This window comes from Blastococcus aurantiacus (genome assembly GCF_900102425.1).
Classification (GTDB): domain Bacteria; phylum Actinomycetota; class Actinomycetes; order Mycobacteriales; family Geodermatophilaceae; genus Blastococcus; species Blastococcus aurantiacus.
This window is the reverse complement of the sequence record NZ_FNBT01000011.1, coordinates 1-112,179: the sequence shown is the minus strand read 5'-3', so window position 1 is coordinate 112,179 and position 112,179 is coordinate 1. Positions and strand designations below refer to the sequence as shown.

General features: G+C 72.3%; 116 protein-coding genes, 1 tRNA gene and 1 riboswitch. Of the genes, 46 read left to right on the top strand and 71 right to left on the bottom strand.

All coding sequences use genetic code 11. The annotated features are described in order from the left end of the window. Positions 1-95: 95 nt before the first annotated feature. Positions 96-902, top strand: a complete 807-nt coding sequence (locus BLS70_RS19640) for a GNAT family N-acetyltransferase (protein ID WP_091771391.1) — start codon at positions 96-98, stop codon at positions 900-902. Between the two features lies 1 nt (position 903). Here the strand turns inward: BLS70_RS19640 and BLS70_RS19635 are convergent, their stop codons facing one another. After that, positions 904-1,449: a YbhB/YbcL family Raf kinase inhibitor-like protein gene (locus BLS70_RS19635; RefSeq protein WP_091771389.1), complete on the bottom strand. Its 546-nt coding sequence runs from the start codon at positions 1,447-1,449 to the stop codon at positions 904-906. Positions 1,450-1,604: 155 nt separating this feature from the next. On the opposite strand from BLS70_RS19635, the gene BLS70_RS19630 reads away from it, so the two are divergent. After that, entirely contained in the window at positions 1,605-2,348 is a 744-nt protein-coding gene (locus BLS70_RS19630) for an HAD family hydrolase (RefSeq protein ID WP_255362604.1), read from the top strand. Next, the gene (locus BLS70_RS19625; RefSeq protein WP_091771387.1) at positions 2,345-4,735 is read left to right on the top strand and encodes a glycoside hydrolase family 65 protein; all 2,391 of its coding nucleotides are present in this window, start codon (positions 2,345-2,347) and stop codon (positions 4,733-4,735) included. The genes BLS70_RS19630 and BLS70_RS19625 overlap by 4 nt, the downstream gene beginning before the upstream one ends. Here BLS70_RS19625 and BLS70_RS19620 read toward each other — a convergent pair. The 5 genes from BLS70_RS19620 to BLS70_RS19600 form a co-directional block, all read right to left on the bottom strand. Further along, positions 4,732-5,448, bottom strand: coding sequence for a M50 family metallopeptidase (locus BLS70_RS19620; RefSeq protein WP_091771385.1), 717 nt, complete (start codon positions 5,446-5,448; stop codon positions 4,732-4,734). The two genes, BLS70_RS19625 and BLS70_RS19620, sit on opposite strands and share 4 nt — an antisense overlap. A gap of 47 nt (positions 5,449-5,495) precedes the next feature. Then, the gene (locus tag BLS70_RS19615) at positions 5,496-5,684 is read right to left on the bottom strand and encodes a hypothetical protein (protein WP_091771383.1); all 189 of its coding nucleotides are present in this window, start codon (positions 5,682-5,684) and stop codon (positions 5,496-5,498) included. A 50-nt stretch (positions 5,685-5,734) separates the two neighbouring features. After that, positions 5,735-6,097, bottom strand: a complete 363-nt coding sequence (locus BLS70_RS19610; RefSeq protein WP_091771381.1) for a VOC family protein — start codon at positions 6,095-6,097, stop codon at positions 5,735-5,737. A gap of 65 nt (positions 6,098-6,162) precedes the next feature. Continuing rightward, positions 6,163-6,840, bottom strand: coding sequence for a response regulator (locus tag BLS70_RS19605; protein ID WP_091771379.1), 678 nt, complete (start codon positions 6,838-6,840; stop codon positions 6,163-6,165). Further along, entirely contained in the window at positions 6,837-8,126 is a 1,290-nt protein-coding gene (locus BLS70_RS19600; protein WP_218122515.1) for a sensor histidine kinase, read from the bottom strand. The genes BLS70_RS19605 and BLS70_RS19600 overlap by 4 nt, the downstream gene beginning before the upstream one ends. A gap of 137 nt (positions 8,127-8,263) precedes the next feature. On the opposite strand from BLS70_RS19600, the gene BLS70_RS19595 reads away from it, so the two are divergent. Next, positions 8,264-9,190 carry an ABC transporter ATP-binding protein gene (locus BLS70_RS19595; RefSeq protein WP_091771377.1) on the top strand — a complete coding sequence of 309 codons (927 nt, stop codon included), beginning with the start codon at positions 8,264-8,266 and terminating at the stop codon, positions 9,188-9,190. After that, positions 9,187-9,978: a hypothetical protein gene (locus tag BLS70_RS19590; protein WP_091771375.1), complete on the top strand. Its 792-nt coding sequence runs from the start codon at positions 9,187-9,189 to the stop codon at positions 9,976-9,978. The genes BLS70_RS19595 and BLS70_RS19590 overlap by 4 nt, the downstream gene beginning before the upstream one ends. A 60-nt stretch (positions 9,979-10,038) precedes the next feature. Here the strand turns inward: BLS70_RS19590 and BLS70_RS19585 are convergent, their stop codons facing one another. Next, the gene (locus BLS70_RS19585) at positions 10,039-10,647 is read right to left on the bottom strand and encodes a hypothetical protein (RefSeq protein WP_091771373.1); all 609 of its coding nucleotides are present in this window, start codon (positions 10,645-10,647) and stop codon (positions 10,039-10,041) included. Between the two features lie 531 nt (positions 10,648-11,178). Between BLS70_RS19585 and BLS70_RS19580 the strand changes: the two genes are divergently transcribed. After that, on the top strand, positions 11,179-11,424 hold the full coding sequence (locus BLS70_RS19580) for a hypothetical protein (protein WP_091771371.1): 246 nt from the start codon (positions 11,179-11,181) through the stop codon (positions 11,422-11,424). 64 nt (positions 11,425-11,488) lie between these two features. On the opposite strand, the gene BLS70_RS19575 is transcribed toward BLS70_RS19580, so the two are convergent. Beyond that, positions 11,489-11,890, bottom strand: a complete 402-nt coding sequence (locus tag BLS70_RS19575) for a hypothetical protein (protein WP_255362603.1) — start codon at positions 11,888-11,890, stop codon at positions 11,489-11,491. Between the two features lie 165 nt (positions 11,891-12,055). Here BLS70_RS19575 and BLS70_RS19570 point away from each other — a divergent pair, with 165 nt between their 5' ends. The 3 genes from BLS70_RS19570 (at position 12,056) to BLS70_RS19560 (ending at position 14,141) form a co-directional block, all read left to right on the top strand. Then, positions 12,056-12,832, top strand: a complete 777-nt coding sequence (locus tag BLS70_RS19570; protein ID WP_176946505.1) for a glycerophosphodiester phosphodiesterase family protein — start codon at positions 12,056-12,058, stop codon at positions 12,830-12,832. Positions 12,833-12,869: 37 nt separating this feature from the next. Next, positions 12,870-13,607, top strand: coding sequence for a thymidine kinase (locus tag BLS70_RS19565; RefSeq protein WP_091771369.1), 738 nt, complete (start codon positions 12,870-12,872; stop codon positions 13,605-13,607). A 189-nt stretch (positions 13,608-13,796) separates the two neighbouring features. Next, positions 13,797-14,141, top strand: a complete 345-nt coding sequence (locus tag BLS70_RS19560; RefSeq protein WP_040339339.1) for an RNA polymerase-binding protein RbpA — start codon at positions 13,797-13,799, stop codon at positions 14,139-14,141. Positions 14,142-14,205: 64 nt separating this feature from the next. Here the strand turns inward: BLS70_RS19560 and BLS70_RS19555 are convergent, their stop codons facing one another. The 3 genes from BLS70_RS19555 to BLS70_RS19545 form a co-directional block, all read right to left on the bottom strand. Continuing rightward, positions 14,206-14,706 carry an FxsA family protein gene (locus BLS70_RS19555; protein ID WP_091771367.1) on the bottom strand — a complete coding sequence of 167 codons (501 nt, stop codon included), beginning with the start codon at positions 14,704-14,706 and terminating at the stop codon, positions 14,206-14,208. Positions 14,707-14,729: 23 nt separating this feature from the next. Beyond that, complete coding sequence (gene lnt / locus BLS70_RS19550; RefSeq protein WP_255362602.1) at positions 14,730-16,349, bottom strand: apolipoprotein N-acyltransferase; 1,620 nt, start codon at positions 16,347-16,349, stop codon at positions 14,730-14,732. A gap of 540 nt (positions 16,350-16,889) precedes the next feature. Next, positions 16,890-18,842 (bottom strand): glycosyltransferase family 2 protein, encoded by a 1,953-nt coding sequence (locus BLS70_RS19545; protein WP_091771363.1) that lies wholly within the window; start codon positions 18,840-18,842, stop codon positions 16,890-16,892. Between the two features lie 248 nt (positions 18,843-19,090). Here BLS70_RS19545 and BLS70_RS19540 point away from each other — a divergent pair, with 248 nt between their 5' ends. Further along, positions 19,091-20,089 (top strand): glycoside hydrolase family 26 protein, encoded by a 999-nt coding sequence (locus tag BLS70_RS19540; protein ID WP_176946504.1) that lies wholly within the window; start codon positions 19,091-19,093, stop codon positions 20,087-20,089. 15 nt (positions 20,090-20,104) lie between these two features. On the opposite strand, the gene BLS70_RS19535 is transcribed toward BLS70_RS19540, so the two are convergent. Further along, positions 20,105-20,965, bottom strand: a complete 861-nt coding sequence (locus BLS70_RS19535) for a lysophospholipid acyltransferase family protein (RefSeq protein WP_091771360.1) — start codon at positions 20,963-20,965, stop codon at positions 20,105-20,107. Positions 20,966-21,155: 190 nt separating this feature from the next. On the opposite strand from BLS70_RS19535, the gene BLS70_RS19530 reads away from it, so the two are divergent. After that, a complete protein-coding gene (locus tag BLS70_RS19530; protein WP_091771358.1) occupies positions 21,156-22,010 on the top strand; it encodes a hypothetical protein in 855 nt (284 codons plus the stop codon). Positions 22,011-22,056: 46 nt separating this feature from the next. Here the strand turns inward: BLS70_RS19530 and BLS70_RS19525 are convergent, their stop codons facing one another. From BLS70_RS19525 to BLS70_RS19515, 3 genes are read right to left on the bottom strand one after another with little or no spacing between them, the layout of a single operon-like run. Then, positions 22,057-24,234 (bottom strand): intein-containing Rv2578c family radical SAM protein, encoded by a 2,178-nt coding sequence (locus BLS70_RS19525; RefSeq protein WP_091771538.1) that lies wholly within the window; start codon positions 24,232-24,234, stop codon positions 22,057-22,059. Positions 24,235-24,275: 41 nt separating this feature from the next. Continuing rightward, complete coding sequence (locus BLS70_RS19520; RefSeq protein ID WP_091771356.1) at positions 24,276-24,749, bottom strand: Lrp/AsnC family transcriptional regulator; 474 nt, start codon at positions 24,747-24,749, stop codon at positions 24,276-24,278. Continuing rightward, positions 24,724-25,878 carry a M24 family metallopeptidase gene (locus BLS70_RS19515; RefSeq protein ID WP_255362601.1) on the bottom strand — a complete coding sequence of 385 codons (1,155 nt, stop codon included), beginning with the start codon at positions 25,876-25,878 and terminating at the stop codon, positions 24,724-24,726. The genes BLS70_RS19520 and BLS70_RS19515 overlap by 26 nt, the downstream gene beginning before the upstream one ends. A 76-nt stretch (positions 25,879-25,954) precedes the next feature. On the opposite strand from BLS70_RS19515, the gene BLS70_RS19510 reads away from it, so the two are divergent. Beyond that, complete coding sequence (locus tag BLS70_RS19510; RefSeq protein WP_091771354.1) at positions 25,955-26,872, top strand: 5'-3' exonuclease; 918 nt, start codon at positions 25,955-25,957, stop codon at positions 26,870-26,872. Positions 26,873-26,882: 10 nt separating this feature from the next. Here the strand turns inward: BLS70_RS19510 and BLS70_RS19505 are convergent, their stop codons facing one another. The 8 genes from BLS70_RS19505 to BLS70_RS19470 form a co-directional block, all read right to left on the bottom strand. Beyond that, positions 26,883-27,233, bottom strand: a complete 351-nt coding sequence (locus BLS70_RS19505) for a DUF4333 domain-containing protein (RefSeq protein WP_176946503.1) — start codon at positions 27,231-27,233, stop codon at positions 26,883-26,885. 44 nt (positions 27,234-27,277) lie between these two features. Next, complete coding sequence (locus BLS70_RS19500; protein ID WP_091771349.1) at positions 27,278-30,115, bottom strand: DEAD/DEAH box helicase; 2,838 nt, start codon at positions 30,113-30,115, stop codon at positions 27,278-27,280. Positions 30,116-30,124: 9 nt separating this feature from the next. Further along, positions 30,125-31,030, bottom strand: coding sequence for a diacylglycerol/lipid kinase family protein (locus tag BLS70_RS19495; protein ID WP_091771347.1), 906 nt, complete (start codon positions 31,028-31,030; stop codon positions 30,125-30,127). Positions 31,031-31,044: 14 nt separating this feature from the next. Next, complete coding sequence (gene tatC, locus BLS70_RS19490) at positions 31,045-31,995, bottom strand: twin-arginine translocase subunit TatC (protein ID WP_255362600.1); 951 nt, start codon at positions 31,993-31,995, stop codon at positions 31,045-31,047. Positions 31,996-32,020: 25 nt separating this feature from the next. Next, a complete protein-coding gene (tatA, locus tag BLS70_RS19485) occupies positions 32,021-32,374 on the bottom strand; it encodes a Sec-independent protein translocase subunit TatA (protein WP_091771345.1) in 354 nt (117 codons plus the stop codon). Positions 32,375-32,450: 76 nt separating this feature from the next. Further along, a complete protein-coding gene (locus tag BLS70_RS19480) occupies positions 32,451-32,642 on the bottom strand; it encodes a hypothetical protein (RefSeq protein ID WP_091771343.1) in 192 nt (63 codons plus the stop codon). Between the two features lie 9 nt (positions 32,643-32,651). After that, positions 32,652-33,638, bottom strand: coding sequence for a helix-turn-helix transcriptional regulator (locus BLS70_RS19475; RefSeq protein ID WP_091771341.1), 987 nt, complete (start codon positions 33,636-33,638; stop codon positions 32,652-32,654). Then, positions 33,635-34,615, bottom strand: coding sequence for a helix-turn-helix transcriptional regulator (locus tag BLS70_RS19470; protein WP_091771339.1), 981 nt, complete (start codon positions 34,613-34,615; stop codon positions 33,635-33,637). Before BLS70_RS19470 ends, BLS70_RS19475 begins: the two co-directional genes overlap by 4 nt. Positions 34,616-34,678: 63 nt before the next feature. Here BLS70_RS19470 and BLS70_RS19465 point away from each other — a divergent pair, with 63 nt between their 5' ends. Beyond that, positions 34,679-35,800, top strand: coding sequence for a DUF3866 family protein (locus tag BLS70_RS19465; protein ID WP_091771336.1), 1,122 nt, complete (start codon positions 34,679-34,681; stop codon positions 35,798-35,800). Between the two features lie 49 nt (positions 35,801-35,849). Here BLS70_RS19465 and pafA read toward each other — a convergent pair whose 3' ends face one another. The 11 genes from pafA to BLS70_RS19410 form a co-directional block, all read right to left on the bottom strand. Further along, positions 35,850-37,208: a Pup--protein ligase gene (gene pafA / locus BLS70_RS19460; protein ID WP_091771334.1), complete on the bottom strand. Its 1,359-nt coding sequence runs from the start codon at positions 37,206-37,208 to the stop codon at positions 35,850-35,852. A gap of 58 nt (positions 37,209-37,266) precedes the next feature. Next, positions 37,267-38,142: a proteasome subunit alpha gene (gene prcA, locus BLS70_RS19455; RefSeq protein WP_091771332.1), complete on the bottom strand. Its 876-nt coding sequence runs from the start codon at positions 38,140-38,142 to the stop codon at positions 37,267-37,269. Positions 38,143-38,145: 3 nt separating this feature from the next. Then, a complete protein-coding gene (gene prcB / locus BLS70_RS19450; protein ID WP_176946502.1) occupies positions 38,146-39,003 on the bottom strand; it encodes a proteasome subunit beta in 858 nt (285 codons plus the stop codon). Next, the gene (locus BLS70_RS20590; protein WP_255362615.1) at positions 39,000-39,722 is read right to left on the bottom strand and encodes an endonuclease VII domain-containing protein; all 723 of its coding nucleotides are present in this window, start codon (positions 39,720-39,722) and stop codon (positions 39,000-39,002) included. Before BLS70_RS20590 ends, prcB begins: the two co-directional genes overlap by 4 nt. 29 nt (positions 39,723-39,751) lie before the next feature. After that, the gene (locus BLS70_RS19440) at positions 39,752-39,961 is read right to left on the bottom strand and encodes a ubiquitin-like protein Pup (RefSeq protein ID WP_091771531.1); all 210 of its coding nucleotides are present in this window, start codon (positions 39,959-39,961) and stop codon (positions 39,752-39,754) included. 89 nt (positions 39,962-40,050) lie between these two features. Further along, a complete protein-coding gene (gene dop, locus BLS70_RS19435; protein WP_091771328.1) occupies positions 40,051-41,556 on the bottom strand; it encodes a depupylase/deamidase Dop in 1,506 nt (501 codons plus the stop codon). Positions 41,557-41,614: 58 nt separating this feature from the next. Further along, positions 41,615-42,583 (bottom strand): NAD(P)-dependent alcohol dehydrogenase, encoded by a 969-nt coding sequence (locus tag BLS70_RS19430; protein WP_091771326.1) that lies wholly within the window; start codon positions 42,581-42,583, stop codon positions 41,615-41,617. Next, complete coding sequence (locus tag BLS70_RS19425) at positions 42,580-42,810, bottom strand: helix-turn-helix transcriptional regulator (protein WP_255362599.1); 231 nt, start codon at positions 42,808-42,810, stop codon at positions 42,580-42,582. Before BLS70_RS19425 ends, BLS70_RS19430 begins: the two co-directional genes overlap by 4 nt. After that, the gene (locus tag BLS70_RS19420) at positions 42,807-43,235 is read right to left on the bottom strand and encodes a hypothetical protein (RefSeq protein ID WP_091771322.1); all 429 of its coding nucleotides are present in this window, start codon (positions 43,233-43,235) and stop codon (positions 42,807-42,809) included. Before BLS70_RS19420 ends, BLS70_RS19425 begins: the two co-directional genes overlap by 4 nt. Before the next feature lie 148 nt (positions 43,236-43,383). Further along, a complete protein-coding gene (gene arc, locus BLS70_RS19415; protein WP_091771320.1) occupies positions 43,384-45,165 on the bottom strand; it encodes a proteasome ATPase in 1,782 nt (593 codons plus the stop codon). 115 nt (positions 45,166-45,280) lie between these two features. Next, positions 45,281-46,216 carry a tRNA (adenine-N1)-methyltransferase gene (locus tag BLS70_RS19410; protein ID WP_091771318.1) on the bottom strand — a complete coding sequence of 312 codons (936 nt, stop codon included), beginning with the start codon at positions 46,214-46,216 and terminating at the stop codon, positions 45,281-45,283. A gap of 95 nt (positions 46,217-46,311) precedes the next feature. Here BLS70_RS19410 and BLS70_RS19405 point away from each other — a divergent pair, with 95 nt between their 5' ends. After that, positions 46,312-47,256 (top strand): RecB family exonuclease, encoded by a 945-nt coding sequence (locus BLS70_RS19405; RefSeq protein ID WP_091771316.1) that lies wholly within the window; start codon positions 46,312-46,314, stop codon positions 47,254-47,256. Positions 47,257-47,276: 20 nt separating this feature from the next. Here BLS70_RS19405 and BLS70_RS19400 read toward each other — a convergent pair whose 3' ends face one another. The 5 genes from BLS70_RS19400 to BLS70_RS19380 form a co-directional block, all read right to left on the bottom strand. Continuing rightward, on the bottom strand, positions 47,277-47,753 hold the full coding sequence (locus BLS70_RS19400) for a mycothiol transferase (RefSeq protein WP_091771314.1): 477 nt from the start codon (positions 47,751-47,753) through the stop codon (positions 47,277-47,279). A gap of 38 nt (positions 47,754-47,791) precedes the next feature. Next, positions 47,792-48,007, bottom strand: a complete 216-nt coding sequence (locus BLS70_RS19395; RefSeq protein ID WP_091771312.1) for a DUF4287 domain-containing protein — start codon at positions 48,005-48,007, stop codon at positions 47,792-47,794. Between the two features lie 75 nt (positions 48,008-48,082). Continuing rightward, positions 48,083-48,823, bottom strand: coding sequence for an HAD family hydrolase (locus tag BLS70_RS19390; protein WP_255362598.1), 741 nt, complete (start codon positions 48,821-48,823; stop codon positions 48,083-48,085). 49 nt (positions 48,824-48,872) lie between these two features. Beyond that, positions 48,873-49,592 (bottom strand): class F sortase, encoded by a 720-nt coding sequence (locus BLS70_RS19385; RefSeq protein WP_218122514.1) that lies wholly within the window; start codon positions 49,590-49,592, stop codon positions 48,873-48,875. 92 nt (positions 49,593-49,684) lie between these two features. After that, positions 49,685-50,455, bottom strand: a complete 771-nt coding sequence (locus BLS70_RS19380; protein WP_091771310.1) for a GVDTG sorting domain-containing protein — start codon at positions 50,453-50,455, stop codon at positions 49,685-49,687. A gap of 303 nt (positions 50,456-50,758) precedes the next feature. Here BLS70_RS19380 and BLS70_RS19375 point away from each other — a divergent pair, with 303 nt between their 5' ends. The 3 genes from BLS70_RS19375 to BLS70_RS19365 all read left to right on the top strand — a co-directional run bounded on the left by BLS70_RS19375 (position 50,759) and on the right by BLS70_RS19365 (position 53,819). Next, positions 50,759-51,331: a copper resistance CopC family protein gene (locus tag BLS70_RS19375; protein ID WP_176946501.1), complete on the top strand. Its 573-nt coding sequence runs from the start codon at positions 50,759-50,761 to the stop codon at positions 51,329-51,331. Between the two features lie 14 nt (positions 51,332-51,345). Next, positions 51,346-52,725 carry a CopD family protein gene (locus BLS70_RS19370; RefSeq protein WP_143030464.1) on the top strand — a complete coding sequence of 460 codons (1,380 nt, stop codon included), beginning with the start codon at positions 51,346-51,348 and terminating at the stop codon, positions 52,723-52,725. Positions 52,726-52,838: 113 nt separating this feature from the next. Then, positions 52,839-53,819: a GGDEF domain-containing protein gene (locus BLS70_RS19365; protein ID WP_091771304.1), complete on the top strand. Its 981-nt coding sequence runs from the start codon at positions 52,839-52,841 to the stop codon at positions 53,817-53,819. A 3-nt stretch (positions 53,820-53,822) separates the two neighbouring features. On the opposite strand, the gene metH is transcribed toward BLS70_RS19365, so the two are convergent. Continuing rightward, on the bottom strand, positions 53,823-57,623 hold the full coding sequence (gene metH / locus BLS70_RS19360; RefSeq protein ID WP_091771302.1) for a methionine synthase: 3,801 nt from the start codon (positions 57,621-57,623) through the stop codon (positions 53,823-53,825). 213 nt (positions 57,624-57,836) lie between these two features. Between metH and BLS70_RS19355 the strand changes: the two genes are divergently transcribed. Both BLS70_RS19355 and BLS70_RS19350 read left to right on the top strand, forming a co-directional pair. Then, on the top strand, positions 57,837-58,706 hold the full coding sequence (locus tag BLS70_RS19355) for a PAC2 family protein (RefSeq protein WP_091771300.1): 870 nt from the start codon (positions 57,837-57,839) through the stop codon (positions 58,704-58,706). Between the two features lie 74 nt (positions 58,707-58,780). Beyond that, entirely contained in the window at positions 58,781-59,095 is a 315-nt protein-coding gene (locus BLS70_RS19350; RefSeq protein WP_091771298.1) for a hypothetical protein, read from the top strand. Between the two features lie 9 nt (positions 59,096-59,104). Here BLS70_RS19350 and BLS70_RS19345 read toward each other — a convergent pair whose 3' ends face one another. Next, positions 59,105-60,136: an HD domain-containing protein gene (locus BLS70_RS19345; protein WP_091771296.1), complete on the bottom strand. Its 1,032-nt coding sequence runs from the start codon at positions 60,134-60,136 to the stop codon at positions 59,105-59,107. Continuing rightward, positions 60,136-61,386, bottom strand: coding sequence for a cysteine--1-D-myo-inosityl 2-amino-2-deoxy-alpha-D-glucopyranoside ligase (mshC, locus tag BLS70_RS19340; RefSeq protein ID WP_091771294.1), 1,251 nt, complete (start codon positions 61,384-61,386; stop codon positions 60,136-60,138). The genes BLS70_RS19345 and mshC overlap by 1 nt, the downstream gene beginning before the upstream one ends. Positions 61,387-61,462: 76 nt before the next feature. Here mshC and BLS70_RS19335 point away from each other — a divergent pair, with 76 nt between their 5' ends. Beyond that, positions 61,463-62,179 (top strand): maleylpyruvate isomerase family mycothiol-dependent enzyme, encoded by a 717-nt coding sequence (locus BLS70_RS19335; RefSeq protein WP_091771292.1) that lies wholly within the window; start codon positions 61,463-61,465, stop codon positions 62,177-62,179. A 9-nt stretch (positions 62,180-62,188) separates the two neighbouring features. Here the strand turns inward: BLS70_RS19335 and BLS70_RS19330 are convergent, their stop codons facing one another. The 6 genes from BLS70_RS19330 to BLS70_RS19305 form a co-directional block, all read right to left on the bottom strand. Next, positions 62,189-62,581: a VOC family protein gene (locus BLS70_RS19330; RefSeq protein WP_091771290.1), complete on the bottom strand. Its 393-nt coding sequence runs from the start codon at positions 62,579-62,581 to the stop codon at positions 62,189-62,191. 15 nt (positions 62,582-62,596) lie between these two features. Then, entirely contained in the window at positions 62,597-63,430 is an 834-nt protein-coding gene (locus tag BLS70_RS19325) for an acyl-CoA thioesterase (RefSeq protein WP_091771288.1), read from the bottom strand. A gap of 52 nt (positions 63,431-63,482) precedes the next feature. Continuing rightward, on the bottom strand, positions 63,483-64,232 hold the full coding sequence (locus tag BLS70_RS19320) for an SCO1664 family protein (RefSeq protein ID WP_091771286.1): 750 nt from the start codon (positions 64,230-64,232) through the stop codon (positions 63,483-63,485). Between the two features lie 13 nt (positions 64,233-64,245). Then, positions 64,246-64,797 carry a DUF3090 family protein gene (locus tag BLS70_RS19315; protein WP_091771284.1) on the bottom strand — a complete coding sequence of 184 codons (552 nt, stop codon included), beginning with the start codon at positions 64,795-64,797 and terminating at the stop codon, positions 64,246-64,248. 52 nt (positions 64,798-64,849) lie between these two features. After that, positions 64,850-65,551 (bottom strand): histidine phosphatase family protein, encoded by a 702-nt coding sequence (locus BLS70_RS19310; protein WP_091771282.1) that lies wholly within the window; start codon positions 65,549-65,551, stop codon positions 64,850-64,852. Between the two features lie 73 nt (positions 65,552-65,624). Further along, on the bottom strand, positions 65,625-66,479 hold the full coding sequence (locus BLS70_RS19305) for an undecaprenyl-diphosphate phosphatase (RefSeq protein ID WP_091771280.1): 855 nt from the start codon (positions 66,477-66,479) through the stop codon (positions 65,625-65,627). Between the two features lie 163 nt (positions 66,480-66,642). Between BLS70_RS19305 and BLS70_RS19300 the strand changes: the two genes are divergently transcribed. Together BLS70_RS19300 and BLS70_RS19295 are read left to right on the top strand one after the other, a co-directional pair. Beyond that, entirely contained in the window at positions 66,643-67,623 is a 981-nt protein-coding gene (locus BLS70_RS19300; protein WP_091771278.1) for an aldo/keto reductase, read from the top strand. After that, a complete protein-coding gene (locus BLS70_RS19295) occupies positions 67,620-69,602 on the top strand; it encodes an AAA family ATPase (RefSeq protein WP_091771276.1) in 1,983 nt (660 codons plus the stop codon). The genes BLS70_RS19300 and BLS70_RS19295 overlap by 4 nt, the downstream gene beginning before the upstream one ends. Before the next feature lie 188 nt (positions 69,603-69,790). Here the strand turns inward: BLS70_RS19295 and BLS70_RS19290 are convergent, their stop codons facing one another. Further along, complete coding sequence (locus BLS70_RS19290; protein ID WP_091771274.1) at positions 69,791-70,054, bottom strand: Rv3202a family protein; 264 nt, start codon at positions 70,052-70,054, stop codon at positions 69,791-69,793. 131 nt (positions 70,055-70,185) lie between these two features. Here BLS70_RS19290 and BLS70_RS19285 point away from each other — a divergent pair, with 131 nt between their 5' ends. Beyond that, positions 70,186-70,389, top strand: a complete 204-nt coding sequence (locus BLS70_RS19285; RefSeq protein WP_091771525.1) for a DUF5703 family protein — start codon at positions 70,186-70,188, stop codon at positions 70,387-70,389. A 7-nt stretch (positions 70,390-70,396) separates the two neighbouring features. On the opposite strand, the gene BLS70_RS19280 is transcribed toward BLS70_RS19285, so the two are convergent. Together BLS70_RS19280 and BLS70_RS19275 are read right to left on the bottom strand one after the other, a co-directional pair. Next, the gene (locus BLS70_RS19280; protein WP_091771272.1) at positions 70,397-71,233 is read right to left on the bottom strand and encodes a pentapeptide repeat-containing protein; all 837 of its coding nucleotides are present in this window, start codon (positions 71,231-71,233) and stop codon (positions 70,397-70,399) included. A gap of 31 nt (positions 71,234-71,264) precedes the next feature. After that, positions 71,265-72,176 (bottom strand): NADPH:quinone oxidoreductase family protein, encoded by a 912-nt coding sequence (locus tag BLS70_RS19275; RefSeq protein WP_255362597.1) that lies wholly within the window; start codon positions 72,174-72,176, stop codon positions 71,265-71,267. 164 nt (positions 72,177-72,340) lie between these two features. Between BLS70_RS19275 and BLS70_RS19270 the strand changes: the two genes are divergently transcribed. Next, a complete protein-coding gene (locus BLS70_RS19270) occupies positions 72,341-72,925 on the top strand; it encodes a class I SAM-dependent methyltransferase (protein ID WP_091771268.1) in 585 nt (194 codons plus the stop codon). Here BLS70_RS19270 and BLS70_RS19265 read toward each other — a convergent pair whose 3' ends face one another. Both BLS70_RS19265 and BLS70_RS19260 read right to left on the bottom strand, forming a co-directional pair. Continuing rightward, the gene (locus tag BLS70_RS19265) at positions 72,926-73,735 is read right to left on the bottom strand and encodes an SDR family oxidoreductase (RefSeq protein WP_091771266.1); all 810 of its coding nucleotides are present in this window, start codon (positions 73,733-73,735) and stop codon (positions 72,926-72,928) included. Positions 73,736-73,742: 7 nt separating this feature from the next. Continuing rightward, entirely contained in the window at positions 73,743-75,071 is a 1,329-nt protein-coding gene (locus BLS70_RS19260; RefSeq protein WP_091771264.1) for a M20/M25/M40 family metallo-hydrolase, read from the bottom strand. An 83-nt stretch (positions 75,072-75,154) separates the two neighbouring features. Here BLS70_RS19260 and BLS70_RS19255 point away from each other — a divergent pair, with 83 nt between their 5' ends. Together BLS70_RS19255 and BLS70_RS19250 are read left to right on the top strand one after the other, a co-directional pair. Then, the gene (locus BLS70_RS19255) at positions 75,155-76,192 is read left to right on the top strand and encodes a GGDEF domain-containing protein (RefSeq protein ID WP_091771262.1); all 1,038 of its coding nucleotides are present in this window, start codon (positions 75,155-75,157) and stop codon (positions 76,190-76,192) included. 55 nt (positions 76,193-76,247) lie between these two features. Then, positions 76,248-76,332, top strand: a tRNA-Leu gene (locus tag BLS70_RS19250). A gap of 101 nt (positions 76,333-76,433) precedes the next feature. Here the strand turns inward: BLS70_RS19250 and BLS70_RS19245 are convergent. After that, positions 76,434-77,636: a tyrosine-type recombinase/integrase gene (locus BLS70_RS19245; RefSeq protein WP_176946500.1), complete on the bottom strand. Its 1,203-nt coding sequence runs from the start codon at positions 77,634-77,636 to the stop codon at positions 76,434-76,436. Positions 77,637-78,474: 838 nt separating this feature from the next. Between BLS70_RS19245 and resB the strand changes: the two genes are divergently transcribed. The 6 genes from resB (at position 78,475) to BLS70_RS19215 (ending at position 84,603) form a co-directional block, all read left to right on the top strand. Then, a complete protein-coding gene (gene resB / locus BLS70_RS19240) occupies positions 78,475-80,112 on the top strand; it encodes a cytochrome c biogenesis protein ResB (protein WP_255362596.1) in 1,638 nt (545 codons plus the stop codon). A 227-nt stretch (positions 80,113-80,339) separates the two neighbouring features. Further along, a complete protein-coding gene (locus BLS70_RS19235; RefSeq protein ID WP_091771521.1) occupies positions 80,340-80,831 on the top strand; it encodes a TlpA family protein disulfide reductase in 492 nt (163 codons plus the stop codon). Positions 80,832-80,920: 89 nt separating this feature from the next. Next, entirely contained in the window at positions 80,921-82,393 is a 1,473-nt protein-coding gene (lnt, locus tag BLS70_RS19230) for an apolipoprotein N-acyltransferase (protein ID WP_255362595.1), read from the top strand. A gap of 121 nt (positions 82,394-82,514) precedes the next feature. Then, complete coding sequence (locus BLS70_RS19225) at positions 82,515-82,928, top strand: hypothetical protein (RefSeq protein WP_143030463.1); 414 nt, start codon at positions 82,515-82,517, stop codon at positions 82,926-82,928. 91 nt (positions 82,929-83,019) lie between these two features. Continuing rightward, a complete protein-coding gene (locus BLS70_RS19220) occupies positions 83,020-83,643 on the top strand; it encodes a DUF305 domain-containing protein (RefSeq protein WP_091771255.1) in 624 nt (207 codons plus the stop codon). A gap of 81 nt (positions 83,644-83,724) precedes the next feature. Next, positions 83,725-84,603 carry a F510_1955 family glycosylhydrolase gene (locus tag BLS70_RS19215; RefSeq protein ID WP_255362594.1) on the top strand — a complete coding sequence of 293 codons (879 nt, stop codon included), beginning with the start codon at positions 83,725-83,727 and terminating at the stop codon, positions 84,601-84,603. A gap of 52 nt (positions 84,604-84,655) precedes the next feature. Here BLS70_RS19215 and BLS70_RS19210 read toward each other — a convergent pair whose 3' ends face one another. The 4 genes from BLS70_RS19210 to BLS70_RS19195 all read right to left on the bottom strand — a co-directional run bounded on the left by BLS70_RS19210 (position 84,656) and on the right by BLS70_RS19195 (position 87,681). Next, positions 84,656-85,063, bottom strand: a complete 408-nt coding sequence (locus BLS70_RS19210; RefSeq protein WP_091771253.1) for a four-helix bundle copper-binding protein — start codon at positions 85,061-85,063, stop codon at positions 84,656-84,658. 299 nt (positions 85,064-85,362) lie between these two features. Then, the gene (locus BLS70_RS19205; RefSeq protein ID WP_091771251.1) at positions 85,363-85,671 is read right to left on the bottom strand and encodes a thioredoxin family protein; all 309 of its coding nucleotides are present in this window, start codon (positions 85,669-85,671) and stop codon (positions 85,363-85,365) included. 128 nt (positions 85,672-85,799) lie between these two features. Then, on the bottom strand, positions 85,800-86,555 hold the full coding sequence (locus BLS70_RS20935) for an STAS domain-containing protein (protein ID WP_176946499.1): 756 nt from the start codon (positions 86,553-86,555) through the stop codon (positions 85,800-85,802). Positions 86,556-86,640: 85 nt separating this feature from the next. Then, complete coding sequence (locus tag BLS70_RS19195) at positions 86,641-87,681, bottom strand: M23 family metallopeptidase (RefSeq protein ID WP_255362593.1); 1,041 nt, start codon at positions 87,679-87,681, stop codon at positions 86,641-86,643. Between the two features lie 236 nt (positions 87,682-87,917). Next, a riboswitch (cyclic di-AMP (ydaO/yuaA leader) is annotated at positions 87,918-88,076 on the bottom strand. 365 nt (positions 88,077-88,441) lie between these two features. Between BLS70_RS19195 and BLS70_RS19190 the strand changes: the two genes are divergently transcribed. Next, positions 88,442-88,996 (top strand): C40 family peptidase, encoded by a 555-nt coding sequence (locus tag BLS70_RS19190; RefSeq protein WP_255362592.1) that lies wholly within the window; start codon positions 88,442-88,444, stop codon positions 88,994-88,996. A 132-nt stretch (positions 88,997-89,128) separates the two neighbouring features. Here the strand turns inward: BLS70_RS19190 and ccsB are convergent, their stop codons facing one another. Together ccsB and BLS70_RS19180 are read right to left on the bottom strand one after the other, a co-directional pair. Further along, positions 89,129-90,100, bottom strand: coding sequence for a c-type cytochrome biogenesis protein CcsB (gene ccsB, locus BLS70_RS19185; protein WP_091771245.1), 972 nt, complete (start codon positions 90,098-90,100; stop codon positions 89,129-89,131). Positions 90,101-90,260: 160 nt separating this feature from the next. Next, on the bottom strand, positions 90,261-91,178 hold the full coding sequence (locus BLS70_RS19180; RefSeq protein ID WP_091771516.1) for a cytochrome c oxidase assembly protein: 918 nt from the start codon (positions 91,176-91,178) through the stop codon (positions 90,261-90,263). Between the two features lie 340 nt (positions 91,179-91,518). On the opposite strand from BLS70_RS19180, the gene BLS70_RS19175 reads away from it, so the two are divergent. From BLS70_RS19175 to BLS70_RS19130, 10 genes are all read left to right on the top strand, one after another. Then, a complete protein-coding gene (locus BLS70_RS19175; RefSeq protein WP_091771244.1) occupies positions 91,519-92,160 on the top strand; it encodes a DsbA family protein in 642 nt (213 codons plus the stop codon). Then, entirely contained in the window at positions 92,141-92,815 is a 675-nt protein-coding gene (locus BLS70_RS19170; protein ID WP_091771242.1) for a vitamin K epoxide reductase family protein, read from the top strand. The genes BLS70_RS19175 and BLS70_RS19170 overlap by 20 nt, the downstream gene beginning before the upstream one ends. Next, positions 92,808-93,419 carry a TlpA family protein disulfide reductase gene (locus BLS70_RS19165; RefSeq protein WP_255362591.1) on the top strand — a complete coding sequence of 204 codons (612 nt, stop codon included), beginning with the start codon at positions 92,808-92,810 and terminating at the stop codon, positions 93,417-93,419. Before BLS70_RS19170 ends, BLS70_RS19165 begins: the two co-directional genes overlap by 8 nt. After that, on the top strand, positions 93,416-94,249 hold the full coding sequence (locus BLS70_RS19160) for a cytochrome c biogenesis CcdA family protein (RefSeq protein ID WP_091771240.1): 834 nt from the start codon (positions 93,416-93,418) through the stop codon (positions 94,247-94,249). The genes BLS70_RS19165 and BLS70_RS19160 overlap by 4 nt, the downstream gene beginning before the upstream one ends. A gap of 152 nt (positions 94,250-94,401) precedes the next feature. Continuing rightward, positions 94,402-94,929, top strand: a complete 528-nt coding sequence (locus BLS70_RS19155; protein ID WP_255362590.1) for a M23 family metallopeptidase — start codon at positions 94,402-94,404, stop codon at positions 94,927-94,929. A 54-nt stretch (positions 94,930-94,983) separates the two neighbouring features. Next, positions 94,984-95,634: an SCO family protein gene (locus tag BLS70_RS19150; RefSeq protein ID WP_091771236.1), complete on the top strand. Its 651-nt coding sequence runs from the start codon at positions 94,984-94,986 to the stop codon at positions 95,632-95,634. Between the two features lie 49 nt (positions 95,635-95,683). Then, positions 95,684-96,010, top strand: a complete 327-nt coding sequence (locus BLS70_RS19145) for an ArsR/SmtB family transcription factor (RefSeq protein WP_091771510.1) — start codon at positions 95,684-95,686, stop codon at positions 96,008-96,010. After that, positions 96,010-96,753 (top strand): cation efflux transmembrane domain-containing protein, encoded by a 744-nt coding sequence (locus tag BLS70_RS19140; RefSeq protein WP_091771512.1) that lies wholly within the window; start codon positions 96,010-96,012, stop codon positions 96,751-96,753. Before BLS70_RS19145 ends, BLS70_RS19140 begins: the two co-directional genes overlap by 1 nt. Beyond that, positions 96,750-97,379, top strand: a complete 630-nt coding sequence (locus tag BLS70_RS19135; protein ID WP_091771234.1) for a methyltransferase family protein — start codon at positions 96,750-96,752, stop codon at positions 97,377-97,379. Before BLS70_RS19140 ends, BLS70_RS19135 begins: the two co-directional genes overlap by 4 nt. Further along, positions 97,376-98,314 carry a cation diffusion facilitator family transporter gene (locus tag BLS70_RS19130; RefSeq protein WP_091771232.1) on the top strand — a complete coding sequence of 313 codons (939 nt, stop codon included), beginning with the start codon at positions 97,376-97,378 and terminating at the stop codon, positions 98,312-98,314. The genes BLS70_RS19135 and BLS70_RS19130 overlap by 4 nt, the downstream gene beginning before the upstream one ends. Positions 98,315-98,323: 9 nt before the next feature. Here BLS70_RS19130 and BLS70_RS19125 read toward each other — a convergent pair whose 3' ends face one another. Genes BLS70_RS19125 through BLS70_RS19115 form a run of 3 tightly spaced genes read right to left on the bottom strand, consistent with a single transcriptional unit; the run spans position 98,324 to position 100,142 of the window. Next, positions 98,324-98,782 carry a plastocyanin/azurin family copper-binding protein gene (locus BLS70_RS19125; RefSeq protein ID WP_091771230.1) on the bottom strand — a complete coding sequence of 153 codons (459 nt, stop codon included), beginning with the start codon at positions 98,780-98,782 and terminating at the stop codon, positions 98,324-98,326. Further along, positions 98,782-99,720 (bottom strand): M56 family metallopeptidase, encoded by a 939-nt coding sequence (locus BLS70_RS19120; protein ID WP_091771228.1) that lies wholly within the window; start codon positions 99,718-99,720, stop codon positions 98,782-98,784. Before BLS70_RS19120 ends, BLS70_RS19125 begins: the two co-directional genes overlap by 1 nt. Next, positions 99,717-100,142 (bottom strand): BlaI/MecI/CopY family transcriptional regulator, encoded by a 426-nt coding sequence (locus BLS70_RS19115; RefSeq protein WP_255362589.1) that lies wholly within the window; start codon positions 100,140-100,142, stop codon positions 99,717-99,719. Before BLS70_RS19115 ends, BLS70_RS19120 begins: the two co-directional genes overlap by 4 nt. Before the next feature lie 141 nt (positions 100,143-100,283). Here BLS70_RS19115 and ctaD point away from each other — a divergent pair, with 141 nt between their 5' ends. Together ctaD and BLS70_RS19105 are read left to right on the top strand one after the other, a co-directional pair. After that, on the top strand, positions 100,284-102,041 hold the full coding sequence (gene ctaD, locus BLS70_RS19110) for an aa3-type cytochrome oxidase subunit I (protein WP_091771223.1): 1,758 nt from the start codon (positions 100,284-100,286) through the stop codon (positions 102,039-102,041). A gap of 74 nt (positions 102,042-102,115) precedes the next feature. Beyond that, positions 102,116-102,505 carry a response regulator gene (locus BLS70_RS19105; RefSeq protein ID WP_091771221.1) on the top strand — a complete coding sequence of 130 codons (390 nt, stop codon included), beginning with the start codon at positions 102,116-102,118 and terminating at the stop codon, positions 102,503-102,505. Positions 102,506-102,525: 20 nt separating this feature from the next. Here the strand turns inward: BLS70_RS19105 and BLS70_RS19100 are convergent, their stop codons facing one another. After that, the gene (locus BLS70_RS19100; protein ID WP_091771219.1) at positions 102,526-103,182 is read right to left on the bottom strand and encodes a DUF305 domain-containing protein; all 657 of its coding nucleotides are present in this window, start codon (positions 103,180-103,182) and stop codon (positions 102,526-102,528) included. Positions 103,183-103,475: 293 nt separating this feature from the next. Between BLS70_RS19100 and BLS70_RS19095 the strand changes: the two genes are divergently transcribed. Beyond that, positions 103,476-104,216, top strand: a complete 741-nt coding sequence (locus tag BLS70_RS19095) for a YcnI family copper-binding membrane protein (RefSeq protein WP_218122513.1) — start codon at positions 103,476-103,478, stop codon at positions 104,214-104,216. Positions 104,217-104,648: 432 nt separating this feature from the next. Here the strand turns inward: BLS70_RS19095 and BLS70_RS19090 are convergent, their stop codons facing one another. The 7 genes from BLS70_RS19090 to BLS70_RS19060 form a co-directional block, all read right to left on the bottom strand. Further along, positions 104,649-106,118, bottom strand: a complete 1,470-nt coding sequence (locus tag BLS70_RS19090) for an NADH-quinone oxidoreductase subunit N (RefSeq protein ID WP_091771505.1) — start codon at positions 106,116-106,118, stop codon at positions 104,649-104,651. Between the two features lie 5 nt (positions 106,119-106,123). After that, positions 106,124-107,722 carry a complex I subunit 4 family protein gene (locus BLS70_RS19085; protein ID WP_176946498.1) on the bottom strand — a complete coding sequence of 533 codons (1,599 nt, stop codon included), beginning with the start codon at positions 107,720-107,722 and terminating at the stop codon, positions 106,124-106,126. Between the two features lie 2 nt (positions 107,723-107,724). Then, positions 107,725-109,602 carry a proton-conducting transporter transmembrane domain-containing protein gene (locus BLS70_RS19080; RefSeq protein ID WP_091771217.1) on the bottom strand — a complete coding sequence of 626 codons (1,878 nt, stop codon included), beginning with the start codon at positions 109,600-109,602 and terminating at the stop codon, positions 107,725-107,727. Further along, positions 109,599-109,916 (bottom strand): NADH-quinone oxidoreductase subunit NuoK, encoded by a 318-nt coding sequence (locus BLS70_RS19075; protein ID WP_218122512.1) that lies wholly within the window; start codon positions 109,914-109,916, stop codon positions 109,599-109,601. The genes BLS70_RS19080 and BLS70_RS19075 overlap by 4 nt, the downstream gene beginning before the upstream one ends. Next, positions 109,913-110,494, bottom strand: a complete 582-nt coding sequence (locus tag BLS70_RS19070) for an NADH-quinone oxidoreductase subunit J (protein ID WP_091771215.1) — start codon at positions 110,492-110,494, stop codon at positions 109,913-109,915. The genes BLS70_RS19075 and BLS70_RS19070 overlap by 4 nt, the downstream gene beginning before the upstream one ends. A 14-nt stretch (positions 110,495-110,508) precedes the next feature. Further along, positions 110,509-111,453 carry an NADH-quinone oxidoreductase subunit H gene (locus BLS70_RS19065; RefSeq protein WP_091771213.1) on the bottom strand — a complete coding sequence of 315 codons (945 nt, stop codon included), beginning with the start codon at positions 111,451-111,453 and terminating at the stop codon, positions 110,509-110,511. Next, positions 111,446-112,179 (bottom strand): hypothetical protein (locus tag BLS70_RS19060; protein WP_091771211.1); only part of this gene is annotated, 734 nt, incomplete at its 5' end. The genes BLS70_RS19060 and BLS70_RS19065, both read right to left, overlap by 8 nt.

Below are 112,179 nucleotides of genomic sequence, written 5' to 3'. Positions count from 1 at the left end.
CCCCCTGCGCGCGGGTCACCCGTGCGGGTGGGGAAGCGCCCTCGGCAGCCTCCGCCGACGGTGCCCCGCGACGGGGCCGGTCTAGGGTTCGCCCTGTGCCAGCCCGCCCGGGACTGCTCGAGTGCATCGAGCGCTACCACGCCGCCGCGCCCCTCGCGGACGCGCGGATCGAGCGCGCCGGCGCCCTCGACGTCCCGCTCGGCGATCCCGCCTGGCCGTACCCGGCGCGTCCCACCCGCGGCACGGAGTCGAAGGTGACCGTGGCCGACGTGCGCGCGGCGGTGGACCTCCAGCAGAAGGCCGACCTCCCCGTCGCGCTGGAGTGGATCCCCGAGTGCACGCCCGAGGTGGCCGCCGCCGCCCGCGCGGCGGGGCTGGCGGTGGACGAGCTCCCGCTCCTGGTGGCCGACGAACCGGTCGAGCTGTTGTTCCCGGCGGGGGTGCGGCTCTACGTCGTGGGCGCCGAGGACCCGGAGCTGCCGCACTACCAGGAGGTCTCCGCGGTCGCCTTCGCCCACCCGGGAGGCCCGGCGGACGTGCAGGCCACCCGCCCGGACCCGCGGCAGCGGGACGCCGCGGGGACCGCCGCACTGCGCGAGCGGATCGCGACCGGCCGCACCGTGATGATGGTCGCCATCGAGCGCGGCGCACCGGTGGCCGTGGGGCTGCACCAGCCGGTGGACATCGACGGCACGGTGGTCAGCGAGATCGTGGGTCTGGCGACCGCCCCGCGGCTGCGCGGCCGCGGGCTGGGCGCAGGCATCGCCTCGGCCCTGGTGGCCCACGCCCGCGAGACGGCCGACCTGGTGTTCCTCGCGGCCGGCGACGACGACGTGGCCCGCGTCTACGAGCGCATCGGCTTCGCCTGGCTCGCGCGCATCGGCGTCGCCGGCCCGCGCTGACTCAGCCCTGCTCGTAGGTGACGACCATCGTCGCCCGCGCCAGCGTGTGGAAGAACAGGTTGAAGCCCAGCACGGCCGGGGTGGTGTCGCCGTCCACGTCCAGCGTCTCGCTGCCCACGGCGTGCACGACGACGAAGTAGCGGTGCGGGCCGTGGCCGGCCGGGGGAGCGGCGCCGACGTAGCCCGCGAAGCCACCGTCGTTGCGCAGCTGCACCGCACCCGCCGGCAGCTGCGGGGCGTCCCTGCTGCCCGCGTCGGCCGGCAGCTCGGTGACCGATGCGGGGATGTTCGCCACCGCCCAGTGCCAGAACCCGCTGGCGGTCGGGGCGTCGGGGTCGTACACGGTGACGGCGAAGCTCTGGGTGCCTTCGGGGAACCCGGACCAGGACAGCTGCGGCGACCGGTCCTCGCCACCGGCGCCCATCACCCCGCTGACGTGCGGCATGGGCAGCGTGGCCCCGTCCGTGACATCGGTGCTGGTCACGGTGAAGGACGGCACCCGCGGCAGGAAGTCGTACGGGTTAGGGGGGAGCGGCCGGTCGGCCATGTCGGTCCTCTCGACGCGGAGCGGGATCGGACGTCGCCACCACGGGCGCGTCCTCGTCGCGACCCTAGGCAGGCGCGGCGTGTCGCGCGCGTCGGCACAGGACCGTCGCTGCGTCGGAACGGTGCGGCAACCTCCGCGCCGGTAGCGTCCCTGCCGTGCCTGTATCCGGCCTGGGGCTGCCCGAGTCCGTCCGCGCGTGCCTCTTCGACCTCGACGGTGTGCTCACCCGCACCGCCACCGTGCACATGGCCGCGTGGAAACGCACCTTCGACGAGTTCCTCGCCCGCTTCGACCCCGGGCAGCCGGAGTTCAGCCAGTCCGACTACAACAGCTTCGTGGACGGCAAGCACCGGGCCGACGGCGTGCGCGGCTTCCTCGCCAGCCGCGGCATCACCCTTCCCGAGGGCGGCCCGGCCGACCCGCCCGACGCGTCGACCGTCCAGGCGATCGCCACCCGCAAGAACGAGCTGGTGCTCCGCGAGCTCGAGGAGCACGGCGTGGAGGTCTACCCCGGCTCCGTGCGGTACCTCCGCGCGGTCAGGGAGGCCGGCCTGCCCACCGCGGTGGTGACCGCCTCGGCCAACGGGGAGCAGGTCATCGCCGCCGGCGGGTTCGCCGACCTCATCGACGCGCGCGTGGACGGCGTCGTCGCCGCCCGCGACGGCCTGCGGGGCAAGCCCGAGCCGGACACCTTCCTGGCCGGGGCCCGGCTGCTCGGTGTCGAGCCGTCCGCCGCGGTGGTCTTCGAGGACGCGCTGTCCGGCGTGGCCGCCGGCCGGGCCGGTGGATTCGGGTACGTCGTGGGAGTGGACCGGGTGAGGCAGTCCGATGCGCTGGCCGAAGCGGGGGCCGACATCGTCGTGGACGACCTCGAGCTGCTGCTGGGGGAGCAGGCATGACCGAGGGGCGCCCGACCTTCCCGATCGAGCCGTGGTCGCTGACCGAGATCGGCCTGGACCACTCGACGCTGGGCGTGCACGAGTCGGTGTTCGCGCTGGCCAACGGGCACATCGGCATGCGCGGTTCGTTCGACGAGGGCGAGCCGGTGGTCGTGCCCGGCACCTATCTCAACGGCTTCTACGAGGAGCGGCCGCTGCCCTACGCCGAGCGCGGCTACGGCTATCCGGAGCAGGGCCAGACGGTCGTCAACGTCACCGACGGCAAGCTGATCCGGCTGCTGGTCAAGGACTCTCCGCTCGACCTCAACTACGGCGAGATCCTCGACCACCGCCGCACTCTCGACCTGCGCGCCGGGGTGCTGCGGCGGAGCACCGAGTGGCGCTCGCCGGGCGGCCGGTGCGTGCGCGTGACCAGCACGCGGCTGGTCTCGCTGGCCCGCCGGTCCATCGCCGCCATCGAGTACCAGGTGGAGGTCCTCGACGACCTCGGCGACCTGTACGTGGCGCTGCAGTCCGACCTGCTGGCCAACGAGACGAGCCACGGCGACAGCGACGACCCGCGCGCGGCCGCGGCCCTGGACAACCCGCTGCAGAGCGAGTTCTCCGTCGGCCGGGGACGGCGTGCCGTCCTGGTGCACCGCACGGCCCGGAGCCGGCTGCGGATGGCCGCCGGCATGGACCACGACGTCGACGTGCCCGACACCAGCACCGAGGACATCCTCGCCAACGGCGACCTCGCCCGGTACACCCTCGCCGCCCGGATCCCCCCGGGAGGCTCGCTGAAGCTGGTCAAGTACCTGGCCTACGGCTGGTCCTCCCGTCGCTCGGGCGCGGCGCTGCGCGACCAGGTCGAGGCGGCCCTGGCGACGGCGAAGCTGGCCGGCTTCGAGAGGCTGCTGCGGGAGCAGCGTGAACTGCTCGACCAGCACTGGGACGAGGCCGACGTCGAGATCGAGGGCGACGACGAGTTGCAGCAGGCCGTGCGGGTCGGCATGTTCCACGTCCTCCAGGCCGGGCTGCGCGCCGAGCGCCAACCCATCCCGGCCAAGGGGCTCACCGGCCCGGGCTACGACGGGCACACGTTCTGGGACACCGAGACCTACGTCCTGCCGGTGCTCACCTACACGGCACCGGAGGCCGCGCGGGACGCCCTCCGCTGGCGGCACTCGATCCTCGAGCTTGCCCGCGAGCGGGCCCGGGTGCTCGGCCTGCGCGGCGCGGTCTTCCCCTGGCGGACGATCCGCGGTGAGGAGACCTCGGGCTACTGGCCCGCGGGGACGGCGGCCTTCCACATCAACGCCGACATCGCCGACGCCGTGGTGCGCTACTACAACGCCACGATGGACGAGGACTTCGACCGCGACTTCGGCGCTGAGCTGCTCATCGAGACCGCCCGGCTCTGGGCGTCACTGGGGCACTTCGACGACGAGCACGGCTTCCGGATCGACGGGGTGACCGGGCCGGACGAGTACACCGCGGTGGTCGACAACAACGTCTTCACCAACCTCATGGCACAGCGCAACCTGCGCGAGGGCGCGCGGGCGGTGGCCCGGCAGCCCGACGTGGCGCGCCGGCTGGGCCTGGCGGACGAGGAGGTCGAGGTCTGGCTGCGGGCGGCGGCGCTCATGGCGGTGCCCTACGACACCCAGCACGGCGTGCACATGCAGTCCGACGGGTTCACCCACCACGAGGAGTGGGACTTCGCGCGTACGCCGGCCGACCACTACCCGCTGCTGCTGCACTACCCCTACTTCGAGCTCTACCGGAAGCAGGTGGTCAAGCAGGCCGACCTGGTCATGGCGCTGCACCTGCGCGGGGACGCCTTCACCCTCGAGGAGAAGATCGCCAACTTCGCCTACTACGAGGCGCGGACCACGCGGGACTCCTCGCTGTCGGCGAGCGAGCAGGGCGTCGTCGCGGCCGAGACCGGGCACCTCGACCTGGCGTACGACTACTGGGCCGAGGCCGCGCTGACCGACCTGCAGAACCTGCACCACAACTCCGGGCACGGGCTGCACATCGCGTCGCTGGCCGGCGGCTGGACCGTCGCCGTCGCGGGTTTCGGCGGGCTGCGCGACCACGAGGGCGAGCTGACCTTCGCACCGCGGCTGCCCAGCCGGCTCACGAAGCTGCGGTTCCGGGTGGTCTTCCGGGGCCGGAAGCTGGTCGTGTCGGTGACGCCGACGCAGGCCACCTACCGGCTGGACACCGGTGAGCCGCTGGAGATCCGCCACCACGGCCGCCTCGTGCTCGTGGACCATGCGGATCTCGTGCTCGACATCCCGCCGGCCCTGCAGGTCGATCCGGTCAGCCAGCCCAAGGGCTGCGAACCGCGCCGGCGCACCCGCCCCGGCACTCCGCCGCTCGAGCACCGCACGCTGGACTAGCCGGAGGTCCCGGCCAGCAGCCAGCTGCCGCCGAGCAGCAGCGCGCCGACGTCCACGAGGAGGAAGATCCCGACCCAGACCAGGCCGGGGACGCGAGTGAGCCGGGCCAGCTGGTCGGCGTCGGACTCCGGGGCCTGCCGGTGGCGGCGGGCGCGCTGCAGCTCGACGACGGCGCGGGGTGCGGCCAGCAGCAGGAACCAGGTGGTGACGGCGGCGAAGGCGGCCTGGGCCTCCTGGGGCAGGAACCAGGTGGCGGCGAGCACCAGGCCGCCGCTCACCAGCACCGACCAGAGGCCGTACCAGTTGCGGATCTGCACCAGCAGCAGCCCGAGGAGGCCGACCAGCGCCCACAGGGCACCCACCGCGTGCCCGGCCGCGAGGAGGGCGGCGGCGCCGAGGCCGAACAGCCCGGGACCGGTGTAGCCCGCGGCGCAGGTGAGCACCATGCCGATGCCGGTCGGCCGCCCGGAGGAGACGGTGACCCCGGAGGTGTCCGAGTGCAGCCGGATGCCCGCCAGCCGCCTGCCGACCGCCAGGGCGACGAGGCCGTGCGCGCCCTCGTGCGCGATCGTCACCGCGTGGCGGGTGAGCCGCCACAGCGGGCCGTACAGGACGAGCAGCGCCGCGACGGCCGCGGTGGCGAGCAGGACGGTGGGGGAGAGGTCGGGAGCTGGAGCGCTGACCCGGTCCCAGAACCGGCCGAGTGCGTCCACGCCCGGCAGTCAACCGCAGCGACCTGGGAACGCCCGTCAGGTCGAGGTCAGTTGCCGGGCTTGACCGCTTTGCCGCGCTCCCGTTCCTCGTCGTCGGCCTCGTACGCACCAGGGACGGCGGTGGGTCCGTCGTCGGTGCCCGGCGTCACCGGCTTGCGGATCAGGTCGTCCTGGCCGTGCGTGGGGGAGCCGCCGGGCTCGGCGCGCTCGTCGGTGTCGGGCCGTGGATCAGGCACGGGTCCTCCTGCACTCGTCGTCGGAGTGCGGCTACCCGTCGTCGCCGAGGTCAAAGCTGCTGGGTGAGGTTGATCGCGTTGCCGTCGGGATCGGTGACGTGCGCGACGCGCTGGCCCCACGGCATGTCGTTCGCCCCGGACGGTGCCTGCCCGCCGAGGGCCGGCACCTGCGCCAGGGCGGCGTCGACGTCGGGCACCTCGATGCCGAGCAGGACGCGGCCCGGCACGCCGGGGGACACATCGCTGCTCGCCGACAGCCCCAGCGGGGAGTCGCCGATGCGCAGACCCAGGTAGAAGAGCGGGCCCTCCTCCGGGTACCGCTCGGCGACCTCCGCCGCGAAGAGCCGGGTGTAGAAGCGTTCCATCGCGTCGATGTCGGCGGTCACGACGATCGGGCGCACGGTGTCGGGCATCAGGCCTCCAGGCATCTCGGGTGTCGAGGTCGGTGACCTGCCCGGCGGCGCGGACTCATCGGTGCTCAGGCCAGCCCGGCGTCGTGCACCACGAGGGCCACCTGCACGCGGTTGGCCGCCTCGAGCTTGGTGAGCAGGCGGGAGACGTGCGCCTTGACCGTCGCCACGCTCATGTAGGCCTCGGCGGCAATCTGCGCGTTGGACAGCCCGCGGCCCACCGCCAGGGCCACCTCGCGCTCACGCTCGCTGAGCCGGTCGAGCAGCGCCAGCGCCGTGGCTCGCCGGACGTCGGGGCCGCCCACCGACTGCTCGACCTCGGCGACGTGGGCCATCAGCTGGCGGGTGACGGTGGGGGAGAGCATCGGTTCCCCCGCGGCGACCCGGCGCACGGCGTCCACGATCGCCGCCGGCGGGGTGTCCTTGAGCAGGAACCCGCTGGCTCCGGCGCGCAGCGCCCGCAGCACGGAGGCGTCGGCGTCGAACGTGGTGAGCACGATGACCTCCGGCCCGCCGGGCCGGGCCCGCAGCCGCTCGGTGGCGGTCAGCCCGTCGACCTGCGGCATGCGGATGTCCATGAGGACGACGTCGGGCGCGTGCGCCGCGACGGCCGCCGGCACCTCCTCGCCGTCGGCGGCCTCGCCCACGAGCACGCAGTCACCGGACCCGCCGAGCACCATGGCCAGGGCCGCCCGGACCAGCGGGTCGTCGTCCACGACCAGGACGCGTACGGCGCTCTCGCTCACCCCTGCACCGCCGGGGCCGGCCAGGGCAGCCGGGCGCGCAGCCGGAACTCGCCGTCGGCGGTCCACCCGTGCTCGAGCGAGCCACCCGCCAGCCCGACGCGCTCCACCAGGCCGATCAGACCCGTGCCCGATCCGGGCAGCGGCGCGGCGGGATCGGTGCCGACCGGTGCCGGGTTGGTCACCATCACCTCGATGCCGCTGGCCGGGTCGGCCGTCACCCGGACGCAGGCGACGGTGCCCCCGGCGTGCTTGCGGACGTTCGTCAGCGCCTCCTGGACGACCCGGTAGACCGTGCGTCCGGTGACCGCCGGCACGGCCGCCACGTCGGGCACCCGGTACTCCATGCGCACGCGCAGCCCGGCGCCGCGCGACTGCTCCACCAGGGCGGCGAGGTCGGCCAGGGTGGGCTGGGGCCGGTCGGACAGCGTGCCGTCGCCGGTGTCCCGCAGCACCCCGATGACGTCCCGCAGGTCCTCCAGCGCGCCGCGGGCGCTCGCGCGGATCACCCCGGCCGCCCGGGCCACCTCGGCGGGCGAGGCGTCCGGCCGGTACTCCAGGGCTCCGGCGTGCATGCTCAGCAGCGAGAGCCGGTGCGCGAGCACGTCATGCATCTCGCGGGCGATCCGGGTCCGCTCGAGCTGCCGCGCCTGGTCCACGCGCAGCCGCTGCTCCGACTCGGCGCGGCAGGCCCGGTCCCGCAGCGAGACGACCAACTGGCGACGGGCGCGCACGAACATGCCCCAGGCGACGACGGCGGCGGTCAGCGCCGCCCCGAGCGCCAGCGTCAGCGGCCAGGGCAGCTCGGGATCGGGGCGGAAGTGGTCGTAGACGGTGAACGCGACGAAGTTGACCGCCGCCACGAGCAGCACGGTGCGCCACGTGCGGTGCACCGCCACGGTGAACAGGGCGATGAGGCAGGCCATCCCGGCTGTGGCCGAGAAGGCGCTGACCAGGGCCAGGACGACGGCGACGCCGACCGGCCACCGTCGACGTCCCCACAGGAACAGGCAGCTGACCAGCCCGACGACGAGGTCGGCGAACACCGTGCCGTCCGACGGCGGGTCCACGCGGTTGGTCGACTCGACCAGGAGGAGGAGTCCGACACCGACGGCCGTGAGGAACAAGGAGACGTCCACGACCCAGTCGCGGACCGACCGGCGCACCGGCCGCCGCTCGTCGCCGTCGACACCGGGGGAGAGGGAGTCGGCCAGCAGCAGCGCGGGGACCAACGAGGGGTGGTCCACGCCCGGATGCGGCCCCGGCGGCGGCTGGAGGACGGTGCTCACCCCAGCAGGCTACGGACGGCGAGGTCCCGGTGACACCGACGAAGGTCTAGGACGGTGCGCGCGCCGTCGACCTTCGTCGCAGTGGTCTCGCCGTGCGGCTGACGCGGACGGCGAGGGAGTCGCGGGAGGGTGTCCCCGTGATCACCGTCGAACACCTGACCAAGCGGTACGGCGCCCAGCTCGCCGTCTCCGACGTGTCCTTCTCCTGCGCGCCCGGCACCGTGACCGGCTTCCTCGGGCCCAACGGGGCCGGCAAGTCCACCACGCTGCGCGCGGTGTGCGGCCTGACCCTGCCCACCAGCGGCACCGCCACCGTGGGCGGACGCCCCTACCGCGAGCTGCCCAACGCCGGCCGGCACGTGGGTGTCCTCCTCGACGCCGGCGCCCAGCACTCGGGCCGCACGGGCCGGGAGGCCCTCACCCTCGCGGCGCTGGTCCAAGGGGTTCCCCGGACCCGCGTGGACGAGGTGCTCGAGCACGTGGGCCTCGCCGGCAAGCCGGCCGGCAAGCGCGTGGGCAAGTACTCCCTGGGCATGCGCCAGCGGCTCGGCCTGGCCATGGCGCTGCTGGGCGACCCGCAGGTGCTGATCCTCGACGAGCCGGCCAACGGCCTGGACCCCGACGGCATCTTCTGGATGCGCGGGCTGCTGCGCGGCTTCGCCGACCGGGGCGGCACGGTGCTGCTCTCCTCGCACCTTCTCCGCGAGGTCGAGGCGGTCGCCGACCAGCTCGTGGTCATCGCCGGCGGCCGCATCGTGGCCCAGGGGAGCAGCGCGGAGCTGCTCGCGAGCACCGGCAGCCTCGTGCGGGCCCGCGACTCCGCCGCCCTCACCGCCGCGCTGACCGCCGCAGGCATCGGCGCCGTTCCCGGGCTGGCCGACGGGCTCGTGGCCGACGCCCCGGCGGAGGCGGTGGGCCTCGCCGCCGCCACCGCCGGGGTGGCGCTGCTGGAGCTCCGCCCGGCGGGGGGAGACCGGCTGGAGGAGCTGTTCCGCTCGCTGACCGGCCCGTCGGCCGGCACGTCACCCACCACCGCCACCCAGATCCAGGAGACCCGGGCATGAGCACCGCCACCATCGAGCAGCCCACGACGCCCCGGGTGGGGGAGCCGGCCGCCGCGCCCTCCCTGCTGAGGCTCACGCGCGTCGAGCTGCGGAAGAGCTACGACACCCGCGCCGGCTTCTGGCTGCTGCTGGTCGTCGCGCTGGCCTCGCTGGCCGTCGTGCTCCTGCAGCTGTTCTTCGCCGACGAGCCGGACAAGACCTTCGACATGTTCTTCGCGACGACGCAGCTGCCCGTGGGCCTGCTGCTGCCGGTCGTGGGGATCCTGCTGGTGACCAGCGAGTGGTCGCAGCGCACGGCGATGACCACCTTCGCCCTCGTGCCGGCCCGGTCCCGGGTCCTGACCGCCAAGGTGCTCGCCGGCGTCGTCCTGGGCCTGCTCGGGGTCGCGGCCGCCGCGGTCGCGTCGGCCCTGGGTGCCCTGCTCACGCCCGTGCTGACGGAGGACTCGTCGGCCTGGGGGGTCAGCGGCGCCCAGGTGGGCCAGGCCGTGCTCGTCCAGGTGATCACGATCCTCATCGGGATCGCCTTCGGCATGCTGCTGCTCAGCTCGCCGCTGGCCATCGTCCTGTACTTCGTCCTGCCGACGGTCGTGACCATCGTGTCGAACACCGTCGGCTCCCTGACCTGGATGCGCGACTGGCTCGACCTCACCACGACGACCGGGCCGATGTACGACGGGTCGCTGGACGGCCAGGGCTGGGCACAGGTGGCGACGTCGGTGGCGCTGTGGGGGCTGGCGCCCATGGTGGCCGGCTGGATCCGGATCGTGCGCAGCGAGATCGGCTGACGGCGCCCGGTCGCTCCCGGTCCGGGAGCGACCGGGCCCCGCTCCGGGACGGGGGATACGTCACCGTGACGGAATGTCGCCCGACGCCGGGACGAACAGCCACCGGGCGAAGACGGCGTCCCCGCCGAGCTCGGTTCTCCACTGCACCCAGATCCGGTAGCCGTGGGCGGTGGCCCGCAGCAGGGGAGCGCCCGCACCGGCTCGGCGTTCGTCGTAGTCACCCGAGGCGGGGATCGGACCGGGCGACTCGGGGCGGAGCGGGGCGGCCTCCACACCGGCGCCGTCCAATGCGGCGCTCACGAAGGCGAAGCGTCCGCTGGGCACCGTGATGTGGTCGCCCGGCTCCGCGGCGTCGTCCGGCTGCGCGAGGGCGGCCGCCACGGCGGTGGGGTAGTCGCCACCCGAGACCTGCAGCACGGCGACGGCGTCGTCGTCGGCCCGGAAGACCTCCAGCCAGCCCTCGTCGGCGACCTCGGCGTCGGTGAGGACGACGGCGGCCCGGCCGGCGCCCACCGGGATGCTGCTGAGCTCGTAGTCGAGGTTCGGCACGAGCTGTTCGTAGTGACCGCCCGTCTCGCCGGACCAGTCGGGCAGCAGGTCGCCGTCGAGGGCGAGGAACGGCTCGCCGTTGCTCCAGCAGCGGCCGACGTGGGTCCAGGTGCGCGCCATGCGGCCATCGTTCCCCAGCGGTCCGGGAGGGGGCGGACGGCGCTCAGGGCGGGGTCGCGCTCCGCTAGTTGACATAATGTGCATTATCGGCGCAATGGCAGGGAGCGTCGAGAGGGGTGCTCAGCGCTCCAGGCGCTCACACCGACGTCGCCGCCCGGCTCTACGTTGGCTCCATGCAGGTCGACGACGCCGCGGCGTTCCGCCGTCCGACGCGCATGTCCGTCCCCAGGTGTCGTGCACGCACGTCGGATGCCGCCCGTCCCGGGTCGGCGTCCGACCCGTCGTCCGGACGCCGGTCGCCGGCGGCATGACCCGCTCCACAGGCCGTCGACTCCCCCATGAGTTGATCTTGTTCCTACGAGCCGGACCCGACCCCGGGGCGCCGCGTGGCCGCCTGTGACGACCTGTCATCCCCGGGTGACCAGGCTCCCCCGTCCAGCCACACCCACCGCATTGCGTAACAGTGACGAAATGACGGGTACTCGGCTGCTTCGACGGGCGGTCCGCACCAGGTCTTCGTAGGCTCGAGCCATGCAACTTCGACGACCGCTCGCCGCGCTCCTGACCGCTCTGGCGCTCTTCGGCGGCGGCGCCACGATGACCGCGTGCTCGGGCTCGGACCCAACGACGCCGAACGAGGGCACGACGGACGACGACAGCGAGAACACCAGTGGTAACGACCCGGGCGGCGACGAGCAGGACAACGTGCCGAACAACAGCGACCCGGACCCGGGCAACGAGGAAGACCAGAACGACGACTCGACCGACCCGGACTGACCGCCGGGTGAGCGTTGGGCCCGCGTGACCCCGGCGGCCGGTACCGGGCGACCGGTGCCGGCCGTCAGCCGCGTTCGGTGACCCAGAGCCGGTCCAGCCGACCCGTCGAGTGGACGAGGTCGGACAGCGAGCGCTCGAGCTCGGCCTTGGTCGGCTTCTCGGTCAGGAGCGTCTGCACGTCCTCCAGGGCGCAGCGCAGCTGGTACAGCCGGTCCTGCAGCCCGTCGAGCTCGGCGCGCGAGACCAGGACGACGTCGGCCGGCAGTCCTGCCTTGGCGGTGGCGGAGCGCTGCTCGTAGGCGCGCTGCCGGCACGCCTGGCCGCAGTACAGGCGCGGGCGGCCGACCGAGCCCTGCTCGGGCAGGACGCGGCGGCACCACCCGCACCGGCGGGCCTCGCCGCTCCCCCGGTTGGGCGCGGGGGAGATGGGGCCGTGCGTCACTGTGCCGGTCGCGTGCTGTGCCACGTCTCGGCACGCTAGACGTCACCGGCGACAGGACCTGCGGAACACGCCAGGAACGCGATCGATCCGCGATGAAGGAGCCTGACCGGCGGTCACGTGGCGGTGGGCACGGCGTGCCGCGACAGGGTGCCCGCAGCGGCGACCGGGGCGGCTGACTAGCGTGTCGCTGTGGTCCCCGCGCGGTTCGCCTACCTCGACGCGCCGACGCCTCTCGCCATGGCTCATCGCGGCGGTGCGATCGAGCACCTGGAGAACACCCTCCCGGCGTTCCAGGCCTGCGTTGACCTGGGGTACCGGTACCTCGAGACCGACGTCCAGATCACCGCCGACGGCACCCTCGTGGCCTTCCACGACGCCACGTTGGAGCGGGTCACCGACCGCACCGGGCGCGTGGACGCGATGCACTGGTCGGAGCTGTCCCAGGCCCGCATCGGCGGCCGCGAGCCCATCGTGCGGCTGGAGGACCTGCTCGGCGCCTGGCCGGACGTCCGGTTCAACCTGGACATCAAGGCCGCCGGGGTCCTGGCACCCCTGGTGCGCCTGGTGAACCGGATGGGCGTGGCCGACCGAATCTGCCTCGGCTCGTTCTCCGACGCGCGCATCGCCGCGGCCCGCCGGCTGTTCGGTCCCACCGTGTGCACCTCGCTGGGCCCACGTGGCGTGGCGGCGCTGCGGTTGTCCTCCTACTCCCCCCGGGCGGCCGGTCTCGTGCGCATCCAGGCCGGTTGCGCCCAGGTGCCGCTCCAGCTCGGCGGCCGGGCCCTGGTCGACGAGCGCTTCCTGGCCGCCGCCCACGCCCGCGGCCTGCAGGTGCACGTGTGGACCGTCGACGACCCGGACGAGGCGCGCGCGATGCTCGACCTCGGCGTCGACGGCATCATGACCGACCGACCGGCGATGCTGCGCGAGGTCCTGGAGGAGCGCGGTCTGTGGGCCTCGCGATGACCCCGCTCCTGCCCGGCACGGCCGCCGTCGTCCTGCGGTGAGCGTCGTCGACCCGCTGCCGGTGGCCGGTCCGTCCGCGGTCCCCGCGTCCGGGGACCGGCGGCGTCACCCCGCGCCGGCGCACCTGCGCTTCTTCCACGGCCCCATGGACTGCGGCAAGTCCACGCTCGCCCTCCAGGTCGACCACAACCAGAGCAGGCAGGGCAGGCACGGGCTGCTGGTCACCCAGGGCGACCGGTCGGCGGCCCCCCAGATCAGCTCGCGCGTGGGGCTGTGCCGGGCCGCGATCGAGATCGACGGGGGAACCGACCTCCGGCTGCTCGTCCGCGAGCGCTGGGCCGCCGGCGGCCGCGTCGACTACGTGATCGTCGACGAGGCGCAGTTCCTCACCGACCGGCAGGTCGACCAGCTCGCCGAGCTCGTCGACGAGTTCCACGTCGACGTCTACGCCTTCGGCCTGACCACCGACTTCCGCACCCAGCTGTTCCCCGGCACCCGGCGCCTGCTGGAGGTCGCCGACGACGTCCAGCGGGTGCAGGTGGAGGTGCTGTGCTGGTGCGGCCTGCCGGGCCTGCTCAACGCCCGCGTGGTCGACGGCGTCATGGTGCGCGCGGGCGAGACCGTCGTCGTGGCCGACACCGCGCCGGCCCAGCTGCCCGGCCAGGAGCCCGGCTCCTCCCCCGCCGTGCGCTACCAGGTCCTGTGCCGCCGACACCACGTGCGGGGTCAGCTGGGCCCCACGGCGGCCGGTCCGGGGCAGCTCGCGCTGCCCTGAGCCGCCGGGCTCACCCTCCCGAGGGGTGGCAGAGGGCCCGAACCTCCCCCCATGCGATGATGGGCAACCGATTCGGCGGAATCTCTTCGCCAATTCTGTCGTTCATCTCTGTGACTCCTCGGTTCGTGGGTACGTCCCGTGCACCGGCGTCGAGTCCAACCGACACCACGTACGAGAGGACGGTGTGCAATGGGCGAGCGTTCCTTGCGCGGCAGCCGACTGGGCAGCGTCAGCTACGAGACCGAACGGAACACCGCGCCCATCGAGCGCCAGTACGCCGAGTACCGGTGCCCGTCGGGCCACCTGTTCACGGTGCCCTTCGCCGATGACGCCGAGCTCCCCGACACGTGGGAGTGCAAGTTCGACGGCGCCGCGGCGAAGCTGGTGGGCGGCTCCGAGCCGGCTCCCAAGAAGGTCAAGCCGCCGCGCACCCACTGGGACATGCTGCTCGAGCGTCGTTCCGTCGAGGACCTCGAGGAGGTCCTCGCCGAGCGCCTCGAGGTGCTGCGCGGCCGGCGGACCCGCGCCAGCTGACGACCACGCACGCAGAACGGCCCCGGTGGATCCCACCGGGGCCGTTCTGCGTGCTGGGGGCGGGTCAGACGAGCGGGCGCCCGTCCGGGCCGCGCAGCACCTCGCCCTCGATGACCAGGGGCGCCGTCGGTGCGTGGTCCCGACGCGGCATCTCCGCGGTGCGGACGCTGTCGACGCGGACCGGGGGACGCAGTCCGACCGGCAGCCGCGAGACGATCAGCCGACCCAGCGCGGCCCGCACCAGTGACCGGGTGCCCGGCAGCAGGCACAGCAGACCGAGGACGTCGCCGATGAAGCCGGGCAGCACCATGAGCACGCCACCCGCGGCCACCAGCCCGGCGTCGCCCAGTTCGCGACCCGCGCCCGCGCGACGGGTGCGCGCGCTCTCCCGCAGCTCGCTCAGCGCGCGGGTGCCCTGACGGGCCAGCAGCACCCACCCCAGCACGCTCGTGGCCAGGGCGAGGAGCACGGTGAGCCCGGCGCCGATCCACCCGGCCACGAGCACGAACACGACGACCTCGGCCAGGGCGAGGAGACCGGCGGCGATGCGTATGCGACGTCCCACGGTTGTTCCAACGCTCGGGACGGTCACCTTGCTCCCGGGCCCGTCCCGGAGTTCCTGCGCTGCCTGACCGCCGCTGCCAGCGCCAGGAGTCCCACCGCGGTGAGCACCCACTCCGGCCCCGCGCCCACGCGGCTCGCCAGGCTGCGGGAGTCGCGCTGCGCGATCTCCTCCACGAAGACGTCGGGGGTGAACAGCTGGGACGACCGCACGACGGTGCCGTCCGGCGCCACGATCGCCGAGATCCCGCTCGTCGCGGCCACGGCGACGCTGCGGCCGTGTTCCACGGCCCGGAGCCGGCTCATCGCCAGCTGCTGCTCGCTCTCGGCGGTGTACCCGAAGGTGGCGTTGTTGGTCTGGACGACGAGCATGCCGGCCCCGGCGACGTCGCCGACCAAACCGTCGTAGACCACCTCGAAGCAGATGAGGTCGCCGATGCGGGTGTCCCCGATCTCGAGCAGGCCTGCCTCCTCCCCCGCCCGCTGATCGGTGACCCGGTCGACCTGGTCGCTGAAGAAGCGGAAGAAGCTCCGCGCCGGGACGTACTCGCCCAGCGGTACGGGGTGCCGCTTCACGTAGGTGTCGCCCGGGCCGTCCTCGGGGTCCCAGACGATGGCGGTGTTGCTGATGAACCGTCCCGGGCCCTGCACGACGGCGCCGACCAGGATGGGCGCGTCGATGGCCCGGGCGGCACGCTGGATCTGCCCGGCGGCGTCGTCGTTGAGGTAGGGGTCGATGTCGGAGCTGTTCTCGGGCCAGAGGACGACGTCCGGGCGCGGCTGGTCGCCGGCCGCCACGGCGTCGGCCAGCTCGAGGGTGCGCTGCACGTGGTTGTCCAGGACCGCCCGGCGCTGGGCGTTGAAGTCCAGCCCTGCCCGCGGCACGTCGCCCTGGATGACCGCGACGGTCGACGTCGGCCCGCCCTCGGTGAGCGATGCGCCCGGCAGCGGCAGCCAGGCCACCGCCCCGACGAGCGGGATCGCGACGAGCCCAGCGAGGGCGCCGACGAGCGGACGTGCAGCGGCCCGTCGTGCCGGCCGCTCCGAGCGGAGCACGCGGTGCAGGGCCAGCACGGCCGCGGCCAGCAGCGTGCCCAGGAGGGCCACGGCGAAGCTGACCAGGGGCACTCCCCCGTAGGCCGCGAGGGCCAGGAGCGGGCCGTCGGTCTGGCTGAAGCCCAGCCGGCCCCAGGGGAACCCGCCCAGGATGAGCCGCCCGCGCAGCGCCTCGTCCGCCACCCACAGCGCGGCCGCCCAGAGGGGCCACCACCGCAGGCGGGACGTCAGTGCGGTGGCCGCGCCCAGGAGGGCCAGGTGCAGTGCCTCGAACACCGCGAGCGCCAGCCAGGGCAGGGGGCCCACGTAGATGCCGGTCCAGCTCAGCAGCGGGACGAAGAAGGCCAGGCCCGTCACGAGGCCGAGCCACAGGCCACCTCGGGCGCTGCGGCCGTGCACCGCGAGCGCCAGCGCTGCCGGGCCGAGCACGGCCAGCGGGACCAGGGCGGGTCCGGGGAAGGCCAGCATCATCGCCAGTCCCCCGGCGACCGCGAGCAGCGTGCGCCACGGCAGGCGGTCCGCGAGACGGCGGGTCGCGGGCTGCTCGGTCCCGGGGGCGGGAGGGAGCAGCGTGCCCGGTGCTGTGGCCACGCTCGTCCTCCCGGGAACCGTCGGCCCGGACGGCAGGGTCTCCCCCGCCACCGGTTCGCGCCCCGGTCCGGTCGGACGGGGGGTCGGGACCGCCGCACTCGCCGCTGCGGCCCTGACCCAGCATCCCATCCCGGCTGAGCCGGGGGCCGCACACGTCGCGCAGGCCCCCGAGGCGCCGGAGAGGTCCCGCGACCGGAGATGCGCCGGCGGACCGCCCGCCGCGGTTCCGCGTCTTCGGGCCGGCCGGCCGCGCGCTGGCTGCGTGCGGCTCGACCGTTGTCTGATGACGCGGATCTCGGGGGCTCCGCCGGTGTCGCCGGACGTTCCCCCGGGTCTCACGCCGGGCCCCACGCCCTGGATCGCACGGCCGGCGCGGACGCGCCGTCCGTGCCGGCCGGGGGGCCCGCACGCTCGATCCGGGGAGGCACGTCTCGGTGCTCCCGGTGAGGAACTGCAGGGACTGTAAGAACAGTCCGCGGCCGATCAGGTACCTACGGTGAAGCTGAGAGTCACTGTGACCGGATCGTTACCAGGAGGGGCTCAGGCGGCCTGCGGCTCCCGCACGCGCTGCCGCTGCCCCGGGAGCATGCTGCGGCCCAGCTGGGCCGGCGTGACGAGGCCCTCCTCGATGGCGAGGTCGCCCAGCGGCAGCCAGCCCTCCTCGCGGGTCGCCTGCAGGTCGAGCAGGTGGCGCAGCTGACCCTCGGTGATGACGCCCCGGGCCACGAGGACCTCGCCGATGCGACGCGCCGGCACCACCGGACGCCGGCTCTCCGCCCGGATCGGCAGCCTGTGCAGCGCCCCCACGACGGAGACGTGCACCAGCGCGGCCAGGCTGACCAGCACGGTGAGCGCAGCCCAGACGTAGAGGGCCGGGTACCGGTGCCCGAGGAGCAGGCCGGCAGCCATGGCCGCGAGGGCCACGCCCGCCCACAGCAGGTGGGGCCGGAACGTGCGCCAGGTGTCCCGGGTGGCGGCACTGCCCTTGGCGGTGACCACGTAGACCAGCGGACGGCCGGCGAGCTGCGCCGCGGCGGCCGCCACGTAGACGGGCGCGGTGATCAGGTCGAGGGCCAGGCCGGCCAGTCCCCAGGACCGGCGCTCGTGGTCGACGAGGTTGAACTGCCGCATGCCGAAGCAGAAGGCCAGCCCGAGACCCATGTTGGCGGCGAACAGGACGCTCCACAGCTGCAGCGGGAGGTGGGTCGCTGTAACTCCGCCCACGAGGTACAGGGCGGAGAGCAGGACGCCGCCCACCCACGTCAGCGCCGTCGTCGGGTAGTGGCTCTGCAGGGCGACGAAGGATCGGCGCTGCTGCGCGCTGGCCATCCGCGGCAGCACCACGGGCGAGTGCTCCCGGGCGATCTGCCAGATCCCGTACGCCCAGCGCTTCTGCTGGCTGAAGAAGTCGGAGTAGGTGGCCGGGCCCTCCCCCACGGCGACGACGTCGGGCGTGTACACGCCCTTCCACGTCCGCCCGGTGCGGGGGTTCACGCTCGCGTAGAGGGCCATGGATGTCAGGTGGTCCTCGATGATGCTGTCCTGGTAGCCGCCGATCTGCCGGAAGGCGGCGGGCCGGTACAGGTGGTTGGTGCCGATCAGCAGGGGCGCGTCGTGACCGTTGCCGCCGCGTTGGATGACGCCGTGGAAGAGGTAGGCCAGCTCGGCCGCACCCCGGGCGACGAAGGACTCGGTGAGGTTGCCGTAGACCTGCGGCGCCACCACGAAGGCCACGTCCGGATCCGCGAAGTACCCGAGGGTCCGCTCCAGGAAGTTCGGGAACGGGACGTGGTCGGGGTCCATCTGCGCGACGACGTCGTACTCCAGCTCGTGGTCGACCCGCCAGGAGTTGTGGTTCCCGTGCTTCGTCCGTGCCCGGAAGGGGCCGCTGGGCTGGTTCCACTCCGGGCGGCCCTTGCGGCTGAAATGCCGCACGCCGATCTCCTCGCAGCGGCGCCGGACCTCGGGGTCGTCGCCCTCGTCCAGCAGCCAGACGTCGAGGACGCCGTCGTGACGGATCCGCCGCATGGCCCGGAGGGTGGCCATCACGAGTTCCACCGGCTCCTTGCCGGGGACGATCGTCGTGAGGACGGCGACCCGCAGGCCAGGCATGGGGCGCATGGGGACCGGGTCGAGGGCCCGGCCCGCGTGGTAGGTGATCGTCCAGGTCCGCACCGCGGTGGTCAGCTGGAGAGTGACCATGACGAGCACCCCGAGCACGGCCACGGCGTCGGACACCGGGTGCCCGCCCAGCAGCGGCAGGTGGCCGGGCAGCAGGACCACGACGGTGAGCGCGACGGCGACGAGGACGTGCGACCAGCCGAGGAGCAGGACGCCGCGGCGCTGGCGCGGGGTCATGGCCTCCCGGTAGCGGACCACGTCCGCGGTCGGCTCCAGCGGGCCGGTGAGCTCCGTGGCGGTCCGCCCGTAGAGCCGGCCGCCCTCACGACGGTCCGGGCCGGTGAACGGCGGGGAGGCGTCGGTTGCGGTCACGGTTCGACTCTGCGGCCTCCACCCGGGCGCGGGCACGGGAACGCCTCCCTCCCTGACCCGAACGAGGGGTGGATGACGCCGATCTCGACCGGATGCGGCCGTCCGGCTCAGGTCAAGGGCCCTCCATGCCGAGAACACGCACCGTGGACACCCCCGCCCCTGCCGCCACCGCCGGAGGCCGTTCCCGCCGCCGCGGACGCATCCTCGGCGGCTCGGTGGCCGTTCTGGCGATCTTGGTAACGTACGTCGTGACCGCGTCGAGCCGTGCTCCGGAGTCGGCGGCTGCGCCTGCACCTGCGCCGGCCGCCCCGTCGGTCGCCACCCCGCTTCCCCCGCCGGCACCGGCACCCACCGTCGGGGTGCCCCTGCTCGGCATCTCGGCGCCGGACCTGGCGGCCTTCGACCGCTTCGCCGCTGCGACCGGCACGCAGCCGGACGTGTACGACGTGTTCGAGGCGTGGGGCAACGACCGTCCGCTCGACCTGGAGCTCGCCGAGGCGGTGGCCGTGCGCGGCGCCCGGTTGTCGATCACCTGGGAGCCGTGGGACGCCAGCGGCTCGCACACCCGTCAGCCGGCCTACTCGCTGCGGTCCATCGCAGCGGGCGACCACGACGGGTACATCGACCGGTTCGCCCGCTCCGTGCAGGAGCACGGCCGACCCGTGAGCCTGCGCCTCATGCACGAGATGAACGGCAAGTGGTACCCCTGGGGCAGCGGCGTCAACGGCAACCGCCCCGGCGACTTCGTGCCGGCCTACCGCCACGTGCACGACCGCTTCACCGCCCTCGGCGTGACGAACGTGGAGTGGGTCTGGGCTCCCAACGCCGTCTACACCGGCAGCGCTCCCCTGGCCCCCCTCTACCCGGGCGACGCCTACGTCGATGCCGTCGGGGTCAGCAACTACAACTGGGGGAACGAGATCCGGGACGGCTACCGCACGTCCTGGGCGAGCTTCGGCGAGCTGTTCGACCCGAGTCTCGCCGAGCTGCGGAGCCTGACCACCCGTCCCGTCTGGATCAGCGAGACGGGCAGTTCCGACAGCGGCGGCAGCAAGGCGGAGTGGGTGGCCGCGCTGTCCGCGGAACTGGCCGCCCGGCCGGAGATCGTGGGGCTCATCTGGTTCGACCACGTCGACGAGGCCCGGACCGTCGACTGGCGCATCGAGGACGACGCGGACGCCGTCGCCGCCTGGCGCACGGTGTTCGACGCACGCCCCCGCGTCCCCCGCGGGCAACCGCTCGACTGAGGGCCGCCCGCTGCCTCAGCGGCGGCGCAGCAGACCGGTGATCCGCTCCAGCGGGGACTTCTTCGGCGCGGTGGGGCCGTGGCCCGCGGCACGGGCGGCGTCGGCCACGAGGGCCTCCTCCGACGTCGGGGCGGTTCCGCCGAGGTGGACCGGCAGCCACCAGCGGTCGTCGGGGCCGGCCGGCTGCTCGGGGTAGTCCCGCTGCGCCTCGTCCAGCAGCGCCTCCATGGCGGCGCGGGTGCGGCGCAGCAGCTGCTGCACCTTCTCCCCCGGCTCGGGGACGATCGGCTCGCCGAGGATGACCATCACTGGCACACCCCGCCGGAGCTCGACCTTGTGCCCCTTGGTGGCGACGCGGTGCCCGCCCCAGACGGCCGCCGGGATGATCGGGACACCCGCGTCCATGGCCATCCGCGCGGCGCCGGCCTTGAGGTCCTTGACCGTGAAGCTCCGGCTGATGGTCGCCTCCGGGAAGACGCCGACCACCTCGCCGTCCTTCAGCGCGCGGACGGCGGCGTCGAAGGCCGCAGCCCCGGCCTTGCGGTCGACCGGGATGTGGCGCATGGCGCGCATGAACGGGCCGGCGAACCAGTGGCCGAAGACCGCCGACTTCGCCATGAAGCGGACCAGCCGGTGCTGGGAGATGGCGCCCAGTCCCAGGAACGTGAAGTCGAAGAAGCTGACGTGGTTGCTGCAGATGATCGCGCCGCCGGTCGCGGGCACGTGCTGCGAGCCCCGCACGTCGAACCGGAAGCGGAACAGGTGGAAGACCACCAGGCACAACCGGATCACGAACCGGTAGGGCCGGTCGCGCCGGCTCGGCGAGGCGCCGAACAGATCGCTCCGCACGACGTCGCGCCAGCTCGCGGTGTACATGAGCGGACCCTAGCCAACCCCGGCGTGCGCTGCCCGACCGGTCGCTCGCCGGCGACGGACGCAGAACGCTCGAGGCCCGCGACCCGTGGGCGTTGTTGCTCCACCGCCCGGAGGGCGGTGCGCTGTGTCAACGGCAGAGGACCACAAGCAGAAGTCGCATTGTTGTTGGGGATAACGGTAGTGTCCCGGCATGTCGCGTGCATGGCAGCAGCCGTTGCCGGAGATGCCCTCGCCTCCGCCGGAGCGCGCCTGGCGCCGCTGGCCGCCACCGCCCGGCTACGAAGTGCAGTGGCGGCGGCTCGCCGAGGCGGCACTCGAGTTGGACCTCGGCCCCGACGAGCTGGCCCGGGTCGGGCTGGGTCCGCTGGCGGCCGCACGCGAGTGGAAGCCGGCGACCGTGGCGCTGTACAGCAAGGTCGCCCGCTACGGCGGACTCTCCCTCCCCCGTGCACCGACGCCGGAGCCCGACCCTCTCGAGCTGGACCTGCGCCCGCTCACCGAGCTGCGGGGAACGGACCCCGAGCACGTGCGGTCGGTCGCCTGGTGCGCGCTGGCACTGGCCTGGCCGGCGCCGGTCGGCATGTTCCGCTCCCTGCGGCGGGACCAGGTGCACGCCGGCGCTCGGCGGCTCGTCCTGCGCACCGACGGCGGCGAGTGGTCGGTCGCCGGCGCGAACACCGCCTGGCACGCGTGGGAGACGGTGCGGGAGCGCTACCCCGCCCTGGCGGCCAGCCCGTGGGTGCTGCCGGCGCTGCGTCGCGGCCCGGGGCTGGACTCCCGCATCGGTGGGCGGCTGTCCAACCAGGCCCTGCAGGTGACGTTCGGCAAGCACGCCGGGCGTACCGCCCAGCACCTCCGGGCCGCTGCTCCCCCGTCGCGCCAGGCCGCTGCGGCGGAGCTGGCGGCGGCGTACCGGGACCTGTCCTACGACTCCTTCCGGCGCCTGGCGCTGGCGGCGGGGGCTCCCCCGGTGTCCGCGCGCGGCGTGGTGCGAGCCGCCCGATCCGTAGCCCGGACGACGAGGAGGGCTCAGCGCACCGGTTGAGGGGGCGCCTGCCGTCGAGGTGGCCGCCGGCAGGGCTCGGTGCTGCTCACAGCAGGGAGAGCTGCTCGCCGGGGCCCGGCACCTCCTCGGCCGCCGGGAGAACGGGACCCTGCTCGGCCTTGGGGCGGACGCCTGGCATCCCCCCGGTGGGCAGGCTGCCTGCTGGGAACCCGACCTCCTCGTCGCCGGGCACGCCGGCGACCAGCGGTCCGTCCGCTCCCCGGGCCGCTCCCCCGGACTGCCGGTCCAGCCCGTGCCGGGCGAGCAGGGGCGCGACGCGCTGGGCGAGCCAGGTGCGGTACTCGGCCGAGACGTAGGCGCGGCGGGCGTACATCCGCTCGTAGCGCGGCACGAGCTCCGGGTGGGCGGTACGCAGCCAGGCCATGAACCACTCGCGGGCCCCGGGACGCAGGTGCAGCGGGATGACCGTGACGCCGGTGGCGCCGGCCGCCGCGATCGCGCCGAGCGCGGCGTCCAGCGAGCCCTCGTCGTCGGTCAGGCCGGGCAGCACCGGAGCGAGGAAGACCCCGCACGGCAGGCCGGCGTCGGCCAGCGCCCGGACCAGGTCCAGCCGCGCCCGCGGGGTGGGCACGCCCGGCTCTAGCGCCTGGTGCAGGTCGTCGTCCCAGATGGCCATGGAGACGCCGAGTCCCAGGGGCACCTGCCGGGCGGCCTCGACGAGCCGCGGGGCGTCGCGGCGCAGCAGCGTGCCCTTGGTGAGGACGGAGAAGGGCGTGCCCGACCCGGCCAGTGCGTCGATGACGCCGGGCATCAGCTTGTAGCGGCCCTCGGCACGCTGGTACGGATCCGTGTTCGTCCCCAGGGCGACGTGCTCGCGCGTCCAGGTGGGGCGCGCCAGCTCCCGGCGCAGCACCTCGGCGAGGTTGGTCTTCACCACCACCTGGGTGTCGAAGTCGTGACCGGAATCGAATTCGAGCCATTCGTGCGTTTTCCGAGCAAAGCAGTTGTGACTGATGACGCCGTTGGCCACGAAGTCACCCGTGCCGGTCGTGATGTCGTACATCGGCATGTCGAGGCCGAGGGCCTCCACGGCCACCACCCGGAGATCTGCGTCGCTCTTGACCGCGATGTCCTCGACGGTGCACTTCCGGCGGATCGCCGGATCGGTGAGGTGCACGAATCGCATGTGCTCTCTGAGGCCGCCCTTGAGGCGCACGTTGCGCACCCTGTTCTCCAGGCCCCGGTCCTCGAGAACCGCGTCGAAGCCGTACGCAGCGAGGGCGTCTTGCGTACGAGCCAGGATCTCGTCGTCGGAATTGCTGATCCGGAGGACTCCCTTGCTGCGGCTCCCCTCTGCATCGAAGATGCCGGCGAGGAATCCGCGCTGCCACGCCCGGGTCGGCTCGATCGGCCATTCGACGAGCTCGCCGATGCGCGCCACGGTCGCGGAGGCGGACGTGCGGATCGCCGTCATGGCCCGCCGGTCCCCAGTAGCCGCCGAGAACTCGAACTGATCGGTCGGGATCCCCTCCACGGCCAGATATGCCTGCGTGCGGGTCAGTCCGTCCACGTCGGCCAAGGCCAATCGGAACCTGTGGACATCGCCGTGAGCGCGACCGGCCCGCTGGTACCGGTAAACCTCGAGGTTCCCGTCGCCGCGCACCACGCCGGTGAGATAGCCGCGCCGATACTGCCGGCATGGAGCGACCGGAGAGGTGGCACGTCCGAAGCCGAGCAGGGCGTCGTTGGTCGTGAGATGTGGGCGGCGATCCCACCCTGCCATGGCTCCGGTGACGTGCTTCCACCCCCGGCCCGTGAGGAACCGGTGGTCACCGCTCGCCGTGAGCTCCGTGCCGTCCGCCAGAGAGACCCGGTATGCCGGCTTCACCGTGGACCAGTGCGCGAGCACGTCTGTCGTGACGTAGTGCCGGTAGGTTCCGCGGCGTTCGGTCCCGACCATCCGGTCACCGACGCGCAGCTCGGAGATCGGCTTCTGCCGTCCATCGGCCATGAGGACGAGGGTGTCTCCGGCCAGGCAGTACACACACGAATGACTGCATCCCCGGTACGGGTTGATCGTGTACGGGAAGGGCATCGCGGAGTCACCGGGCACCTTGTTGAGGGCCGAGCGGGACCGTACCTCGTGGAACGTCAGCCCCGGGAACTCCGGCACCTGCACGCTGCGCAGCAGGCCGCGGATGCTGGGCATGCCGGGCAGCGTCGTGGCCTCGTCGAGGTCCAGCCGCTGCGCTTCCCACCGCATGACCACCATACGAACACGTGTTCGAACCGATGTCCAGCCGGTCAGATGGGCGGGCGGTCCTCGTAGAGGGTGGACAGCACGACCGTCGTCCGCGTGGAGACGTTGGCGCACGCCCGGATCTCGCGGAGCAGGAGCTCCAGTGCGTCCGGCGAGGCAACCCGCACCTTGAGGATGTAGCTCTCCTGCCCGGCGACCGAGTGGCACTCCTCGATGGCCGACAGGTGGGACAGCAACGCCGGCGGGTCCTCGTTCTGCGCCCCGATGGGCGTGATGGAGACGAATGCGGTCAGCGGCAGCCCGAGCAGCTTCGGGTCCAGCACGGCCCGGTAGCCGGTGATCAGGCCGCGCTGCTCCAGTCGCCGGACGCGCTGGTGCACGGCCGAGACCGACAGACCGACCTTCTCGGCCAGCTCGGTGTAGCTGGCCCGCCCGTCGCGCGCCAGGGCCGCGAGCAGCAGCCGGTCGACGTCGACCGGAACGGCTCCCGGCTCAGCCGGGGAGTTCGACGAGCTCACGCGGACCGCCGTTCAGCGAGCGGACGCCGTCGTCGGTGCAGACGACGATGTCCTCGATCCGGGCGCCGCAGCGGCCGGCGAGGTAGATGCCCGGCTCCACCGAGAACGCCATGCCCGACACCAGCGGAAGGTCGTTGCCGGCGACGATGTAAGGCGCCTCGTGCGAATCCAGCCCGATGCCGTGCCCGGTGCGGTGGATGAAGTGCTCGCCCCATCCGGCGGCGGTGATCACGTCCCGGGCAGCGGCGTCGACCTGCTCGGCGGTCACACCAGGGCGGACGGCGGCCACGGACGCCTGTTGCGCGGCGTGCAGGACGGCGTACCACTCCGCGACGTCGCCCGGCGCGCTGCCGCCGACCACGTAGGTGCGGGTGCAGTCCGAGCGGTAGCCCGTCGCCGTCTGCCCGCCGATGTCGATGACGACGACGTCGCCGGCCTGCACCACGCGGTCGGACAGCTCGTGGTGCGGGCTGGCGCCGTTCGGCCCCGACCCGACGATGGTGAAGTCGACGCCGACGTGGCCCTCCTCGAGGATCGCCGCGGCGATGTCGGCGCCCACGGCAGCCTCGGTGCGGCCGACGGTGAGGAACTCGGCCATGCGTGCATGGACCCGGTCGATGGCGGCGCCGGCCAGCGCGAGCTCCTCGATCTCGGCGGCGGACTTGACCATGCGCAGGCGGTCCAGCACCGGCCCGGCGAGCTCCAGCGTCGAGCCGGGCAGCGCCCGCTGCACCCCGAGGGCGTGCTCGGCCCAGGTGCGGGCGCCCACGGCCACGCGGGCCGGCGCCGATCCGAGCCGGGCGTTCGCGGCACCGGCCAGCAGGGCGAACGGGTCGTCCGTCTCGTCCCAGGCGAGGACGTCGAGACCCAGCACCCCCGCCGGGCTCACGTCGACCATCGGTGCCTCGAGCCGCGGGACGACGAGGAACGCCTCGCCCGCCCGCGGCACGACCAGGGCGGTCAGCCGCTCCATGGCGTGGGCGTTGTAGCCGGTGAGGTAGCGCAGGTCCGAACCCGGCGTGAGCACCAGCAGGTCGGTGCCCGTCTCGGCGGCCAGCGCACGGGCTGCGTGCACCCGGTCAGGCGTCACGAGCGGGCCGGTCGGCGACGGCACGGAGGCGCTTCCCACCGGCGCAGACTAACCACGGACCCCGACGGCCTCCGCACGCGCTGCCCGACCGCTAGCGTCCCCCTCCGTGACGACCATGCTGCTGGACGCCGCGTCGCTGTACTTCCGCGCCTTCTACGGGGTGCCCACCAGCGTGACGACGCCCGACGGCCGGCCGATCAACGCCGTGCGCGGCTTCCTCGACATGACCGCCCGGCTGCTCACCGCGCACGGCCCGGACCGGCTGGTGGCCTGCTGGGACGACGACTGGCGGCCCGCCTTCCGGGTCGAGGCGCTGCCGTCGTACAAGGCGCACCGCGTCGCCACCGAGGGCGAGGAGGAGGTGCCCGACGAGCTGGGTCCCCAGGTGCCGATCCTCGTCGACGTGCTGGCCGCAGCCGGCATCGACCGCGTCGGCGCCCCGGGTTTCGAGGCCGACGACGTCATCGGGACCCTGGCCACCCGTGCGCGCGGACCGGTCGACATCGTCACCGGCGACCGGGACCTCTTCCAGCTCGTCGACGACGACCGCGGCGTCCGCGTGCTCTACACGAACCGGGGCATCGCCGACCTGGAGACGGTCGACGAGGCCGCCGTCGCCGCGAAGTACGGCATCCCGGGCCGTGCCTACGCCGACTTCGCCGTGCTGCGCGGCGACCCCAGCGACGGGCTGCCGGGCGTGGCCGGGGTCGGCGCCAAGACCGCGGCGGCCCTCATCAACGAGTTCGGCGACGTGGCCGGCATCCGGGCGGCCGCCGCGCGGACCGTCGTCGCCAGGCCTCCGCTCACCGCGGCCGTCCTGAAGAAGCTGCACGCGGCCGCGGACTACCTCGACCGGGCGCCGGTGGTCGTCGCCGTGGCCAAGGACATCGACATGCCGGCGGTGGAGGGCGACCTGCCCCGCTCCCCCGCCGACCCCGCCACGCTGGCCGGACTGGCCGAGCGGCACGGCCTGCAGTCCTCGCTGGGCCGGCTGGGCGCGGCGCTGGGCTGGCCCGCCGACGCCCTCGGCTGAGCCGCCCGGGTCAGTCCACGTCCCAGGTATAGGCGGCCGGCTCCTCGTCGGTGATGGTGATGACGAGCTCCAGGTCCTCGCCGTCGTCGGTCTCCGCGTCGCACTCGTAGTCGCGGCCGTCGGCGACCTCCATGCCCTGCGGGCAGTCGACGTCGACGCCGACGTCGAAGCGCTCCTCGAACTGGGTCGCCACGTCCCTCTCCACCTCGCCGGTGTCGAGCAGCGTGGGGCCCAGACCCAGCCAGCGGCTGAGCGTCAGGGCCAGCACGACGAGCAGCCCGATGAGGAGGATCCCGCCGTAGAACGGGGCACGGGACCGGCGCCGCGCGGACTGGTCGTGGGCCAGATCGGGGTCGGTCATCCCGCCGCCTCCTCCCTCCGGTGCTCCCGGGACACCGGTCATGATCAGCCCCCCACGGCGACGGCGACGACGCCGCGCCGGACCTTGCCGACGGCGGCGCGCGCCACGGACGCCACCGCATCGTCGGCCACCTTGGCGATCTGGTCGAGCAGGTCGATCAGCTGGCGCATCCAGCGGACGAAGTCACCGCCGGACAGCTCGGTTCCCGCTTGCTCGGCTCCGGCCAGCACGCGGTCGAGGCTCTGGCCGTCGGCCCACCGGTAGGCCGCCCACGCGAAGCCCAGGTCGAGGTCGCGGGTGACCCGGACCGCGTGCGCGGCCTCGACGTCCTCCAGGCGGGACTTCACCTGCCGCATCTCCGCCACCGCGGCGGTGACCTTGCCGGCCGGGATGGCGGGGAGGGACGCCAGGTCGCGGCGGGCCTCGAAGACCACCGTGGAGGCGGCGGCGGCCAGCTCGGCGGCGTTCAGCCCGCGCCAGGCGCCGGCGCGCAGGCACTCCGCGACGAGCAGGTCGGCCTCCGACCAGATGCGGGCGAGGCGCCGACCGTCGGCCGTCACCACCGGGACGTCGTCGCTCGCTCTGATCACCGTGGTGTCGGCCGGCACCAGCTGCGCCGGCTCCGGTACCAGGTAGCCCAGCTCCTCCAGGACGTCGCAGGTGGCGTCGAACTGCCGGGTGAGCGAGCCGGTCCGCTCGGCCATGGTCCGGTGCAGCGCCTCGGCCTCCCGCACCGCGCGCAGCCAGCGCTCGGCCACCCGGACCCGCTCCTCGCGGTCGGGCAGCGAGTGCACCGGGTGGCGGCGCAGCGCGGCCCGCAGGTCGGCCAGCACCGGGTCGTCCGCGGCGGCCGACCGGCCCTTGCGCACCATGCGGGCACCGAGGTCGTGCTCGACACGGGCGTTGCGCAGGGTCGCGGCGAGGTCCCGGCGGGCGTGCGGGCTCCGGTGGTTGAAGTTCTTGGGCACCCGTACCCGGGCCAGCGCGGACACCGGCGTCGGGAAGTCGATCGAGGCCAGCCGTCCGGCCCACTTGTCCTCGGTGAGCACCAGCGGACGGGGATCGGCGAGGTCGGTGACGCCGGGGTCCAGGACGACGGCCAGGCCCTGGCGGCGTCCCGAGGGCACCCGGATGACGTCCCCGGGACGCAGGGCGGCCAGCGCGTCGGCGGCCTCCATCCGGCGCTTGGCCTGCGAGTCACGGGAGAGGTCCTTCTCCCGGTCCGAGATGTCCCGGCGCAGCTGGGCGTACTCCCCCACGTCCCCGCGGTCGGAGTGCATGTCGTGGGCGAACTTCTCGGCCTCGCGCTCGTGCCGGGCCGCGGCCCGGGCCAGCCCCACCACCGAGCGATCGGCCTGGAACTGGGCGAAGGACGAGGCGAGCAGCTCCCGGGCCCGCGCCCGGCCGAACGAGCTCACCAGGTTGACCGCCATGTTGTAGCTCGGCCGGAAGCTCGACCGCAGCGGATAGGTGCGGGTGCTGGCCAGCCCGGCCACGACGGAGGGGTCCATGCCGGGCGCCCAGATGACGACGGCGTGCCCCTCGACGTCGATGCCGCGCCGCCCGGCCCGGCCGGTGAGCTGCGTGTACTCCCCCGCGGTGACGTCGACGTGCGCCTCGCCGTTCCACTTCACCAGCCGCTCGAGCACGACGGTGCGGGCCGGCATGTTGATGCCCAGGGCGAGGGTCTCGGTGGCGAAGACCGCCTTGACCAGCCCGCGGACGAAGCACTCCTCCACGGTCTCCTTGAAGGCGGGCACCAGGCCGGCGTGGTGGGCGGCGAGCCCGGCCAGCAGCCCCTCTCGCCACTCCCAGAAGCCCAGGACGTGCAGGTCCTCCTCGGGCAGCGAGCCGGTGCGCTCGTCGATGATGGCGGCGATCTCGGCCCGCTCGACCTCGTCGGTGAGGCGCAGCCCGCTCGTCAGGCACTGGTGGACGGCGGCGTCGCAGCCGTTGCGGCTGAACACGAACGTGATCGCCGGCAGCAGGCCCGCCTTGTCCAGCCGCTCGATGACGTCGGAGCGCGCCGGCGGTCGGTACCGGGGCTTGTGCGACGGCTCGCGCCTGCTCGGGCCGCCCCAGCCCTCGATCCGCCGCTCGTGCTCGCGGACGTACCGGACCAGCTCGGGATCGACCACCGAGGCGCCGCGCTCCCGGGTGGACATCGGGCGCGGGCTCTCGCCGTGCTCGGCGGCGTGGGCGGCCGGGCGCAGCGAGAACAGGTCGAACACCCGGTTGCCCACCAGCATGTGCTGCCAGAGCGGGATGGGCCGCACCTCGCTGACCACGACCTCGGTGTCCCCGCGCACGGTGACCAGCCAGTCGGCGAACTCCTCGGCGTTGCTGACCGTGGCCGACAGCGAGACCAGCGTGACCGACGGCGGGAGGTGGATGATCACTTCCTCCCAGACCGCGCCGCGGAAGCGGTCGGCGAGGTAGTGGACCTCGTCCATCACCACGTAGCCGAGGCCGAGGAGCGCCGGCGACTCGGCGTAGAGCATGTTGCGCAGGACCTCGGTGGTCATGACGACCACGGGGGCGTCGCCGTTGACGGCGTTGTCGCCGGTCAGCAGGCCGACGCGCTCGGCCCCGTAGCGCTCGACGAGGTCGTTGTACTTCTGGTTGGACAGCGCCTTGATCGGCGTCGTGTAGAACGCCTTGCGGCCCTCCGACAGCGCCTTGTGGACGGCGAACTCGCCGACGACCGTCTTGCCGGCGCCGGTCGGCGCGCAGACCAGCACGCCCGAACCGCGGTCGAGGGCCTCGCACGCCTCGACCTGGAACGGGTCGAGGGAGAAGCCGAGTTCGGCCGTGAAGTCGGCGAGGTCCGGATGGGCCGTCCGGCGCCGGGAAGCGGCGTACCGCTCAGCGGGGCTGGACATGCCTCCACGTTAAGCGCGCGATGCGCCGTCGGCTCGCCGCGCCCCGACGACGGTCAGCGCGCCGGGGACGCACTCCGCGACGACGGGCAACGGAGCCACCGGTTCGCCGTCGGCCCAGGTGGTGACACCGGGGCCGGACAGCTCCACGCGCGCGGCCCGGAAGACCGAGACCGACGGGCTCTCCACGTGCGTGCCGTCGGCCAGCCGGGGGCGGGCCTGGATCAGCTCCAGACGGGTGAGGGGCCCGACCACGGTGACGTCGAACAGCCCGTCAGCGGGGTCGGCACCGGGGCAGATCTCCAGGCCGCCGCCGTACCAGGCGGTGTTGCCGACGGCGACCATCGTGGCCGGCACCGTGCGCACCTCGCCGTCCATGACGAGAGTGATCTCGTTGGGCCGCAGCCGGGCGAGCTCCAGCAGGACCGCCAGGTCGTACCGGCGCCGGCCCCGCGGCCAGCGCAGCCGGTTGGCCCGGTCGGTGACCGCCGAGTCGAAGCCGCAGCACAGCACCGTGGCCCACCAGCGGTCACCCACGCGGCCGGCGTCCAGGCTGCGGGCCTCCCCCGCCCGCAGGTCGCCGGCCAGTGCCCGGACGGCGGCGGTGGGCTCCGCCGGCACGCCGAGCGCCAGGGCCAGGTCGTTGCCGGTGCCCGCGGCCACGAGGCCCAGCGGCGTCCCGGTGCCCGTCACGGCCTGCAGCGCGGCGTGCGCCGTCCCGTCACCGCCGACGGCGACCACCGCGGCGGCCCCGCCGGCGACCGCCGCACGCGCCCGCGTCTCCGCCTCGGCGCCGGTCGTGGCCGCGAGCACCGTCGGGGTCAGCCCGGCGGAGCGGAGCTCGCGGAGGACCGTGTCCCCGAGGGCCCTGGCCCGGCCGCGCCCGGCGGCGGCGCTGACGAGGACGGCGACGTCCACGGGTCGGCCGGGGATCAGCCGCGGAAGGACGCCGGCGTGGAGTCCTGCGGCTCGTCGAGGGACGACGGCCCCGCGTCCAGCGGTGAGGCCCCGGCGTCCAGCGGTGAGGCAGAGGCGTCCAGCGGTGAGGCCTCGTCGTCGTCCAGGCCGTGGAAGTGCTCGACCGCCGCCCGCTTGGCCCGCCGCTTGTCGACGACGCGCGCGATCTGGATGGCCAGCTCGAACAGCACGATCATCGGCCCGGCCATGAGCAGCATGGTGAACGGGTCCTGCGTCGGCGTCACGAAGGCGGCGAAGACGATGGTCAGGAAGAAGATCCACCGCCGGCTGCGGGCCAGCACCTCGTGGCTCAGCACGCCCACCAGGTTGAGCGCGACGGCGATCAGCGGGACCTCGAAGCTCACCCCGAACGCGACCAGCAGCGAGAGCACGAACCCGATGTAGTCCTGGGCGGTCAGCGCCACGACCACGCCGTCCCCGGCGAGGGTCAGCAGCAGCTCCAGGCCCTTGGACAGCGAGACGTAGGCCAGCAGCGCGCCGAGGGCGAACAGCAGCGTGGAGACCGCGACGAACGAGATGCCGTACCGCTTCTCGTTGCGCTTGAGCCCCGGCGTGATGAAGGCCCACAGCTGGTACAGCCAGAAGGGCGCCGAGAGCACCGTGCCGGCGAGGAAGGCGACCTTCAGCCGGATGAACACCCCGCCGAAGACGTCGGTGATGAGCAGGCCGCAGCCGCCGGAGTCGTCCCCGCCGTAGCGGAGGTCTTCGTCCAGCCCACAGTAGGGGGCGCGGATGAAGTCACCGAGGCCGTGCTCGTACCACCAGAAGGAGAAGGCGGTCGCGATCAGCAGGAACAGCAGCGCCTTCGCGATGCGGTTGCGCAGCTCGGTGAGGTGCGCGACGAGCGACATGGTCGCCGCCGCGTCGCGGGGCTCGCGGCGCCGACGCAGCCGGGGGCCGCTCACCGTCGTCCTACCGGGTGCGGGTGGCTCAGCGCGAGCCGTCGGCCGCGCGGGTCTGCTCCGCACGGGCGCGCAGCTCGGCCGCGCGCGCCTCGGCGACGCGGGCCTCCTCGTGCAGCTGGGCGCTGAGGTCGCCGTCGGCGGACGTCGCCGGGGTGGCGGGCGCGACGATCTCGCCGCGGACCGGCGTCGTGCGTGCCGCGTCCTTGCCGCGGAGCCCCCCGCCCACGGAGTCGTCGTCCTTCATCCCCTTCATCTCGCCCTTGAAGATCCGCAGCGAGCGGCCGAGGGAGCGCGAGGCGTCCGGCAGCTTCTTGTAGCCGAACAGCAGCAGGATGGCCAGGATGATCAGGCCGATCTCCAGCGGGCCGAGTGAGCCCATGACACGTCCTCCAGAAGTCGGTTCTCCGGCGATGCTACGCCCGGGGAGGTCGCTCCCCCGTCGTGTCAGCGGCTGTTCACCGGTCGTCCGTGCGCGCGACACGCTCGGACGTGTCGGCGACCTGGTCCAGCAACGGGCGGACCTCCCGCTCGAAGGCGGTCACCTCGCGGGCCAGCCGGGTGCGGGCGCCCTGCACGCCGTAGGCGAGCGCCCCCAGCACGACGACGACCAGCACCCCGACGACGATCCACACGACCAGCAGCAGCACGGGCCGACCCTAGCCCGCGCTCTCGGCGGGGGCCTCGACGCCGTAGCGGGCCAGCGCCGCCCGGGCATCCGCGGCGATCCGGTCGGCCAGCCCGGCCGGCTCGTCGACGAGGGCGTTCCCACCGAGCGAGGCGACCAGCCGGCGGGCCCACGCCAGGTCTGCGGTGCGCACGGTGACGGCCAGCCCGCCGGGCGGGTCGTCGACGGGGGTGGCGGAGTCGACCGGGTAGTACTCGGCGACCCAGCGGGCGCCGCGGGCCAGCCGCAGCCGCACCACCGGCGAGCCGGGCTCGGGCTGGTAAACCCCGCCCTCGACGTCGCGGCCGTGGGCCTCCGGCGGTGGGGCGGCCGGCTCGTCGAGGACGACGACGTCGTCGACCCGGTCCAGGCGGAACAGCCGCACGCCCTCGACCCGGCGGCACCAGGCCTCCAGGTACCAGCGGCCGTCGACCAGCAGCAACCGCATCGGGTCCACGGTGCGCTCTGTCCGCTCGTCGCGGCTGGGCACGTAGTAGTTCAGGTGGAGGGCGCGCTTGCTCTCCAGCGCTTCCCGGACGACGGCGAGCGTCTCCTCCCGGGCGTCCACGCTGACCGCCACCGGCGTGACCTCGGCGGCGTGGCCGGCCGCAGCCGACACCTTCGCCAGGGCGCGGCTGACCGCCTCGCGCTCGGCCAGGCCGGGCAGCTCGAGCAGGGTCTTCAGCGCCACGACCAGCGCGACGGCCTCGTCGGTGGTCAGCCGCAGGGGCCGCACCATGCCTGCGGTGAAGGTGACGTGCACCCGGTCGCCCTCGAAGGAGAGGTCGATGAGGTCGCCGGGCCCGTGGCCGGGCAGCCCGCACATCCACAGCAGCTCCAGGTCGCCGCGCAGCTGCCGCTCGGTGACGCCGAAGTCGCGCGCCGCCTCCTGCACGCGGACGCCGCCGGGCCGGGCGGTCAGGTACGGGATGAGCGCGAGCAGCCGGGTCATCCGGTCGGTGGTGCCGGTGGTCGTCATGCGGGGGCTCCCATCGCGGCCAGCCGGGTGAGGCGGGCGATCACGGCGTCCCGCATCTCGGCGGGCGACTCGACGACGACGTCGGCACCGTGGGCGGCCAGCTGGTCGGCCAGCCCCCACCCGCCGCTCGTGCGCAGCTCCAGCCGGTCCTCCGTCCCGTCCTCGGTCGTGCCGAGCGGCGTGGCCCACCGCCGCAGCCCGACGGCCGTGCCGGGTCGGGCGCGCACCACGACCACCTGCTCCTGGCCGCCGACCTGGGAGGCCACCATGGCGCCGAGATCGAGATCGGCGGGCGGCTCGAAGGCCCCGGAGGGGCCGGAGGCCCTCGGGGTGCCGACGACCCGGGAGAGCCGGAACATCCGCGGCTGCTCCCGGTCGAGGTCCAGGCCGCCCAGGTACCAGCGGCCGTGCCAGGCGATGACGCCCCAGGGCTGGACGCGCCGGCGCCTGGGCGCGTCCTCGTCGGGGCGCTGGTAGTCGAAGGTGAGCGCCCGGCGGTCGCGGGCGGCGGCGTAGACGGGCTCGAAGGCGGGCTCACCGGCGTCCAGGCGCGGCTGCAGCGGGATGCCTCCCCCGGCGTCGACGTCGATGCCGGCGGCGCGGAGCTTCACCAGGGCGCTCTGCGCGGCCGCGGCGAGCTGGGCGGACTCCCACAGCCGCAGCGCCAGGCCCACCGCCGCGGCTTCCTCGCCCGTCAGCTCGATCTCGGGCAGCTCGTAGTCGGCACGCGCGATGCGGTAGCCGTCCTCGGTGTCGAAGGCGCTCGTGCGGCCGGTCTCCAGCGGCACGCCCATTTCGCGGAGCTCGGCCTTGTCGCGCTCGAACATCCGCTTGAAGGCCTCGTCGGCGCGGTCGGTGCCGTCGTCGGGCTCGTACCCGGGCACCGTGCTGCGGATGCGGGCCGCCGTCACGTACTGCCGCGTGCTCAGCAGCGCGATGACCAGGTTCACCAGTCGTTCCGCCCGCTTGGCCGCCATGGGCCCAGGCTATCCAGGTCCGGCCGACCAGCCGTCCTCCGGGACGCTGGCTAGCCTGCGGACATGAGCTCTCCCCCCTCCTCCCGCATCCGCTGGCGGCGCGGCGAGGTGACCGCACTGGGGCGGGGAGGGCACGACTCGCTCGAGCTGACGGTCGCCGTGCCCGAGGACGGCGAGGTCCGCGCGCTGGCCTACCCCTCCCTGGTCGGCGTCCCGCAGGTGGGCGACACCGTGCTGCTGAACACCACCGCGTGGGCGCAGAACCTGGGCACCGGCGGCTACGCGCTCGTCGTCGCCGTCCCGGACCGGCTGCCCGCCGACCCGACCGGGCCCGGGCACCTGGTGAAGGCCCGCTACACGCCGCTGCAGGTCACCGTGCAGGGCGTCGACGAGCAGGACACCGAGCACCACGCGACGATGGCCGAGGCCGACTCGCTGGACGGCATGCCCGTCGTGGTCGCCGACCTGCACTCGGCGCTGCCGGCGGTGCTGATCGGCGCGCTGGCCACCGACCCCGACCTGAAGGTCGCCTACGTCATGACCGACGGCGGGGCGCTGGCCGCCGGCTTCTCCCGCACGATCGACGCGCTGCACAAGTCGCTCGCCGGCGTCGTCACCGTGGGGCAGGCCTTCGGTGGGGACGTCGAGGCGGTCACGGTGCACACCGGGCTGCTGGCCGCCCGGCACGTGCTCGGGGCGGACCTGGCGATCGTCACGCAGGGGCCCGGCAACCTCGGCACGGGGACGCCGTGGGGCTTCTCGGGCGTCGCCGCCGGTGAGGCCTGCAACGCCGTCACCGTGCTGGGCGGTGTACCCGTCGGTGCGCTGCGCATCTCCGACGCCGACCCGCGGCCGCGGCACCGGGGGGTGTCGCACCACTCGCTGACCGCGTTCGGCCGGGTGGCGCTCGGGGGCGTGACGCTGGTGGCCCCGCGCGGTCTGGGCTCGGAGCTCGGCTCCCAGGTCGACGAGGACCTCGCCGGCCAGCCCGCCCGCAATCCGGTGGTGTGGGTGGACACCGACGGCCTGGAGGACGCGCTCAGCCTCTCCCCCGTGCCCCTGCGGACGATGGGTCGCGGCATGCCGGAGGAGCGCGCGTACTTCCTCGCAGCCGCGGCCGCCGGCCGCTACGCAGCCCTGGCGGTTCCGGTCGACGCCGACGGCGCGGCCGAGCCCGCCCCCTGACCCTGCTTTTCCGCGGAAGAGCAGCCTGCCTTTCCGCGGAAAAGCGGGATCACATCGAGGCGATGAGCTTCTCGACGCGGTCGTCGACGGACTTGAACGGGTCCTTGCACAGCACGGTGCGCTGGGCCTGGTCGTTGAGCTTGAGGTGCACCCAGTCGACGGTGAAGTCGCGGCGCTTCTCCTGGGCCTTGCGGATGAACTCTCCGCGCAGCCGGGCCCGGGTGGTCTGCGGCGGCACGTTCTTGGCCTCGAACACGCGCGGCTCGTGGGCCACCCGCTCGACCTGACCGGCCCGCTCCAGCAGGTAGTACAGGCCTCGGGTGCGGCTGATGTCGTGGTAGGCGAGGTCCATCTGGGCGACCCGCGGAGAGGACAGCGGCAGGTCGCGCTTGGCCCGGTAGCGCTCGATGAGGCTGTACTTGATCGCCCAGTCGATCTCGCGGTCGATGAGGCTGAGGTCCTCGCCGTCGACGGCCTTGAGCACGCGGCCCCACAGCTCGAGCATCTGCCGGTGCACCGGTGAGACGCCCTCGCGGTCGGCGAACTCCAGCGCCCGGTCGTAGTACTCGGACTGGATCTCCAGCGCCGACATCTCCTTGCCGCTGGAGAGCCGCACCTTGCGCCGTCCGGTCATGTCGTGGCTGATCTCGCGGATGGCGCGGATCGGGTTCTCCAGCGTCATGTCCCGGATCGGCGTCCCGGCCTCGATCATGCGCAGGACGAGGTCGGTCATGGCGACCTTGAGCAGCGTCGTCGTCTCGCTCATGTTCGAGTCGCCGACGATGACGTGCAGCCGTCGGTACTTCTCGGCGTCGGCGTGCGGCTCGTCGCGGGTGTTGATGATCGGCCGCGAACGGGTGGTGGCGCTGGAGACGCCCTCCCAGATGTGCTCGGCCCGCTGGCTGACGCAGTAGACCGCGCCCCGCGGGGTCTGCAGCACCTTGCCGGCGCCGACGACGATCTGCCGGCTCACCAGGAACGGGATGAGGACGTCGGCCAGCCGGCTGAACTCGCCGTGCCGGCCCACCAGGTAGTTCTCGTGGCAGCCGTAGCTGTTGCCCGCGGAGTCGGTGTTGTTCTTGAAGAGGTAGATGTCGCCGGTGACGCCCTCCTCGGCGAGGCGCTGCTCGGCGTCGACGAGCAGGCCCTCGAGGATCCGCTCCCCCGCCTTGTCGTGGACGACGAGCTCGGTGAGGTCGTCGCACTCGGCGGTGGCGTACTCGGGGTGGCTGCCGACGTCCAGGTACAGCCGGGAGCCGTTGCGCAGGAAGACGTTGGAGCTGCGACCCCAGGACACCACCCGCCGGAACAGGTAGCGGGCGACCTCGTCCGGGGACAGCCGGCGCTGCCCCTTGAAGGTGCACGTGACGCCGTACTCGGTCTCGATCCCGAAGATCCGTCGTTCCACGATCCGAGCCTAGGCGCCGGGAGCGACAGAGGGCGGGTTCACGCGCAACCGCCCCGCTTCAGCCTTCGCCACCGTCCTCCGCGTGCCGGCCCTCGTACTCCGCGCCGCCGGCGGTGTCGGGGTTGGCGGGGTCGCCGAGGCCGGCGGGTGTACCGGGCTCGGGCGTGCTCGGGGCGTGCGCGCTGGTGGCCGGGGCGTCGTCGACGACGTCCGGGGTCGCCTCGTCACCGAGCAGCCGGCGAAGGGCGGAGCCGGTGATGCGGCGGAAGGCCCGCTTGGGACGGCGCCGGTCGAGGACGGCGACCTCCAGCTGGGCCCCCGTGAGCTTCGCGGGCCCGCCGTTGCCGGCACCCGCGGTGACGGGACTGACCGCCGACAGGGCCCGGACCCCGACCTCGAGCGCGTCGGACAGCCCCATGTCGCCGTGGAAGTGCTCGCGCAGGTGGCCGGTGACGGCCTCGGCCTGCCCGCCCATGACCACGAAGTCGGGCTCGTCGACGATCGAGCCGTCGAAGGTCAGGCGGTAGAGCTGGTCCGTCTCCGGGCGGTCTCCGACCTCGGCGACGCAGAGCTCGACCTCGAACGGCTTGGTCTGCTGGGTGAAGATCTCGCCCAGGGTCTGGGCGTAGGCGTTGGCGATGACCCGGCCGGTCACGTCGCGGCGGTTGTAGGAGTAGCCGCGCACGTCGGCGAGGCGGACGCCGGCGACGCGCAGGCTCTCGAACTCGCTGTAGCGGCCGACGGCGGCGAACCCGATGCGGTCGTAGAGCTCGCCCACCTTGTGCAGCGTGGAGCTGGGGTTCTCGGCGATGAAGAGCACGCCGTCGGCATAGGTGAGGACGGCGACGCTGCGACCGCGGGAGATGCCCTTGCGGGCGTACTCCGAGCGGTCCCGCATGAGCTGCTCGGGAGAGGCGTAGTACGGCATGGTCATGGCTCAGGCCCCCCGGTCCATGTTCTGGCGGTCGGCCTCGGCCCGCTCGGTGACGATCGTGTCGGCGACGGCGGCGACCTCCGCGTCGGTCAGCCGGACCGCGCCCTCGGCGTCGACCCGGTAGACGATCGGGTAGAGCTTCCGGACCGGGTCTGGACCGCCGGTGGCCGAGTCGTCGTCGGCGGCGTCGTAGAGGGCCTCGACGACGGTGCGCGTGGCGGCGTCGGCCGGCAGGCCGGTGCGCCAGGTCTTCTTCAGCGAGTTCTTGGCGAACAGCGAGCCGGAGCCCACGGCCGCGTAGCCGCGCTCCTCGTAGTTCCCACCCGTGACGTCGTAGCTGAAGATCCGGCCGGGTGCGGTGCCCTCGGCGGCGTCGAGGTCGAAGCCGGCGAACAGCGGGACGACGGCGAGGCCCTGCATGGCGGCGCCGAGGTTGCCGCGGATCATCTGGGCGAGGCGGTTCGCCTTGCCGTCGAGGCTCATCGTGAGCCCCTCGATCTTCTCGTAGTGCTCGAGCTCGACCTGGTAGAGCTTCACCATCTCGATGGCGATGCCGGCCGCGCCCGCGATGCCGATGACGCTGTAGGAGTCGGCCGGGTAGACCTTCTCGATGTCGCGGCTGGAGATCAGGTTGCCCATGGTGGCGCGCCGGTCGCCGCCCATGAGGACGCCGCCCTCGTAGGTGACGGCGACGATCGTCGTGCCGTGTGGCGCGAGGTCTCCCACGGGCATGGTCGGGACGGGGCGGCGGCCGGGCAGGAGGTCAGGCGCCGTGGTCGACAGGAAGTCGGTGAACGAGGAGCCCACCCGGTCCAGATAGGCGGGCGGGAACCCGCTCCGGCCAGCTGATGACTCGTTCACGCATCCGCCTCTCCCGCCTGCTCGCGCCGGCGTGCACCACTGGTCCGCCCGGTGCTCCGCGAGCTGGTGCCGCGGGCTCCTGGTCGTCGCTGCGACCCTACCGGCGGCTCCCCCGGCCGGCTGGCCGCACCTGCCCCCGCGCCGAGTGCCTCCATCTCGGCTGCCACCTGATGCCGGGCGGTGTGCAGCGCGACGTAGAACGCCGCCGCGTGCAGGAAGTCAGGGCTGTCGCGGAAGAGGCCGAGTCCGTGGTTGCATCGCTGGCATAGCAGCGCCCGGGTGGCGCCGGTGGCGTGGTCGTGATCAAGGTGCTGCGGCTCGGGAGCCCCGCAGATGGCGCACTTGTCGCCCTGCGCCGCTCGCATCTCAGCGACCTGCTGCTTGGTGAGCTTGTACCGGCGGTAGAAGTACGACTCGCTGTTGGCCACATTGGCGCAGCCGCGGCAGGTGCTGCCGAAACCGGAGGCGCTCGTGGCGTTGCGCGTGTAGTCCTCGTGGGCGACTGGCTGCCGACAGGAGGGGCACCAGCGAAAACCGTCTGGAATCCAGGAGTGATCGCGGACTTCCTTGCCCAGAGACCGACGATTGTCTCGATACCAGGCCTTGTTCCGCTCCCGATTGCACGCGAGGCAGTAGAAGGAGAGCCCGTCCTTGAGCGTGCGATTGCGGCTGAACTCAGCCGCGGCCTTCGTCTGTCCGCATGCTGGACACTTCTTCACTGAGAGCAATCACTGACTACGCAAAGTGATCACTCCCCTCCCTTCTGTACGTACGAGCGAACGAAGTCCTCGGCATTGGACTCGAGGACCTCGTCGATCTCGTCCAGGATCGAGTCCACGTCGTCCGACATCTCCTGCCGGCGCTCCGCCGCCTCGGTGTCGACCGAGGCCTCGACCTCGTCGGTCTCCTCGCGCGAGCGCGTCGCCTTCTGCTGCCCGCCGGTGTCCCTGGTGGCCATGGCCTGCCCCTCCCGTCGTGGGAACTGCTGCTGGAACTGAAAGCTACCCGCCAGGTGTGACATCCGGCGTCCGGCGAACGGGTGTGGACTCAGCCGCCGGTGATGGTGTCGACCAGCTCCTGCGCCGTCGCCGACGCCTCGAAGAGCGCCCCGACGTGCTCGCGGGTCCCGCGCAGCGGCTCCATGGTCGGGATGCGCACCAGGTTCTCGCGGCCCAGGTCGAACACCACCGAGTCCCACGACGCCGCCGCGACCGAGGCGGGGAAGCGGCGCAGGCACTCACCGCGGAAGAACGCACGGGTGTCCGTCGGTGCGTGCACCACCGCGTGCTCCACCTCCTCGTCGGTGAGCAGCCGCTGCATCGAGCCGCGCGCGACCAGGCGGTTGTACAGCCCCTTGTCCGGCCGGACGTCCGAGTACTGGAGGTCCACCAGCTTGAGCCGCGAGTCGCCCCACTCCAGGCCGTCCCGGGAGCGGTAGCCCTCCAGCAGGCGCAGCTTGGCCGGCCAGTCGAGCCGGTCGGCGCAGCGCATCGGGTCGATCGCGAGGTCGTCGAGCACCTCCGCCCAGCGGCGCAGCACGTCCTCGGTCTGCTCGTCGCCCTCGCCGCGCTGGGCGACGAACTTCTGCGCGTGCTCGAGATAGGTCTGCTGCATCTCCAGCGCCGTCATCCGGCGCCCGTCCCGCAGGCGCACCGTGTGCGTGAGCGAGGGGTCGTGGCTGATCGCCTGCAGCGCCTCGACCGGCTCCTCGAGCGAGAGGTCGTGCGGCAGGAAGCGCGCCTCGATCATGGCCAGCACGAGCGACGTCGTCCCGACCTTGAGGTAGGTCGACAGCTCGGCCAGGTTGGCGTCCCCGATGATCACGTGCAGCCGCCGGTACTTCTCGGCGTCTGCGTGCGGCTCGTCCCGGGTGTTGATGATCGGCCGCTTGAGCGTCGTCTCCAGGCCGACCTCGACCTCGAAGAAGTCCGCCCGCGAGGAGATCTGGAAGCCGTGCCCCCGGCTCTCCGCGCCGATGCCCACCCGCCCGGCGCCGGCGAACACCTGCCGCGTCACGAAGAACGGCACCAGACCGCGGATGATGTCGACGAACGGCGTCCGCCGGTCCATGAGGTAGTTCTCGTGAGCGCCGTAGGAGGCGCCCTTGCCGTCGGTGTTGTTCTTGTAGAGCTGGATCGGCTGGGTGCCCGGCACCCGCGCGGCGCGGCGGGTCGCCTCGGCCATGACCCGCTCGCCCGCCTTGTCCCACAGCACGATGTCCCGCGGATTGGTGACCTCCGGGGTCGAGTACTCCGGGTGCGCGTGATCCACGTAGAGGCGGGCGCCGTTCGTGAGGATGACGTTGGCCATCCCGGTGTCCTCGTCCAGGTCGTTGTGGTCCAGCGCCTGCGCCGGGGTGAGGTCGAACCCGCGGGCGTCCCGCAGCGGCGACTCCTCCTCGAAGTCCCAGCGGGGACGGCGGCGGGTCGGCGCCTCGGCCACCGCCCAGGCGTTGACGACCTGGCTGGACAGCGTCGTCGGATTGGCCGTCGGCTGCCCCGGCACCGAGATGCCGTACTCGACCTCGGTGCCCATGACCCGCCGCACGCTCATGCCCCAACCCTAGGCGGCGGCGCGAGCCGGGGACGGCGATCACCGGCCAAAGCGGGCGTCAGACGGTGACCACCACCTTCCCCGTCACCGTGCCGGCCACGAGCTGCCGGACGGCGTCCGGCGCCTCCGCCAGCGGGTACGTGCGGTCGATGAGCGGTCGCACCGCGCCCCGGTCGACGAGCTCCGTCAGGGCCAGCAGATCCGGCGACCGAACCGTGGACACGAACATGCGCAGGCGCTGCCGGACGAACGGCGACAGCAGCAGTGCCCCGAGCTGCCGGCTCATGCCCAGCCACCGGCCGCCGCCCTCCCCGCCGACGATCACCAGGGTCCCGCGCGCCTCCAGCGCACGACGCAGCGACCGCACCGGCCGGTTGCCCGCGATGTCCAGGACGACGTCGAAGCGGTGCGTGCCGTCGGTGATGTCGACCTGCGCGTAGTCGAGGACCTCGTCGGCCCCCAGGGCACTGACCGCCTCCGCCTTCCCCGCGCTGCACAGGCCGGTCACGTGCGCGCCGGACGCCTTCGCGATCTGCACCGCGAAGGTGCCCACTCCCCCGCCTGCGCCGATGACGAGCACCCGCTGCCCTGCCCGCACCCGCGCCTGATCCCGGACCGCCTGCAGCGCAGCTACCCCGGACACCGGGACGGCCGCCGCCTCCGCGAAGCTCAGGGTCGCCGGCTTCCGCGCGAGCTTGCCCTCGCGGACGACGGCGGCCTCGGCGAAGGTGCCGTTGCCCACGCCGAAGACCTCGTCCCCGGCCGCGAACCCCGAGACGTCCGCGCCGACCGCGGTGACCACGCCGGCGACGTCCATCCCCGGGACCGGCTGCCGCGGCGCCCGGAGACCCGTGCCGAGCCGGACGGCGTACGGCTCGCCGGCCATGAGGTGCCAGACGCCCCGGTCGACGCCCGCCGCACGGACGCCCACCAGCACGTCCTTCGGGCCCAGGGGCGGCGGCTCGGCGACCTCGCGGAGCCCGAGCACGTCGGCCGAGCCGTACCTGTCCTGCGCGATCGCCTTCACGGCTGCTCCTCGTCTGCGGTGGGGTACTGGAACACGTCGTCCAGCGGAGTGCGGAAGACGTGGGCGATCCGGAAGGCCATCTCCAGGGACGGCGAGTACCGGCCCTGCTCGATGGCGATGACCGTCTGGCGCGTGACGCCGATCCGCTGGGCCAGTTCGGCCTGGGTCATCTCGCCGTGCGCGAAGCGCAGCGTGCGGATGCGGTTGGTGACGCGGGTGGGCCTCACCATTCCTGGAAGCCCCACCGGTACGCCGCGATCCGGGCGACCGACCCCAGGACCGCGGACAGCACGAACGCCAGGAAGAGCGCGTTGGCGATCCAGAAGTGGTCCTGCTCGGCGAGGGCGAGCAGCAGCGCCACGACGCCGCCCAGCACGAGGAACGACTGGCCGACGTACTGGCCGAGGCGGTGGATCTCCCGGTCCCGCTGGTCGGTGACCCGGTCATCGCGGGAACCCGTGAGATCCGCGGCGATGGTGAGCAGGATCGTGCCGGCGATCGACGCGCCGACGCTCCACAACAGGGTGGCCGCGTAGGGCGCATCCGCGAGGGGCTCACCCCCGGCCCCGCCCACGACGAGGACCGCGTAGACCGCGAAGGCGATCACCGCGACCGTCGCCATGATCCAGGCCCGCTTCTCCTCGAACGCCATGCCCGCTCCTCATGTCATGCATCTTTGACATGGGCAACGTAAAGCGGCGCTGACTCCGAGTCAAGAACGTTTGACACAGGAGCTGGACAGACGCCGACGGCCCGGCTCCCACGTGTGCGGGAACCGGGCCGCCGGCGTGCTCGAACTGCTACAGGTACTGGCCGGTGTTCGTGGCCGTGTCGATCGCGCGGCCGGACTCGTTGCCCTTGCCGCTGATGAGCGTGCGGATGTAGACGATCCGCTCGCCCTTCTTGCCCGAGATCCGCGCCCAGTCGTCGGGGTTGGTCGTGTTGGGCAGGTCCTCGTTCTCCTTGAACTCGTCCACGCACGCCTGCATCAGGTGGCCGACCCGCAGGCCCCCGGTGCCGGTCTCCAGCCGCTCCTTGATGGCCATCTTCTTGGCGCGGTCGACGATGTTCTGCAGCATGGCGCCGGAGTTGAAGTCCTTGAAGTACAGGACCTCCTTGTCACCGTTGGCGTAGGTGACCTCGAGGAACCGGTTCTCCTCCACCTCGGTGTACATGCGCTCGACGGTGCGCTGGATCATCCCGGCGATCGTCGCATCGCGGCTGCCGCCGTGCTCGGCCAGATCGTCAGGGTGCAGCGGCAGCGTCGGCAGCAGGTACTTGCTGAAGATGTCCCGCGCCGCCTCGGCGTCCGGACGCTCGATCTTGATCTTCACGTCCAGCCGGCCCGGCCGCAGGATCGCCGGGTCGATCATGTCCTCGCGGTTGGAGGCGCCGATGACGATGACGTTCTCCAGGCCCTCGACGCCGTCGATCTCGCTGAGCAGCTGCGGCACAATCGTCGACTCGACGTCGGAGGAGACCCCCGACCCGCGGGTGCGGAAGATCGAGTCCATCTCGTCGAAGAACACGATGACCGGAGTGCCCTCGCTGGCCTTCTCGCGCGCCCGCTGGAAGACCAGGCGGATGTGCCGCTCGGTCTCGCCCACGTACTTGTTCAGCAGCTCGGGGCCCTTGATGTTGAGGAAGTAGGACTTGCCCTGCCCCTCGCCCTTGAGCGCCGACACCTTCTTGGCCAGCGAGTTCGCCACCGCCTTGGCGATCAGCGTCTTGCCGCAGCCGGGCGGGCCGTACAGCAGGATCCCCTTCGGCGGCCGCAGCTGGTACTCGCGGAACAGGTCCGCGTGCAGGAACGGCAGCTCGACGGCGTCGCGGATCTGCTCGATCTGCCGCGAGAGGCCACCGATGTCGGCGTAGTCGATGTCGGGGACCTCTTCGAGGACGAGCTCCTCGACCTCGCTCTTGGGGATCCGCTCGTAGACGTAGCCCGACCGGGACTCCAGCAGCAGCGAGTCGCCGGCGCGCAGGGGCTGGTCGCTCAGCGAGTCGGCGAGGTAGACGACGCGCTCCTCGTCGGTGTGCCCGATGACCAGCGCCCGCTGGGTCACGCCGTCGACCGGCTCCAGCAACTCCTTGAGCATGACGACGTCGCCGGCGCGCTCGAAGCCGCGCGCCTCGACGATGTTCATCGCCTCGTTGAGCATGACCTCCTGGCCGGGCCGGAGGTCCAGGCCCTCGACGTTCGGGGAGAGCGTCACCCGCAGCTTGCGGCCGCTGGTGAACACGTCGACCGAGCCGTCCTCGTGCCGCGCCAGGAAGACGCCGTAGCCGGACGGGGGCTGCCCCAGCCGGTCGACCTCCTCCTTGAGCGTCACCAGCTGCTCGCGGGCGTCGCGGAGCGTCGAGGACAGCTTGTCGTTGCGCTCGGACAGGAACGCCGCGCGGCCCTCCGCCTCGGCGATGCGCTCCTCGAGCGCCCGCGCCTGGCGGGGGCTGTCGGCCACCTTGCGGCGCAGCAGGCCGATCTCCTCCTCGAGGTAGGAGATCTGGGTCAGCAGCGCAGCGACGTCACGTTCGCGTCGCGCCTTGAACTCGTCGGGACCGTCGACCGGACCTGGGCCCATCGCGCACCTCCGCAGGATCGGGGGAGCCAGGACGCAAATCTATACACGCGGGACGACACTTCGCCGTGGGCTCGCAGGAGGTCGCGCGGCCGCCGCAGGCCGGGCGGCCGGGGCCTCAGATCTTCTGAGCGCGCCGCTGCCGGATCGGTGCCACCGCGCCCTCGGCGAGCCGCCGCGCGGTCACCAGGAAGGCGGTGTGGGCCACCATCCGGTGCTCCGGGCGGACGGCGAGGCCCACCGCGTGCCAGGGCCGCAGCAGCGACTCCCAGGCGTGCGGCTCGGTCCAGACGCCCTGGGCCCGCAGCGCCTCGACGTAGGTGGACAGCTGCGTCGTCGTCGCCACGTATCCGACCAGGACGCCGCCGGGCCGCAGCGCGGCGGCCACCGTCGGCAGCACCGCCCAGGGCTCGAGCATGTCGAGGACCACCCGGTCGACGACCTCGTCGGCGGGGTGCTCGGCCAGGTCGCCCAGCCGCAGGCTCCAGTTGGCCGGCACCTGGCCGAAGAACGCGCCCACGTTGCCCCGGGCGACGTCGAGGAAGTCCTCCCGGCGCTCGTAGCTGATCAGGGACCCCTCGGACCCGACGGCCCGCAGCAGGGAGCAGCTCAGCGCACCGGAGCCGGCGCCGGCCTCCAGGACCCGCATGCCGGGGCCGACATCGCCGAAGCCCACGATCTGGGCGGCGTCCTTGGGGTAGATGACCTGCGCGCCGCGCGGCATGGACAGCACGTAGTCGGCCAGCAGCGGGCGCAGCGCGAGGTAGCCGGTGTTGGCCGTGGAGTGCACGACCGACCCTTCGGGGGCGCCGATGAGGTGGTCGTGCTCGATCGCGCCCCGGTGGGTGTGGAACTGCTTGCCCGGCTCGAGGACGACGGTGTGGTGCCGGCCCTTCGGGTCGGTCAGCTGGACGCGGTCGCCGGCGACGAACGCACCGGGCCCAGGCGCGGGGCGCTCGGCGGGGTCGCCGGCAGGAGCAACGGGTGCCGCCTCGTCGGGTGACCCGACCGTCTCCGCGCGGACGTCCTGGTCGGGCTCGGGCTGGGTGTCCACGGGCGCCGAGCGTACGGAGGGTGCCGGTGTGACCCGTGTCCCCCGTGCGGCGCGGACACTCGGAACTGTCGGTACCCCGACCTAGCCTCGGACCCATGACGGTGACGGTGGAGACGAACGCGACCCTCGCGCAGGCCCCCGAGCCGGCCGCGGAGCCGGCGCAGGCGCCGCGCCGTCCCTCGCTGTCCCCCAGCCGGGCGGCCGACTTCAAGACCTGCCCGCTGCTCTACCGCTTCCGCACGATCGACCGGCTCCCCGAGCGCAAGAGCCTGGCGGCCGTGCGCGGCACGCTGGTCCACTCGGTCCTGGAGCGGCTCTACGACCTCCCCGCGGCCCAGCGCACCGTCGAGGGTGCCCTGGAGCTGCTGGAGCCCGCCTGGGTGGAGCTGCGCGAGGAGCCCGGGGTCGCCGAGCTCTTCGAGGTCGCCCAGGGCGAGGGGGCGGAGACCGACGTCAACGCGCCCGAGTCGCTGGAGGCGTGGCTGGCCTCGGCGGGGAAGCTCGTCGAGCGGTACTTCACCCTCGAGGACCCGCGGCGCATCGAGCCCGAGGGCCGGGAGGAGCTCGTCGAGGTCACCCTGCCCGACGGGCTGCTGCTGCGCGGCTACGTGGACCGGCTCGACGTGGCCCGCAACGGCGCCCTCCGGGTCGTCGACTACAAGACCGGCTCGATGCCGCGCGAGGCGTTCGAGAGCAAGGCCCTGTTCCAGATGAAGTTCTACGCGCTGGTGCTGTGGCGCACCCGCGGCGTGGTGGCCGCCCAGCTCAAGCTGATCTACCTCGGCGACGGCGACGCGCTGACCTACGCGCCGGACGAGGAGGAACTGCTCCGGTTCGAGCGCACCCTCCTGGCCATCTGGTCGGCGATCGAGCGGGCGGTCAGCACGGGCGACTTCCGCCCGAACAAGACGCGGCTGTGCGGCTGGTGCGACCACCAGGCCGTGTGCCCGGCGTTCGGCGGCACTCCCCCGCCGTTCCCGGCCGAGGCCGCCGCGGCGGCCGGCTGGCGAACTCCTCTCGCCATCGTCGAGGCGGACTGACCGTCTCCTCCGCGCCCGGGTCAGCCCGTCGTGCCGTCCAGCAGCTCGCGCGTGGCGTCGGCATGTCCGGCGTGCCGTGCGCTCTCCTCGATGAGGTGGATCAGCACCCAGCGCAGGTCGCGTCCGCTCCCGTCCGCCGTGAGCCGGTCCAGGGGCGAGGACCGCACGAGCGCCTCGGTGACCCGGGCACGCGCGCGGTAGTTCGCGATGGCGTCCGCCACGGTCAGCTCGGCGCCGGGCCGGAACTCCTCCTCGCTGCGTGAGGTCGGCTCCCCCAGCATCGCGCCGTCGGTCCACCGCCACTCGACGTGGGTGAGGTGGTTGACGATGCCCAGCAGCGGGAGCAGCGCGCCCTCGGGCGTCCACCGGGCCTGCGCCTCGTCGAGGTCGGCGACCTTCCGGACCACGGCTGCCCGCTGGTGGGCCAGCCAGACCAGCAGCAGCTCCCGCTCGTCGGCGTTCGGCGCCGGATCGGGCATCCCGGGCAGCTCGGGCACGGACGGAGGCTAGTCGCGCCCCGCCGCGATCGGTGGGCTCAGCCGTTCGCGCGGACGTGCGCGACGAGGGCGTTGGCGTGCCCGTGGCCCAGACCGTGCTCGGTCTTCAGCCAGGCCACGACGTCCATGTGCTTATCCAGCGGTGAACTCCGGACGAGGTCCAGCCACTCCCCCACCGGCCGCCCGTACTTCTTCTCGATGGAGGGGAAGTAGGACGCCGGTCCCTTGACCGTCCCGCCGTCTGCCGTGCTCATGTGGTCGTCCCGTCGTCGCCGGTCGCGGACCGTCGGTCCGCCGTCATCACATCAGACGGCCGACGACGGCCGGAGTCATCGAGCCGCCGACTCCGCGAGCCTTCGGTGGGCGAGCACGTCGGACAGCTCGGGCAGCCCGATGCCGGCCAGCGAGTCGACCTGCACCAGCCCGGATGCCGGTGACACCGCCTGCAGCCCCGCCACCCCCAGCACCGCGGCACCCGCCGCCAGGCCGGAGGTGACCCCCACCAGCGAGTCCTCGATGACGACGGACTCCCCGGGCGATACCCCGAGGGCCGCCATCGCCTGCAGGTAGGGCGCCGGGTCGGGCTTGCGCGCGGGCACCTCGTCCCCGCAGACGGTCACGTCGAACGGGCCGTCCGCGAACGCGGCCTCGATGTGCGTGATCACCAGGTCGGCCAGCCGCCGCGGCGTCGTCGTCACCAGGGCGGTCCGCAGCCCGGCTTCGTGGACGGCGGCGAGCAGCTCCTGCGCGCCCGGCAGCCAGATCAGCCGCTCGCTCATCCTGCGGGCGACCGCGTCCATGATCTGCTCGACGTCGGCCCGCGTCTGTTCCTCGGTGCGGGTGACGCCCAGGTCGGCGTAGAGGATGTCCATGGCCACCCGCATGCTGGTGCCGACCGTCGCCGCGCGGGCCTCGGCCGACATCCGCCCCCCCAGCTGGCCGGCGAGCTCGAACATCGCCTCGCCCCAGTACTCCTCGGTCTCCACGAGGGTGCCGTCCATGTCGAACAGCACCGCCCGAAGGCCCTCGGCCGTCGCAGGGGTTCCCGGCTCGCGCCCGCTTCCAGCCACGGGCGGAGTCTAGGGAGCGCTCCGCTCGCGCCGGACGCGCCTACCGGGCTCAGGCGGGGCGGGTGCCCGTCAGGGTCGCGAAGGCGATCACGTTGTCCTCGTAGCTGCGCACGCCGGAGTCGAAGTCGCCGCCGCAGGTGATCAGCCGCAGCTGGGCGTCGGAGGTGTTGCCGTAGACCTCGATGGTCGGGAACTGGTTCTTGGGGTGGCGTTCCACCCGGTCGACGGCAAAGACGGCGACCGTGCCGTCGGCGCGGGCGACCTCGACCTCGTCCCCGGGCTGCAGAGCACCGAGGTCGAAGAAGATGCCCGGGCCGTGCTCGGCGGAGTCCACGTGGCCGAGGATCACGGCGGGGCCCACCGCTCCGGGGGCGGGGCCGCGCTGGTACCAGCCGGCCTTGTCGTCGGGCTCCAGCGGAGGCACCTCGACGGTGCCGTCGTCGTTCAGGTCCAGCCGCATCAGGTCACTGGCGACGTCGATGGACGGGATGCCGACCGACACGGGGGCGGCCACGGCCGGGGCGGCCACGACCGGGGCGTCGGCGGCCGGGGTGCCGGGTGCCTCCGGGACCGGGGGCTCAGGCGAGCTCGGGATCGGGGCGGTGGAGGACGAGGACCGGCTCGGGTCCGTGGTGGCCGCGGCGGGCTGCGGGGCCTGCTGCTGCCCGGTCACCGCCACCACGACGGCGATCGCTGCCACGACGGTGAGGGCCACCGCCAGCGCGATCCACGTGCGCACACTCGGTCGACGGGCGCTGGGCTCGGTCACGGGCGTCCTTCCAGGGGTCGAGCCGGGGATCGAGCGGGGTGTGCCCGGCCGCTCGGGAGGCGTGCTGCCTCCCGAGCGACCGGGCAGCCGGATCAGGCCTGGTCGGCCTGACGACGGCGGTAGGCCACGGCACCGGCGGCAGCCGCACCGACGGCAGCCAGGGCGCCGACGCCGATGGCACCCTGGTTCTCGATGCCGGCCGTGCTACCTGCACCGGTCTCGGCACCGCCGGAAGGCGCGGTGCCCATCTGCGCGGTGTTCAGGGCGCCACAGGCGACGGGAGCGGTCGCCTCCTGGGGCAGCGTCGGGTCGAGGTCGCTCTTCACGTCGCCGTCGTAGGTCCCGCTGCCGTTCTGGTCGAAGCCGTGCACCACGAGCACGGCGGTGCCGGCCTCGAACGCCTTGTGCACGTCCTCGGTGACCTCGAGGGTGCGGTTGTAGGTGAACGAGCCGCCCTCGGCGGTCGGGAAGCGGTCGACGGCCAGGCCGCTGTCCGGGCTGGTGTCGCCCGTCAGGGTCAGCGAGGTGCCGATCTCGCCGTAGAAGGGGGCACCTTCGGTCGTGCTGAGGAAGGCGTCCCCGTCCTTGTTGGCGGCGTCGGTCGGGCAGGTGCCCTGCGCACCGATGTGGAAGTGCTGGGCGTGGGGTGCACCGGCGAGCAGGCCGGTCGCCTCGATCATGACGGTCGCGGTGTTGCCGTCCAGCGTCACCATCCCGGTGCCCGTGACGCCCGACTGGTTCAGCGTGCCCAGGTCGGCCTGGTAGCTGCTGGCGCCCTCGTGGGCCGACGCGGTGGACATGGCCATCAGCGGGAAGGCCGCGGCGGCAATGGCGATGGTGGGCAGTGCGAGTGCCTTGCGCATGGTGTGCTCCTCTGATCGGAGTGGTTCCCGGGCGGCGGTTGCGTACCGATCGCCCTTAGTGCCGGCCGGGCGCGTCGGTGCGCCTGCCGTCGAACCGGTCGGATGACCCCGGTCAGCGGGGGAAGTGAGCAGGAGAACCCTGCCGCCGCGCTGTCCATGTGGTCTTCGGCACCACGTGACCGATCGGTTCATCCGCTGCGGAATGTTTTTGCCGGGGCCGCCCGGACGCGGCTCCGGGCCCGTCGATCCCGGGAAGTTCCGCCGCCCGCCAACCGGAACGGGGCTCGGCGACGAATGCCGGGCATGACTTCTCGTCGCGCGTCCGGAGGGCAGGGCATCCGCCGGGCGTCGTCGGTGCTCGCGCCGGCCGTCGCCGCCTGCGCGCTGGTGCTCGGCCTCCCGTCGTCCGCACTCGCGCACGACGGCCTGGTCGGCACGAGCCCGGCGGACGGCACCACCGTGACCGGAGCACCCGGCGTGGTCGAGCTGGAATTCACCGGTGAGCCGCTCCCTCTCGGCACCCTCGTGGCGGTCACCGGGCCCGACGGCGCCTCGGTCTCGTCCGGTTCCGCCGACATCAGCGGCGCCACGGTGACCCAGGCCGTCGCCCCGGACGCTCCGCCGGGGGCCTACCGCGTCGAATGGCGCAGCACGTCCTCCGACGGGCACCCCCTGTCCGGCACCTTCGACTTCGCCGTGACCGCGGGGGCGGACCCGGCTGCCACGGGCCCCGAGCCGTCCGCGGAGGCGGTGGAGCTCGCCGCCACCGCGACGGCGGCCGATGAGGGCATGTCCCTGGTGTGGCCGGCCGCAGGAGCCGTCGTCCTCGTCGGTCTCGTCGCGGTCGTCGTGACCCGGCTGCGGCGACGCGGGTGAGCACGGTGGCGCCGGTGCTGCCGGCCCCTCTGACAGCAGCGGTCCAGGATGCGCCACCGCGGAGCGGGCGCCGTCGGCTCGTCGTCGCGGCGCTCCTCACGGTGGTCGGCCTGGGCGCCCTGCTGTTCTGGGCGCTGGCGGTCGGCGCCGGGGAACGCGCTCCCGACACGACCGGGCTGCCCGCCGCCGGGCGGCTGGTCGAGTGGGGGCTCCCGATCGCGACGCTGGCCGGCCGGGTCGCCGCCGTCGGCACCGTCGGCACGCTGCTGTTCGCCGCCGTCCTCCTGCCCGGCCGCGGGGCGCTGCCCGACGAGTCGCGGAGGGCGCTGCGCGCGACGGCTGCCTGGGCGCTCACCTGGGTCGCGGCCACGGCGATCGGCGCGCTCCTCACCCTCAGCCGGCTGGTGGGCTCTGCGCCCATGGACCTGTCCTGGGCCTCGCTCCGGGTGTTCGTCGAGGAGACCGGGGCCGGACGCGCCGCCCTGTTCGGGGTCGTGCTCGCGGCCGTCGTCGCGGCCACCGCGTCCCGGTGCACTGCGGCCGGTGCCCGGATCCTGCTGGCCGTGGCGCTCACGGCGCTCGTCCTCCCGGTACTGCTCAGCGGCCACTCCTCGGCGGCCGAGGACCACCTCGCCGCCGTCACGACCCTCGCCGTCCACGTGGTCGCCGCGACCGTGTGGATCGGGGGGCTCCTCGCCCTGCTCGTCCACGGACGACGCGTCGCGGCAGCGGCCACCGCCGCGCCCCGGTACAGCCGGCTGGCGCTGGCCTGCTTCCTGGTGACCGCGGGCTCCGGCGTCCTCGCCGCCTGGCTGGTGCTCGGCGGAAGCGGTGCGGTGCTCGACGCGCTCGGGAGCGGTTACGGCGCCCTCCTCCTCGCCAAGACCGCTGGGCTGGTCCTGCTCGGGCTGATCGGGTGGCAGCACCGCCGTCGCACCCTCCCCCGCCTCCGGGCCGGTGACGGCCGCGGCTTCCGCCGCTTCGCGGCGGGCGAGGTGCTCCCCATGCTCGCGACCGTGGCGCTGGCCGTCGCACTGGCGGCGTCCCCTCCGCCGACGGCGTCCACCGCACCAACCGCGCCGGCCGCGACCAGCGGCCCGGGCGACGGGGCGGCGTTCGAGCCCATGGCCGGCCACGACCACGGCGAGCTCTCCGTCGGGGTCCTCGTCGACGACGAGCGCTTCCACGTCGCCGGTCCGGTGGCCGCCGGCTCGCGGGTCACCGTGTTCAACAGCGGCGACGCCACGGTGACGTTGACCGCGGACGACGGCTCCTTCGACCTCGTCGTCCCGTCCGGGTCGCTGTCGACCTTTCAGGCGCCCGGGCAGCCGGGTGAGCACCCGTTCACCAGCGGCCACTCGACGTCCTTCGCCGACGTCCTCGTCGTCGAGTGACCCGGCGGCCGGCTGCGCCGGATCGCGCACCCGGCCGCCCCTTCCGGGGGAGCATGCCGTGACGCCACGGCGCAGCGCTCCAGGACTCCCGCCCGCGCGCCGATGAGGGCCGGGTGGGGAGATCCACGGAGCAGCAGGGCGCGCGCGACCTCGCCTCCCCCCGCGCGCTGGCCCACACGCTGGGGCTGTTCTTCGTCGCCGGCGGCTGCGCCGCCATGGTGGCGGCATCGGGCGGCTCCGACCACCTCGCCCGCCGCTGGGCCGTCGCCGCCGCGGGTGTGCTGGCCGTGACGGTGGGCGGGGCGGTGTTCCGCTGGGGCAGCGGCACCCCCCGCGTCGTCCTGGGCGGACTCGTGACCCTCGGCTGCGCCCTGATCGGACTCGTCACGCTGATCAGCCCGGACCCGATGACGGCCGCGGTCTGCGGGTCGATCAGCGCCTTCGTCGGGGTCATCGCCTGCTTCTTCGCCGACCGCCGGGTGGCCCTGGTGCACGTCCTGACGGCGGTCGGGGCGACGTCGGCGGCGCTGCTGCTGCGGGGTGACGCGCCGGTCGCGACCCCGGCTGCGCTGGCCGTCGTGGTCGTCACCCTCGCCGCCGTCACCCGGACCCTGGTCCTGCGTGCCTCCGATGCCGGGTCCGACGCCCTGACCGGTCCGGCGAACCGGCGCGGCTTCGACGAGGCGCTCGACGAGCACCTCCGGCGGCCGGAGCTGCGCGTGTCCGCTGCGCTCCTGGACCTCGACCTCTTCAAGCAGGTCAACGACACCGCCGGTCACGAGGCCGGCGATCGCCTGCTCCGCCGGGTGGCCGACAGCTGGCGGCAGGCGCTGCCGTCCGGCGCCGTCCTGGCCAGGCACGGCGGCGACGAGTTCGCCCTGCTGGCTCCCGGGCTGTCGGGCCCCGAGGCCTTGGTCGTCGTGCGGGACCTCTGCGCGCTGGTCCCCGACGTCAGCGTGTCCGCCGGCGTCGCCGAGCGCCTCGCGGGCGACACCGCCGCCCAGCTGATGCGACGGGCGGACCTGGCGCTCTACGGGGTCAAGGCCGACGGTCGCGGCGCGGCGGCGCTGCACGCCGAGACCGTCGGCGCCTAGCTCCTATTCGTCCTCGGTGCGGTAGCCCAGGTTGGGCGAGAGCCACTTCTCGGCCTCGGTGACGCTCCAGCCCTTGCGCTGCGCGTAGTCCTCGACCTGGTCCCGGCCGACCCGCCCGAGCACGAAGTAGCGCGACTCCGGGTGCGAGAAGTACAGCCCGCTGACCGCGGCGCCCGGCCACATGGCCATGCTCTCGGTCAGCTCGATGCCGGTGTGCGCCTCGACGTCGAGCAGCTCCCAGATCGTCTGCTTCTCGGTGTGCTCCGGGCATGCGGGGTAGCCCGGCGCCGGGCGGATGCCGCGGTACTTCTCGCCGATCAGGGCGTCGTTGTCCAGGTGCTCGTCGGACGCGTAGCCCCAGAACTCCTTGCGCACCCGCTCGTGCAGCCGCTCGGCGAACGCCTCGGCCAGCCGGTCGGCCAGCGCCTCGAGCATGATCGCGCTGTAGTCGTCGTTGTCCTTCTTGAACGCCGACACCCGGTCGGCCGAGCCCAGGCCGGCGGTGACCGCGAAGGCGCCGACGTAGTCGCGCAGGCCGGTCTGCTTCGGGGCCACGAAGTCGGCCAGCGACTTGCGCGGGGACCCGTCCCGGCCCTCGGTCTGCTGCCGCAGCTGGTGCAGGACGGCGCGCACCTCGCCGCGCGACTCGTCCGTGTAGACCTCGATGTCGTCACCGGCGACCTGGTTGGCCGGGAACAGCCCGAACACACCCGCGGCGCGCAGCCACTTCTCCTCGACGATCCGGTCGAGCATCGCCTGCGCGTCCTCGTACAGCCGCCGGGCGGCCTCCCCGGTCGTCGGGTTGTGGAGGATGTCGGGGAACCGGCCGCGCATCTCCCACGCGTTGAAGAAGGGCTGCCAGTCGATGTAGCGGCGCAGCTCCTCCAGCGGGTAGTCGGGCAGCGACTTCACGAACTGGGTGGCGCGGTCGTGCAGGTGGTCGCACCCCGGCCCGGAGCACACGTCCTTGGCCTGCTGCAGCAGCATCCGCGGGCGCGGCGGGACGTAGTCCGACCAGTCGACCGGCGTGGCCGCCTCGCGCGCCGCGGCGATCGGCAGCAGCGAGCGGCTGTCCTGCCGGGCGGCGTGGCGCTCGCGCAGCCGGGCGTACTCGGCGTCGGTCTCGGCGAGCAGCTTGGGCCGCTGCTCGTCGGACAGCAGGGCGGCCACCACGGGCACCGACCGGGAGGCGTCCTTCACCCAGATGACCGGACCGGAGTACTTCTGCGCCACCTTGACCGCGGTGTGCGCACGCGACGTCGTCGCGCCGCCGATGAGCAGCGGGATCGTGAAGCCCTGGCGCTCCATCTCCGACGCCAGGTTGACCATCTCGTCCAGGGACGGCGTGATGAGCCCGGACAGGCCGATGACGTCGGCGCCCTCGGCCTTGGCGGCGTCCAGGATCTTCTGCGCCGGGACCATGACGCCGAGGTCGACGACGTCGTAGTTGTTGCACTGCAGGACCACGCCGACGATGTTCTTGCCGATGTCGTGCACGTCGCCCTTCACGGTGGCCATGACGACCTTGCCGTTGCTGCGCTCGACGTCGCCGGGCTTCTTCTCCGCCTCGATGAACGGGATGAGATAGGCCACGGCCTTCTTCATCACCCGCGCGGACTTCACCACCTGCGGCAGGAACATCTTGCCTGCGCCGAACAGGTCGCCGACGACGTTCATGCCGTCCATCAGCGGGCCCTCGATGACCTCGATCGGCCGGCCGCCGCGCTCGCTGATCAGCGCGCGCAACTCCTCGGTGTCGTCCTCGACGAAGCCGTCGATGCCCTTCACCAGCGCGTGGGTGATCCGTTCCCCCACCGGCAGGTTGCGCCACTCCTCGGTGGCGACCTCCTTGACGCTGCCGTCCCCGGCGAAGTCGCCGGCGATCTCCAGCAGCCGCTCGGTGCTGTCGGGACGGCGGTTGAGGATCACGTCCTCGATCCGCTCGCGCAGCAGCGGCGGCACCTCGTCGTAGACCTCGAGGGCTCCGGCGTTGACGATGCCCATGTCCATCCCCGCCGCGATGGCGTGGAAGAGGAACACCGCGTGGATGGCCTCGCGCACCGGGTTGTTGCCGCGGAACGAGAACGAGACGTTCGAGACGCCTCCGGACACCAGCGCGCCCGGCAGGTTCTGCTTGATCCAGCGGGTGGCCTCGATGAAGTCGACGCCGTAGTTGGCGTGCTCCTCGATGCCCGTGGCGACGGCGAAGACGTTGGGGTCGAAGATGATGTCCTCGGCCGGGAAGCCCACCTGCTCGGTGAGGATGTCGTAGGCGCGGCGGCAGATCTGCTTGCGCCGCTCCAGGGTGTCGGCCTGCCCGTCCTCGTCGAACGCCATGACGACGACGGCCGCGCCGTACTTGCGGCACAGCCGGGCCTCGCGGACGAACTTCTCCTCGCCCTCCTTGAGGGAGATCGAGTTGACGATCGACTTGCCCTGGACGGTCTTGAGGCCGGCCTCGATGACCTCCCACTTGGAGGAGTCGATCATCGTCGGCACGCGGCAGATGTCGGGCTCGGCGGCGATGAGCTTGGTGAAGCGGTCCATCGCCTCGACGCCGTCGATCATCCCCTCGTCCATGTTGACGTCGATGACCTGCGCGCCGGCCTCCACCTGCTGACGGGCCACGGCCAGCGCCGCCGGGTAGTCGCCGGCCTTGATGAGGTTCCGGAAGCGGGCCGAGCCGGTGATGTTGGTGCGCTCGCCGACGTTGACGAACAGGGTCTCCTCGGTCACGGTCACCGGCTCGAGCCCGGACAGGCGCAGCGCCGGCTGCACGTCGACGGGCGTGCGCGGGGTCTTGCCCTCGACGTCGCGCGCGATGGCGGCGATGTGTGCCGGCGTGGTGCCGCAGCAGCCGCCGACGAGGTTGACGAAGCCGGCGTCGGCGAACTCGGCCACGATCGCGGCGGTCTCGTCGGGCGACTCGTCGTACTCGCCGAAGGCGTTCGGCAGGCCCGCGTTGGGATACGCCGAGACGAAGGTGTCCGCCAGGCGCGCGATCTCGGCGATGTAGGGCCGCATCTCCTTGGCCCCGAGCGCGCAGTTCAGGCCCACCAGCAGCGGCTGCACGTGCCGCACCGAGTACCAGAACGCCTCGGTGACCTGCCCGGACAACGTGCGCCCGGAGGCGTCGGTGATGGTGCCGGAGATCATCACCGGCCAGCGGCGGCCCCGCTCCTCGAACAGCGTCTCCAGCGCGAAGATCGCCGCCTTCGCGTTGAGCGTGTCGAAGATCGTCTCGATCAGCAGCAGGTCCGAGCCGCCGTCGACCAGGCCGTTGGCCTGCTCGAGGTAGGCCTCCACCAGCTGGTCGAAGGTGACGTTGCGCGCGCCCGGGTCGTTCACGTCGGGCGAGATGGACGCCGTCCGGCTGGTCGGGCCGACGGCGCCGACGACGTAGCGCGGCCGGTCCGGGGTGCGGGCGGTCATGGCGTCGGCCTCGCGGCGGGCCAGCCGGGCCGAGGCGACGTTGAGCTCGTAGGCGAGCTCCTCCATGCCGTAGTCGCTCAGCGAGATCGTGGTGGCGTTGAAGGTGTTGGTCTCGATGAGGTCGGCACCGGCTTCGAGGTACTCGCGGTGGATGCCGGCGATGATCTCGGGCTGGGTGATGCTGAGCAGGTCGTTGTTGCCTTGCACGTCGCTCGGCCAGTCCGCGAAGCGCTCGCCGCGGTAGCCCGCCTCGTCCGGGCGGTCCCGCTGGATGGCGGTGCCCATGGCGCCGTCGAGCACGAGGATGCGCTGCTCGAGCAGAGCGGTCAGCTCCGCGGTCGCATCGGGGCGGAGGGTGGGTGAGTCGGACACAGGCGATACCCCAGTACTGCGTGGCTGTGGGTGTGCGGGCTCCAGCTCCGTGGACGAGCTCCGGCACCCCCGGCGGGTCTGCCCAGGCTTGAGCGGTCCCGATGTCGAGCCCATGGTCTCACTCCCGCGCAACGCAGTTGACGACCTCCGCCCTGTTCACACGCGCGGGTCATCCGACCCGCGCCGTCGTCGGGGCGACGTAGGCTCGCAGGGGTGATCGACCCGAAGCCCAGCGCCGAGGACCTGCCCGAACTCACCGACCCCGTGGTGGTCGTCGCGTTCGAGGGCTGGAACGACGCCGGCGACGCCGCGACCGGCGCGGTCGAGCACCTCGAGCTGATCTGGGACGCCAAGCCCTTGGCCGCCCTGGACCCCGAGGACTACTACGACTTCCAGGTCAACCGGCCCACCGTGTCGCTGATCGGCGGCGTGAACCGGCGCATCGAGTGGCCGACCACCCGCATCTCGGTGGCCCGGCCCCCGGGCAGCCCCCGGGACGTGGTGCTCATCCGCGGGATCGAGCCGAACATGCGGTGGCGGGGCTTCTGCGCCGAGCTGATCGGCCTGCTCGAGGAGCTCGACGTCCAGACCGTCGTCGCCCTGGGAGCGCTGCTGGCCGACACGCCGCACACCCGGCCGACGCCGGTCACCGGGTCCGCCTACGACGAGGAGTCCGCGCAGGCCTACGGCCTGGAGACCTCCCGTTACGAGGGACCCACCGGGATCCTCGGGATCTTCCAGGACGCCTGCGTGCAGGCGGGCCTGCCGGCGATCAGCTTCTGGGCCGCGGTGCCGCACTACGTTTCCCAGCCGCCCTCCCCGCGGGCGACGCTGGCCCTGCTGCGGCGGGTCGAGGAGGTCCTCGAGATCGCGGTCCCCGTCGGGGCGCTCCCCCAGCAGGCCGAGGACTGGGTCACCACCGTCGACGAGATGGCCAACGAGGACGAGGAGGTCGTCGAGTACGTGCGCTCCCTCGAGGAGCGGGCCACGGAGGTCGACCTCTCCCAGGCCAACGGCGACCAGATCGCCCGCGAGTTCGAGCGCTACCTCAAGCGCCGGGACGGCTCGGCCGGCGGCGCCTGAGCGACGGTCGAGCCGCAGGTAGCCCGTTCGTGACGCTGCTGCCCGCGCGGCCCCGGGTCCCCTGTGTTGCGCGCATGGACCCCGGCTTCGGTGACTTCCCGCCGTTCTTCCTCGTCGCCTTCGGCGTCGTCGCGCTGTTCATAGCCGGCGTCTTCGCCATGGTCGTGGTGGGCGCCGTACGGAGCCGGCGCGTGCTCCGCGATAGCGGGCTGGACCCGCTGGCGGCGCACGCCCAGATCGCCGCTCGCCTGGCCGACGGTCCGCTCGGAGCTTCGCGGAGGTCCCTGGAGCAGCGGTTGGCCGAGCTCGACGATCTGCACCGCCGTGGCGTGATCACCGCCGCGGAGCACGGCGCCGCGCGCAGCGCAGCGCTCAGCGACGACCGGTAGACCTCAGGACTACCGCAGGAGCGGGGTCATGCGGGACGTGGCGTCGTCGTCGAAGAGGCGGTCGTGCGTGGACAGCGCGAACCGGTCGGTCATCCCGGACACGTAGTCGACCACCTGCGTGACGGCGTCGGCCTCGGTGTCGCGGTAGGACTCCGGCAGCAGCTCGGGGTGGGCCAGGTGGTGGTCGACGAGCCGGCGGATCACGTCGATGGCCACGTGCTTCTGCCCGGCGGCGGTCTCGGAGGCGTACACCCGCTCGAACATGAAGGCGCGCAGCTCGTGCATGGCCTCGAGCGGCTCGGGCGCCATGACCACCTGATCGGCCCCGGGGGCGAGCGAGCCGGCGACGACGGCGTCGATCATGGCGCCGACCATCTGGCTGCCCGGCTCGCCGAACACCGCACGGCTGCTGGCCGGCAGCTCGTCGGGCCGCAGCACGCCGGCGCGGACGGCGTCCAGCGCGTCGTGCGACAGGTAGCCGATGCGGTCGGCATACCGCACGCACTCCGCCTCGCGGGTGGACGGCGGCGGGGTGATCTTCCAGCTGTGCGCCCGGACGCCGTCGCGTACCTCCCACGTGAGGTTGAGGTGCTCGAGAACCTCCACGATGCGCACGCCCTGGGCCGCGTGGTGCCAGCCGCCGGGGACGTAGGGGTCGAACGCGTCCTCGCCGATGTGCCCGAACGGCGAGTGCCCGACGTCGTGGGCCAGGGCGATCGCCTCGGCGAGCGTCTCGTTCAGGCCGAGGGCGCGGGCCAGCGACCGCGCGACCTGGGTGACCTGCAGCGTGTGGGTCAGCCGGGTGACGAAGTGGTCGCCGTCGGGGTTGAGGAAGACCTGCGTCTTGTGCTTGAGCCGGCGGAAGGCCTTGGCGTGCAGGATGCGGTCGCGGTCCCGCTCGAACGCCGTCCGCAGCGGGTCCTCCGCCTCCGGTCGCGCGCGGCCCCGGGAGGCCACCGCCCGGCACGCCGCCGGGGCGAGCTGCTCCTCGGCGCGCTCGCGGGCGGCCCGGTCGGTGAACCGGAACGGGGCGACCGCCATCAGCAGTCCTGCAGCGCGACGCCGAGGAGCGCGTCGACGGCGTCGCACACGATGGCCGGCGCCTGGTCCTCGCGCTCCCCCGTGCCGCCCAGGGTCGCCGCGGCCCAGGCGTCGACCACGGCGATGGCCCCGGGGCTGTCGAGGTCGTCGGTGAGCCGCTCGCGCAGGCCCTTCAGCACCGGCCCGGCCGGAGCCCCGGTGTCCTGGGCGACCGCGCGCCGCCAGGTCCCCAGCCGCTCCTGGGCCTGCCGGAGCAGGGCCGGCGTCCAGGCGCGGTCGGTGCGGTAGTGCCCCGAGAGCAGTGCCAGCCGGATCGCCATCGGGTCGACGCCCTCGCCGCGCAGCTTGGAGACGAAGACCAGGTTCCCGCGGCTCTTGCTCATCTTCTCGCCGTCGAGACCGATCATCGCCGCGTGCACGTAGGCCCGGGCGAAGGGCTTGGTGGCGGTCAGCGCCTCGGCGTGCACGGCGGAGTACTCGTGGTGCGGGAAGACCAGGTCGCTCCCGCCGCCCTGCACGTCGAAGCCCATGCCGACGGTGTCCAAGGCGATCGCGGCGCACTCGATGTGCCAGCCCGGCCGGCCCTCGATGCCGCGCGGGCCGGGCCAGGACGGCTCATCCGGGCGCGCACCGCGCCACAGCATCGGGTCCAGCGGCTGCCGCTTGCCGGCCCGGTCGGGGTCTCCCCCGCGCTCGGCGAAGAAGCCCAGCATGGTGGCCTCGTCGTAGCCGGACTCGCCGCCGAAGCCGGGCGCCTGGGAGATGTCGTGATAGACGTCGCCGGTGCCGTCGTCCAGCACGTAGGCCAGGCCCGCGTCGAGCAGGTGCTCGATGTAGCCCACGATGCGCGGGATCGCCTCCACCGCGCCCACGTAGTCCTCCGGCGGCAGCACCCGCAGCGCGGTCATGTCCTCGCGGAACAGCGCCGTCTCGCGCATGGCCAGGACGACCCAGTCCTCGCCGTCGCGGTTCGCGCGCTCGAGCAGCGGGTCGTCGATGTCGGTGACGTTCTGCACGTAGTGGACGGCGTGGCCGGCGTCCCGCCAGACCCGGTTGATCAGGTCGAAGGCCAGATAGGTCGCGGCGTGGCCGAGGTGCGTGGCGTCGTAGGGCGTGATGCCGCAGACGTACATCCGCGCCGTCCGGTCCGGGCTGGTGGTGACCACCTCACCGAGCGCGGTGTCGTGGACCTTGAGCGCGGGACCGGTGCCCGGCAGGGTCGGGAGGAGCGGAGCGGGCCAGGAGAGCACGACCCGAGCCTAGATTGCAGCTCCGACGTCACCGGCCCGCACGTCCGGTCCGGCCGTCGGCGGAGGAGGACACGCCATGGAGATCCACGAGTACCTGCCCTCGCTGCGGCGGTCGAACGCGCGGTTCGCCGAGGCCACGGCCGCCGGCGTCCTCGCCCACGGCTGGAGGGCTCGGGTGCCGGGCTGCCCGGACTGGTCGCTGGCGGACCTGGTGTGGCACCTGGCCGAGGTGCAGCGCTTCTGGGCGTGGGTGGTGCGGACGCGCGCGCAGGACCCCTCCGCCTACGAGCAGCCCGTCCGGCACCCCGACGACGAGCTGCTGGGCTACGCCGCGGCCCGGAGCGCGGAGCTGGAGGCCGCGCTGGCCGGCGCCGATCCGGCCGAGCGGGTCTGGACGTGGGCGCGGCGGCAGGACGTCGCCTGGGTGCTGCGCAGGCAGGCCCAGGAGGCGGCGGTGCACACCGCCGACGCGGAGCAGGTGCTCGGCGACGTCCACCCGATCCCGGCCGACCTCGCGCTCGACGGGCTGGACGAGTGGCTGGAGGTCATGGTCCTGGGGGCGCTGCCCGACGGACCGCCGGCCGACGCCCACCCCGTGGTCCTCCACGCCGTCGACGCAGACGCGGAGCGCACGCTCTTCGCGGGCTCGCGGCCGGTCCCGGTGGCGACCCTGACCGGCACCGCCGGCGACCTGCTGCTGGCCGTGTGGCGGCGGGTGCCCCTCGACGCGCTCACCGTCGACGGCGACGCCGCCCTCGCGGCCGCGATGATCGCCTCGGTGGACCTGGAGTAGCGGGCGGGCTCAGGGCCAGGTGACCGCGTGGCGCTCGAACTCCTCGCCGGTCTGGACGCCGACGACGCAGAAGACGAGACCGGCGGGATCCTTCATCTGCCAGAACCGTCCCGGCCCCATGTCCCGGTAGCGGGTGGCGCCCAGGGCCTCGAGCCGGGCCACCTCGGCGGGGATGTCGTCGGTCTCGACGTCGACGTGCCAGCGCGGCGGCGTCCCCTCCCCGGTCCGCTGGATCTCGACGTGCCAGCCGTCGGCGAACGAGCCCAGGGAGGCCCAGTCGGCGTCCTCCGGCTCGGGCGTGGCCGGGCGCCCCGTGGCCCCGGCCCAGAACGCGCTACCCGCGGCGAGGTGCTCCGGCGGCAGGTCGAGCAGCAGGATGGACAGGCGGCTGCGGTGCGGCACGTCGGGACGCTCCGGTCAGGAGGGCAGGCGGCGGTAGAGGCACTGGCCGCCCCCGGAGGCGTGGAGCTTCCCGCCCGGCGACCACACGTTGGCCCGCCAGCCGAACATGCCCCGGGTGGACACCGGCGCGGAGCCGTCGCAGAGCAGCCAGGGCTCGTCCGTCGCGGGACGGTGGAAGGCGACGTTGAGGTCCAGCGTGGGAGCGGTGAACGCCGGCCGCTGCCAGGCGTGCGGGCGGACGGCGGCCGGCCAGCTCGGCAAGTCGACCAGGACCAGTGACCTGGTGGCGTCGACCCACGGGTCGGCGAACGTCGGGGTCTCGCGGAACCGGAGCCACTGCTGCCAGACGGCGGGGCGCGGGCCGTCCGGCCGCCCGGGACCGTCGGCGTCCACCGGCCGGCTCTCGATGTTGTCCCAGAACGGGATGACCGTCCCGGAGCCCTCGCGCCGGCCCAGCGCGTCGAGCGACGGGAGCTCGTCGGGACCGGGCACGGCGGGCGCCACCGACTCGTCGTGCTCGAGGCCCTCCACGCCGGCGACCGCCCACACCATCGCATTCAGGATGGGCTTCCCGGCCTGGGTGATCGCGACGGTCGACGAGCCGGCCGTGCGGCCCGGCTTGGCGCTGCGCACCTCGATGTCGATCGGCTCCGGGCGGGCCACCCCGAGGTAGTGGCAGGAGAACGCGGCCGGCTCGTGCTCCGGGACGGTCGCGCCCACGGCCCGGAGGGCGAAGGAGGCGATGTAGCCCCCCATCGGCCCCCAGATGTTCCACGCGGGCGACGGCGTCGCGCGGAAGCGCCCCTCGTCGACCTGCTCCACCTGCGTGTCCGTTCCGAGGTCGCCCACCCCGACACCTTCGCCGAGCCGGTGCTCCGAACGCAAACAGCGGCGCGTCAGCTCAGAAGGGCGGCCAGGGCAGGGCGGGCCAGTCGCCGCTGGGCTCGGGGTGGAGCTTGGTGCGCAGCAGCTCGGCCACCCGCTGCTGCGTGCGGCGCACCTCGCGCCGGGTCAGGTGCTCGTGCAGCTGCTCCCCCAGGTCGCCCAGCAGCTCCTCGGACAGCCGCTCGAGCACCTCGAGCGCGGCCAGCGGGATCGGGCGGCCGGCCCAGCGCCACAGCAGCGTCCGCAGCTTGGGCTCGACGGAGAAGCAGATGCCGTGGTCGACGCCGTACACGTGGCCGTCGGGCATCGGGATGATGTGCCCGCCCTTGCGGTCGGCGTTGTTCACCACCGCGTCGAACACCGCCATGCGCCGCAGCGCGGGGTCGTCGCGGCGCACGAACTCGGCCAGGTCGACGTCCTCGTCGCCGTCGATCCACAGCTGCACCATGCCCGGCCCGAACGGGCCCTCGCGCAGCACCGTGGGCGGCACGACCCGCCAGCCGGTGGCCTCGGAGACGAGGAACGCGGAGATCTCCCGGCCGGCGAGGGTGCCGTCCGGGAAGTCCCACAGCGGCCGCTCCCCCGCCACCGGCTTGTAGACGCACTCCCCGCCGAGGTCGCCGGAGCGGATCGCGCCCACCAGCGTCACGTTGGAGGCGTCGAGCATCCGGCCCTCGAGGTCGATCTCGCCGGTCCGCAGCAGGTGCAGGGCCTCGGCGTCGTCGGCTGGTGGCCGGAGGACCGGCTCGGCGGGTTGCTCGCTCATCGCATGCCGCCGGTCAGCGGCGGTAGCCGTTCTGCCGCGGGCAGACGTGGCCGGTCGCGTCCAGCGGCAGAGAGCACAGCGGGCAGGAGGGCCGGCCCGCGGAGATCACGCGCCGCGCGCGGGCGATGAACGCCCGGGCCGCCATCGGGGTGATCGTCACCCGAAGCGCGTCGGGGCCCTCGTCGCTGTCGGAGAGGATCGCGTCCTCCTCGATCGGCTCCTCACCGGCGGCCACGGCCTCCACGACGACGGCCTGCTCGGCCCCGTCCCAGGCCAGACCCATGGCGGCGACCCGGAACTCCTCGTCCACGGGCGGGGTCAGCGGATCGAGGTCGTCGACGTCGGCGTCGGGCGGGATCACCGCATCGGCGCGACCCGACACCTCGTCGAGCAGCTCGGCCATGCGGTCGGCCAGGACCTGGACCTGGGTCTTCTCCAGCGCGACGCTGACCGTGCGGCCGCTGCCGTCGGACGCCTGCAGGTAGAAGGTGCGGTCCCCTGGCTGGCCCACGGTGCCGGCGACGAACCGGCTCGGACGATCGAAGAGATGGACCTGACGGGGCACGCGCCCAGGTTACGCGGACGGGCCGCGGGCCTGCCCGGACAGCACCGGGGTGTCAGGCAGGTGCGCCGGAGCCACCGCCGACGACGGCGTCGGAGGACCGCGTCCGGCGCCCGCGCTTCTTCGGCGGCGGCGGGACCAGCGCGGAGACGTCACCGCCGGTGTCGTTGACGCGGACCACGAACGGCCGGGTCTCGGTGTAGGTGACCACCGAGATCGAGGCGGGGTCGACGACGATCCGCTGGAACTGGTCCAGGTGCAGGCCCAGCGCGTCGGCCAGCACGGCCTTGATGACGTCGCCGTGGCTGCAGGCCAGCCAGACGGCGTCGGGCCCGAGCTCGGCGTTGATGGCCCGCACCGCGGCGACGGCCCGGGCCTGGGTCTGCGCCAGCCCCTCCCCCTCCGGGCCGGGGAACACCGCGGCCGAGGGGTGCTGCTGCACGACCTTCCAGAGCGGCTCCTTGGCCAGCTCCTTGATCGTCCGGCCCGTCCAGTCGCCGTAGCGGGCCTCACCGAGCCGGTCGTCGGTGCGCAGCTCGAGGTCGCGCCCCGCCGTGACCGCCGTCGCCGTCTGCACGCACCGCTCCAGCGGGCTGCTGACGACCGCGGCCAGCGGCACCTTCGCCAGCCGCTCACCCACCGCGGCGACCTGGGCGGCGCCGGTCTCGTCGAGCTGCACGCCCGGCGTCCAGCCGGCCAGGATCCCGCCCGCGTTGGCCGTCGTCCGCCCGTGCCGGAGCAGGATCACCGTGGTCACGGGCGCGAGCGTATGCGGCCCCGGCGCAGGGCCCCGCCGCGAGCCTGCGAGTGGTGGGTGGCGGCGGGGTCCTTCAGGGGACGGACGACGCAACCGGCTCGGGGTCGAGCACGCCGGCGAAGACCAGCACGAGCACCAGGACGCCCAGCGCGATGCGGTAGACGACGAACGGCGTGAACGAGCCGCGGTCGAGGTAGCGCAGCAGCCAGGCGATGACGCTCAGGCCGACGCCGAAGGCGAGCACCGTGGCCAGGATCGTGGGCCCCCAGGACACCCCGACCCCCGCGCCGTCGTCGCCGCTGAGCTCGTCGTAGGTCTGGTAGAAGCCCGAGGCCAGCACCGCCGGGATGGCCAGCAGGAACGAGTAGCGGGCAGCCGCGGCGCGCGAGTAGCCGAGGAACAGCCCGGCGGTGATCGTGCCGCCGGAGCGGGAGACGCCCGGGATGAGGGCCAGCGCCTGGGCGAACCCGTAGCCGATGCCGTGCGGCACGGTGAGCTGGTCCAGCTGCCGCTGCTTGGCGCCCACCCGGTCGGCCGCGTACAGGATCAGCGCGAACACGATGAGGGTCGTCGCCACGACCCGCAGGTCGCGGAACGTCGTCTCGATGTCCTCCTCGAACAGCAGCCCGAGGATGCCGATGGGCAGGCTGCCGACGATGATCAGCCAGCCCATGCGCGCGTCCGGGTCGCCCTTGCGGCCGCCACCGAGCGAGGCGAACCAGGCGGTGATGATCCGCCAGATGTCGTGGCGGAAGTACAGCAGGACGGCGGCCTCGGTGCCGATCTGCGTGATGGCGGTGAAGGCGGCGCCGGGGTCGTCCCACCCGAAGGCCTCGCCCACGACGCGCAGGTGTGCGCTGGAGGAGATCGGCAGGAACTCGGTCAGCCCCTGGACGACGCCCAGGACGACGGCCTCGACCCAGCCCATCAGCGCGGCCCTCCACCGGCGAGGAGGGCGGACGACGTCGGGATCAGGCTGGCACGCACGAGCGGTCACCCTAGGCGGCGCCCGCGACGGGTCCGGGCGCGCCGCTCCGAGGCTGGAGGTGCTCGCCGGTGGACGCGGCCGGTCGCCGGTAGGTTGGCCGGTCGTGGAACAACGGGCGCTGGGGCGCAGCGGTCTGGTCGTGAGCCGGCTGGCGCTGGGCACGATGACCTGGGGCCGCGACACCGACGAGGACGAGGCCGCGATGCAGCTGACGGCCTTCGTCGACGCCGGCGGCACGCTGGTCGACACCGCCGACGTCTACTGCGACGGCGAGAGCGAGCGGATCCTCGGTCACCTGTTGGCCGACGTCGTCCCCCGCTCCGACGTGCTCGTCGCCACGAAAGCCGCCGGCCGGACCGGACCGGGCCCCATGGGGCGCGGCGCCTCCCGCGGGCACCTGCTCGCGGCGCTGGACGCCTCCCTGCAGCGGCTGGGCCTGGACCACGTCGACCTGTGGCAGCTGCACGCCTGGGACGACGCCACGCCGCTGGAGGAGACGCTGGCCGCCTGCGACCTCGCCGTCTCCTCCGGCCGCGCCCGCTACATCGGCATCAGCAACTTCTCCGGCTGGCAGACCGCGCAGGCCGCCACCTGGCAGCGCGCCTGGCCGGGCCGCACGCCCATCGTGAGCACGCAGATGGAGTACTCGCTGCTGCAGCGCGGCGTCGAGCGCGAGGTCGTACCCGCCGCCGAGGCGCTCGGCCTGGGCGTGCTGGCCTGGTCGCCGCTGGGCCGCGGTTTGCTCACCGGCAAGTACCGGCACAGCACGCCGTCGGAGTCCCGGGGCGCCTCGCAGCAGTGGCAGGTGTTCATCGACGGGCTGCGCTCGGCCAAGTCCGACCGGATCGTCGAGGCGGTGATCACCGCGGCCGAGGGGCTGGGCACCAGCCCGTTGGGCGTGGCGCTGGCCTGGGTCCGCGACCGGCCCGGCGTCGTCGCCCCCGTGGTCGGCGCGCGCACCGCCCAGCAGCTGCAGGCCTCGCTCGACGCCGACGGCGTCCGCCTCCCGGCCGCCATCCGCACCGCGCTGGAGGACGTGTCGGCGGCGCCGGCCGGCTATCCCGAGCGCCTGGCGGAGCGATGACCGCTCCCCTGCCGGCGACCGGCGGCGACCCGGTCTTCGCCGCCTTCTGCGCGGCCGGCCTGTGGCCGGGTCTCGGCCGACGGACGGCGGCGGAGCTGCCCGGCGTGAACATCACCGCGCCCGACGACGTCACCGCCGACCGGCTGCTCAAGCTGCCTCGGGTCGGGCGGCAGCGCGCCGAGCGGTTGTTCTCCAGCTTCCTGGCCGCGCAGCCCACCTACGAGGTGGTCGAGCTGCTGATCGCCGCGGGGCTGCAGGCGAAGCTCGCCGCGGGCGTGGCCGACACGCTCGGGCCCGACGCCGCGCGGCGGCTGCGCGACGACCCGTGGGCGCTGCTCAGCCTGTCGGGGGTCTCCCTCGCCGAGGCCGACCGACTCGCGATCGCCGTCCTCAAGGGCGCCGACCGGCAGGACGCCCGCCGGGGCCGGGCCATCGTCGGCCTCACGCTGCGCACCGCGACGCGGGACGGGCACACCGTCCTGCCCGCCGACCTCGTCGTCGCCGCGCTCCGCGCCGAGGGCATCACCGACCCCGCGGCCGCGATCGTGGCGGCCGTGGACGGCGGTGAGGTGCTCGAGCACGAGCCACCGATGCCCGAGGACGACGGCGGGGTGGGCGGGGATGCCGACCCGACCGAGCCGGCCGAGCCGGACCCCGCGCTGCGGATGCTGTCGCTGGCCCGCTTCGGCATGGCCGAGGAGGCGGTGGCCGAGAACGTCGCGCGCCTGGCGGCCGCCGCCGAGCGGATCGCCGACCCGGCTTCGGTGCGCTCGGTGGCCAAGGGCCTGGACGAGGCGCAGAAGCAGGCGGTCGCGCAGGTGCTGGGCGCGGGCGTGAGCCTGCTGACCGGCGGACCGGGCACCGGCAAGAGCCGGACGGTGGCCGCGATCGTGAAGCTGCTCCAGTCCAAGGGCACCGAGGTGGCCCTGGCCGCCCCGACCGGACGGGCGGCCAAGCGGCTGGAGGAGCTGACCGACCACCCCGCGGTGACCGTGCACCGGCTGCTCGGCGCGCAGGGCATGACGGGCGGGTTCGCCCGCAACGAGGAGTGGCCGCTGGACGCCGACGTCGTCGTGGTCGACGAGGCCTCGATGCTCGACGTCGAGCTCACCGCAGCTCTCCTGGAGGCCTGCCAGGACGGCACCCACCTGCTGCTGGTGGGCGACCCGGCGCAGCTGCCCTCGATCGGCCCCGGCCACGTGCTGGGCGACCTCATCGACTCGGGCGCCGTGCCGGTCACCGAGCTGACCACGCTCTACCGCCAGGCGGAGGGCGGGGCCATCGCCCGCCTGGCCACCGGAGTGCGCGGTGGCGAGCTGCCGCCGGTCGACTCCCCCGACCGCGAGGTCGTCATCGTGCCGGCCACGGGCTCGGCCGAGGCGGCGCGACGGGTGGTCCAGCTGGTCACCGACTCCATCCCGCGCGCCCTGGGCATCGAGCCCGGTGCGGTCCAGGTGGTGACGCCGGTGCACCGCGGGCCGGCCGGCACGATCGAGCTGAACAAGGCGCTCAAGGCCGTGCTCAACCCGGGCGAGGGCACGGTGTTCGGCTTCGACCCCGGCGACCGCGTCGTCGCCACCGCCAACCACCTCGACCTGGAGCCGATCGGGTTCGCCAACGGCGAGGTCGGGGTGGTCACCAAGGCCGGCGAGGGGTCGCTGGACGTGGCGTTCGCCTCCGGCCCGGTGACGGTGAACGGCTCGGCGTTGTCGGACCTGCGGCACGGCTGGGCCATCACCGTGCACCGCGCCCAGGGCTCGGAGTGGCCCGGCGTCGTCGTGGTGCTGCCGCCCGAGGCCGGAGGCATGCTGTCCCGGCCGCTGGTCTACACCGCGCTCACCCGCGCGCAGAAGCACCTGTCGATCGTGCACGCCAGCGGCGCGGCCCTCGTCCGCGCCGTCCGCGAGGTGGACGTCCGGCCGCGGCGCACCCGGCTCGCGGGGCTGCTGGCCGAGTACGCCGCCGACCTCGCCGGCTGAGCGCGCGCGTCAGCGCAGCTCCGCGCGGCGGGATCAGCCGGGACCGACTAGCCCGCCGGCCGGGTCGTCGAGCTCGCGCCGGAGGCCCAGGGCCTGGCCGTCGACGCGGACAGCGGCCGGGTGTTCGTCGCCGGCCGCGCCCCGGGCGAGCTGCAGCTCATCGGCCCCTGACGCCGGCCGGCGACGTCTCAGCCGCGGGCGTCGTCCTCGTCGAGCGGGACGTCGGCCTCCTGCTCCAGCACGTCGGCCTCGTTCGCCTCCCGGTCGCCGACCGGCCGCTGCGGGGTGCCGGCCTCACCGGGGCGGGCGGCGAGCTGCTGCTCGAGCGCGTCGGCCTCGGGGACCCCGTCCTCGGGGCCGGCCACGGCGCCCGCGAGACCCATGGCGGTGCCGTCGACGAGGGCGCCCTGCTCGGCGAGGTCCGCTTCGTTGGCAGTGCCGGGATCGGTCACGTCGTCCTCCGTGTCTGGTGCGGTCGCTTCGGTCCCATCCTGCCGCCAGGACCACCGTCCGGCCCAGCGGCGGATGTGAGCCAGGGAACGACGGAGTGACCATCGGGCGACGGGCAGGCACAATCGTGCCGATGGAGGCGTCCCCCGATTACGAGTTCGCGCCGCTGCGGATCCCGCCGGGCACGTCCCGGTCCGCGGCGGCCACGATGCTGAGTCTTCAGTCCGACGTGGGCGGCTGGGAGCTCGCCCGGCTGCAGCTGCACGCCGACGGCACCCGCAAGGTCGTCCTGCGGCGCCGCGCACGGCTGTCCTACCTGCCGGGCCCGCACATCTAGGCTCCGCTCACCCAGCCGGGTCCTGCTGCCAGTGCGCGGGGTGCGGCAACCCCGGCGGCAGCTGCGTCGCGGCGTCGCCCCGGGCCGCCACCAGCTGCGGCCGGGTGACGAACAGACAGGCCGAGAGGTCGGCGCCGCGGACGTCGGCCGCCCGCAGATCGGCCCCCAGCAGGTCCGCCGTCCCGAGGTCGACGCCGCGCAGGTCCGCGCCGATCAGGTAGGCGCCGCGCAGACTCGCCCCGCGCAGCCGCGTGCGGCGCAGGTCGCGGCCCATGAGGTCCGCGCCGCGGCGGTCGGGCCCCGGTGGCGTGCGGACGGCGTCGCTCACCTGCTGCAGCAGCGCGCCCACCTCGGCGCGGTGGGCGCCCACGTCGAGGTCACGTAGCGCCTCGGCGTCCGTCCCGGCGAACCGCTCGGTGGCGGCGCGGGCCTGCTCCACGGCCGGGTGCAGCGCGACCGCGGCCGGCAGGGTCGCGGCCTCGGCCAGGTACCAGAGGATCTCGTGCAGCTGCCGCATGACCGGCAGCACCGCGAACTGCCCGGCCGCCAGCTCCGGCGACTCCCGCCAGCTCCGCCCGCCGAAGGTCTCCTGGGTGATCCGCTGACCGGCGCCGAAGCAGTCGAAGACCGTGCAGCCGGGAAAGCCCTCCGGCCGCAGCCGGTCGTGGATGCCGCAGCGGAAGTCGTCCTGGAGGTGGCGGCACGGGGTGCCCGCGGGCTTGTCGATCGCGAAGTCGGCCGAGGCCGCGAAGGCCGGGGCGACGCAGCACAGCCCGGCGCACCGGGAGCAGTCGGCCGAGAGCCCGTCCCTCGCCGGCACGAGCGGGAGGGATCGGTAGGTCATGGCCGGTCCAGCGTAGGCGGGAGCCGACGCACTACGGGACGAGGACGACCTTGCCGACGGTCCCGCGGTCGCCCAGCCGGGCCAGGGCCTGCGGCGCCTGGTCCAGCGGCAGCACGTCGCCGACCAGCGGGTCGATGAGGCCCTCGTCGACCAGGCGGACGAGCTCCTCGTGGACCTGCGGGAACAGCGCCGGGTCGTGCTTGCGGTAGAGGCCCCAGTGCAGGCCGACGACGCTGTAGTTCTTCACCAGCACGTGGTTGGCCGGCGCCGACGGGTGCACGCCGCTGGTGAACCCGACGACCAGCAGGCGGCCCTCGAACGCGATGCACCGCCGCGACTTGTCGAACACCTCGCCGCCGACCGGGTCGTAGACGACGTCGGCGCCGTGGCCACCGGTGATCTCCTTGACGATCGGGACGAAGTCCTCGGTCGTGTAGTCGATGACGAGGTCGGCGCCCAGCTCGCGGCAGATCTCGGTCTTGCGGGCGCCGCCGGCCGTGGCGATGACCCGCGCGCCGGCGGCCTTGCCGAGCTGGATGGCGGCCGATCCGACGCCTCCGGCTCCGGCGTGGACGAGCAGCCACTCCCCCGCCTGCAGGTGCGACCGGCGGTGCAGGCCGACGTGCCCGGTCGAGTAGGTGAGGTAGAGCGAGGCGGCCTTCTCGTCGGAGAGCCCCTCGGGCGCGGGGTAGGCCGCTGCGGCGTCCATCACCGCGTACTCCGCGAAGGCGCCGGGCCCGCCGGCGGGCGAGCCGATGACCCGCTGCCCGGTCTCCACGATCTCGCCGCACAGCTCCACGCCAGGCGTGTACGGAAGCGGCGGCTTCTCCTGGTACAGCCCCTGGGCCATGAGGATGTCGGGGAAGTTCAGGGCGGCGGCCCGCACCTTGACCAGCACCTGCCCCTCACCGGGGGTCGGGATCTCGACCTCGTCGAAACTCATGACCTCCGCAGGGTCGCCGAGTTCGTGGACCCGCCATGCACGCATGTCCCGACCCTGCCAGACGCGGCGTGACGGCCGTCACCTGCCCCCGACCTGCGCTCGCCCGCCCGTCGGCCTCATGACAGTGTGCTGGCGAGGACGCCCGGCCGAACGGTGAGGACCGCATGAGACAGCACCTGACGGACCCGTTGCGGTTCTTCGCCGCCTTCGTCGCCCATCCGCGCCAGATGGGCGCTGTGCTGCCCACGTCCCGCTCCGCGGTGCGCGACATGCTCGACCTGGCCGACGTCCCCGCCGCCGACCTGGTGGTCGAGCTCGGCGCCGGCACGGGGGTCCAGACCGGCGAGATCCTGGCCCGGCTGAAGCCGGACGCCCGGCTGGTGGCCGTGGAGATCGACCCGAAGCTGTCCGCGCTCCTCGAGAAGCGCTACGCCGGTGACGACCGTCTGCAGGTCGTCACCGACTCGGCCGAGAAGGTGGATGCCTACCTGGACGGGAAGCGGGCCGACGTCCTGGTCTCCGCGATCCCCTTCACCTCGCTGGACGGCAAGCTCCGGCAGCGGATCCTGGATGCGCTTCCCGGCCTGCTGACTCCGCAGGGCGTCATGGTGATGATCCAGTACTCACCGCTGATGATGGGCGAGCTCCGCCGCCGGTTCCGCTCGGTGCGCTGGCGGATCACGCCGTGGAACGTGCCGCCGGCGTTCCTCTTCGCCTGCTCGCAGCAGGACGCCGGCGGCACGGACTGATCAGGTCGCCGAGCCCGGGCGCAGCGCGCCGGGGACGCCGGCCGTCTCGCCGGTCGCGGTCTTGGCCGCGGGCACGCCCTTGAACTTGTAGGGCACCGCGCCGATGCCGGGCTGGACGATGTAGGCAGCCCCCGGCTCGCCCGAGGTCCACGCGGCGATCATCGCGTCGGCGACCTCCTCGGCGGAGAGGATCGGGAAGTTGTTGTCGATGAACGTCTGGCGGATGCCGTCGATGATCGCGGTGTCGGCGAAGCCGGGGCAGATCGCCGTCATGGTGATGTTCTCGTCGATCACGCGCGCCGCCATGGAGCGGACGAACGTGATGGCGCCCCCCTTGGCCACGCTGTAGCCGGGATCGGTGGCCAGCGGCGCGAGACCCGCGAGCGAGGCGGTCACGACGATCGAGCCGCCGCCGGCCCGGCGCAGCGCCGGCAGCGCGGCCTCGGTGCCGTAGACGACGCCGAACAGGTCGATGTCCACGACCTTGAGGAACTCGTCGACGTCGAGGGCCTGCCGCGACTTGCCGGCGATACCGGCGTTGAGGAAGGCGGCGTCCAGGCGGCCGTGGTCGGCCTCGACCTGTGCGACGACGGCGGCGTTGGCCGCGCGGTCGGAGACGTCGAGTACCACGAACGGGCAACCGAGCTCGTCGGCCACCTGACGGTTGCGCTCGCTGTCGAGGTCGGCCAGGACGACGGTGACGTCGAGTGCCTTGAGCTTGGTCGCGAGGGCGCGGCCGAAGCCACCGGTGCCCCCCGTGATCAGCGCGACGGAACCGGGCGTGGGTGCGGGGGTGGTGGAGGAGGTCACTCCTGCATCATGCCGACCGCAGGAAGCGGTCCAGCACCCGGACGCCGAAGCGCAGCGACTCGACGGGCACCCGCTCGTCGATGCCGTGGAACAGCGAGGCGAAGTCCAGGTCGGCGGGCAGCCGCAGCGGGGAAAACCCGAAGCAGCGCATGCCGAGACGCTGGAAGCTCTTGGCGTCGGTGCCACCGCTCATCGTGAACGGCACCGGGCGCGCGCCGTCGTCCTCGGCCTTGAGGGCGGTGACCATCTGGTCGACCAGCGGCCCGTCGAACGTCGTCTCCACGGCCTGGTCGTACACCAGCCACTCGCGCTGCACGCCCTCGCCGATGAGCGCGGCGAGCTGGCGCTCGAACTCCTCCTCCTGCCCGTAGAGGAAGCGGCCGTCGACGGTGGCGCTCGCGGTGCCCGGGATGACGTTGGCCTTGTAGCCGGCGTCGAGCATCGTGGGGTTGGCGGTGTTGCGCAGGGCCGCGCCGATCATCCGGCTGATGCTGCCGAGGCGGGCCAGGGCCAGCTCCGGCTCGGCCGGGTCGATCTCGACTCCGTAGGCGTCCTCCACCGCGGCCAGGAACTCGCGCATGGGCGGCGTCAGGGTGAGCGGGAAGCGGTGGGCGCCGATCCGCGCGACCGCCTCGCACAGCCGGGTGACCGCGTTGTCGTCGTGCACGAACGAGCCGTGCCCGGGCCGGCCGGCAGCGGTGAGCCGCATCCAGGCCAGCCCCTTCTCGGCGGTCTGCACGAGGTACAGGCGCAGGTCGTCGCGGACCGTGATGCTGAAGCCGCCGACCTCGCTGATCGCCTCGGTGCAGCCCTCGAGCAGGTCGGGGTGCTCGTCGACGAGGTGGTGGGCGCCCAGCTTCCCGCCGGCCTCCTCGTCCGCGACGAAGGCCAGCACGATGTCGCGGTCGGGCTGCACGCCGGTGCGGGCCCAGTCGCGCACCAGCGCCAGGACCATCGCGTCCATGTCCTTCATGTCCACCGCGCCGCGGCCCCAGATGTAGCCGTCGCGCTCCTCGCCGGAGAACGGGTGGACGCTCCACTCGGCCGGATCGGCGGGGACGACGTCGAGGTGCCCGTGGACGAGCAGCGCCGGGCGGCTGCGGTCGGCGCCCGGGATGCGGGCGACCAGGCTGGCCCGGCCGCGCTCGGACTCGACGATCCGCGAGCCGATGCCCGCCTCGTCGAGCTTGCCGGCGACCCACTCGGCGGCGACCCGCTCCCCCGCGCTGGTGGCGGTGCTGCCGGTGTTGGTCGTGTCGATGCGGATCAGGTCCGAGAGCAGCTCGGCGACCTCGTCCTGGGCTCGGGTCAGCGGCGCGGCCGCGTCCTCGGTCATGGGGTGATCGTGCCACCGCCCAGGCTCCCCCTCCGGAGTGAGAGGCCCCTGCACCGTCGCGGGGGATCCGCCGAAGGAACTGCATGGGCAGGCTGAGCGCGCTCCGGGCGCGCGACCCGCGGGCCGCTGCGCACAGCGGTGTGCTCATCGCGCTCGCCAGCGCCACCGTGCTCATCTCGCTGCCGGTCTTCGAGGTCCCTCTCGGCGGCGCCCTCGCCCGCACCGTCCACGCGACGGCGATCGTGGTCCTGCTGGGCACGAGCCTGGCGTTCCGGCTGCTGCCCCCCGAGGTCCTGGACCGGTGGAACGCCGTCGCGCTCCTCGCGCTCTCCGGCGTCCTCCTGACCCTGACCCTCAACCTGCTCACCGGCGACACCTCGGCCGGGTCGCAGGCCTTCTACGCGCTCCCGGTGCTCTGGGCGGCCATCCACCTCCGGACGCCGGGGGTCGTCCTGGTGACCGCCGCCGCGCTCGGGTCCGACCTGCTCACCCTCGTCCTGCTGCTCCCCCTGCCCCTGGCGGTCACCGACTTCACGTTCTTCGGTGCGGTGCTCGCCGTCATCGCCGTCCTGCTGGTACGCGCCAACCGGCGGCAGGAGGTGCTGGTGGAGGCCCTGCAGCGCCAGGTCACCGTCGACTCGCTGACCGGCCTGGCCACGCGACGGGCCTTCGACGGCGCCCTGGACGTGCACCTCGCCCGGTCGGTCGACCCGGGCACGGCGCTCGTGCTCATCGACGTCGACGCCTTCAAGACGATCAACGACAGCCAGGGCCACCCGGTCGGGGACGATGTGCTCGTGCACCTCGCGGGCGTGCTCCGGGAGAACGTCCGGGCCGAGGACGCCGTGCTCTCGCGACTGGGCGGTGACGAGCTCGCCGTCCTGATGCCCGGGTGCTCGTCCGACGTGGCGGTGCAGCGGGCCGAGGACCTGCTGGACGCGGTGCGCTCGACGCCGATGAAGCTCCCGGACGGGGCGCTGCTGGCACTCTCGATCAGCGTGGGGGTGGCGCATCTGCCGCAGCACTCCGACGACCGGCGCGGGCTCTACATCGCCGCCGACGCCGCGCTCTACGAGGCGAAGCGGGCCGGCCGGGGCCGGGTGTCGGTCGCCGCGAGCTGACCGGCGGGGGGTGCTCCGGACGGCGGACGGGCTCCGGTAGTCTTGTCCCGCACTCGTCCGGGTGGCGGAATGGCAGACGCGCTAGCTTGAGGTGCTAGTGCCCTTTATCGGGCGTGGGGGTTCAAGTCCCCCCTCGGACACAGCCTCACCCCGGTGTTCCTGCAGGTCAGGAACCCGGGGTGTTTGCGTCGTCGGGCCTGAGGGCGCTCGGTGATACCCGCGTGATACTTCGCGCCCGCAATCAGCCCTTCAGCAGCGCGGCGAAGCGGTCTGCTGCCTCGCGGCCCATGCCGGGGTGCACGTGCTGATAGACGGTGAGGGTGATCGTGGCGCTCGCGTGGCCCAGGCGCTCTGAGACGACCTTCACCGGCACACCGTCGGCCAGTAGCAGAGTGGCGTGAGTGTGGCGGAGGTCGTGCAACCGGATCACCGGCAGTCCCTCCTCCCCCAGCGCCTTGCGCGCCCGGACTATCTGGCCGACGAAACGGCGAGAAAACCGCTCCGGATGGCGGTGGCTGCCGTCGAGGGTGCTGAGAACGAGTGCTGAGTCCCGGACGAGTTCGAGGGCCAGGGATCCGCGAGCTGCCCGGTAGGCGCGAAGCGCGGCCACGGTGCCCGAGTCCAGGTCGACGACGCGGGCCCGACCTGTCTTCGTCGGGCCCTCGATGAGCTGCTCGCCGGCACCCTTGCTCTTCACCACCCCGACGCTGCGGCGAACCGCGAGCCGTCCGGCGTCCAGATCGATATCGCGCCAGCGGAGGGCCAGCGCCTCGCCGCGGCGCATCCCGGTGGCCGCGAGAAGCCGCCAGCCCATGGCGAGGTCCCGGTCGTCGCCATCGGCCCAACCGAGGAAGCGGACGAGCTCGGACGCCGTCCACGCCTGCATCTCTGGAGGGCGGGCCTCGGACGGGCTCGGGGGCGTCGACCGGTCCGTCGGGTTGACGGAGAGCCGCCCCTGCTTGACCGCATCACCCAGAGCCGAACGCAGGATTGTGTACACGTAGCGCACTGTCCGGGCAGAGAGGCCTCCCTGGCCGTCGGCTCGGCCGGCCGCCTCCAACTGGCGCATCCATGCGTCGACGGCAGGGGCGGTGAGCCGGGCGACCGGATGCGCCCCGAGGTAGGGATCGATGTGCAACCGGATGTTCTTGCGATACGAGGCCAGCGTGGAAGGGCTGAGCCGCTGCCCTTCGATCCACTCGGCGAGGTAGGCGCCGAGGCGTTGCTTCGACGGCTCCACCCACTCCCCCACCTCGGAGCGACGTATCTCCATGCGCAGGGCTGCGGCGGCCTCCTTTCTGGTCGTGAACCCGCGCCTGAGGACTGCACGCTTGGACCCGTCCTCCCGCGCGGCGGTGAACTTGATCAGGAAGCGCGGACCTGCCTTCGTCGTGTACTCGCTGATACTGCCTTCGCCTGCTTGCCGTCGTCGCGGCTTGGCCATCGTCGGACCTCCAGTGCTCGACCCGTCAACCGATCCGCCCGCTGACCACGGGTGGCGGGTACCTGGTTGTGTAGCCCTCGAGATATCCGACGGTCGGCGACGGTTCCCATCTGTGGATGCCGGTCGACCTGTGGACCGGGAGTGACTAGCGGCTCGGGCAGCCACGCACAGCCATCCGGAAGGCTGCTCACTAGCCTGCCGTTTTCCTCCAGTTGCTCCGTCGGCCGCCTCTGCTGCTGTCATGGGCAGCTAGACACCGAGTCGCGCTCATCGGCCTGTGCTTGAACGCATCAAGGCGGGGTGGGACAGCAACGACCTCTGGCTTCCCAAAGCACCGATGCCCCTTGTCGAGCACGGGACCCTCCAGGGCGCGATGCCCGCCGAGACGGCGGGCCACGTGTCGAGCAAGACCCCTCCGGATGATGCCGACCGCTGGCGGGCCGGCGGGATCGATGAGCCGCGTCGCCTCCCTCGGCGACCTCGCCGGTGTAGTCATGGACCGCGCTGCGCAGAGGAACGATGCGGGTCGCCACCGCCGGCGCACCCTCAACAGTCTTTTTGCGCCAATCGCGGCCCACGGCTTTGCTCGGTCCTGGCTCCCAAGGCGTAGCACTCGAGCACGACATCCGCCCCCGCTGTCTACTAAGACGCGCAGTAGCGTGTCCATGCGGCCCGGCCGACGTGCCGCCGTTCGAGCACGACGACTGGGCCGGGCGTGACGCGCACGGGCCGCCGTCGCTGCGCAACCCCACGTCGGAGGAGCCACCGTGAGCATGAACCCGGGATTCCAGCCGCAGCCCTCTACGCCCGGCAGTGGCCAGGCGACAGCGGGGATCTGGTGACCGATCTGCACGCCCCCCCGGAGGCACGGCCGCCTGCTGCTGCCCGCAGCTTCCTGCCGCGCCGGCTCGGACGGTGGCTGGTGCGCCGCTGGCGCTGGTTGACCAGCATGCGGACGGCGGTGGTGCTGCTCTTCCTGCTGGCGCTGGCGGCTGTTCCCGGATCGCTGTTCCCGCAGCGGTCGCTGACTCCGAGCGCGGTCTCGCGGTACTTCCGGGAGAACCCAGAGCTCGCCCCCGTCCTCGACACGCTATGGGTGTTCGACGTCTTCTCCAGCCCATGGTTCTCCGCGGTCTACCTGCTTCTGTTCATCTCGCTGATCGGCTGCCTGGTGCCGCGTTGCATCGAGCACCTACGAGCCTCACGGGCCGACCCGCCGGCCGTGCCACGGCATCTGCATCGACTCCCTGTTCACGCCGCCCAAGAGGTGTCGATGCCCGCGGAGGCCGTGGCCGAGCAGCTGGAGAGCGATCTGCGGGCGGCGCGCTTTCGGGTGGTCAGGCGTAACACCGAGACCGACGTGGAGATCTCGGCCGAGCGCGGCCGGGTGAAGGAGACCGGCAACCTCGTCTTCCACCTCTCGCTCCTGGCGCTTCTTGTCTCGCTGGCCAGCGGGAAGATGTGGGGATACGAGGGAAGCATTCTGGTCACCGAGGGCGACGGCTTCTGCAACTCGTTTCAGCGGTACGACCGGTACGTCGCCGGACCTCTGGTCGACCAGAGCTCACTCACGCCGCTCTGCTTCGATCTTCAAGACTTCCGCGCCACCTACGAGCTGAACGGCACGCCGGCCTCCTTCACCGCGGACATCGGCGTTCAAGACCGGCCGGGCGCGCCGACGAGGCAGACGACGATCGGGGTCAACGACCCGTTCCGCTCCGAGGGCGACCGCCTGTACGTGACGGGGCACGGCTTCACTCCCCTGTTCACGGTGACGCTGGCCGACGGCACCATCTTCGAGCAGCTGGCGGCCCCGTTCCTGCCCCGGGACAGCACCACCTTCGCCAGCGAAGGTGTGGTCAAGCTGCCGGACCTCGGGGACGGGTCCGGCGACGGCGTCGCCCTGGAAGGCTTCTTCGCCCCCACAGGACTGGTCCAGGGCGGCGTCCTGACGTCGGTGGACGCACGACCGCTCAATCCGCAGGTAGCCGTCATCGGCTACCGCGGCTACCTAGGCCTGGACGCCGGTGACCCGCAGTCGGTGTTCTCCCTGGACCAGACATTGATCGACCAGGGCAGGCTGGGCCGGATCGGCGAGGCCAACCTGAGCGTCGGACAGACCGCGACCTTCGAGGACGGCACAGTCGTTCGCTTCGACGGTTTTCGAGAGTTCGCTTCCCTTCAGGTCTCCCACGACCCGGGACAGGTTGCGGTCCTGATCAGTGCGATCACCATGCTCCTCGGGCTGCTGGTCGCCCTGCTCGTGCCCCGAGAACGCGTCTTCGCGCGGATCACCGGCCCGCAGCTGGCCGGCTCCGGCGGCGGCCGGTTGACCACGGTGTCACTTGCGGGCCTCGCCCGAGGCGGGAGCGGCGACGTCCAGGAACGTTTGGACGCGGTGCTCGCCAACCTGCCCGCGTACGAGCCGGCGAAGCCACGCGCGGCAGACGACCGCAACGCGGTCAGCACGCCGTGAGACGTGTCGCGGGCACGCTCCCCCGGCTCTGGCCCCGCCCAGAGGGTCGTGCCTCGTCCCGACCCGGCCTGCTCCTGTCTCCCCTCGCCACGGCGATCAGGTCCCGCTCGGCGATCGCCCACCGGCTACGGCTCCGCCGGTCGGTCGCGTCGGTCATCGTCGCCATCGCGGTGACCGGCTGCGCCTTGGGCCCTGCGAGCCACACCTCAGACGCCGAGGCGAGTGTCGTGCCTGTCCCCGCCGACGTGGCCGGCTGCGGGTCCTTCGCCGCCGACGGTGCCACGGTCGGCGGTGCGGCCGGCGTGCCCGCACTGCGGCTGCCCTGCCTGGCGGGCGACATGGACGTGGCTCTCGAGGACTTGGGCGGCCGACCGGTCCTGGTGAACCTGTGGGCGAGCTGGTGCGCCCCCTGCCGCGAGGAGATGCCACTGCTGCAGGCGGCGTACGAGCGTTTCGGCGGCGAAGTCGATTATCTGGGAGTCAACACCCAAGACACCCGCTCGGCCGCCGCGTCGCTGCTCAGCGGCCTGGAGGTGACCTACGCGCACGTCATCGACCAGGACAAGGCCCTGCTGACGGCCCTCGCAGTGCCGGGGTTGCCGGTCACCCTCGCTGTGGCCGCCGACGGACGCGTCGTCGATCGGCAGGTCGGGCCGGTATCCGCCGCTCGGCTCGAGCAGCTCGTCGCCAGCGCCGCAGCGGGGGCCAGTGCGCCATGACTCACGTGGAGGACGGGGCCTCAACGGCCATCGGACGGGAGTCGACACCAGGGTCCCGGTTCGGTCTGCGTGCCCGGTGGCTGCCCGGCGTGCGCCGCCTCCTCGCCGCACTGGGCGCAGGTGCTCTGCTGGCGGTCAGCATGCCGCCTCGAACGGCGTGGTACCTGGCCCCCATCGGCGTCGCCGTCCTCACCTGGGCACTGGTCGGTTTGTCATGGCGGCAGCGGCTGGTCCTGGGCGCGACCGCCGGCCTCAGCTTCTTCGGGCCGACCCTCTCCTGGCTCATCGACTTCCACCCGGCGGGCTTCGCCGCCGTCTTGGTGCTCGAGGTCGGCTTGTTCGCTGCCGCGATGCTGTTGATCGATCCCCGTCCGGCACGGTGGTGGACGGTCCCGGCTGCACTCGTGGCGCTGGAGGCCGCGCGCGCTCGGTTCCCGTTCGGCGGCTTCCCCATTCCGGGCATTGCGCTGGGGCAGCTGGACGGACCGTTCGCCGCGGCGGCGCCGCTCGGCGGTTCCCTCCTCGTCGTCGCGCTCGCCACCGGTGCCGGGGCGGCGATCTCCGGGCTGTTCACGGCCCGCCGACGGATTCGTCAGCTGATGACCACCAGCGCCGTGGCAGCCCTCAGCACGATGGGTGTGGTGTTGGCTGCGCCCGATGACGCGCCGGACGGCCAGCTGCGAGCGGCCTTGGCGCAAGGCGGCGGTCCGCGTGGCATCCCCGCCGTCCAATCGGATGAACAGGCAGTGACCGAGCGCCTGTTCGCTGTCAGCGACGACCTTCCGCAGGAGTTGGATCTGCTGCTCTGGCCGGAGAGCAGCATCGCCGTGACGGGATCGGTGGCCACCTCGCGTGAGGCGGGCGGCGTCGCGGCACTGGCTCGGCGCACCGGCGCGACCGTCGTCGCGGGGGTGACCGAGTCCGAAGACACTCGCTTTCGCAACGCCGCAGTGGCCTGGTCACCCGATGGCCGGATCGTGGGTCGCTACGAGAAGGCGCACCGGGTCCCGTTCGGGGAGTACATCCCGGCCCGCGGTCTGTTCGAGCGCGTGTCCGACATGACCGCACTCGTACCGCGGGACGCCGTCCCTGGCCGTGGCCCCGGGTTGCTGCGCACACCCGCGGGACCGCTGGGTGTGGTCATCTCCTACGAGGTCTTCTTCGCCGACCGCGCCCGGGCAGCCGTCACCGCCGGCGGCCAGGTCCTGCTGGTGCCGACCAACGCCGCCTCGTACACCACCGAGGAGGTGCCGGCCACCGAAGTGGCGGCGGCCCGGATGCGGGCCCGGGAGACCGACCGCGCCGTCCTGCAGGCCGCACCCACCGGCTACACCGCGATCATCCTGCCCGACGGCAAGGTGGTGGGGCGGGGACAGCTCGGCACCCCTGAGTTGCTCACCGCGACGGTCCCTCTTCACACCACCCTCACCCTCTACACGCGGACCGGCGATCTCCCGGTCCTCCTCTTCGCGTCGATGCTGATCGCCAGTTCGGTCAGCCGCCGTGCCGGGCGCACGGGCGACACAACCGTGGCGTCGGAATCGGAGCCGGTGTCCCGCTGACGATGCGACGGCCCGGGGCGGCCAGTGCGGCGACTGACATCGCAGACGGCTTACCGTGGAGTGCAAGGGGGTGAGCATGGGCGCGCGGTTGTGGACAGCACTGCTGTTGCTAGGAGCGGTCATGTTCATGCACGGGCTGCAGTGCACCCCCGCCGACCACACCGGCACCGCGCCGGTGCAGTCCGCCGCGATTTCCGCCCACGGCGAGCAGCCCCCTTCGGCGGTCACCGCCATGGCGGCCGCGATGCCCGTCGCACAGCACAACGCAGTCATTCCGGCGCCCGACCAAGCGGCCGTCGCGGGCGCGGCCGCGCACGGCCGAAGCGACACGTCGCCGCACAGCGGCGCCGGGCACCTGTGGTCGCTATGCCTCGCTGTGCTGGCAGCCGGCCTAGCCCTGCTGTTGGCCCTCGCCGGCCCGCGGCTGCTGCGGCACAGCCGAACCGCTGCCCTTCCCGCGTTCACCCGTGCCGCCAAGTCAGTGACCCTGCTCCGACCACCGGAACTCTCTGCCCTCTGCGTTCTGCGGATCTAGGCCGAACCGCTCCACCGCCCGCCCTGTCACCTCGTGGCCCGGCGGCGGTCCGGCACGCCTTCATTCCCCTCGAGCAGAGAGCAGCACTGACATGACCCGCACCACCGCACGTCTACCCCACCTTGCCGCCGCCCTGGTCGCCGGATCCCTCGTCCTCGCCGCATGTGGCGAGGACACCTCCGACGCCGCAGGGTCCACTTCCGCCAGCAGCAGCCAGCCCTCGGCCAACGCGAGCGAGAGCGCCGACGTGGAGCACAACGACGCCGACATTGCTTTCGCCAGCGGCATGGTGCCGCACCACGAGGGGGCGATCGAGATGGCTCAGCTGGCCCCCGGGCGCGCGCTCGACCCCCTGGTGTTGGAACTGGCCTCCCGTATCGAAGCAGCGCAGGGGCCTGAGATCGGCATTCTCAACGGCTGGCTGGCCGAGTGGGATGCCGAGGCTGACATGGGCGGCATGAACCACGGCGGCATGGAGTCCGACGACATGGGTGGCATGGACATCACCGCGCTGATGAACGCCACCGGCGCGGAATTCGACCGGCTGTTCCTTCAGCAGATGATCACGCACCACCGCGGCGCCGTGGAGATGGCCGAGACCGAGCTGGACCAGGGCCGCAACAGCGATGCCTTGGCGCTGGCTGAGACCATCCGCGATACCCAGGTCGGCGAGATCGCCGAGATGGAGGAGCTGGTCACCGAGCTGGGCGGCTGACCGATTCCGCGGCGGGGTGAGCGCAGTGCTCCCCCGCCGCGGAACTGCCCAAGCCGTCCCTCACCGCATCTCGGAGGACTCATGCACACATCCCGCTCAAAGCGCTACATCCTCACCGCGGCCGCAACCACCCTGGCCGCTGCGCTCACCGGCTGCTCAGACGCAGCCCCCGCGCCCGCCGACGCCGCCTCGGCCGCCGACGCCGACCGCCTGCCGGCCGGGCATGTGCACGGCCTCGCCTACGATCGCGGTGACGACACACTGCTAGTGGCCACGCACCAAGGGCTCGTCGAAGTCAGCGACGACGGCACCGCGGCTCAGCTGGGGCCGGTCATCGACCTGATGGGCTTTACCGCCACCGGATCCGATCGCTACCTGGCGTCGGGTCACCCGGGGCTGCGCGTCGACCTGCCCAACCCGGTCGGGCTCATCTCCTCCACCGACGGCGGGCAGACCTGGACGCCGTTGTCGCGGGCCGGCGAGTCGGACTTCCACGCGCTCACCGCCCTGTCCGGAGGCGGAGTGATCGGCTACGACGGCACGCTTCGCCGCAGCACCGACGGCCGAACCTGGGAGGATCTGACGATTCCTGCGGAACCGCACACGCTGGCCGCCGCGCCCGAAGGCAGCACGGTGCTGGCCACCACCGCCCAGGGTGTGCTCCGCTCGACCGACGCCGGGGGCAACTGGACACCGGTGAACGCAGCGCCGCTGCTGCAGGTCCTCGCCTGGGCCGATGACGGCACCACCGCGGTCGGGGTCAGTCCGGACGGCGACGTTTGGGCCAGCACCGACGCCGCAGCCACCTGGCGCCGGACCGGCGATGTCGGCGCGGCGCCCCACGCAGTCGCTGTCGCCACCCGCGCCGGTGGTCCGATGGAGATCGCTGCGGTCACCGACGATGGCCTGTTGCAGTCCGTCGATGGCGGACAAGCCTTCACCCTGCTGCTCGGGTACTGATCCACCTGCCCAGCCGCAGGCCAGCACCACGGCCGGTGGCTGGGTGGCGCCTTTAGCCGAGGGAGGCGATGAGGTCCCGGCAGACGGCCTCGCAGCGGCGGCACGCCTCGGCGCAGACCCGGCAGTGCTCGTGCATCGACGCGTGCTGTTCACACTCGTCGCCACATGCCTTGCACGCCGCCGCGCAGGCCTCCAGCACCGCGCGCGTCACACTGGCGTCGTAACCGGTGTGCCGGGACAGCACCCGCCCGGTGGCGTCGCAGACGTCGGCGCAGTCGGCGTTGGTGCGAATGCACTTGGTCAGCTCGGCGACCATGTCCTCGGAAAGGCACGCGTCGGCGCAGGCGGTGCACGCCTGAGCGCACTCGAAGCACGCCTCGATACAGGCAGTGAGCTTGTCCCGGTCCACCCCGCCGAGATCACTTGGATAGGTCGACAGCATCTGAGCAGCGACAGTCATGAGGTCTCTTTTCCCGACCGACAGGGCTGGTACTCGTCTGGGCGCCCGGAAGAACTGCGTTGCGGCTGGCGGCGCCGCGAGCGCCGTCTGGAGGGCGGAGCCGAGTCGGGCAAAGGCCGGGGACCGCATTAGTCCATGCCAGCGAAACCCACCGTTCGGTCACGCTATCCGGCCACCGGATGTCGCCGCGCGTACGGGCGGTCGGCCCGCCCCGAGCCTCATCACGGACGAGACGTGCTCCACGCCAACCGTCAGCCCTGGCCACGTTGGCGCGGCTCGCAGTCAGGCGACCCGCTTTCTCAGGGCGCCTTCGCCAGCACCTCGACGAGTTGCCCCACCGTCGGAGCTCCCGTCAGGCCGCTCGGGGTTCGGTATACCCGGCAGGACAGACCTACGGGCGCTTCTTCCTCGAGGAAGGGATCGCGGCCGTCGATGAGCAGAGTCGGCGACCCACGGAAGCTGAGGGCTTCTGCCGCTTCCAGGTTCTCGACCTCCACATAGTCAATCTCGGCGTCTACGCGGTCGACCCATAACAGAGCCTCGTGCAGTCTCCCGTCGTGGATCGACCAGTTAGGGCAGCCATCGAAGTACAGCAGCGAGAGCTTCACGGTTCACGCCCCTGCGGTCGCGTGCGCTGCGGTTTCCCGGGTCAACCACTGTTGATCGCGTCCGGGCAGCGCAGCGGCGATGTGGCGCCTTGCGATGCTCGGCGCCTGGGGCCGGACGTGCTGGCGCATCAGCGCTCCCTGATAAACGCCGACGTCAGCCCCATGACCCCCAAAGTTTCATCGAAGCCCGGATTCGTGCCGCGGATGACGGCGCGCCGGCCAGCCCGGGAGGTGCGCTGCGCCCACCGGAGCAAGGGCGCGAACGCCGAAGAGTCGATATAGGCGAGCTCGCGGACGTCGATCGCCACCACCTCGGATTCCTCGAGAACCCGCGGCAGCTGCAGCCGCCTGACGGTCGGGGCGTCCACCTCGCCCCGCAGGTGGAGCACGCGACCGGTTGCCTCGCGTTCGAAGGAACTCGAGCCCCGCTCGACCGGCGACGAGCCGCTGCTGTCCTTGGTCGCCTGACGGATGTGATCCGGCAGCTTCATCAGCTCCGAGTCCACGGTCTGCTGCACCGTTCGCCGCAGCGCCTTCCGCTGCAGGGCGCGCACCAGCCCGTTGCCCCCGCGCGACTCGTGGGTCACCGTCACGGTGACCCGGGTGGACCCCTCCCCCGCGTCAGCGAGCTCGATACCTGTCCGCCAGGTCTCCGACGCCACCTCCAGCCGCGTCCCGACGCTCCGCTGTGCCACCCAGTCGACGACCACACCCGCAACCGCGTCCTGCGGCGGTGGCGCACCATCCAGGCGTCCCGGAACGCACACGAAGCGCATTCCCTTGCGCATCCTCGAACCGGCTCGATCGTCGGTGGCTCCGGAGAAGACGTAGGAGACGTCACACACCGGGCAGTACGGAAGGACGGCGGTCAGCGCCTCCCACACCGGCTTCCGAGCGAACGGGACCTCGCGTGTACCTGAGGCGGTCGTCGTCCCCTTGGCGTCACGCCTGTCACTCATCGGAGAACCCTCATCCACAACTTCCGCCGAGCGTGATTCCCCGGGCGCCCAACCAGGGCACAGGGTTCGCGCGATTCTGGTACAGCCCACCTTGATGGGTCTCGATGTGCAGGTGCGGGCCGGTGGACTGGCCCCGGTTGCCCACCTCGGCGATCTGCTGACCGGCGGCGACCGCTTGGCCTGCCTGCACGAAGTACTGGTTGATGTGGCCGTACACGGTGATGGTGCCGTCGGCGTGCTGGACGTAGACGGCGAGACCGAAGCCGCTCGCCGGTCCGGCGTCGAGCACCACACCCGCCGCGGGGGCGTAGATGGGCGTGCCGATCGGGGCAGCGATGTCGACGCCGTTGTGCATGGCTCCCGACCGGCTCCCGTAGCAGGACGTCACCCGGCCGGCCACGAGGGCGGCAGTACCGGCGCGTGCCTGCGCTATTTCAGCTCGCTGCTCCTGATCCCGGACGGCGGACGGATTCGCCACCCCTCGTGCTGCCAAGAGCTCGATTTCTGCGTCGCGGAGCTGTTGGTCCAAAGAGAGTTTCTGGGCGGCCACGGCGTCGTACGCCTGCTTGGACGCCTGCAATTGCACCTCCGCAGCGGCTTCGGCCTCCACCGAGGCGCGCACCGCCGCGTCGCGCTCCGCGACCGCCGCCCGAGCTTCCCGGTCCGCGCGTTCCTCCGTGCCTCGCATCGACTGGAGCATCGCCAGCCGCTCCGCGCGATCCTCGCCCAAGAGATCCAGCGTCGCGGCCCGCTCCAGCATCTCGGCGGGGCCCGCAGCGTCCAGCAACGCGGCGGCCGAATCAGTCGGGGAGGCACCACCCATGAAAGCTTCCCGCCCCAGGGCGGCAGCATCGTCCTGCGCTTGGTCGACCGCCGCGCGGGCCGACTCCAGCTGGGCAGCGGCGGCGGCTGCCTTCGCCTCGGCGTCGGCGAATGCCGCCTTCGCGGCTCGAGAAGCATCGGCCGCGGCCTCTGCCTCGACAGTGAACTTCTCGAGGTCATCTTCGGCCGCCGAGACCATTTCTGAGATCCTCTCGACCTCAGCCGTCACGACGTCGTGCTCCGACAGCCGAGCGGCCGGGGCAGCAAGGGCAGTCGCGGTCCCCATACCAACCAGAAGCGCTGTCATGGCAGCAACAGCGCCGGTGCGCCGCCGGCGCGTGAGCGCCGATCCCATTCGGGAGACACGAAAACGTCGGTCACTGTGGCCCGGTTCGGAAGCGACTGCGAAGGGGACGACTGGAGTGCGGAAGGACTGGTTGTGCAGCGTCGCCAAGGCGGCGATTCTCCGTTCCTCCTCGCCGCCTACCGAGTTAGCTGACGGGTTCGGGCAGAAGGCGCCCTACCTCGGTGCGCGCGAGCGCGGACCGAGGATTCACCCCAGGGGAACGTTGGGTCCCCGGTCTGCACGGTCGTGCGACACGTGCAGTTCGGCGGGGTCCGTACGAGGCTCTCGGATCGAGAAGCGCGGCTCGCCACGGACCGGACGGAACCGTACTACGAAGCTGGCTAGTTGTCACGAAAAGATAACGGGGCTCGCCAGCCTTGCCGCGAGCGGCCGGGCCCCGGCGCCACAGTTTGAGGCACAACTCGCGGCGCACGGTTCACGAGCCGCCTGCACCACGGGTCCCCATTCGTCGCATGAGCCACGGAGCGGCCACGGGTGCACGGCGAGCCTTCCACACCCTCCATGGCGCGCTACTAGCTTCCGTAGTCGTGATCTGGAATTGCCCGCGCCGCCGGGCGGGGACCTTGTCCCGCGCCCGATCACCTCAACTGATCGGGCGGCCCTAGTGGATGGCCTGGCCCAGGTGCAGTCGCGGATCGTCCAGATCCAAGGGCAGCTCGCTTCCTTCGCGACGTCGACGGCGGCCAGCCGGGCCGGCTGGGCTGGTGCCGCACTCGCCGCCGGGTTGACGCCCACGCCGGCGGCGTCGGCCTCACCGTTGGTCGCGCCCGCGACGAGCGCCGCATCGGCAAGCGGCACGAAGGCCGGTGCAGCGATCGTGACGAAGGCACAGGAGTACCTCGGGGTGCCGTACTTGTGGGGAGGAACAAATCCCAGCAAGGGCCTGGACTGCTCCGGGTTTACCCAGCTGGTCTACCGGAGCCAGGGCGTCGAACTCCCCCGCGTGTCAGCCCAGCAAGCCACCGCTGGTCGAGCGGTCCCCTCTCTTGAGCAGGCCCAACCTGGGGACCTCCTGTTCTTCGACTACTCGCCGTCCCGGCCAGGGATCGACCATGTCGGCATCTACGTCGGAGACGGCCAGATGATCGCTGCGCCGCAGCCGGGCGAGGTCGTGAAGCTCCAGGCGGCGGGCCAGCCGTCTCTCATCCGGCGGGTTCTGCCCGACGGCGCCGCCTGATGCTGAGCACCGGGGGGCGCTGCGAGCAGGCTCCAAGCTTCGGGTGGCTCGAGAACTGAGCCGAGCGCCTGAGCAGGCCAGGTTCGGCCAACGTAGGCCGACCAAGGTGCGCTGTACCCCACAGGACAGTTCTTAGGAAACGCCGCCGTAGGAGTGCAGGCCCGCGGACACCAGGTTCACGAACAGCAGGTTGAAGACCAGCGTCGCGAAGGCCACCAGGTTGACCCACGCGGCTCGCGCACCCCGCCAACCGGCGGTGGTGCGTGCGTGCAGGTAGGCGGCGTACAGCGCCCACGAGATGAACGCCCAGGTCTCCTTCGGGTCCCAGCCCCAGAAGCGACCCCAGGCGGACTCCGCCCAGATCGCTCCCGCGATCACCGCAAATGTCCAGATGGGAAAGCCGAACACCGCGGCGCGGTGCGCGACTCGATCGAGTACCGCTGAGCTGGGAAGGCTCTCGACCAGCCCTCCGGCGTTCGGTTCGCCATCCGACGGCGACTTCCTCCAGCGCAGCGCAACGAGATAGAGGGCGCTCGCGACTGCGCTGACCAGGAAGATGCCGAACGAGATGATGGCGGCCGAGACGTGCACCACCAGCCAGTCCGACCGCAGCGCGGCGATCAGAGGCCCGGACTCCGCGTAGAGGTATAGCCCGATCAGGACCATTCCGATGACCACGATGCCGAGGACGAAGACACCGATTCGCCGGATCGCCGGCACCCGGACGGCGAAGAACAGGTAGGCGAGAGCACCCGCCAGCACGGCAGCAGTGCCGAACTCGTACATGTTGCCCCACGGCACCCGGCCCGACGCCAGACCTCGTGCCACCAGCACACCGGCATTGGCAAGAGCTCCGATTCCCGTGAGCAGTACCCCAAGCAGCCCCCACCGACCGCCCGGTCCGGCTGCGGACGGCGCCGAGGCGGGCTCCGCATCGCCTACCTGTCCCACCCCGGCGCCAACCATGGCCGGTTCGTTTCTCGGCCGAACTCCAGTACGCCCGAATGCGAGTTCAGCACAGAAGGCCAGCGCAGCCACGGCATAGATGACGACGGATGTGGTGAACAGGGTGTCGGACAGCGTGGAGAGCTGATCAGAAGTCACCGGGAGCCCCTCAGGTCGGTTCGTTGGAAAAGGTCTTCTGTTGACTCGCTCGCCATGGCGGGCGCGGGCGCCCGGCCGGCTCGGGCCACGTCGACGAGCCCGGCTGGATACAGATCAACCGCAGGCGCCACTGCCCCAGACGGCTTATCGGGTAGCCGCCTCACCTCGGCGGGCCCTGGGCCAGCGTGCGGAGGTGCGCGTTGTAAGCCTCGAGATCGGCCTCGACACGGCGGTCGCTCACCCTCGTCTGCACCACCTCCGAGCGGCTCCACTGGAGGTAGACGATGATGAAGGCGATGACGCTGGGCACTTCGCCGAAGCCCCAGACAATGTTCCCCGCTGCCAGTTGGTCGGTCATCACGTCGATGCCCCAGCCGGGTGGCGGGTCTGCAAAAGCGCGGACGACAGGGGCGCTGGCCAGCATCAGCGCCACCGCGAAGAAGGCGTGCAGTGGGCCGGGCAGTCCGAGCTCCAGGATTCGTGCCGGAGCCGAGGCTCTATGCGGCCAGGGCCCCAGCGCGAACGCCCCCCCGAACGCCAGCAAGCCGCTCCCCAAGAAGAAGACCAGCATGCCGACGTTTCCCAGCCAGCTGCCCATCAGGAGGTCGAAGGTGGGCGTGAAGTAGATGCCGTACAGGCTGCCCACGAAGACGGCGGTTGTGACGACGGGGTGGGCCAGAAAGCGCGCAGTCGGGCTGCGCAGGGTCCGCAACAAGAGCCACCGGCCAGCTGCCCCCCAGCCGCGGCGCGGCAGAGCACGGATAGCCAGGCTCACCGGGGCGCCGAGCATCAGCAGCATCGCCGAGGGGACGGTCAAGACCATCTTCTGCAGCATGTGGATGGAGAAGATCATCATCCCGTAGCCCATGACCTGGGTGGCGGTAACGAGCAGAACGGTCACGATTCCCGCTACAAAGTTCGCGGTTCGGTGCCATGGCCACCGGATACCGCGGCGGCGGACCGTCCGGACTCCCAACAGGTATGCGGCGAGGGCCACGACAGCCAGTGCAGGAACCACCGACGTGGCGTCGAACTGTGGGGTCAGCAGTCGCAGAAGCGTCGGCGGCTCGGTGGGCATGTGCATTCCGCCGTGGTGCGACTCCACGCCTACCCCTTTCGAGACGACTGAACGGACATGGCCTACTGCGCAGTAGGAGTGCTCTCGAGCGTCGTCCGACCATGGACAGCGATCTGTCGCCACGCCGACCCTCGGGCGGAGCCGGGAGCCGACGACGTAGACCGAGTACCTCGAACGACTCGCGGAGCCCGTACGCGCAGCGCTAGACGAGCAGGGATCCCTGTACCTTCTCCTATGTAGCTTCGTAGGCTAGCGGTGTCCAGCGCGCAGGCCCACTTCACCCGACGGAAATCGTGGGGTCCGAGGCCGCCACACCGAACGGATCGAGCGAGGAGAGCGGTTGAGCACCAACCTGAAGATTTCGGCCGCCCTGGTGGCTGCCTTCGTCGTTGCCGTCGCCGTCATCCTCGGCTTCAACGGCCGTGAAGACGCCGGGACCGGGGAGGCCGGGCCGCAGGTGGTGCGAGAGAACAGCCACCGCCTGTCGACCGCCCCCGACGGGGAGGTCACCCTCGTCGAGTTCCTCGACTTCGAGTGCGAGGCGTGCCGCGCCGCCTACCCGTTCATCGAGCAGCTCCGCGAGGAGTACGACGGCCGCGTCACGTTCGTCGCGCGGTACATGCCGATGCCGGGACACGCCAACGGGGAGAGCGCCGCGGTCGCCGTGGAGGCCGCAGCGCAGCAGGGCGGCTTCGAGGACATGTATCACCGGATGTACGAGACGCAGCCGGAGTGGGGTGAGCAGCAAGCCTCTCAAGCTCCTCTGTTCCGGACCTTCGCAGAAGACTTGGGTCTGGACATGGCCGAGTACGACGAGGCCGTTGCCGATCCCGAGACCCTCGAGCGTGTCCTGCAGGACCGCGACGAGGGACTGGCGCTGGGCGTGGAGGGCACTCCGACGTTCTTCCTCGACGGGGAGAAGGTCGAGGTCACCAGCACCGACGACTTCGTCGAACTGATCGATGCTGCGCTCGCCGGCTGAACCTGTGTTGTCGCCGGCTTCCGCGCCGGGACGGGGTGGGCCGGACGCTCCAAACGAAGACTCGGGCAGGCCAGCGCGTGCCCTTGCCTGGCTGCTGCTACTTGGTGGCCTGACCGGACTTGTCGCCTCGTTCGTGCTCGCAGTCGAGAAGTACGCCCTGTTGGCGGATCCGAGCTACGTGCCGACGTGCAGCCTCAACCCGATCCTCAGCTGCGGCTCGGTCATGGCCAGTCAGCAGGCCGAGGCGTTCGGTTTTCCCAACCCCCTGCTCGGGGTCGTCGGGTTCTCCGTCGTAGCCGCCACCGGCGCGGCGCTGCTGGCCGGGGCGCGCTTGGCCGGGTGGTACTGGGCGGGACTCCAGGTAGGCGCCACTGCAGCCGTCGTCTTCGTGCACTGGCTGATCTACAGCAGCCTGTACCGCATCGAAGCGCTCTGCCCGTACTGCATGGTCGTCTGGGCGGTGACCATCCCGGCGTTCTGGTACGTCACCCTGCACAACCTGACCGCCGTCGCGCCTCGGATGCCGGCCCGGGTGCGCGCGGTCGCGTCGGCTGCCACCGGCGCGCACGGCGTCGTCCTCACCGCCTGGTTCCTGCTCATCGTCGCCGCTGTCCTGGAGCGGTTCTGGCTGTACTGGAGTTCCCTCGTTGGCTGACCACCGAACCGTTCGACGCCTGCTACCCGTCATCGGCCTCGCCGCGATGCTGGCCCTCACCGCTTGCTCGGGCGAGGCAAGAAGCAACGCGAGCACGTCGACCGAAGACGCCGGCAGTTTCGACTTCGACGAGAGCACCCCGCTGGGTGAGGTGATCCCGGCCGAGGCCCGAGAGACTGCCCCCGGTTTCGGGGGCGAGCTCCTCGACGGGACGGAGTTCGACTCGGAGTCCCTGGCCGGCGACATCACCGTCATGAACTTCTGGGGGTCCTGGTGCGCCCCGTGCCGCGTCGAGACGCCCGAGTTCCAGGCGGTCTACGAGGACGTCAAGGACGACGGCGTCCAGTTCCTGGGCGTTGACGTCAAAGACGACCGCCAGCTCGCGGAGGCCTTTCTCGAGGGAGTGGGCGCGGAGTACCCGTCGCTGTTCGACCCTCGCGGCGAGGTCGCACTCGCCTTCCGCGGCTTTCCCGCCAACGTCGTGCCCACGACGATCCTCCTCGACGGGGCCGGACAGGTAGCAGCGGTGTACGTGGCCGTCGTGCCGGAATCAGAGCTGCGTCGCGCCCTGGACACGCTGAAGGCTGAGGAGCCTCCACGGTGAGCGACCTCGGCGACTCCTTGGCGGGCATCGTCACCGACGGCTCCTTGCTGCTTGCCGCAGCTGTGGCGGCGCTGGTCGGGCTGATCAGCTTCGCCTCGCCCTGCGTCCTCCCCCTGGTTCCCGGCTACCTGGCGTACGTGGCGGGACTGACCGGCGCCGAGGCCGGCGCCAGACCGGCACCCGCCGGCGACGATGGCGGGGGGACCCGCGCCGGCGCCGGGGTGATTGCCACACCTGTCGCCGAGCGCCGTCGCGTAGCAACTGGCGCCCTGCTGTTCGTCTTGGGGTTCACCGCAGTGTTCGTGTCCTTCGGCGCCCTGTTCGGCGGCCTGGGTCGACTCTTGCTCGAGTGGGCGCCCCTGCTGACGCGGCTCATGGGAGTGGTCACCATCCTCATGGGGCTGGCCTTCCTGGGCGGGCTGCACTGGCTCCAGCGGGAACGCCGGATCACCCGTCGTCCCCCGGCGGGGCTCGCCGGCGCCCCGGTGCTGGGGGTCGTGTTCGGGCTGGGTTGGACGCCGTGCCTGGGGCCGACCCTCTCGGCGGTGAACACGCTCGCGTACACGGAGGCCTCCGCCGCTCGCGGAGCCGCTCTCGGCCTGGCCTACTGCCTGGGTCTCGGCATTCCGTTCCTGCTCGTCGCCCTCGGATTCCGCCGTGCCCTCGCTTTCTCCGCCTTCGCGCGGCGCCATGCACCCACCGTCATGCGAGTGGGCGGCGTCCTCCTCATCGTGCTCGGCATTCTGCTGGTAACCGGGGCGTGGGACTACGTGATGATCTGGCTGCGATCCTGGCTGGCCGCCAGCGGATGGGGGGCGTCCTCACTGTGACCAGCCGCTGGCGCTCCAAGAGATCCGTTCCGTGCGACCGACCCCGGTTGCTACTGGCGACAGTCGTCGTCGGAGCGATCGCCGCAAGCCTCTGGGAGGGGGGCTGGGGACTGGGCGCGCCGGTCGCACACGCTCACGAGACGTCTTCCTCCATGACGCTGCTGGGCGACGGCCCATGGGATGTCCCGGCCGAGGTCGACCCGCGACCACAGATCGCCGAGGCAGAGATTGCCGTCCGCGCCCAGGAACTCGCGGCATCCCGAGCCGCTCGCGAGGAGGCCACCCGCCCCAGGGCCGTGATGCCGGTCAACGGTCGACTCACCAGCTCCTACGGCAGCCGGTGGGGCGGCATGCACTACGGCCTGGACATCGCCGCACCGATGAGGACCCCGGAGTACGCCGCCGCCGATGGAGTCGTCCTGCGCGCCGGTGCTGCCCAGGGATTCGGACTGGCGGTCTACATCCTTCATGACAACGGCGACGTCACCGTCTACGGGCACATGGACAAGATCACTGTGGAGAAGGGGCAGACGGTCCGCGCGGGCGAGACCATCGCACTGCTCGGCAATCGGGGACAGTCGACCGGACCGCACCTGCACTTCGAGGTCTTCGAAGGCGGGCTCAACGGGCAGCGCGTCAACCCGACCGGATGGCTGCGCGAACGTGGCGTCGACATCTAGCCGCCCGCTTCGACCAAGCGCGGCCACCTCATGACGAGGTCCTAGACTACTACCGTGCCTAGTCGTCGCTCCGTCCTCTCCGCCATCCCGACTCTCGGCCTCGCCTGCGCCCTCGCTCTGACCGGTTGCGGGGGCGGCGAGGAGGACCACACCGCGGGACACGTCGCGTCGGTGTCGAGTTCCGCGAACGAGGGGCCCTATGCCGGCCGAGAGATTGCGGACGGCCAGCCGCGGCCGGACTTCGTCCTGACCGACCAGGACGGGGCGGAGTTCGCCTTCGCACAGGAGACCGCGGGCACGCCGACGCTGTTGTTCTTCGGCTACGCGAACTGCCCCGACATCTGCCCGACGACGATGGCCGACGTCGCCCTGGCACTGAAGTCAGTTCCGGATGAGGTGGCCGCGCAGACGCAGGTCGTATTCGCCACCACGGACCCCGCCCGCGACACCCCGGAGTTCCTCGGCAACTACCTCGCCCGTTTCGACCAGGGCCTGCCCAACCGATTCGTCGGCCTGACCGGCTCGCAGGCCGCCGTCGAGGCCGCCCAGTCCGCGGCCGGCGTGCCGCTGGCCGAGTCGAACGGCGAGATGCACGCGACCAGCCTGCTGCTGTTCGGGGCTGACGATGTCGCCCGCGTGATGTTCTCCGCGGGGGACACATCCGCTGAGATCGCTCAAGACCTCGAGCTCATCGCGACGAGCTGAGCAGACAGGCTTGGCTGTATTCAGCAATCGCTGTACAGTCTTGCCCGTGATGCCCGTCCTCCATGCCGAGGTCCTCTCCCGCTTCGGTCACGCCCTGTCCGATCCGACACGCGCCCGGTTGTTGCTGGCGCTACGCGAAGGGCCCGGCTACCCCTCGGAGCTCGCCGAACTGCTGGGCGTGACACGACAGAACCTCTCCAACCACCTGTCCTGCCTGCGGGGCTGTGGCTTGGTCGTCGCCGTCCCCGAGGGACGGCGGTCGCGCTATGAGCTGGCCGACTCCCGCCTGGCCCACGCTCTCGGTGACCTCCTGGGCGTCGTCCTGGCGGTCGACCCCGAGGCATGCCTGCTGGCTCCCGATGAGGAGTGCTGCTGATGAGCACGCAAGACCTGCACCTGACGACATCCAACGCGGTGAGCGCGCCGAGCCTTGACCGCCGCGCCCTGCTGACCCGTCGAATCCGGCTCTTCGTCGCCCTCACGATCACCTACAACGTGATCGAAGCGGTGGTCGCGCTCAGCGCGGGCGCGGCCGCCTCGTCGTCCGCGCTCATCGGATTCGGGCTCGACTCGATCATCGAGGTGGCCTCGGCTGCAGCGGTGGCCTGGCAGTTCGCCGGCCGCGACCCGGAGGCGCGGGAGAAGATCGCGCTCAAGGTCATTGCCGTCTCCTTCTTCGCCCTGGCCACCTTCGTCACCGTCGATGCCGTGCGCACCCTGCTGGGTTCCAGCGAGGCCAAGCACTCCTCCGTCGGACTGGTGCTCGCCGCGCTGAGCCTGGCCATCATGCCGGTGCTGTCCTACCTGCAGCGCCGCGCGGGACGGGAACTCGGGTCCGCGTCGGCGGTGGCCGACTCCAAGCAGACGCTGCTGTGCACCTATCTGTCGGCGGTGCTCCTGGTGGGGCTGGCTCTCAACAGCCTGTTCGGCTGGTCGTGGGCGGACCCGATCGCCGCGCTCGTGATCGCGGCGGTGGCCGTGAAGGAGGGCAGGGAAGCCTGGGCAGGGGACGCCTGCTGCTCCCCTGCCGCAGCCCTCCGCCCCACCGCGGCAAACTCCGCGGACGACGACTGCGGCTGTTCGCCCGGCTGCTCCTGCTGCGCTGGGTCCGCGTCATGAGCACCGCCGCGCTCGTGCTCTACCTGGTCGCGCTCGTGGTCGTGTTCGGGGTGCGCACCGCGGTGCAGATCCGGCGCACCGGCAGTTCCGGTTTCCACGGCATCTCGGGCACTCCAGGTTCGCTGCGCTGGTGGGCAGGCGTCCTGTTCGTGCTCGCGCTGGTGGTGAGCGCCGCGTCCCTGGTGCTGGCCGTAGCCGGCGTCGTCGCACCGCCCGCGGGTGACGACGTCTCGGCGATGGCGGTCGTCGGACTCCTGCTGGTGATCGCGGGCTTCATCGGGGTGGTGCTGGCGCAATCCGGCATGGGGACGTCGTGGCGGATCGGCGTCGACGAGTCCGAGCGCACCGATCTCGTGACCGGCGGCCTGTTCGCACTCGTCCGCAACCCGATCTTCACCGCCATGGTCGCCACCCAGGCCGGGCTGACGCTCATGGTCCCCACGTGGCTGTCGGTCGTGGCGCTCGTGTGCTTGACGGTTGCGGTGGAACTTCAGGTGCGACTCATCGAGGAGCCGTACCTGCTCGCCGCACACCCCAGGCGCTACCGGACCTACGCGTCGACTACCGGACGGTTCGTCCCCGGCGTCGGCCGCCTACCCGCGCCCGCGGAGGCGAGGATCCGATGAGCGGCGAACACGGGCACTCGCACGGCGGCGCCGGAGCGGGGAGTCCGAGCGACCATCGGCGCCGACTCGCCGTCGTCCTCGGGCTCACCGCGACGGTGCTCGTCGTCGAAGTCGTCGGCGCGCTGCTGACCGGCAGCCTGGCACTGCTGGCCGACGCCGGGCACATGCTCACCGACGCCGGCGGTCTGGCCATCGCGTTGATCGCCGCGAGCCTGGCGATGCGACCGGCCACAGCCACGCGCACCTGGGGATACCGGCGCGCCGAGGTCCTCGGCGCCACCGTGCAGGCAGCGGCCCTGTTCGTCGTCGGCACCTACATCCTCATCGAAGGCATCCGTCGCCTCTTCGAACCTCCGGAGATCGCCACGACCGGGGTCATCATCTTCGGCATCGTCGGTCTCGCGGCGAACGCGATCGGAATCCTGGTTCTGACCAGGGGCGGGCGCAGCGACAACGTGAACATGCGGGCCGCGTTCCTCGAGGTGCTGAACGACGCCTTCGGCTCGGTCGCGGTGGTGGTCGCCGCCCTCGTGATCATGCTGACGGGCTGGCAACAGGCCGACGCCGTGGCTTCCCTGCTCATCGCTGTCCTGATCGTGCCCCGCACCATCAAGCTGCTGCGCGAGACCGTGTCCGTGCTCCTCGAGGCGACCCCACCCGGGCTGGATCTTGACGAGGTCCGCAGGCACCTGCTCGGCGTACCGCATGTGCTCGAGGTCCACGAGCTGCACGCCTCGCAGATCACCAGCGGGCTGCCCGTCCTCACCGCGCACGTGGTCATCGAGGACCTGTGCTTCACGGATGGACATGCCCCGCAGCTTCTCGATCAGTTGCAGGAGTGCCTGGCCGGCCACTTCCCCGTCAGCGTCGAGCACTCGACCTTCCAGCTCGAGGCCCGGGCACATGCGTCCCACGAGGCCATCGCCCACGAGTGACCGGCGGGCTCAGACCGCCGTGACGGTCATCGTGCCGATCTGTCCGAGCGCGGCGTGGAACGAGCACTCGAACCCGTAGTCGCCGGGCCGCTCGACGGTGAACTCGAAGGTGTCCGTGGTGCCCGCGGGAAGGATGGAGATCCCCTCGTCGATCTCAACGGGGCCGGCGCCGGGCGTGAACACGAGGTTGTGGACCATCTGCTCGGCTTCGCTCGTCACGGTGATGCGGACCAGTCCGGTGGTGACGGTGAATGCCGATGGGTAGAAGACGTAGTCGTCGCGGACCACCACAGTAATTTCCTGCGCACCGTCAGGCTGCACCGTCACGTCACCCTGAGGCGCGTCGTCCGAGCTCTCCGGGGCTTTGCTGTCGCCACCGCAGGCAGCCAGCGCCAGCGTCCCCAGGCCGGCCAAGCCGCCGATCAGGACGGCCCGACGAGGGATGCCGGGCGACGAGGTGGACCCCATCAGATGTTGCAGAGGTCGCTGAGGGCCGCGCACAGGGCCGGATATCCCGCGATGAGCAACGGGACCAGGATGACAGCGGAGGCGCCGAAGGCCGCGGCCCGGTAGCGCCACGGCTCCAACGGCGGCCGGGGATCGAGCAGCCGCGAGACCCGTAGCACGGCCGCGTCCTGCGCCATGGCCAGCGCGGACGTCGGGGCCCTCATCTCGACCAAGCTGACGATCGCCGAGGCCACGCTGACGCGGTCCACCTGTCGGGCCGCGGCGTCGTCGGCCATCAGCTCGATGAGCTGACGCGTCTCACCTCGAGCAACCTCGAAGAGGCGGACGCCGGGGAAGGCGGTGGCCAGCACCTCCGACAGGGCGAGGGCCCAGATGTGCCGCTCCCGAAGGTGCGCCGCCTCATGCGCCAAGACGCTGTCCAGCTCGCGCGACGACAGTCGGTCGAGGGCTCCACGCGTGATGACGATCTGCCCGTTGCGACCGGGAACGCAGAACGCAGCCGCAGCAGGCGAGTCGATGACCGCCACGCCATGAAGGGCATCCCTGCTCACCAGGCGAAGCGAGCGGTGCAGTCGACGACGATCCCGCCAGCCTGAGCAGAGGACCCGGACAGCGCAGACGACGACCCATATCGGCAGAGCACCCGCAAGGACGGCGCCCACCAGCTTGACCGGCAGGAACTGGGATGAGCCGTAGGCCGCGGTGATGCTCTCGGCGCAGGCGTGCACCATTCCACCGAGACCACCGGCCAGAGCGGTGAGCGGGATCAGCATCGTCACGCCAGCGAGCGCTACCGTGACGACAACGCTCACCGTCAAGGCCTGCCACGTCATGATGGCCAGGCGAGGTGCCTGCTGAGTCCAGGGCGTGGTCGCCAGGCGTGGTCCTAACGCAAGGACCACGCTCGCGGTCGCGAGCAGGCTCAGGCCGGCGATCACGCCGTGTCGCCTCGCGTCTGGTTCTCCCGCCGACGAGCGGCCTCGACCGCGGACCGCAGCTGGCTGACGCTGTCGGAGTCCAGGTCGGCGACGAAGTGAATCAGCGCTGCCTGCCTGTCTCCTGCGTCCGCGAGCACGTCCTGCAGCAGAGCCGCCGCGTGCTCGGCCCGCGTACGGATCGGTCGATACAGCCAGGCGCGCCCGGTCATCTCTCGCCCGAGTTGCCCCTTGCGGTGCAGGTTGTCCATCACCGTCATGACGGTGATGTAGGCCAGGCTTCGAGTCCCGTTGAGCGCCGCAAGGACGTCCCGCACAGTCGCCGGCTGCCCCCGATCCCAGAGCTCGGCCATGATCGCTGCCTCGAGGTCTCCGAACGGTCGCACGCGCGCCTTCTTTCCCGTGCTCGAGCTGCGCAGATCCACTGGATGGGCCCGCCTGGGGCGTTCAGCCCCTCGATCTACGACTCTAGCTAGGAGACGTGTCTACTATCCAGCTTAGAGGGCGACCGCTTGCTCCCCGCACAGCCGGTTGCCACAGCCCACTCGTGGAAGTGAGTCGCGACGGTGACGATCGCCCCCGCTCCGATTGTCTCCCGACCCGGTCTGGTCCCCACGCCGACCAAGGGGACGCGCCTGTCGAACCTGCTGCGGACGACCGATCACAAGACGATCGGCCTGATGTACATGGTTACGGCTTTCGTGTTCTTCATCCTGGGTGGCCTGATGGCCATGCTGATCCGGGCCGAGCTGGGTCGCCCGGAGCTGCAGTTCCTGTCCCCGGAGCAGTACAACCAGCTGTTCACGATGCACGGCACGCTGATGCTGCTGATGTTCGCGACGCCGCTGTTCTTCGCGTTCACCAACCTGATCATGCCGCTGCAGATCGGTGCGCCGGATGTGGCGTTCCCCCGGTTGAACGCGCTGTCTTTTTGGCTGTTCCTCTTCGGGTCCACGATGGTGGTGTCCTCGTTCCTCACCCCCGGTGGCGCCCCGGACTTCGGGTGGACGGCCTACACGCCACTGTCCGACGTCGTGCACACCCCCGGTGTCGGCGCGAACCTGTGGATCGGCGGCCTGGCCGTCTCCGGTCTCGGCACGATCCTCGGTGGCGTCAACTTCATCGCCACGATCGTCTGCCTGCGCGCGCCGGGCATGACGATGTTCCGGATGCCGATCTTCACCTGGAATGCTCTGGTCACGTCCATCCTGATCCTGCTGGCCTTCCCGATCCTCACCGCGGCGCTGCTCGCGCTGCTGGCCGACCGGAATCTAGGTTCGTTGATCTTCTCCGCCGAGAACGGCGGCCCGATCCTGTGGCAACACCTGTTCTGGTTCTTCGGCCACCCCGAGGTCTACATCATCGCGCTGCCGTTCTTCGGCATCATCACCGAGATCATCCCGGTGTTTGCCCGCAAGCCGCTGTTCGGCTACAAGGGCATGGTCGGCGCGACGCTGGCCATCGGCTTCCTCTCCCTGGCGGTGTGGGCCCACCACATGTACGCCACCGGGGCGGTGCTGCTGCCGTTCTTCGCTTTCCTCACCTACCTGATCGCGGTGCCCACGGGGCTGAAGTTCTTCAACTGGATCGGCACCATGTGGCGCGGCCAGATGACCTTCGAGTCCCCGATGCTGTGGTCGGTCGGGTTCCTGGTCACCTTCCTGCTCGGTGGGCTGACCGGTGTGCTGCTGGCCTCCCCGCCGCTGGACTGGCACGTGTCGGACTCCTACTTCGTGGTCGCGCACTTCCACTACGTGGTGTTCGGCACCGTGGTGTTCGCCGCCTACGCCGGGGTGGCGTTCTGGTTCCCCAAGATGTGCGGCCGGATGATGGACGAGCGGCTGTCCAAGCTGCAGTTCTGGATGACGTTCGTGGGCTTCCACGGCACGTTCCTGGTGCAGCACTGGCTCGGGGCGCAGGGCATGCCGCGCCGCTACGTGGACTACCTGCCCACCGACAGCTTCACCACGCTGAACATGATCTCCACGATCTTCAGCTTCGTGCTGGGGGCCTCGGTGATCCCGTTCATCTACAACGTGGTGCGGTCCTGGAAGTACGGGAAGCTCGCCCTGCGCGATGACCCGTGGGGCCACGGCAACTCCCTGGAATGGGCAACCTCCTCCCCGCCGCCGCGGCACAACTTCGTGGAGATCCCCCGGATCCGCTCCGAGCGCCCCGCGTTCGAGGCCCACTACCCGCACCTGATCGACCGGCTCCAGGACGAGGCGCACGCCGGCAAGCGCCACCAGCCCTACGCCGGGGTCAGCGAGCTCGTCCCGGGCAGCGGCAAGCGCCAGGGGCCGAACGACCCCGACCCCACCTGACCGCCAAGCCGTCGCGGGGCCGCCCGGCCCACCGCCTGTCGGCGCCGGTTCGATTCGCACTACGGAGGAAGCGGATGATTCGCGTGCTGATCGCCGACGACCATCCCGCCGTGCGAGCCGCCGTCCTCGACCTGCTGCGCGAGACCGAAGGAATAGCTGCCGTCGGGGAAGCCGTGGATGGGCACGAGGCCGTCGAGATGGCGAAAAGAGTCCGCCCCGACGTCGTACTCATGGACGTGTCCATGCCGAACAGCTCTGGGCTCGAGGCAGCACGCTTGCTGGCCGACGAGCGACCCGACGTCCGCGTCCTGATGTTCAGTGCCGAGTCCACCCCCACCTTGGTGCGCGCCGCGCGCGAGGCGGGAGCCACCGGCTTTCTGGTCAAGGGATGCAGGGGGACGGACGTGGTGCGAGCGATTCGGGCTGCCAGCATCGGCAGGGGCCGCTGGCCTTCCCGGCCTTAGACGGGAGCCTTGCTCATAGGTCAGCCGCCGAGGTCGACCAGGAGCGCCTTCATCTCCTCGATCTCCGCAGTTCGGAACCGGACGATGTCGCGAGCAAGAGCCACCGCGGCGGGGTAGGCCCCTTCGGCGATTTCGGTCTCGGCCATGTCGACGGCGTTCTGGTGACTCTGCACCATCGCCTGGAGGAGCAAGCGGTCGAAGTCGACGCCCCTGGCGACCTCAAGTCGGGCCAACGCCTCGTCGAACGGGCTCCCCCATCCGGGTCCATCGACGATGTCGTCAGGCCCATGGTTCGCAAGATCCTGATCTTCGGGCAGGGGTTCACCCCACTCGAACAGCCAACCCGCCATCGTCTCGACGTCGGACTTCTGTGCCGCCTCGATCCGCCTACTGAGGCTGTGCACCCGCGCATCGCCGGCCCGCCCCTCAGCGAGCTGGGCCGCGGCCAGGGCGCCGTGCTGTTGCGGAATCGCGCCCTGCACGAAGGTCACGTCAGCGTTGTTAAAGGCCTCTCGCACAGCTGTGGAGCTACTGCCTGGCGCCTGGTCCACGTCGGGGCTGTTGGCGGACGCCCTGTTGGCGCCGGGGTCGGCCGGATCAGTCGAGCAGCCGACGAGGAGAACCACGGCCCCTAGAGCGGCGGCGAGGTGGACGAGCGTCGCGGCGACTCGGGTCATGCGCTGTCTCCCAGTCGGTCACAGGGCGTCGGCCCTCCGTGCTGAGCACTCCAGCTGAGCGCCGGTACTACAGCGGATAGTAGCAAGCTGTAGCGTGCTGCAAGGCTGCCGCGCCGCCGTGCGTGGCGACTGGTTCTGTCCACATCCACCTGGCCGCCGTTGTGAGCACGGACGGGTGCAAGAGCTGCCGGTGCCGTACCTCACATCGGTCCACGACCGGGAACCAACCACCAGGCCGGACCGACCAATGCGTCGACAATCCGGTTCGGCGACATGCCGGTCCCTTCACGAGAATGGAGCTCGCCGTGCTTCCGCGCGCGACCCGCATGCTGACCGTCTCCCTGGCCGCCATCACCGCCGCCCTGACGGTCGGAGGGGGTGTTGCCTCCGCCCATATCGGCGTGAGTTCCGCGGACGCCGCTCCCGGCGGATTTGGGGAAGTCACGTTCCGCGTGCCCAACGAGAGCGACACCGCCTCTACGACCACGCTGCGGGTCCAGATCTCGAGAGACACGCCCCTGGCGTCGCTGCGGACCAAGCCCATCCCGGGATGGACCGCCACCCTCACGCGGAGCTCCATCGATCCCCCGGTCGACGTGCACGGCACCGAGGTCAGCGAAGCGGTCACCGAAATCACGTGGACTGCCGAGCCCGGCGCTGGCATCGGCCCAGGGCAGTACCAGACCTTCTCCTTCAGCGGCGGCCCGTTCCCTGACGTCGAGGAGCTCACCCTGCCGATCATCCAGATCTACGACGACGGCAGCGAATCGGCCTGGATCGAGCCCACCATCGACGGACAGGAACCCGAAGACCCGGCCCCTGTCCTGGCCCTGGTCGCGGAGACGGGCAGCGACGACACTTCCGACAACGCGACCGAGGCTGCCGCTGGCGGCGACACGGCTGCCGGCACCGCAGACTCCGGCACGTCCGGGCTGACTGTCACGGCCTTCGTCCTGAGCATCGCTGGACTGGTGGCCGGGCTCGCCGGGTTGATGCTCGGCCTTTCGGCTCGGCGTCGGAACGCCACCGCCTGACACGATTCCTCGCGCTTGGTCCCGTCCTCCCGCGCGGCGGTGAACTTGATTAGGAAACGCGGACCTGCCTTCGTCGCGTACTTACTGATGCTGCCTTCGCCTGCTTGTTGTCGCCGCGGCTTGGCCATCGTCGGAACTCCATCGCTCGACTCCCTGAACCGCTGCCAGCCCGCTGACCACTGCCCCGCAGCACCTGCTGTCTAGCAGCGAGGAGCACGCCAACGGGCGATGCCGTCCCACATCTGTGCACGCACGCCGACCTGTGGACTCACGGTGGAGAGCAGACCGCGGGCGGGCGCGCATCCGCGAGCCTTCTCGTCGCCCCCCGGACTCCTCTAGTGCTTCATCGTCACGTCCGTAGCGGCCGAGCGCCGCACTGCTATCTGCTACGGGATCAAGAAGGCAGGGAGCGTCCGGGAGAGCGGTCCCGCCTCATGATGGGAAAGCGAGTAGGAGCCACCCCGCCCCAAGGCCGAGCACCAGCGACGCCACCGCGGCCACGTGCAGGACGACGGCCGGAGTGCCCGCAACCTTCTGCGCCGTGACGGTCACGGTGCCCGGACTAGCACGCGGCGTGATTTCCCCGGCCGACGACCCCGCGTTCCCGCTTGCGGCGGCCGGCGCTATCCAGCGGAGGTAGTAGAAGAGGCTCGCCACCGTGTTGATCGCCGCCACGACAACCAGCCAGGCGAGTCCCCCGTCCCAGGTGGCGGCGAAGATGGCCAGCTTGCCGACGAATACTGCGGTCGGCGGAGTGCCGACCAGTCCGAGCAGGCACACGACGAGGCTGAACACCAGCCACCGGGATCGGCCTGCCTCCTGCGCCCATTCGGCAATCGTCCGGGCATGCGGCAAGGCGGCGACAGCGGCGAAGGCGGCGATATTGGTGACCGCGTACGCAACCAGGTAGACGGCCAAGGCAGGTACCGCGAGGTCGGTGCGCGCGGCGACGGCGACCACCATGAACAGGTAGCCGACCTGGCTAACAGACGAGTACGCCAGCAGCCGTAGCAGCTCGGTTTGGGCGAACGCAGCGAGGTTGCCGAGGGTCATGCTGGCCGCCGCGATCAGGGCCACCATGAGCGGCACGTCCAGCGGCAGGGCGGCGAACGGCTCGGCGAGCAGTCGGAAGGCCGCTGCGACCGCGCCGAGCTTGGGGATGGTGGTCAAGTAGGCGGCCATCGGCGCGGTGGTGCCGGCGGTGACGTCGGGCACCCAGAAGTGCACCGGCACCGCGCCGGCCTTGAACGCCACCCCGGCCAGGACGCCGAGCACCCCGACGGCGAGCAGTGGCGCAGGGGCGTCCGGGAGCGCGACCGCGAGGTCGATGTAGCTCGTGCTGCCGTCGGCGAGGACCAGGGCGGCAACGCCGACCACCATTAGCACCCCAACGAAGGCGCCCATCAAGTAGTACTTCATCGCGGCCTCGACGCCGCGGGCGTCCTTGGCGAAGCCGGCGAGTGCGTAGAGCGGGACGCTGGCCAGCAAGTAGGCGGCAATCAACAGCAACAGGTCCGCGCTGGCAGCCAGCGCGACGGCGCCGATGCCGCCGAGCAGCATGAGTACGTAGGCCTCGGTCTCCCGCGGGTGCCCGGTCAGCGACGACCCGGCCAGCAGCACGAGGACGGCGACGCCGAGGGCGACGGTGATCCGCACGACGCCGGTGGTGGTGTCGACAACCCAGACGCCCTCGAAGACCCGCTCGGCCTCCCGGGGCAGGGCAACGGTCGCGGCGACGGCGCTGGCCAGGCAGGCCAGGACCGTGAACGCCCGGACGCGCCACTGCTTGGCCTGCGGGGTCCACAGGCCAAGCAGGAGCCCACCGACCGCGCCGAGGAGGAGCAGCAGCTCGGGGAGCAGGGCCAGCGCCTCGCCGCCGGCGTCCATCCCCATGCCACCCATGTCGTTCACCGGGCCACCAGCTGCACGACCGCAACCGCGGCGGGCTCGATCAGGTCCAGCAAGGGCCGCGGAAACAGGCCGAGCAGCACGGAGAGCACGAGCAGCGAGCCCACCACCAGCAGCTCGCGGGTGGAGACGTCCCGCATCGCGCCCGTCGTCAGGGGGCGGTCTAGGACGGCAGTCTCCCCCGACCCGGCCGGAACCGGTTCGGCGTCCGCCATCACTGCTTTCGCTTCGGGGACGCGGGTCGGGCCGGTGAGCAGGCGCTGCAGGGCGAGCAAGAGCAGCCCGGCAGTGACCAGAATTCCGGTCACCGCGAACACGGTGGCTACCGGCGCGGCCTGGAGAGCGCCCGCGAGGATCTGGAACTCCGCGACGAACGCCGAGAACCCCGGCAGGCCCAGCGAGCCGAAGGCGGCGACCCCGAGCAGGGCGGCGAAGACCGGGGCCGGGCGGGCGAGGCCGCCCCACTTGTCGAAGGCGTAGCTGCGCCCGCGGGACCACAGCACGCCGGTGAGCAGGAACAGTGCGCCGGTGAGCAGGCCGTGGCTGACCATCTGGTACACCGCCCCGACAGTTGCGACCGAGCGGGCGCCTTCGTCGGCCGACGCCACCAGGCCGGCCGCCCCCAGGCCGAGGAGCACATAGCCCATGTGGTTGACCGAGGTATAGGCGATCATCCGCTTGACGTCGGCCTGGGCGAGTGCGACGAACGCCCCCCACAGCACGCTGACCACGCCCACGACCACGATGACCATCGCCCACCGTGACCAGGCGTCGGGCAGGATCGGCATGGCGATCCGCACGAAGCCGTAGGTCCCGAGCTTGAGCAGTACCCCAGCCAGGATCGCCGAGCCGGCGGCGGGGGCGTCGGTGTGCGCGTCGGGAAGCCAGGTGTGGAACGGGAACAGTGGGGTCTTGACCGCTAGCCCGATGAAGATGGCCAGCAGCACCAGGCCTCCGGCGACCGGGGAGTCGGCCAGCGGTGGGTTCTGCGCCAGCGTGACCATGTCGAAGGTGCGCTCCTCGCTGCCGAGGAACAGCCCGATGAAGCCGATCAGCAACGCCAGTGAGCCGATGAAGGTGTAGAGGAAGAACTTCAGCGCGCTGCGCTGGGCATTGCCGTGCCCCCAGCCGGCGATGACGAAGTACATCCCGACGATGGTCAAGTCGAAGAAGACGAAGAACAGGATCAAGTCGAGCGCAGCGAACGTGCCCAGAGAAGCGGTCTGCAGGAAGAGGAACAGCGCCGCGTAGGTGCGTGGCCGGTCCGGCTCGCGCAGCGACCACAACGCGCACGCCAGGAACAGCACACCGGTCAGCGCGAGCAGCGGGAGAGACAGCCCGTCGACCCCGATGTGGTAGCCGGCGTCCACAGTGGGGATCCAGCGCAGGTCCACCTCGTAGCCGATCCCGTCGACCACCCCGGCCGGCCCCGGCTCGGAGTCAGCGGCATAGCGCCACCACATCCAGCCGATCAAGGCCAGGTCGACGGCGGAGACGGCCACCCAGGCCCCGATCGCCACCCGTCCGTTGAGCCGGGGGGCGGTCAGCAGCAAGGCGGCGACAACCACCGGCAGGAAGATTACGAGGGACAGCAGCACGACTACCTCACCACCAGCAGGACGACGAGCAGGACGGCCAGGCCTATGACGGACTGGGCGTAGTACTGGTGCAGCAGGCCGGTCTGGGGGCGGCGGGCGGCATCCCCGGCCCGGCGGACGGCGCGGGCGGTGCCGCGGACGGCGCCGTCGATCAGGCCGTCGTCGGCACGGGAGGCCAGCCTGGCCAGCCGTCCGGCCCCGGTGGCGACCGCCCAGACGGCGCGGTCGATGACGCGGTCGTCGATGATCGCAGCGGCGCGGGCCACCGCGAACGCCGGGCGTGCCGACAGCAGCCGCCCGAGGCCGGCCCAGGAACCCAGGGGGCTGCGCTCGAGTCCGGCCAGGGCATCGGCGCGCCGTCGGAGCAGACCCACGGTGCCCGCCAGCACGAGCAGGGCCAGCCCACCGGAGAGCAGCAGCTCTCCCACCGTCGGGGACGGCTCCCCCTCGGCACCGAGCACGTCCTTGAGCACGTTGGCGACGGCGGGGATCGCTAGGGCACCCAACGCGGCGGCGAGGATCGCGAACACCGCGGCGACCGCCGGGACCAAGCCTGGCACTCGCCGAGTGCCGGGTTCCTCGGTGTCGAGCCGCTCCTCCCCTGTGGGGCGGGCCAGGACAACGGCGAGCACCCGGCCGGCGTAGACGGCGGAGACCGCCGCTGCGGCCAGCGCGACGATCCGCAAGGCGGCGCCGCCTACCCCGGCGAGCACCTCGTCCTTGGTGGCCCACAGCGCCAGCGGTGGCACCCCGGCCAGCGCGAGCGCGGCGACGGCGGCGGCGGCGCCGAGCCCGGGATATCGGTGGGCGGCGCCGCGCAGGTCGGCCAGCTGTTTGGTGCCCAGCGCGGTGAGCCAGGCTCCGGCGGCGACGAACAGGCCGGCCTTGACCGCGGCGTGGGCGACCAGGTGCGCGGTGCCGCCGGCCGTCGTCCCCACTCCGGCGGCCAGGACGACGAACCCGATCTGGGCTGCGGTGCTGGCGGCCAGCAGCTGTTTCAGGTCGGTCTGGGCGACCGCGACAGCCCCGAGAAGGAGGGCTGTCAGCGCGCCAGTCCAGGCCGTGACGGTCGCTGCCCAGCCGGTGGCGGCCAGCAGCGGCTGGAGGCGCAGCAGCAAGTAGCCGCCGGCGGCGACCATGGTCGCCGAGTGCAGCAGCGCGCTGACCGGGCTGGGCCCGGACATCGCCCCGGACAGCCACGCGGAGAACGGCAGCTGGGCGGATTTGCCCAGCGCGGCGAGCAGCACCCCGGCCGCCGCCATGTGCAGCCAGCCCCCGTCTGCGGTGGCCAGATCGGCCAACACAAGGCTGCCGGTTCCGGCCAACGCGGCGCCAGCGGCGACATAGAGGCCCAGGTCCCCGGCCCGGGTGGTGAGGAAGGCGCGGGTGCCGTCGGTCGGCGTGCCGGGTTCGGCCCACCGGTAGCCGATCAGCGCGTAGGAGGTCGCGCCCATCACCTCCCAGGCCAGCAGCAGCGCCGGCAGGGTGGTGGCGGTCACGGTGGTCAGCATCGCTGCGACGAAGAGCAGCAAGTAGCCGAAGAAGCGGGCCCGGGCGGCGTCGTCGGGGAGGTCGACGACGGCGAAGGCGGTGACCAGCAGCGCCACCGCACCGACAAGGACGACCAGCACGGCCGACAGCCCGTCCACGGCCAGCCGCAGGTCCCCGCCCTCGACTATCCCGAGGAACGGGGCCGACACTTCGGGCCGGCCGGCAGCGACCACGACGGCCAGCCCGGCGGTGACCAGCGTGACCAGCAGCGCCACCGGCCCCGCCGTACGGTCCAGGCGCCGTCCGCCGATCAGCAGACCGGCGCCGGTGACGGCGGGAAGCAGCACCAGTCCGCCCAGCAGTGCTGCACCCCAGGACACCGGGCTCATCCGCGCAGGTCCGTGGCCATGTCGACCATGTCCACCTGCCGGGTCCGGTAGATGGCGATGGTGACCGCGAACCCCATCGCCATCTCCACCGCCATGACCACCAGGGCGAGGACGACCAGCATCTGGGCGTCGGGCAGCTCGGGAGCCAAGAAGAACCAGGCCGCGCCGCCGGCCACCAGAACGCCGCCCAGTACCAGCTCCAGGCCCATCATCACCATGACGATCGACTGCTGGGACAGCGCGCCGAACAGCCCCACGCCGATCAGCCCAGCGGCAACGGTCAGCACGATCTGCAAGACCAGTTCGGCGCTCACCTCGGCAGCCCTCCGGGCACCGGGTCGTCCGGCCGCGACGCCTTCAAGTCAGCACCGAACCGGTCGTAGCGCCCGCGGGCGGTAGCCAGCACTGTTCCAGCCAGGATGGTGGCGAACAGCCCGATGCCCACGACGAGCATCACCAGCATGTGGCTGCCCATGATCGCCTCGCCCAGCTGACGGGTCGGATCGGCAGGCGGCTCGCCGTCTCGGGTCGGCCAGTCGACGGTCCAGATGCCGACGACCAGCACGGCGAACGCGCCGACGCCGACCGCCGCCGAGCCGCGGGTGTTGTGCACCATGGTCATCGGCATCAGGCCGGCCGGGTTCATCATGAACATGATCATGAAGACGGCCATGACGGCCATCTCCATGGTCATCATCAGCGCGGTGATCACCGCCAGATAGGTCAGGTCGAGGACCAGCAGCATTCCGGCGACGGCGAGGAACGAGGCCAGAAGCGCGAAGGTGGCCCGGGCCATCGAGTCGACGACGAACACCGCGATCCCGCCGGCCGCCGCCAACACGCCGAGCACCGCGACCGCCGCGATCGCCCCGCCGGACAGCTCAGTCAGCACGTCTCACTCCCCTCTCATCCGTAGAAGTCGGTCAGCACCAGGACCGCTACGACGAGCGTCTGCAGCAGGGTCAGCGGCACCAGCACCATCCAGCCGATCTCGACGGTCCGGTCCGGACGCAGTACCGGGAGCCGCCGGCCCACCCAAATCAGTGCCACGACGACCGCCAGGGTTTTGAGCAGGTGCCACACCGGGCCGGGCAGCACCGGACCGGCGCCGGCGCCTAGGAACAACGCCGCTGCCATGGCCGCAGACGCCCCTAAGAAGACGGCGCGGCCTATCTGCACGAGCAGCCGGTCCACCCCAGACAGCTCCGAACTCACCCCGCCGGCCACATCGGCGCCGACGGGCGCCGCGAAGGGCCCCCAGAAGGAGAACGCGGCCGCACCGGCCAGGAAGACGACGAACGCCACCGGCATCGTGACCACGAACCACAGGTCGTCTTGCGCGGCCACGATGTCGGTGGAGCGCAGCGAACCCGCGCCCAGGCCGACGGTGATGAGGGCGAACATCAGTGGCAGCTCGTAGGCCAGCCCTTGGGCCAAGAACCGGTAGCCGCCGGTCAGCGCGTGCACGGCGTTGGGCCCCCAGCCGACCAACCACACCGCGGCCCACAGCAGCGCCTCCATCGCGTTGAACCACACCAGGTCAGCGCTGGTCGACCACAGCGTGGGTTCGCCAATCGGGACGACGGCCAGCGACAGCAGAGCTAGCACCGGCACGGCGATCACGCCGGTCCGCCAGAGCAGCGCATCGGGAGCCAGCGTGGTGCGCCGCTGCTCGAGAAGTAGCCGGGTGCCCTCCCGCAGCGGGCTCAACCCCGACCCCGCACCGCCGCCGGTGAGCACGGTCTGGTCGATCACGGCCACCACCAGGCCCAGCAGCAGACCGGTTGCGACCACGGCGACGACCGCGGGCACCAGGCCCCAGGCGGCGGCGAGCGTCGCGGTCTCAATCATGGAGCCCCTCACCCCTGGCAGGCGCTGGTTGCCGTTCGAGCGACAGGCTGGCTACGACCAGCCGCGCGGCGGCGAGCTCCATCCCCTCGAGCAGAACGGGTAGCTCCTCGACCGGGGTGGAGGTCAGGTCGTCGTCACCGGCCTCCCCCGCTGCGACCGCGCACCACCGCCGGACCCGGTCCAGCACGTCTCCCTGCCGGCCGCCGGGGGACGACGCGCCGACCACGCCCAGCCCGCTGACCGACCATGCAAAGGTCCGCGACCGGGCCACCCGCCGCGCCAGCCGTGCGGCGGCCTTCTGTGCAGCCGCAACGGCCGCAGGGTCGAGCTCCCCCAGTCCGTCTCGCGCCCGGCGGGCTTCCCGTGACGCCGTCGGCCAGCCCGCCAGAAGCAGGAAGTGCGCAAGGTGGTCCAGCGCGACGCGCCGAGGATTTCGGTCGCGCTCGGCGACTACATCGACCAGACCGTCCACCCAGGAGGACTCCGCATCCACCACGACGTCGCCCTGCAGCCGGGCCTGCACCACGAGCCCGGTCGGCCACCCCAGCAGCACCGGCCCCAGGGCGACGGTGAGAACGTCGAGCTGCAACCCGTCGCGGTCCGGCCCCGTGTCGGCCATCGCCAACCCGGCGACCGAGCCGCCGTGGTGCATGTGGTGACCACCGTGGTCCATGCCCTCGTGACCACCCCCGTGGTCCATGCCCTCGTGACCACCCCCGTGGTCCA

What these genes read in the sequence shown, in the direction of transcription:
- BLS70_RS19635 (WP_091771389.1), bottom strand. Translation starts at nt 1,449, where the DNA reads ATGGCCGACCGGCCGCTCCCCCCTAACCCGTACGACTTCCTGCCGCGG.
- BLS70_RS19625 (WP_091771387.1), top strand. Translation starts at nt 2,345, where the DNA reads ATGACCGAGGGGCGCCCGACCTTCCCGATCGAGCCGTGGTCGCTGACC.
- BLS70_RS19610 (WP_091771381.1), bottom strand. Translation starts at nt 6,097, where the DNA reads ATGCCCGACACCGTGCGCCCGATCGTCGTGACCGCCGACATCGACGCG.
- BLS70_RS19590 (WP_091771375.1), top strand. Translation starts at nt 9,187, where the DNA reads ATGAGCACCGCCACCATCGAGCAGCCCACGACGCCCCGGGTGGGGGAG.
- BLS70_RS19585 (WP_091771373.1), bottom strand. Translation starts at nt 10,647, where the DNA reads ATGGCGCGCACCTGGACCCACGTCGGCCGCTGCTGGAGCAACGGCGAG.
- BLS70_RS19580 (WP_091771371.1), top strand. Translation starts at nt 11,179, where the DNA reads ATGCAACTTCGACGACCGCTCGCCGCGCTCCTGACCGCTCTGGCGCTC.
- BLS70_RS19560 (WP_040339339.1), top strand. Translation starts at nt 13,797, where the DNA reads ATGGGCGAGCGTTCCTTGCGCGGCAGCCGACTGGGCAGCGTCAGCTAC.
- BLS70_RS19535 (WP_091771360.1), bottom strand. Translation starts at nt 20,965, where the DNA reads ATGTACACCGCGAGCTGGCGCGACGTCGTGCGGAGCGATCTGTTCGGC.
- BLS70_RS19530 (WP_091771358.1), top strand. Translation starts at nt 21,156, where the DNA reads ATGTCGCGTGCATGGCAGCAGCCGTTGCCGGAGATGCCCTCGCCTCCG.
- BLS70_RS19525 (WP_091771538.1), bottom strand. Translation starts at nt 24,234, where the DNA reads ATGCGGTGGGAAGCGCAGCGGCTGGACCTCGACGAGGCCACGACGCTG.
- BLS70_RS19510 (WP_091771354.1), top strand. Translation starts at nt 25,955, where the DNA reads ATGCTGCTGGACGCCGCGTCGCTGTACTTCCGCGCCTTCTACGGGGTG.
- BLS70_RS19505 (WP_176946503.1), bottom strand. Translation starts at nt 27,233, where the DNA reads ATGACCGACCCCGATCTGGCCCACGACCAGTCCGCGCGGCGCCGGTCC.
- BLS70_RS19500 (WP_091771349.1), bottom strand. Translation starts at nt 30,115, where the DNA reads ATGTCCAGCCCCGCTGAGCGGTACGCCGCTTCCCGGCGCCGGACGGCC.
- tatA (WP_091771345.1), bottom strand. Translation starts at nt 32,374, where the DNA reads ATGGGCTCACTCGGCCCGCTGGAGATCGGCCTGATCATCCTGGCCATC.
- BLS70_RS19475 (WP_091771341.1), bottom strand. Translation starts at nt 33,638, where the DNA reads ATGACGACCACCGGCACCACCGACCGGATGACCCGGCTGCTCGCGCTC.
- BLS70_RS19470 (WP_091771339.1), bottom strand. Translation starts at nt 34,615, where the DNA reads ATGGCGGCCAAGCGGGCGGAACGACTGGTGAACCTGGTCATCGCGCTG.
- BLS70_RS19465 (WP_091771336.1), top strand. Translation starts at nt 34,679, where the DNA reads ATGAGCTCTCCCCCCTCCTCCCGCATCCGCTGGCGGCGCGGCGAGGTG.
- prcA (WP_091771332.1), bottom strand. Translation starts at nt 38,142, where the DNA reads ATGACCATGCCGTACTACGCCTCTCCCGAGCAGCTCATGCGGGACCGC.
- BLS70_RS19440 (WP_091771531.1), bottom strand. Translation starts at nt 39,961, where the DNA reads ATGGCCACCAGGGACACCGGCGGGCAGCAGAAGGCGACGCGCTCGCGC.
- dop (WP_091771328.1), bottom strand. Translation starts at nt 41,556, where the DNA reads ATGAGCGTGCGGCGGGTCATGGGCACCGAGGTCGAGTACGGCATCTCG.
- BLS70_RS19420 (WP_091771322.1), bottom strand. Translation starts at nt 43,235, where the DNA reads ATGGCGTTCGAGGAGAAGCGGGCCTGGATCATGGCGACGGTCGCGGTG.
- arc (WP_091771320.1), bottom strand. Translation starts at nt 45,165, where the DNA reads ATGGGCCCAGGTCCGGTCGACGGTCCCGACGAGTTCAAGGCGCGACGC.
- BLS70_RS19405 (WP_091771316.1), top strand. Translation starts at nt 46,312, where the DNA reads ATGACGGTGACGGTGGAGACGAACGCGACCCTCGCGCAGGCCCCCGAG.
- BLS70_RS19395 (WP_091771312.1), bottom strand. Translation starts at nt 48,007, where the DNA reads ATGAGCACGGCAGACGGCGGGACGGTCAAGGGACCGGCGTCCTACTTC.
- BLS70_RS19380 (WP_091771310.1), bottom strand. Translation starts at nt 50,455, where the DNA reads ATGCGCAAGGCACTCGCACTGCCCACCATCGCCATTGCCGCCGCGGCC.
- BLS70_RS19375 (WP_176946501.1), top strand. Translation starts at nt 50,759, where the DNA reads ATGACTTCTCGTCGCGCGTCCGGAGGGCAGGGCATCCGCCGGGCGTCG.
- BLS70_RS19350 (WP_091771298.1), top strand. Translation starts at nt 58,781, where the DNA reads ATGGACCCCGGCTTCGGTGACTTCCCGCCGTTCTTCCTCGTCGCCTTC.
- BLS70_RS19345 (WP_091771296.1), bottom strand. Translation starts at nt 60,136, where the DNA reads ATGGCGGTCGCCCCGTTCCGGTTCACCGACCGGGCCGCCCGCGAGCGC.
- BLS70_RS19335 (WP_091771292.1), top strand. Translation starts at nt 61,463, where the DNA reads ATGGAGATCCACGAGTACCTGCCCTCGCTGCGGCGGTCGAACGCGCGG.
- BLS70_RS19320 (WP_091771286.1), bottom strand. Translation starts at nt 64,232, where the DNA reads ATGAGCGAGCAACCCGCCGAGCCGGTCCTCCGGCCACCAGCCGACGAC.
- BLS70_RS19305 (WP_091771280.1), bottom strand. Translation starts at nt 66,479, where the DNA reads ATGGGCTGGGTCGAGGCCGTCGTCCTGGGCGTCGTCCAGGGGCTGACC.
- BLS70_RS19295 (WP_091771276.1), top strand. Translation starts at nt 67,620, where the DNA reads ATGACCGCTCCCCTGCCGGCGACCGGCGGCGACCCGGTCTTCGCCGCC.
- BLS70_RS19285 (WP_091771525.1), top strand. Translation starts at nt 70,186, where the DNA reads ATGGAGGCGTCCCCCGATTACGAGTTCGCGCCGCTGCGGATCCCGCCG.
- BLS70_RS19280 (WP_091771272.1), bottom strand. Translation starts at nt 71,233, where the DNA reads ATGACCTACCGATCCCTCCCGCTCGTGCCGGCGAGGGACGGGCTCTCG.
- BLS70_RS19275 (WP_255362597.1), bottom strand. Translation starts at nt 72,176, where the DNA reads ATGAGTTTCGACGAGGTCGAGATCCCGACCCCCGGTGAGGGGCAGGTG.
- BLS70_RS19270 (WP_091771268.1), top strand. Translation starts at nt 72,341, where the DNA reads ATGAGACAGCACCTGACGGACCCGTTGCGGTTCTTCGCCGCCTTCGTC.
- BLS70_RS19260 (WP_091771264.1), bottom strand. Translation starts at nt 75,071, where the DNA reads ATGACCGAGGACGCGGCCGCGCCGCTGACCCGAGCCCAGGACGAGGTC.
- BLS70_RS19255 (WP_091771262.1), top strand. Translation starts at nt 75,155, where the DNA reads ATGGGCAGGCTGAGCGCGCTCCGGGCGCGCGACCCGCGGGCCGCTGCG.
- BLS70_RS19245 (WP_176946500.1), bottom strand. Translation starts at nt 77,636, where the DNA reads ATGGCCAAGCCGCGACGACGGCAAGCAGGCGAAGGCAGTATCAGCGAG.
- BLS70_RS19225 (WP_143030463.1), top strand. Translation starts at nt 82,515, where the DNA reads ATGTTCATGCACGGGCTGCAGTGCACCCCCGCCGACCACACCGGCACC.
- BLS70_RS19220 (WP_091771255.1), top strand. Translation starts at nt 83,020, where the DNA reads ATGACCCGCACCACCGCACGTCTACCCCACCTTGCCGCCGCCCTGGTC.
- BLS70_RS19215 (WP_255362594.1), top strand. Translation starts at nt 83,725, where the DNA reads ATGCACACATCCCGCTCAAAGCGCTACATCCTCACCGCGGCCGCAACC.
- BLS70_RS19210 (WP_091771253.1), bottom strand. Translation starts at nt 85,063, where the DNA reads ATGACTGTCGCTGCTCAGATGCTGTCGACCTATCCAAGTGATCTCGGC.
- BLS70_RS19180 (WP_091771516.1), bottom strand. Translation starts at nt 91,178, where the DNA reads ATGCCCACCGAGCCGCCGACGCTTCTGCGACTGCTGACCCCACAGTTC.
- BLS70_RS19170 (WP_091771242.1), top strand. Translation starts at nt 92,141, where the DNA reads ATGCTGCGCTCGCCGGCTGAACCTGTGTTGTCGCCGGCTTCCGCGCCG.
- BLS70_RS19155 (WP_255362590.1), top strand. Translation starts at nt 94,402, where the DNA reads ATGACGCTGCTGGGCGACGGCCCATGGGATGTCCCGGCCGAGGTCGAC.
- BLS70_RS19145 (WP_091771510.1), top strand. Translation starts at nt 95,684, where the DNA reads ATGCCCGTCCTCCATGCCGAGGTCCTCTCCCGCTTCGGTCACGCCCTG.
- BLS70_RS19140 (WP_091771512.1), top strand. Translation starts at nt 96,010, where the DNA reads ATGAGCACGCAAGACCTGCACCTGACGACATCCAACGCGGTGAGCGCG.
- BLS70_RS19135 (WP_091771234.1), top strand. Translation starts at nt 96,750, where the DNA reads ATGAGCACCGCCGCGCTCGTGCTCTACCTGGTCGCGCTCGTGGTCGTG.
- BLS70_RS19130 (WP_091771232.1), top strand. Translation starts at nt 97,376, where the DNA reads ATGAGCGGCGAACACGGGCACTCGCACGGCGGCGCCGGAGCGGGGAGT.
- BLS70_RS19125 (WP_091771230.1), bottom strand. Translation starts at nt 98,782, where the DNA reads ATGGGGTCCACCTCGTCGCCCGGCATCCCTCGTCGGGCCGTCCTGATC.
- BLS70_RS19105 (WP_091771221.1), top strand. Translation starts at nt 102,116, where the DNA reads ATGATTCGCGTGCTGATCGCCGACGACCATCCCGCCGTGCGAGCCGCC.
- BLS70_RS19100 (WP_091771219.1), bottom strand. Translation starts at nt 103,182, where the DNA reads ATGACCCGAGTCGCCGCGACGCTCGTCCACCTCGCCGCCGCTCTAGGG.
- BLS70_RS19095 (WP_218122513.1), top strand. Translation starts at nt 103,476, where the DNA reads ATGGAGCTCGCCGTGCTTCCGCGCGCGACCCGCATGCTGACCGTCTCC.
- BLS70_RS19090 (WP_091771505.1), bottom strand. Translation starts at nt 106,118, where the DNA reads ATGGGTGGCATGGGGATGGACGCCGGCGGCGAGGCGCTGGCCCTGCTC.
- BLS70_RS19080 (WP_091771217.1), bottom strand. Translation starts at nt 109,602, where the DNA reads ATGAGCCCGGTGTCCTGGGGTGCAGCACTGCTGGGCGGACTGGTGCTG.
- BLS70_RS19065 (WP_091771213.1), bottom strand. Translation starts at nt 111,453, where the DNA reads ATGATTGAGACCGCGACGCTCGCCGCCGCCTGGGGCCTGGTGCCCGCG.